Genomic DNA, 115,343 nt, shown 5'->3' on the forward strand with positions numbered 1-115,343 from the left:
CAACGATGGCCAGCGCGACCGGTGGACTGCTGCTGGTACCCGGCGATGCCACCGCCAGTCTGGATGCCCGTGGCGATCTCGTACTTGGCGGCGCAGTGGACCCGGGCCGTGCGCCGACACGAGTCGCCCAGTCGGTGGACCTGGGCGGCGGGACCAGAGGCCCCGGATATTCCTGGTTCAGCCTGTGGACCGACCATACCGCTATCGATCTGTTTGCCGCCGGAGGGAACCTTACGCCTTCGACCCAAGGCGCAGAGCTTTCGATTGGCGTCAATACCGCCACGCCTCGTAGCGGCATGGACTATTCGCAAACCGACGGGCGTTTCGTCTATCCGTCGATTTTGCGGGTAGCCGCGCCCTCAGGCAGCCTGTATTACGGGCCCTCATCACGCGGGGTAGGGGGCTTTGTGACCCCCTATTCCTTGATCCTGGCGCCTGGAAACCAGGCGCAGCTGGAGTTTCTCGCTGGGGATTCGATTTATGCGGGAGGCTACGCAATATCACCGACCAATGCTTCAGCAAGCAGCCTGGCAACTCCGGACCATCCTGCGTTCTATTACAAGGACCGATCGGGTGTGCTACACGGCGACCTGGACGGAGCGAGTGCGACCCCTTCGCTACTCCGCAGCATCGGAATGGGCTTGTTCGCGTTCGGCGGTACAGGGTCTGGCGGAGATTATCGAGGCGCGGACCAGCCGGTACGCTTCTACGCCGTCAGGGGCGATATCGTTGGGTTGCGCACGGGCGAGCTGATTGCCTTCAGTGCCGGTCGCAGGGGCGGCGAGACCTGGTACGAGGCCGCCAGTCCCGCCTGGATCATGGCGGGGCGGGATATCGTCAACAGTGGTGACATCGCGGGCACTTCACTGACGCAGTTTGAAACCACGCCCACCAGCACCGGCAACCTGTTCGTCCACGACGACCCCACCGACATCTCCATTGTCTCCGCCGGCCGGGACATTCTCTACAGCACTTTCAATGTCGCCGGCCCCGGCACGCTGGAGATCAGCGCCGGGCGCAATATCCTGATGGAAGACCAGGCCGCGGTGACCAGCCTCGGTCCGGTGAAAGCCGGTGACAATCGCCCCGGCGCAAGCATCGTGATGCAAGCCGGCGTGGGCGCGACGGGGCCGGATTACCTGGGCTTCGTGCGGCAATACCTGGACCCGGCCAACCTGGCGGACGCCGCTGTCGGCCTGGCCCAACAGCCGGGCAAGGTGGCGAAAACCTATGAGGTCGAGTTGGCGGCCTGGCTGGCGTCGCGGTATGGCTTCAGCGGTGAGGCCGATCAGGCGCAGGCTTATTTCGCCGCGTTGCCGGCCGAGCAGCAGCGGGTGTTCGCCCGCGAGGTGTACTTTGCCGAGCTGCGTGCCGGTGGCCGCGAGTACAACGATGCCAGCAGCCCGCGTTCCGGCAGCTACCTGCGCGGTCGCAACGCCATCGCCGCGCTGTTTCCCACCCACGACGTGGCCGGCAATGCCTTGGCTTACCAGGGCGACATCACGATGTTCGGCGGCGCCGGGGTGCACACCAACTTCGGTGGCGATATCCAGATGCTGACGCCCGGTGGGCAGCAGGTGTTCGGTATCGAAGGCGAGGCCCCGCCGTCCAGTGCCGGGGTCATCACCCAAGGCACCGGCGACATCCAGCTATTTAGCAACGGCAGCGTGTTGCTGGGACAAAGCCGGATCATGACCACCTTCGGCGGCGACATTCTCGCCTGGTCGGCGACCGGGGATATCAACGCCGGTCGCGGCTCGAAAACCACCTTGGTGTACACGCCGCCCAAGCGCGTCTACGACGACTGGGGCAACGTCACCCTGTCGCCGTCGGTGCCGAGCACAGGCGCCGGCATTGCCACCCTCAACCCCATCGCCGAGGTCGCGCCGGGCGACATCGACCTGCTCGCGCCGCTCGGCACCATCGACGCGGGAGAGGCGGGCATCCGGGTCTCGGGCAACATCAACATTGCCGCGTTGCATGTAGTGAACGCCGCCAACATCCAGGTGCAAGGCAAGTCCAACGGCGTGCCGGTCAGCGCGGTGGTCAACACTGGCGCACTGACCAACGCCAGCTCCGCCGCAGCGTCGGCGAGCGATGCCGCGGAAGGCGTCGCGCGCGAGCAACAGGCCGCGTCGCGCAACCGTATGCCATCGGTGTTCAGCGTGCAGGTCCTGGGCTTCGGCAACGAACGTCTGGCGCCGTCCCAGGAAGGCGCCAGCCGTGCGCCGGCCCAGGAACCGAGCAACAGCGTGCGGGTATTGGGGGCTGGACGGTTGGACGACCAGGCACGTAATCAATTGACCCCCGAGGAGCGCCGCAACCTGACGCTGTAGGCATCGTCATCAAGGCCCGAGGGCGACAGGCAACTGTCGCCCTTTTTTTGGTGCGCCCAGCATGGGCGCAATCTTGTGGGTGAAAGTCCCGCCGTAAGCTGACCACAGCGAATGAAGTGAAGCGCAACTGCATGAGGGCGACCGAGTGTGGGGAGGAAGCGTGGAGCGAAGCCGTGAGCCGATGAACAAGAACCGGATATAAGGCGAAGCCGACCAGGGTGAGCGGGCCAAAAACCGCGAAACTCTTGTGGTCAAAGGGCGGCTGCGTAGATCCGGCGGCTGTGCGGTGAAGGATTGCGTTCTTACCTGGGGAGATCTCGCCTTGCGCCTGAAAGGGCGACGGTGCAAACCGGAGCGAGAAGTCAGCAGAGGCCGTAGTAGTCTTTTTTTTTGACGAAGGGCCGAACGAGAGAAAGCGTTATAGGCCATGTTGATGCGAGAAACCGGAAGTCAGAAGCCTGCCAAACGTGGGGGCGGATGTGAGGAAAACGCGAGCGGTGAAGCCGTGAGTGCCTCCATCAGTGACGAGGTCAATTGCCCGCAAAATGAAACCGACAACGCAGGGCAAGGGCTGCTGGAACGGGCCTTTGCGAGAGCAAACCTGAAACGGGCCTGGAAACGGGTCAGGGCTAACAAAGGGGCTGCTGGGGTCGACGGTCTGGACATTGAGCAGACTGCCGAACACTTGCAGAGCCGATGGCCTGCGATTTGCGAACAGCTTCTTTCAGGCGTCTACCGGCCCAGTCCGGTACGGCGCGTGGTCATTCCCAAGCCTGACGGCGGCGAACGCGAGTTGGGCATTCCAACGGTCACCGACCGGCTGATCCAACAAGCATTGCTGCAAGTCTTGCAGCCACTGCTTGATCCAACCTTCAGTGAACACAGCTACGGCTTTCGCCCGGGGCGCAGTGCGCAGGACGCCGTTTTGGCGGCTCAGCGCCATGTGTCTTCAGGGCGCAAAGTGGTAGTGGATGTTGATCTGGAGAAGTTCTTCGATCGGGTCGACCACGACATTTTGATTGATCGTTTACGCAAGCGAATTGCGGATCGGGCGGTTATCCGGCTGATTCGGGCGTATCTGAATGCGGGAACGCAGATCAATGGAGTCGTCGAGAAAAGCCGCTGCGGGGCGCCGCAAGGCGGTCCGCTGTCGCCGTTGCTGGCGAATGTGCTGCTGGACGAAGTGGATCGAGAGCTTGAACGTCGAGGCCATTGTTTCGTGCGCTATGCCGATGATGCGAATGTGTATGTTCGCAGCCAGAAGGCAGGGCAGCGGGTGATGGCCTTGCTGAAGCGTCTGTATGAAAAGCTGCACTTGAGCTTCAACGAGAGCAAGAGTGCGGTGACGAGTGCGTTTGGTCGCAAGTTTCTGGGATACGAATTGTGGTCCCGTCGAAACGAGGTCAGGCGCGCGGTTTCCTATAAGGCGCAAAAGCAGTTCAAGCAGCGGATACGCTGGCATACCCGACGCTCATGTGGTCGTAGTTTGCAACAGATCGTCGATGATCTGCGCCCTTACATTCTGGGTTGGAAAGCTTATTTCGGACTGTCGCAAACCCCAACCGTCTGGCGTGAACTGGACGAATGGATACGGCACCGATTACGCGCGATCCAGCTCAAGCAATGGAAGCGCGGAACGACGACCTATCAGGCGTTGCGTGCACTGGGGGCGAGTGTGGAAGTCGCGAAGAAGATCGCGGGAAATGCTCGCCGTTGGTGGAACAACAGCCGGTACGAGCTGAATCGTGTGTTGACTATCGCTTGGTTCGATAGCTTGGGTTTACCGCGTTTCTCCTGACCTCAATCTCTCGAACCGCCCGGTGCGGACCCGCATGCCGGGTGGTGTGGCAGGGGAACGGCCTATGAAGGCCGTCCCCTATGCCGATCGCGCAGGGCCGCTGTCGGTAACCGTTCATGAAGATTCGATGACAAAAGTTCGGTAGTGGCAGGTGGCCGGGGTCAAGGTTGTGTGAAACGGCAACGGCGCAGGAACGCCGTGGACGAAAAGGCCTTAAGCAGGGAAGCCGGACAACTTTTTCTGGCGCTATTTCGCGCTGGATGCCAGGTGTGACAGGGGCATTGGGGTCTATGGAAAGTTACTCGAAAGTGGGCATGCAGGAGCTGGACCAGCGCCTGTCGAAAATTGTTGAAGCCGCGCGCAAAAAACCGGTCTCGGTGTACCGCTACGGCGCGCCTTGGGTGTGGATCGTGTCCCAGGACGATTGGCAGAGTGCCTTGAAGGAGCTGTCCAGCTACGTGCCGCCAGGTCATTCCCTGGTGATGTTGCGCCCGCAAATCGAGGAGCTGCTGGAGGCCGCGTCCGAGCCCTTGCAGCAATGGGCCCGGGAACACCACATCCAGGTGCCGGTACCGGCCTTGATGCTCGCGTTGCTTTTGCAACTGCTGTACTCGCTGCCCAGTGAAAAACAGTTGTACGAGCAGCTCAATTACAACCTGTTGTTCCGCTGGTTTGTGGGCCTTGAGCTGAACCAGCGGGTCTGGGCGTTCTCGGTCTTCGTGCGCGATATCGGCGAGCTGCTGGACAGCCCGCACGCGGCGAAATTGCTCGAGCGCATCGTCAGTGAAGTGTTCTGCGGCGACCTGATGCACATGCCGGAGTTTTCGCTGAACTTCGCCTTGTTGCACACCTGGCTTTCCAGGCACGCAGGCCATTCCAAACGCAAATAAACCGTCAGGCAACAACACGATGCAAGGCGGCGCGTCATGCGGCGCGCGGCTTTGCAGCAGGCGCTGCGCGCGTGGCGCAATTGAATCGAGGGGGATGTGTGGATCATTGGGACTTCAACATCGGCAGGTGCAGGCCATACCTGCCCATGGCGCTCGCGCTGATGCTCGTCGCCGAGGCGCCAACGCTGTGGGCCGAGGAAGCCGATACAGCGGCCGAGGCCGGAACGCCTGCGCGCCTGGTGGACGTGAATGAGTACGTGGTGCGCGGCAACACCGTGCTCGATGCCCGGGAAATCGAAGAGGCGGTGTATGCGTTCCTGGGGCCGCAACGCAAGCTCACCGATATCGAAGGCGCACGCGATGCCCTGCAACAGCGCTACCAGGCCAAGGGTTACCAGTCGGTGTTCGTCGAACTGCCGGAGCAGCAGGTCGAAGGCGGCGTGGTGTACCTGCAGGTCAGCGAAACCAGGATCGGCCGGGTACGCGTGGTCGGCACCGAGCACTACTCTCCCGTCAATGTGCGCGAAGAAGTACCGGCGCTGACAGAAGGCAAGGTGGCCGATTTCGCGGCGGTGCAAACCCAGCTGGCGGTTGCCAACCGTAACCCCGGACGCCAAGTGGTGCCGGTCGTGCGCGAAGGGCAGCGCCCGGGAACGATGGATGTCGACCTGCAAGTCGAGGATAAAAATCCCTGGCAGGCGAGCGTCGGCTTGAACAACGACTACAGCGCCGACACCGAAAAGCTGCGTTCGGTGGTCACGCTTGGCCACAACAACCTCTGGCAACGCGGCCATACGGCTTCGCTGACCTATTTCACCGCCCCCGAGGACCGGGACAACGCGCAGGTCTGGTCGGGTTCCTATAACGCTCCCTTGAGTGAGCGCTGGAACCTGCAGTTCGCTGGCTATCAATCCGACAGCAACGTCGCAACCATCGGCGGCAGCAATGTGCTGGGCAAGGGCCATTCCTACGGCGTGTCGTTGATCTACAACGTGCCTGCGCAAGGCGTCTGGGCGAACTCGCTGTCGGTGGGCGTGGATTTCAAGGATTTCGATGAAGCCCTGCAGTTCGGCGGTTCGAGCGATGAAGTGCCGATCAAGTACGCGCCCATCACCCTTGCCTACAACGGCTTTCGCTACACCGAAACCTCACAGTTCGGCCTGGGCCTGAGCATCGTTGCCGGCACCCGCAGCTTCTTCGGTTATGGCAGCGACGCCGATGAATTTCGGGCCAAGCGCTACGAGGCCAATCCCAGCTTCGCCGTGTTCAAGGGCGACAGCACCTTCACCCGGAATTTTTCCGGGGACTGGCAAGCGGCAAGCAAGCTGAGCTTCCAATTGGCCTCCGGGCCGCTGGTCTCCAACGAACAGTTTTCCGCCGGTGGCGCCACCAGTGTGCGCGGTTATCTCGCTGCGGAACGCACTGGCGATGATGGCGTGCTGTTTTCCCAGGAACTGCGCACACCGTCGTTGAGCAAGCACCTGGGCAAAGGCCTCGGCAGCTACGTCGACAACTGGCGTTTATACATCTTTGCCGAAGGCGCGCAGTTGGCCCTGCAAGACGCGCTGCCCGACCAGGAGGCCGACTACAGCCTGGCGAGTATCGGCTTCGGCACCCGCGCCACGTTGCGCGAATGGCTGTCGGGCAGCCTCGACTGGGGCCTGCCGCTCAAGGACGGCCCGAACACCCGCAAACACGATTCACGCGTGCACTTCAATGTGCAGGCGACCTTTTGACCGGTAGGCACAGACCTTGGAGCACTCCGTTATGCATCGCTTGATTTTCATTCTTCTCGCTTGCCTGGGCCTCGTGCTGCCGGCAACGGCCAGCGCTTGGTGGCAGGACGATTGGCACTACCGCAAACAGATCAGCATCGACACTACGCCCCAGGGCGCGGCGATCAGCCAGGCGGTGGGGCGCACCTCGCTGCTGGTGCGTTTGCACACCGGCAATTTCACCTTTGACGGTGTCAACGAAAACGGCTCGGACATTCGCTTTGTCGCCGCCGACGACCACACCGTGCTCAACCACCAGATTGAGAGCTTCGATCCGCTGATGGGCATGGCCTTGATCTGGGTGGACGTGCCCATGGTGGAGGGGGGCAAGCGCTCGGACATCTGGATGTACTACGGCAACCCGAAAGCACCGGTCACCAGCAATCCCCAGTTGGCGTTCGATGCCGATTACAGCCTGGTCTATCACTTCGATGGTGCCGTTGGCGCACCACCGCGTGATGCCAGCGCCTTTGCCAACCACGCGCAGAACGCACCGGCAAACATCATTGACGGTGTCATCGGGCGCTCGGCACAGCTCAACGGTCAGCCGCTGTTGCTGCCGGCCAGTCCATCCCTGGGCGTGAGCGCGGGTGGTGCGTTGACCTTCAGCACCTGGTTGCGAATGGAGCAGGGCACAGGCGAGCAACTGCTGCTGGCCCGTCGTGATGCCGGCAATGCGCTGCTGGTGGGCGTGAACCAAGGCGTGCCCTTTGTGGAAGTGAACGGCCAGCGCGCCGTGGCCAACCAGGCCGTGGCACTGGGACAATGGCAACACTTGGCGTTGACGGCTGACGCCAGCGGGTTGCGTTTGTATGTGAATGGAAAGCCGGCGGCGAGCCTGGCGCAACCGTTGCCGGCCTTGCAGGGTGCGATTGCCATCGGCGCCGACTCACCGGCCGCCGTCGATGCCGGCGTGGTGGCTCCGGCCGCTACGTATCAAGCCTTCACCGGCGCCCTCGATGAACTGCGCTTGTCCCGCGTCGCCCGTTCGCCTGAGCAGATCCTGGCCGATGCCACCGCCCAGGGCGCCGAGTCGCGCCTGGTGGCCTATGGGGTGGACGAAGAACAGTCTGGATTTGGTTTCGGCAGCCTGGGTTTCCTGCTCAATGCGGTGCCGCTGGACGCCTGGGTGATCATCGCCGTCCTGGTGCTGATGATGCTGCAGTCGTGGGTGATCATGGTGCGCAAGAGCCGCAATGTCAGCCGAGTCAGCCATGCCAACGAAGTCTTCCGCAGTCATTTCGCCAAGGTCGGGACACGGCTGGAACTGCTTGCAGATGACCGCGACCTGGCGCAGCGCCTGGGCGATTCGTCGCTGTGGCGCCTGTATGGGGTGGCGGTTGCCGAGATCCGCACGCGCCGCGACCAGGGCGCCGACACCTCGTCGATCTCCGCCGCCACCATCGAAGCCATCCGCTGTTCCATGGACGGTGTACGGACCCGGGAAAACCAACAGCTCAGTTCCAAGTTGTCGACGTTGTCCAACGCCATCGCCGGCGGCCCTTACATCGGCCTGCTGGGGACGGTGCTGGGGATCATGGTGGTGTTCCTCGGCACCGCCATGGCCGGTGATGTGAACATCAACGCCATCGCCCCCGGCATGGCGGCTGCGTTGCTGGCCACCGCCATGGGGTTGTTCGTCGCGATTCCGGCGCTATTTGGCTACAACCGCCTGACCACGCGAAACAAGGAAGTCAGCGCCGACATGCGGGTATTCGTCGACGAGTTCATCACCCGCCTGGCCGAAGTCCACGGCGAAAGCCAGTCCAGTGAAGCGGCGCATCGACGGGGCAACCACGTCGCCAGCCCATCGTTGACGGTGTAAGGGAACGACCATGGCCAACCTCAATAGCGCCTCGGACGACGACGAAGATGCCGCCGTCGATACCATCAACATCACGCCACTGGTGGATGTGCTCATGGTGGTGCTGGTGATGTTTATTCTCACCGCCACCGCCCAGGTCTCCGGGATCCAGATCAACCTGCCGAAGGCCAGCTCGAGCATTTCGCTTTCGCAGCCCAAGACCAAGGCGATTTCCATCAATGATGGCGGCCAGGTGTTCCTCGATGCTTACCCGGTCACCCTTAACGAACTGGAAGATCGCTTGCGCATCGAGAAAGCCCAGAGCCCGGATTTTCCGATCATCGTGCGCGGTGACTCGGCCGTGCAGTACCAGAAAGTCGTTGAAGTGCTGGACCTGTTGCGCCGCCTGGAGCTGTCCCAGGTGGGCCTGGTCACCGGCAAACCGAGCCAGGGCTGAGTCATGACGTCTTTTCCTGAACAGCCGCAAAACGAACGCCTGGAACGACAGCGGGACGGCACCGGCAGGGTGCGCCGCGTATTGCAGTGGACCGTCGGTTTGCTGGTGGGGGCGGGCCTGGCCTGGCTGCTGTGGTCATGGGCCAACGACATGAGCGGCATCCGTCGCGAGGCGCCGAAAATTCCCGCGATCATTCCGTTGCCGCCACCTCCGCCTCCGCCCCCGGAAAAACCGCCGGAGCCGGAAAAGCCGGTGGAAGAAAAAATCGTCGAGCCCGAACCCACGCCCGAACCAGAGGAAGTCAAGCCGGAGGAAGAAGCACCGCCTTCACCCGCCGAGGACTTGGCTGACCCGATGCAAATGGACAGCGACGCCCAGGCTGGCTCCGACGCTTTCAATATCGGCGCGGGCAAGGGCGGCGGGATGGCTGGCGCCGGTGGCGGACGCCTCGGCAACGGCACCTACAGCCAGTTCCTCGCCTACAGCTTCCAACGCTTGCTGCGCGAGTCGCCCGAGCTGCGCAACCTGGCGTTCCGCCTGGAGGCTGACGTCTGGCTGGACCAGGCCGGTCGCGTGACGCGCGTGGAGCTGGGACGCAGCAGTGGCGATGCCGAACTCGACGCCAAGGTCCTGGCGACCTTGCGCGCTTCACCCCATCTGGAACGTCCACCCGCCTCGTTGCAGGTGCCGGTGCGTATCCGCCTACAAGGACGCCGACCGGGCTGAGCCGGGTCGACAAGAGACCATTAGGAGTTGTGTTCATGATCTGCAAAATCAATCGAGTGGCGCTGGGCGTCGGCCTGGTGATCGCCAGCCTGGCGGGCAGCGCGTTGGCGCAGACACCCTCGCAGAACGCGACGGTCAATCTGATTCGCCTGTTGGTGCAACAAGGCGTGCTCAAGCAGGACCAGGCGCAAGCGCTGATCGATCAGGCCGAAGCCGAGGCCGTGCAAGCCCGGCAGGCCGCCGCGACTGCCGCGCCAGTGCCAGTGCCAGCGCCCGGCGCGCCGGGGGAGGTGCGGGTGCAATACGTGCCGGCCATCGTTCGGGAACAGATTCGCGACCAGGTGAAAGCCGAAGTGATCGCCCAGGCCAAACAGGAAAACTGGGCCCAGCCCAACACCTTCCCCGACTGGGTCTCACGCATCACCTTTGAAGGCGACGTGCGCTTGCGCAACGAGTCGCGCTTCTACTCGGGCAGCAACAGCAACGAGATCGTCGACTTCGCCGAGCTCAACAACAGCGGGCCTTATGACGTCAACCCCAACAGCGGCTCGCAACTTCCGCCGTTGCTCAATACCCGCGAAGACCGCGAGAACATGCTGCGCCTGCGGGCTCGCATGGGTATGCGGGCGGCGCTTTCCCCGCAATGGACAGCGGCTATCCGCCTGGGCACGGGATCGGACAGCAGTCCTGTCTCCACCACCCAGACCCTTGGCGGCGGCTTTGACAAAAAGGACCTGTGGCTCGATCAGGGCTACCTCAACTATCGCCCCACCAAGGAACTGAGCTTCACCGGCGGGCGCATGCCCAACCCGTTCATGTCCACCGATCTGCTGTATTCCAACGACCTCAATTTCGACGGCTTGGCCGGCTCGTTCAATCACCCGTTGAGCCGCGACCTGGCAATATTCGGCACCCTCGGTGCGTTCCCGGTGGAGTACAGCTCCGACAGCGCGTCGAGCGATGGTTTCAACAAGGAAGACAGCGAGAACAAGTGGCTCTACGGCGCCCAGCTTGGCGCGACCTGGGCGTTTGCGCCGGACAACAGCATCAAAGGGGCACTGGCTTACTACCAGTTTGACGACATCGAAGGGCGGCGCTCCAACCCTTGCGCTATCTACGACGGCGCGCCGGCCTGTGACAGTGACGAAACGCGTCCGGCGTTCATGCAAAAGGGCAACACCCTGATGGAACTGCGCAACCTGGTGCCTGACCCTTCCGCGCCGACCACCTCGCCGCAGCCACAGTTCGTGGGCCTGGCCTCGGAGTTCAACGTGCTTGACCTCAATCTGGTCTGGGACACCTTGCTGTTCGACGATCTCAAGTTGCGCAGCCAGGGCAACTACCTGGTCAACCTCGGCTACGACGAAGGCAAGATGCGCAAGCGCTCGGCCGGTGCGCTGGTCAACAACGTGGACGAAAACGGTGACATCGAAAGCGGCGATACCGCCTGGATGCTGCAGTTCACCCTGGGCAGTTCCCTGGACCTGAAGAAGCGCGGCGATTGGAACCTGTTCGCCGGCTACAAATACATCGAGCCGGACGCCTTGCCGGACGGCTTCAACGACTCCTCGTTCCACCTCGGCGGCACCAACGCCAAGGGTTATTTCCTCGGCGGCAACTACGGCATCGAAGACAACGTCTTCGCGACCGCGCGCTGGTTGAGCAGCGAAGAAGTCTACGGCGCGCCGTTCGATATCGACGTTCTGCAACTTGAGCTCAACACGCGCTTCTAGCGCCGGGAGAGACAGCATGAAAAAGTCATTTCATCCCGCGATCCACGCCCTGGTGCTGCTGTTGGGGCTCGGTGCAGCCCTGGGCGCATCGGCGCAAACCTTGGAAGAACGCCTGCGCGCCCAGTTGCGCAGTACCACTCAACAGCTGCAAGCCTTGCAGAGCGAACAGGCGCAAGGCGCCGCCGCGCGCCAGGCAGCACAAACCGAGCTGAGCGCGGCACAAGCGCAAATCAAGCAACTGACCGCCGAACTCGCCAAGGCCCGCAGCCAAAGCGAACAACTGGGCGCGCAACAGGACGCCGTACGCAGCAGCGCCCAGGCGCAGATCGCGGCCAGTACCGAGCAGGTCGGCAAGTTCAAACAAGCTTATGAAGAGCTGCTGGGCCGCGCACGGGGTATAGAGGCAGCGCGCGCCACGCTGCAAGCCAGCCTGACCAGTCGGGACAGTGAAGTGCAGCAGTGCGTGGCGAAAAACCAAGAGATGTACGGCATCGCCAAGGAGATCCTCACTGCCTACGAAAACATCGAGGTCAGCGACGTATTGAAGATCCGCCAACCCTTCGCCAGTGGGGCACGGGTGAAGTTCGAAGAATTGGCGCAGCGCTACGGCGATGCGCTGTACCAGACCCAGTTCGATGCCGCCAAGACCACTGCCGGCAACTAACCATTGATCAAATGACCATAAGGAACATCCTGTCATGACCGCACAGACACTGATCCATAGCATCACTCCCGAGCAACTGGGCGAATTACTGCAAGCCGCCGGTTATCGTGTCAATCGTACCGAACAAGGCGCCGTGGTTCAGTTGTTGAGCGCCAGCCAGGGCATTGGTTTTGCCGTGCGTTTCGGCAACCCGGCCGCCACCGAGGGCAGCTTTGTCGATTTCACGTTCAGTTGCGCGCTGCGCATCGAGGGCCAATTGCCTGACGGTCTGGTCCAGGTATGGAATGCCAGCCGCCGCTTTGCCCGCCTGAGTCGCCAGGGCGATTTCCTGGTGATGGAAATGGATGCCATTGTTGCCGCCGGTGTCAGTGAAGACCACGTGCGTGGCGTGCTGGAGCTCTGGGACCGCCTGTTGCAAGAGTTCGTGGTGTACCTGCGCGACTACAGCCAGCACGCACGCGAGCCGCAAAAGGACGGTGCGGATGTAACGCAGGAAGCTGCGGTCGAAGAGGCCTGATTACTATGAACAGGTTTAGCAGACTGGCTGGCATCAGTGCGGCTGTCCTGGTGCTCGGCGGCATTGTGCTGACGGTGATCTCCAACCCTGACGGCGTATCCCAAGCCTCGGTGCCTGCGGCACAACCGAAACCCGCCAGAGCCCCGGCCGAGGCTGCACCGGCCGTGGCCAGCCTGGGCGAACTGCAACTGAGCAGCGCCGAGCTCAACGCTGTGTTGAGCGCGCTCACACCGCAGGTGCGCGAGCAGCTGCGCGGCAATCGTGGTGCGCTGGAGGGGTGGGTCCGAGCGCGCCTGGCAGAGAAAGCCCTGTTGCAGCAGGCCGACGCCCAAGGTTGGCAGGAGCGTCCGGACATCCAACAGATGACCCGCGCGGCCACCGAACAGATTTTGCTGCGCACTTACTTGCAATCCGTCAGCCAGGTCCCCGCCGACTATCCGGATGACCAAGCCCTGCAACAGGCTTACGAGAGCGCCAAGGACAAGCTGCGAAGCCCGGCGCTGTACCGAGTCAGCCAGATTTTCATCGCGGTTGAGCCGGGAGCCAACGAAGAACCGCTGCGCAAGAAAGCCACCGAGCTGGCTCGTCGTGCCCAGGCCCCCAACGCGGATTTTGCCGACCTCGCCCGGCAGTTTTCCGAGGACCAGGCGACGGCCCAACGGGGCGGTGACAGCGGCTTGCAACCGTTGCAACAATACGTGCCGGAGATGCGCCAGGTCTTGAGCCGGCAACGGGTCGGCAGCGTTTCCGACGCGTTGCGGAGCCAGGCGGGTTTTCACATTCTCAAACTGACCGACATGCAGCCGGCACGCGCCGCCAGCCTGGATGAAGTTCGTGAACAACTGCGCGAGGCGCTGCGCAATCAGCGGCAGGAACAAGTGGCCAGGGCCTATATGGAAGGGCTGGTGAGCAAGGCAACGCTGAGCATCGATGGCGCGCAACTGAATCAGGCATTGGAGTCTGTTCGTTAAGCGGTCCGGCAATTCGAGGGTCACCTTAGGGAGGAGGGCGTATGGCGTTGGAGGAGGTTGATCACATTCACGAGTGTGCGCGGCAGGCCACCTCGGTAGGTACCGATGTCTTGAACGGCTTCAAGGATCTCCAGGCATTGGAGTTCTTCCTGGTGGCGGCCCGTTGCAGCTGTTTTATGCAGGCGGCGCGGAGCCTCAACGTCAAAGCTTCGTTGTTGCGCAAAAAACTTTCGCGGCTATCGAGCCATTACGGGCGTCCTTTGTTCGAGCACCGAGGCAATGCGCTGGTGCTCAGCCAGGACGGTCGTCATCTGCGCAGCCAGTTGCTGGCCCACCGTGCGTTGCTGGCATTGCCCGGCACGTCCGACGAGGACCCGGCGCTGGTTCGTGTGGCCGTGGCGGAGCCCTTGTTGCATGACATCCTTAATCGCGACCTGCTCGGCTTCCTGCGCCAGCACGCCAACGTACGCCTGAACCTGCTGCGCCTCGACAGCGAACCGGTCGAGGCGGATGTCATCGTCTGGCTCGCCGACTCGCAAGTCCTAGTTCCGAGGTTGTCGTTTCCGGTGGCCGAGCTCAGTTGTCTCGCCGAACTGGAATACATTCCGCACATCGCCAAGCGTTATTCACGGGAAGCGAGCCGCCCGCGCAGCCTGGTCGAGCTGCAGGACTACATGTTGGTGAGCCTGCACAGCCACGCGGATATTGCTTCCCTGCAGCCTTGGAACAGAGCAGTCGAGGCGCGTCGTTCTGGCGTCACCCCAAGTGAACTCCTATGAACTGATGCGCCAGATGATCCAGTGGAGCGCTTGCGTGGGCCTGCTGCCGCATTACGTAGGCGCGCTCGAAAAAAACCTGCAGCCGCTACCCGAGTTGTTCGGCCGTGACATGACGATGCAGGTCTGGATGGCCGTGCACGGCGACGAAGCACACCGGGAAGAAGTCGCCCGGCTGGCGGCGCTGGTCCGCGCGGCGTTTGAGGAACACCGGGAATGGTTCTAGCCCGTGCCGGCCAGCCCTCCTTCACAGCGCCAGGTCCGGGTCGGAGTCGCTGTGCTTCTGGCCCACCGGATCGCTGTTGGTCGGAGCCTTCGGCTCACTGTTGCCACGAATATCCGGTGGCGGTGTCAGTTGTAACACGTCGCTGGTGTATTTCCATTCCTCGTAGACACGGTCAGGATCGTCGTTGAGGCGTGTCCCGTAGCTGGGCACGATCTGGTGCAGCTTTTGCTGCCAGGCCGGGGAGGCGACTTTGTCCTTGAAGACCCGTTGCATCACTTCAAGCATGATCGGGGCCGCCGTCGATGCGCCAGGGGACGCGCCAAGCAGGCCGGCGATGCTGCCGTCCTGGGAGGCCACCACTTCGGTGCCCAACTTCAGCACGCCGCCTTTTTCCTCATCGCGCTTGATGACCTGCACCCGTTGGCCGGCTTGCCAGAGGCGCCAGTCTTCCTGCTTGGCCTGGGGGAAATACTCCTGCAAGGCCTTGAAACGATCATCATCCGACAGCATGAGCTGGCCGGCCAGGTATTCGACCAAGGGGTATTGCTCGATGCCGACCTTGGTCATGGGCCAGACATTGTGTGTGGTCATGCTGGTGAACAGGTCGAAGTAGGAACCTTCCTTGAGAAACTTGGTGGAGAAGGTCGCAAATGGCCCGAACAGGACGACGCGCTTGCCGTCCAGTACCCGCGTATCCAAATGAGGCACCGACATCGGCGGCGCGCCGGTGGACGCAATCCCGTAGGCCTTTGCCATGTGTCGTTCGGCAACGCTGGGGTTCTCGGCGACCAGGAACGAGCCGCCGACCGGGAAGCCCGCGTATTCGTCAGCCTCTGGAATGCCTGACTTCTGCAACAGATGCAGGGCGCCGCCGCCTGCGCCGATAAACAGGAACTTGGCGTCGGTGGCGCTCGTTTCGCCGTCCTTGAGGTTCTTGTATTCAACGTGCCAGGTACCGTCGTCATTGCGGGTGATGTCGCGCACTTCGCTCGACAGCTTCAGGCTGAAGTTGGGTTTGCTTTGCAGATAGCTGACGTACTGGCGGGTGATTTCACCAAAGTTCACATCGGTGCCGATCGGCGCCCAGGTGGCCGCGAGCTTTTGATTCGGATCGCGGCCTTCCATCATCAAGGGCACCCACTTCTTGATCTGCTCCGGGTCTTCCGAATATTGCATTGGGCGGAACAAGGGGCTCGCTTGCAGCGCTTCGTAGCGTTTGCGCAGGAACTTGATGTTGTCGTCACCCCATACAAAGCTCATGTGCGGGGTGGAGTTGATAAACGAACGGGGGTTTTTCAAGACGCCGCTCTTGACCTGCCACGCCAGGAACTGCCGGGTGATCTGGAAGGCCTCGTTGATCTCGATGGCCTTGGTAATGTTGACGTTGCCTTGGTCGTCCATCGGCGTGTAGTTCAGCTCGGCCAGCGCCGAATGGCCGGTGCCGGCGTTGTTCCAGCCGTTGGAGCTTTCTTCGGCCACGGCATCCAGGCGTTCGACCATTTCCATCGACCAGCCCGGTTCTAGCTCGTTGAGCCATATGCCCAGGGTTGAACTCATGATGCCGCCGCCCACCAGCAGCACATCGACTTTTTTCGTTTCCGCGGCCTGGGCACCGTTGACGCTCAATGAGAGGGCGACGGTCAGCAGGGTCGCAATGATTGCAGTGTTCATAGTTCCATCCTCGGCGACCGAGGAAGTCGCTCGTTAACGAAATGACGCAACCGACCTTGTGTTGACTGGCGTCACGGGGCGCTGTTCAGCGACCCGGCGGGAGAGGGTGACGAAAGGTGATTCAGCCTGGGCTGCGGCGGGGGTTTGACGACCCGAACAAGACCCGGCATATTGTGCTCGTTTATGTTTATTCATGCTCGTTTATGCAGGTTGTGATGTCATGAGCGCCACTCACGAAGTATTTCCCGGCGAGCGCCAACGCTTGATCAGTGAGCGACTCGCCGTTTATGGCCGGGTCATCGCGGCGGACCTGGCCAGCGAATTCAATGTATCCGAACACTCGATCCGCAGGGACCTCGGGGCATTGGCGGCGGCAGGCTTGTGCAAGCGCGTCTATGGCGGCGCGATTCGCCTGCCGGCGGCCGAAGCGCCCATAGACGTTCGGATCCATCAGGATCCGGCGCGCAAGGACGACCTTGCCCGGACGGCGGCGTCGTTGCTCAGCGCCGGTCAGCACGTCTTTCTCGATGCCGGGTCGACCAACCTGGCGATTGCCCGTGCCATCGATCCAGCGCTGCGCTTGACCATCAGCACCAACTCGCCCTTGATCGCGGTGGAGTTGATGAAGCTGCCCAACGCCGAGGTCATCCTGCTCGGTGGCCGTCTGAACCCTGTCGCCGGCGGTGCGATCGGGCTGGCGGCCGTCCAGCAATTGCGCCAGTTCAATTTCGACCTGTGTTTTGTCGGTGCCTGCGCCATCGACCCGGACAATGGCGTGACGGCGTTTGGCCTGGATGACGCCGAATTCAAGCGTGCGGTGGTCGCGGCGAGCGGTCAGGTGGTCGTGGCGGTTACCAACCAGAAGCTGTCCAGCGTTGCTCATTACCAAGTGGCGACGTGTGAAGAAGTCACCGCGCTGGTGGTGGAACATGATGCACCCCATGAGCGGCTCGACCCCTTCCTGGAGCGCATCGCCAAGGTCATCAAAGCCCCCGCCAAGACATAAGATGCTGCAACGGGCCACGAGCCCATTGTCCGACAAGCGTTTTACGTCTAGTTTGCTGCCCCATCATAAGTACAAAAGTCAGGAGTCATCGATGCAACCGATCCGTCTCGGTCTGGTGGGCTACGGTAAAATTGCCCAGGACCAACACGTGCCCGCTATCCGCGCCAACCCTGCTTTCGAGTTGGTGGCGGTCGCGACCCAAGGGCAGCCTTGCGCTGGAGTGGAGAATTTCCAGTCCCTGGGGGAGCTGCTGGACAAAGGTCCGCGCGTCGATGCGGTCGCGTTTTGCACGCCGCCCCAGGGCCGGTTCGAGCTGGTGCGGCAGGCGCTGGAGGCGGGTAAACACGTCCTGGTGGAAAAGCCGCCGTGCGCCACATTGGGCGAGGCCATGGCGTTGGTGGACCAGGCGCATGCGGCAGGCGTCAGCGGGCTGTTCGCCTGGCATTCGCGTTATGCGCCCGGCATCGAGGCGGCCCGCGACTGGCTTGCCAGCCGCACGCTGCAAAGCGTCCAGATCGATTGGAAGGAAGACGTGCGCAAATGGCACCCCGGCCAGGCATGGATCTGGCAACCCGGCGGCCTGGGCGTGTTTGATCCGGGCATCAACGCCTTGTCCATCGCCACCCACCTGTTGCCGCTGTCATTGTTCGTCGAGTCGGCCGAACTGCGGGTTCCCGACAACTGCCAGTCGCCCATCGCCGCGAGCATCAAGATGTCGGAGGCGCGCGGTCTCGATATCCGCGCGGAGTTCGATTTCGACCATGGTCATGATGAGCTCTGGAGCATCGAGATTCGTTGCGCCGAAGGCACTTTGCGCTTGGACAACGGCGGTGCGCTGCTGAGCATCGACGGCGTGCGCCAGGTCGTGTCGCAGGAGGGTGAGTACGCGGCGGTGTACCGGCACTTCCAGCGACTGATCAATGACAAGGCGTGCGACATGGACCTGCAACCGCTGCGCCTGGTGGCGGACAGCTTTTTCGTCGGCAGCCGTACCTTGGTCGAACCGTTCTACGACTGAAATACCCCATGCCGGGGGTATAGCAGAGCTTCCATGGCGAGCGAGCTTGCTCCCTCGCCATGGTGCCTTGCCTAGCCCAAATCCTGCGCCCGATGCCGCTCCGGCACCTGGCTCGCCTCATCGCCCCAGGTCCGGTTGACACGCTGTCCGCGCATGACTGCGGGCCGCTGGGCGATTTCCTCCGCCCAGCGCTGCACATGGGTGTACTCATGGGCGCTAAGAAATTCGGCCGCCGAGTACACGTTGTTCCGCACTAGTTGGCCATACCAAGGCCAGACCGCGATGTCGGCGATGGTGTATGCCTCGCCGGCCAAGTAGCGGTTTTCAGCCAGGCGACGGTCCAGGACATCCAGTTGGCGCTTGGCTTCCATGGTGAAGCGATTGATGGGGTATTCCAGTTTGTCCGGCGCGTAGGCGTAGAAATGGCCGAAACCACCGCCCAGGTAAGGGGCCGAGCCCATCTGCCAGAACAACCAGTTCAGGGTTTCAGTGCGGCCGGCCAGATCGCTGGGCAGCAAAGCGCCGAATTTCTCCGCCAGGTACAGCAGGATCGAACCGGACTCGAACACACGGGCCGGCGGCTCGACGCTGCGGTCCAGCAGGGCTGGGATCTTGGAGTTCGGATTGACCTCGACGAAGCCGCTGGAGAACTGATCGCCTTCGCCGATGCGAATCAGCCAGGCGTCGTATTCCGCGCCGGTGTGCCCGAGGGCCAACAGCTCTTCGAGCATGATCGTGACTTTCACGCCATTGGGCGTTGCCAGCGAATAGAGCTGCAAAGGATGCTCGCCGATCGGCAAGTCTTTTTCGTGGGTCGGCCCGGCGACAGGCCGGTTGATGCTCGCGAAGTGGCCACCCGAGGGGGCCTCGTGTTTCCAGACTTTGGGTGGAACGTAAGACGCTTGGCTCATGAACGTACCTTATCGTTGAGTGCACTTGTTCCGGGACGAAGCCACGACACGTTTGCGCTATGGCTGGCGTCGAGACGTGGACTCTAATCTATGGGCGCTCTGTCAGGCAGACAAGGGCAACCGACAAGATAAGTCGAGTCGACGGCGCAGCGCTTTGAAGGGTCATTCCATTTAATGAAACAGTGGATTTCAATCCATGCGTATTCCTGCGCCACCGCTTTGGGCAGAAGATGGCTCCACCTCATGCACCGTTCGCCATCGGTGTGATGGACCCTCCCTGACCAATGCGCATTCAACCCCGTTGCAAAACGGGGGGCGCGAGGAGTAGCTGATGAACGAAGCCACCAAAGCACAATCTTCGCCCTGGCATGAAGGGGAGTTGACCTTGCAGCGCTCCGTCGGGGCGGTTGAGATGATGGCCGGCGTCGGTCAGCGACAACTGGCGCGTACCTGGATGCCGGACCAGCATCGGGAGTTCTACGGGCAATTGCCGTTTGTGGTGCTTGGGGCAGTGGATCGTCAGGGCGATGTCTGGGCGACTCTGCGCACCGGGCAGCCCGGCTTCATGAATTCACCAGATCCTGAAACGCTGCATATCCATTTCGATGCGCAGCCTGAAGACCCGGCACAAGAAGGGCTGGGCGAGGGCGACGCCATCGGCATGCTGGGTATCGAATTGCACACCCGTCGGCGTAATCGCATGAACGGCGTGGTGCGCCGCGAGCTTGACCAGGGGCTGGAGATTTCGGTGACCCAGGCCTATGGCAACTGCCCGCGTTACATCAATCTGCGCCAATACCGCTTCGTCGATGAGCAGCCTGCTGCCTCACGTGAGCTGGAAGTAGCCGATCCTTTGGTTCGTCGTCTGGTCACCGCGTCAGACTCGTTCTACATCGCGACTTACGTGGTACGCGACGGCGAACGGCAGGTCGACGCCTCCCATCGCGGCGGCAAGCCCGGTTTCGTGCGCATGGACGAGGACGGGACGCTGACCATCCCGGATTTTTCTGGAAACCTGTTCTTCAACACGCTCGGCAACATCCTGCTGAACCCACGCGCAGGCTTGGTGTTCGTCGATTTCCAGACCGGCGACCTGCTGCAGATGAGTGGTTCGGCGCAGGTGGTGTTGGAAGACCCGCAGATCGCCGCGTTCCAGGGCGCCGAACGGTTATTGCGGTTCACCCCGCAGCGCGTGGTCTACCGTTCGACGGCGATACCGTTGCGCTGGAAGGATCAGGCTGAAGGCGACTCGCCCAATTCACTGATGACCGGTAACTGGGAACAGACTGCCGAACGCTTGCAGGCCGAGGCCCTGCGCACCCATTGGCGTGCGCTGCAAGTCACGCGAGTGGTGGACGAAAGCCACAACATCCGCTCGTTCTATCTGCAAACCACCGACGGTGCCGGCTTGCCCCGGTTCGAGGCCGGGCAGCATCTGCCCGTGCGGGTGTTGTTGGAGGGGCAGGGCGTGCCTTCGATCCGGACGTACAGCGTGTCCAGCGCGCCCTCGGATGATTTCCTGCGCATCAGCGTCAAGCGTGACGGCGCGGTCTCTTCGCATCTACATGAGCAGATCCAGGCGAGCCACGATATCGAAGCCCGGGCGCCACAAGGTCATTTCACGGTGGACGCCACCGAGCGCCGGCCGTTGGTGCTGCTGGCGGCGGGCGTTGGCATCACGCCGCTGTTGTCGATGCTGCGCGAGGTGGTCTATCAAGGAAAACGCATCAGCCGCATGCGTCCGGTCTGGCTGGTGCAAAGTGCCCGGCACGTGGCCGACCTGGCCTTTGGCGAGGAAATTGATGAGCTGGTGGCGCGTGCCGGTGACAAAGTGAAAGTGCTGCGCCTGGTCAGCCAACCGCCCACCGACGGCAAACCCGGGCAGGGTTATGACGTGGCCGGACGAATCGATGTGGCGCTGCTCAAGCAACTGCTGCCGCTGGACGACTACGATTACTACCTGTGCGGTCCGGGCACGTTTACCCAGGCGCTCTACGACGGCCTGCGCAAGCTGCGTATCCCGGATGATCGCATTCACGCTGAAACCTTTGGTCCGTCTACGCTGGTGCGCGATATCGAGGTCCGCGTACCGGCCGCCGAACAGGTGCCGGCGGCGACTGAGGCGGTGAAAGTGCTGTTCTCCGGTTCGGCCAAGGAAGCCCGCTGGAAACCCGGCAGCGGGACGCTGCTCGAGCTGGCCGAGGCCCGCGGCCTGAATCCGGAATTCAGTTGCCGTGGCGGTTCCTGCGGTACCTGCAAAACCCGCATGACCCAAGGTCAGGTGCACTACCTGACCCAACCCGCCGAGCCCGTGGCCGACGGCGAAGTGCTGATCTGTTGCGCGGTACCGGCCCAGGGCAGCGAGCCTTTGGTGCTCGAAATCTGATACTCGGACAAGGCGACCCAAGCGATGTTGAGCCCGGCGGCAGAAAAATCCGCGCTGATGTTGACCTATTTAGCGAATCCCGACTCAGCACACCCGCCATGACATGGCGCAACGGCTGCCCGGTGCGAAGCCGCGACGGTATTCCTCTGCCAGGATGGCGGCCAGGCGCGGGGCCAGCGTGGCTTCGGGCAACTGTTCGAAACCCAGTCGGGCGTAGAATGGTGCGTTCCACGGTACGTTCTTGAAAGTAGTCAAGGTAATGGCTAGCAGACCCTTGGCGCGCGCGTGGGCCATCGCGATTTCCATCAATCGACGGCCGATTCCTTGCCTTTGCTCGGATTGCATGACGGATAACTCGTGCACATGAAGCGCTTCGTCATACCGTTCTGCGCTTAACAAACCTTGAGGCAAGTCCCGGTGGTTGACGGCCACCCAGCACGTCGACAACGCAATAATCCGCTGGTGACGCTCGACAGGCATGGGCACTGAATCGACCACCCAGCTCAAAGCTTCTATGGTACTGAATGCCCGGGCGGCGGATTTTTCAACGTCGGGCAGGAACGGCGCATCATCTGGGTGTGCGAGACGAATGGTGATGGTCATGGGGCACTTTTTTGGTTTTCTTCCGGTATTGAATTCTGGCAAATGACATCTGCTGAGACAAACTCCGTCGCTTCGTGCGCATCAGAAAATGGGTATGAAGGAAGTGGGTTCTTTTCGCTTCAACGATTTCCAATACGCTGTGTTTTCCTATTTTGGCTAGTCCCGCTTGGATTCGATTGACCCCGAGCCTGACGAGCCTCATCGCGCACAACCAACCCGATCCCGACAGCAGACACCGCCATCCCCAGCGCCATCTGCCAAGACAGCGGCTCGTCGAACATCGCCCAGGCCCACACCATGGTAATGGGCGGGCTCAGGTAGAGGACGCTGGCGACCCGGGTCGCCGAGGCCCGGCGCAGGCATAGCCAGTAGAGTCCATAGCCGCCCATCGTCGACAATCCGGCCGTCCATATGACGCTCAGGGCGAACCCGGTACTGGGTATCGGCGCCAGACTGCCTTGCACGCCTTCGATCAGGGCAAAGGCCAGGCCCGAGACACAACATTGCAACCAGAGGTTCGGTAGCAGGCCCATGGATTGCGAGGCTGGCAGGTGTTTTTGCCAGAGCGTCGCCGCAGCGAGCGACAACATGCCCAGCAGTGGCAGCCCGTAGACCCACAACGGCGCGCTGCCCCACCCGAGCGCGCCATGGGTGCCCAGGGCAACGCCCGTCAGGCCTATGAACAAACCTGCCCAGACCCGCGGCGCCATGCGCTGCCCCAGGATACCCGCGGCCATCAGCGCCAGGCCCATCGGCAACAAGTCGGCGAACAAGGCGGCCAGGCCAGCGGGCACACCCCAGGCAATGCCCTGGGTAATACCAGCCAGGTAACCCGCCATCGCCAGCAGTCCGATACCGGCGTTTTTCAGGAGGGTGACGAGGGCGGTACGCCTCAGTTGCCGGACGACGAAAGGAAACAGCAGGAGCGTGACCAGCACGCAACGCCAGAACACCACAAGCAGCGGCGGGGCGTAATCGATGGAGAATCGCGCGCCGACGAAGCCGGAGCTCCAGGCCACGAGTAATGCCGCTTCGAGCAAGGGCAACGGAATCAGCCAATACGCACTGGGCGGCAACGAGCGGGTGATCGATTTGGTCGGGTTCATGGTCACAGGCTACGAAAGCCGACTAATCTAATAAATCAAAATATCGTGCAGCACTGGTTTAAAAAGGTTGAATCATGACAGCCATACTGGATATCGAACTGATCCGGACGTTTCATGCGGTCGCGCGCCTGGGCAAGTTCAGCGGCGCGGCGCAGCAGCTCCACAAGAGCCCGGCGGCGGTGAGCGTGCACATCCAACGATTGGAAGCAGTCGCCGGGGGCCGTTTGCTGGACCGTGACAATCAGTCGGTTTCCCTGACTGCCTTGGGCAAGCGCCTGCTCGTGTCCACCACGGAGCTGCTCGCGACCCATGACCGCGTGCTCGCCGACCTACACGGGACACGGCTGGCGGGGCGCGTCACCCTGGGCGTGCCGGACGAATACGCCGATCATGTCATTCGCGACATTCTGCCGACATTCACCGCAGCCTGGCCAAACGTGGTCCTCGAACTCAAGACCGCACCCAGCTATGCGCTGCGCGAGTATGTCCAACGTGCAAAGCTGCAGGCCGCCGTACTCACCCAGCCAATGGACCAGCCTGAGGCGGCGGGCCAGATCCTGGTCACCACCACGCCGGTTTGGGTAGGCGCGACCCATGGGGCGCCGAGCGCGACGGACCCGCTCCCGCTGGCCGTGCATGCGGCGCAATGCCCTTACCGCCAAGTCATGCTGCAGGCGCTGCGGCAAAGCGGGCGCAAGGTGCGAATCGTCCTGGAGAGCCCCTCGAGCCAGGCCATCAAGGCATGCGTGGAAGCCGGACTGGGAATCAGCCTGATCGACCGCGCCCGGGTGACGGAGAACATGCGCATCCTCGAGGGTTTGCCGGTGGTGCCCGATCATGAAGTGGTGTTCGTGCGCTCCCAGGCCTCACACGCCGATGAAGCGGTAGACCTGTTGGGCAAAGCGATCCAGCAGCGCTTTCGACTGTAAGAACAGGAGGAGGCGACGGCTATTCTTCCGCCGGCCTTATGTGAAAGAGTGACGGGTGAAAGCGCCTCGCAGCTCCCCGCGCACAAGTTATCGATCACGCCGATTTCTGTTCAGCGCACCCGCCCCGATGAATCGAAACGCCCCACAAACCCAACGCTCCAACACTGATCGACCCACCCAGCCAACTGACCGCGGCCCAGCCCCATAGCGCATAGACCTGGGTCGCGGCGGCGGCACCCAGTGCGCTGCCGATCGAGTAGAAACACATGTAGGCGCCGACCATGCGGCTTTGCGCGTCGGGACGTGCGGCGAGGATGAGGCTCTGGTTGGTGACATGCACGGCTTGTACGGCGAAGTCGAGCAGGACCACGCCGAAGACCAGGGCGACCAGGGAGCTTTCGGCGAAGGAGATGGGCAGCCATGAGAGCACCAGCAGACCCAGCGAAAGACCCGTCACGCGTTGCCCCAGGCCTCGATCGGCCCAGCGACCGGCTCTGCGAGCCGCCAGCGCGCCGGCAACCCCGGCCAGGCCGAACAGGCCGATGGCGGTGTGGGAAAGCGACAATGGCGGGGCACTCAACGGCAGGACCATGGCGGTCCAGAGGACGGAAAACGCGGCGAAGATCAGCAGCGCGAACAGCCCCCTGATTCGTAACAGCGGTTCGGTCATGAACAGTTGGAACAGCGAGCGGATCAGGGCCGGATAGGGCTGCCGATTTTCCGGTGACGCCGTGGTGGGTGCCACTTTCCAGAACGCCGTCGCGATGATCAGCATCAGTCCCGACGACACAAAATAAACCGCACGCCAGCCGGCGAGGTCGGCGATGAACCCCGAGATGAATCGCGCCAGAAGTATGCCCATCACGACTGCGCTGGTGAGGGTGCCGACGGTCTGGCCTCGTCGGGACGGTGCCGATAGCACGGCTGCATAGGCCACCAGCACTTGGACGACGACCGCGAGCAGGCCCGTGGTGATCATGGCGGCCAGGAGGATGAGCCAATGCTGGGATGCGCCGACGGCCGTCAATGCGAGCACGGACAACGTCACCAGGGTCAGGATCAGCCGTTTGCCGTCGATCCTGTCGCCCAGCGGGACGATAAAGAGCAAGCCCAATGCGTATCCAAGCTGGGTGGCCGTGACCACGATGCCGATCGAGGCGGGAGCGACGCCCAGGCTCTCGGCCATCGAGGCGAGGAGGGGTTGGGCGAAGTAGACGTTGGCGACGGCCAGTGCGCAGGTGATGGATAACAGGGATGTGAGGGCTGGGGACAGGCCTTGGCTTGGGATGATGTGTGCGGTCATGTGCGCCTTCCAATCTGGTTGCAATTAAAAACCGGATTGGATTTTTGCTTGAATGGGTTTTAATTTGCAACTAGTTTGGTGGAGCTACTCCCCTGCGTCAGCAAACAGGAAACCCAATGTCAGAAAACACCCCATCGCCCAACAGCGAATGCCCGGTAGCCCGAACACTGGAAATCATCGGTGACCGCTGGTCGCTCATGATCATCCGCGATGCCTTCGACGGCATTCGCCGCTTCAGCGAATTCCAGAAGAGCCTGGGCGTTGCCAAGAACATCCTCGCATCGCGCCTCAAAGGCCTGGTTCAAGTCGGTGTATTGCGCGTGCAGCCCGCATCGGACGCAAGCGCCTACAAGGAATATGTCCTGACGGAAAAAGGCCAGGAAATCTTCCCAATCGTGATCAGCCTGCGGCAGTGGGGCGAACGGTTTTTGTTCGCCGAGCACGAGACGCGGTCGGTGCTGTTGGACAACGCCTCTGGCGAGCCGTTGATGCCCATCGAGGTCCGCGCATTGAGCGGCCAGAAATTGCAACCGGGGGATTGCCACAGGGTGAGACGCATCGCCGGCGAGCCGTGACTCAGGCGCATTGCTTCAGGGCTGGGCAGGCTGCTCATAGCGTTGCTGGATACGCGCCAATTCGCCGGACCGGCGCAGTTGCTCCAGCGCGTTGCTCCAAGCGGTGATCAGTTCGTCGTCACTGTCGGTGCTGAAGGCGATGTACAGCGACGAGCGGTAAAGCTCGATGGGAATCTTGCGCAGGGTGCCCGGCGCGATGTCCAATTGGCGGCTGTAATACGCCACTCCGGCCGCGGTGTCGCCGACGATGATGCTGGTTCGTCCGGCAAGCAGCATGCGGTACAGCAGCCTGCTTTCGGTCGCGCTTTTGTCCAGGTTATTGAAACCCAGCGATTGCAACGTCTGCGGCACCAGGCCCGCGTGCCGCGTGGTGATCTGCGGAGCGCGCAGCAGTTGTTCGAGAGAGTTGATCGGCGGCGAGCCGGCCAGTTGGTAGGCGTGGATGGATTCCTCAACGATCGGGCCGACCCATTTGTACAATGGCTCACGCTCCGGTGTGCGGAACAGCGAATACATGATGGTCTTGGGCCGGTTCTTCAGGATCTGCGTGGCGCGCATGCTGGGTTGCACCGACATCTCGAAATGATCGCCAGTCAGCGCCATGATGGCCCGGACGATTTCCGTGGTCATGCCGGTGAGCCGATGGTTCTCCACATAGTTGTAGGGTGCCCATTCCTCGGTGACGACCTGATATTGCCCGTGTGCGGTCGCCGGGCCGAGCAACAGGCTGAGCAGCACTGCGGCAGGCATCGAATACTTCACGTGTTCTCCTGATCAACGGTTCGCTGTTGCTGGCGAACCCAAGACAAGCATAGACCCAAACACGTGCGGGGCATCGGCGGCTGCTTCGTTATGCGAGCAATGCCTCAGTTCATTGTCGCAAGCGTGGTCGGTAGCAACTTTTACATTCCATCGCTGATAAAGTGGGCGCCCCGCCAAGACAGCGGCCGCATAAGCAACGCAAAACAGGATTGAACGCTTGAACGAACAGACATTGTCCATGCGCCTTGAACGCGTGGCGGGGCTCGTGCCGACAGGGGCGCGCCTGGCCGATATCGGCTCGGACCATGGCTACCTCCCGGTGGCGTTGATCAAGCGTGGGGTGATCGCGGCGGCGGTGGCGGTAGAGGTGGCGTCGACGCCGTTCCGCGCGGCTGAGCGCACCGTGCGTGAAAGCGGCCTGGACGAATGGATCAGCGTGCGCCTGGCCGACGGCCTGGCGGCGATCGAACCGGCGGACGGCATCACGGCGATCAGTCTGTGCGGCATGGGCGGCGAGACGATTCGCGACATTCTTGACAGCGGCAAGTGTCGCCTGAGCGGTCGGGAACGCCTGATCCTCCAGCCTAATGGCGGCGAACAGCCCTTGCGCCAATGGCTGATGGACAACGACTACCGCATCCTGTGCGAAGACGTATTGCGGGAAAACCGCTTCTACTACGAAATCATCGTCGCCGAGCGTGACGGGCCGGTGATGTACAGCGCCGAGGAGCTGTACTTCGGCCCGCTGCAAATGCAGGCCCGCAGCCCGGTATTCCTGGCCAAGTGGCAACGCATGCTGCGCCTCAAGCACAAGACCCTGGCCAATTTCGCCCAGGCGCAGCAGGCCGTGGCTGAAGAAAAAGTACAAGAGGTCGCGCGGCAGGTGCGGTGGATCAACGAGCTGCTGGCGTGAGCCCAGCGAATCTCGATGACGTCTCCGATCCAATCGGCTAACGGTCCGCCGCGTCCTGTTTCAACACCAGCAACCGATAGACGCCGCCGTCATTTTCGATCCCATGGGTGTCATGGGTGAAGCCAGGGAATGACCGGTCAAAACTCTCCAGAGCCTTGAGGTAAGCCAGCAAGGGTCCGTCCGATGGGCCTGCATTTTCCCCTGGCATCAACAGGGGGATGCCCGGTGGATACGGCACGATCCCCGTTGCCGCGATCCGACCGGCGGCCTCGTCCAGCGTCACCTGCTCGATTTCGTTTCTGACCAGTTTTTCGTAGGCCTCCACGGGGCTGAACTGCGCTTGCGGCAGCGTGCCGAAAGCCTTGGCCATGGCTGCGGTGGTCTTGGTTTTTTTCATGGCGGCGAAGATCTCTTCGGCCAGGTCCTTGAGGCCCATGCCGGCATAGCGCTGTTGGTTGGCGCTCAACAGGTCGGGCAGGCACAGCTCCAGTTCGAGGTTGGCGTCGTAGTCACGCTTGAAGTCGAGCAGGGCGTTGACCAGGGTGCCCCATTTGCCTTTGGTGATGCCGATGGAAAACAGGAACAGGATGGTGAAGTCGGTGGTTTTTTCCACCACGATGCCTTGCGTGCCCAGGTAGGCGCTGAGTACACAGGCCGGGATGCCGAAGTCCAGCAGATTGCCGTCGTCGCCCATGCCAGGGCTCAGGATCGAGACCTTGATCGGATCGAGCATGCAGTAGCCGTCTTCAATGTCGCCGAAGCCGTGCCAGACCTCATTGGGGTGCAGCACCCAGCAACCGGGATCGGCCTTGAGCCGCGCTGGATCAACCTCATGGAAGACGATCGACTGCCCGTCCACTTGCACCATCGGCGGCTGCCAGCACGAGAAGAACCAATCGTCGTGACTGAACATCTCGCTCTGCATATGGGAAATGACCTGCCGGAAGGCGACAGCTTCTTCGATCGCCTCGCTGGTGAGGATCTGCCCGCTGGGCGCCTCCATCATCGCCGAGCTGACATCGCACGAGGCCATGATCGCGTAGTTGGGCGAGGTCGAGGCGTGCATCATGTACGACTCGTTGAAGCGCCCGTGGGGAATCGGATTGCGGCCATTGCGCACGTGGATCATCGACGCCTGGGACAGCGCAGCCAGCAGCTTGTGAGTGGACTGGGTGGCGAACACGGTCGGTTTCGACGGGTCGTGGTCGTCCGGGCTGCCGTGCATCGCAAAGCGGTCCTTGTACAGCGGGTTGAAGCGCGCGTAGCCATACCAGGCTTCGTCGAAGTGCAGGCGATCGACGCTTTGCCCCAACAGTTCCTCGACACGGGTGACGTTGTAGGTCAGGCCGTCGTAGGTGGAGTTGGTGATAATCGCGTGCACGGGTGTCGGGTCGATGTCGCTCTTGACCAACGGATTGCTGGCTATGGCGGCCTTCACGCCCTCGGCGCTGAGGGTCTGCGGCAGGATCGGGCCGATGATGCCGAAGCGGTTGCGAGTCGGCACCAGGTAGGTCGGAATTGCCCCGGACAGCGTCATCGCATGCTCGGCGGATTTGTGGCAGTTGCGGTCGCACAAGGCGATCTGGTCCCGCGTCACGCTGGCCATCAGGATCACGCGGTTGGACATCGATGACCCGTTGGTGACGTAGTAGGTGCGATGGGCGCCGAAGACCTTGGCGGCATAACGCTCGCCTTGCCCGATGGGGCCGCTGTGGTCGAGCAGCGAACCCAGTTCGCCGACGGAGATGGACAGGTCCGAGCGCAGCAGGTTTTCCCCGAAGAATTCATAGAATGCCCGGCCCGCCGTGCTTTTCAGAAAGGCCGTGCCGCCGGCGTGGCCCGGCGTGTGCCATGAATATTCATAGCTGCGGGCAAATTTCAGCAGGGCGCCGAACATCGGTGGCAACACTGCCTGGCGATAACGTTCGATCGCCGCCAGGATCCGCCCGCTCAGGAACCGGCTGGTGTCCTCGGGCAGCCAGATGAAGTCGTCGGCGTGTTGCATGACGATCAACGGCACGTTGGACGCGGTGCTGCGATCACTGATCAGAAACACCGGCACGCGGGTGTTGCGCTCGCGCAGGGCGGTCAGCAGGTCGATGCATTCGCGATGGTCTTCGCTGGTGTCTATTTCCCAGCTGAGCAGCACGCACTGGATGGCCGGGTCGGAACTGAGGATCGACTTGGCATCGCTCAGGGTCTCGGAAGTCAGCACGCTGACGGCGCGATCCTCGACGTCACTGATCAGCTGGATCAGGGCCCGGCCGAATACGCTGCGCTTGTCCGGTGCGTTGGAGACGAGCAGGGCCAGCATCCCCAATAGATTTCGATGTTCCGTCATGGCAATGCCTCCAGGTTAGCCGGCTTCAAGTGGTTGACGGGAATGGGCTCGCCAACGATGTGCTGCGCCGCGACGGTCTGGGTCGGTACGCTGTTGTTCATGGCCTCCAGGCGGATCAGGCGGGTATTGACGTAACCGAACAGCGTGTAGCCGACGATGACCGCCACGCCGCCGAGCATCAGCGCTTGTTCGCCCGAGCTGTAGAGCGCCAGGTAGCTGTAGGCCGCGGCGATGCCTGCGACGATATTGGTGACAAGAGCCTTGTTCGCCGGGACATTGGAAACCTTCTGCAGGGTCACCAGCGTCGCCATGGAGAGAATGTACGGCACCAGGTTGGTCACCACGGCGAGGTTCACCAACGTATCGAACTGCTTGGCGAGGTCGGGACTGATGGTCAGCAGCGCCATCGCCGTCTGCATCGCCAGCAGGATCAACATGCTGATGATCGGCACGCCATGCTTGTTGGCCTTGGCGAAGATCGGCAGGAAGTAACCCGTGTCCGCCGAACTCTTGAACACCTGGGCGACGGTGAACTGCCAGCCGAGCAGGGAGCCGACGCACGCCAGCACCATCAGCCCCATGACGATGTTGCCCACCAGGGGCGTGAACATCTTGGCGAACACCAGGCCGAACGGCGCGGTGGAGGACACCAGCTCGGCGTTGTCGACGATACCGGCGATGACGTTGGTCGAGACGATGTAGATCACAGCGGCCCCGAGCGTCCCGCCGAGAACGGCGATCGGCACGTTCTTCTCGGGGTTCTCCACCGCGTCACCGTTGGCGCACGCCGACTCCAGGCCCAGGAAGGCCCAGAGCGTGATTGCCACCGATGCGCCAGCCGCTTCGTACCAGGGTTTATCGTGAGGGTTCCAACCGGCCGCATAGACACTGCTGTCGAACCAGAACCAACCAAGGGTCGACACCAGCACCACCGGGGCAATGACGCCCCATACGGTCACGGCGCCGATCTTGCCGGTAACGCTTGCGCCGCCGAAATTGGCGAACGTGGTCAGCCACAACAAGGCGATGGTTGCCAGGCCGACTTGCAGCGAGTCGAGCTGGATGCTGAAAAGCGTCTGGATATAGCCGACGGCCGTGATGCTGATCGCCACGTTGGCAATCAGCAGCGATAGGCCATAGGTGTAGTTGGTGATGTAGTTGCCGGATTTGCCAAAGGTGTATTCGGCGTATCCGCCCATGCCGCCGGTCTTTCGACTGAGCATGCCGCAGCGGGCGAACGCGTAGGCCAGCGCCAGGGAGCCCGTGGCGGTGATCAACCAGGAGAGGATGGAGATGCCGCCGACTTCGGCGAGCTTGGTGGGTAACAGGACAATGCCGGATCCCAGCATGTTGACGGCAGTCAGCATGGTGAGTTGCCCCACGCTCATTTTCTTGGCGGCTGACATTCCCTTGCCTCACATACTGAAAGTGACGGGGTTAAGTCATAGCAGAGGATCTCCAGTAAGCAAGAATCGCTCGCATCGCGATGACTCCATCTATCGAATAACCCGTGGCGAGGGAGCTTGCTCCCGCTGGCCGGCGAAGCCGTCCCCGGCGGTCTTCGGGCAGACCGCGTCGGCTGTTTGCCACTGCTATGCAGCCGAGCGGGAGCAAGCTCCCTCGCCACGGTGGGTGTGAGGATCAGCCGTCGAGCAAGGTCATCACCTCGGCACTGTAGCGCTCGCCGGCCACGGCGCCTGCGGGGGCGAAAATGGCGTCCAGATGATTCAAGTCATCGCTGCTCAGGAAAACGCTGGCGGCGGCGACGTTGCTTTCCAGGTACCGACGCTGCTTGGTGCCCGGGATCGCGGTGACATTGCTTCCCTGGGCCAGTACCCAGCCCAAGGCCAGTTGCGCGGCGCTGATGTGCTTGTCCTCGGCCATGGCCCGGATTCGTTCGACCAGGGCGAGGTTGCGATAGAAGTTGTCGGCCTCGAAACGCGGATTGAAGCGCCGATAGTCGTCGGCGGCAAAGTCCTCCGGCGTCTTCAACTCGCCCGTCAGGAAACCACGCCCCAACGGGCTGTAGGCGACAAAAGCGATTCCCAGGCGTCGGCAGGTTTCGAGCACGCCGTTGTGTTCCGGCTCCCTGGACCACAACGAATATTCGCTTTGCACCGCCGCCAGGGGATGCACGGCATGGGCCCGCTCGATTGTCTCGGCGCTGGCTTCCGAAATGCCGATGTGGCGCACCTTGCCGGCCTTGACCAATTCGGCCATGGCGCCAATCGTTTCTTCCACCGGCACCTGAGGGTCGATTCGGTGTTGATAGTAAAGATCCAGGTAATCGGTTCCGAGCCGCTTGAGGCTGCCGTCGATCGATTGCCGGACGTACTCCGGGCGACCATCGACGCCCCGGGCATGTGGATCGTCGCTGCGAACCAGGCCGAACTTGCTCGCCAGAAAAATCCCATCGCGCTTGCCGCGCAAAGCCTGTCCCACCAGTTGCTCGTTGGTGTGCGGCCCGTACATGTCCGCGGTGTCGAAGTGTGTTACGCCCAGTTCTACGGCGCGGTGGAGCGTAGCGATTGCCTCTCGCTCATCCGCGCCGGTGGTGTAGAAATCCGACATGCCCATGCAGCCCAAGCCGATGGCGCTGACGTGTGGGCCTTGATGGCCAAGTTGGCGGGTGATCATAAGAGTGTTCCTTTGGGTTGAGATGACGGGATCAGTCTCCTTAAATTGGTTTTATGGATAAAGCTGGTGATTTTGGTTTAACTATTCGTGATTTCTAAACAGTGAGCCGAATAATGGACCGATTACAGGCAATGCAAGTATTCCGACGCATCGTCGAGCTGGGCGGTTTTGGCAGGGCGGCCGATGACCTGGGGCTGCCCAGGGCCACCGTCAGCTTGTTGATCCAGCAGTTGGAAAGCTACTTGGGCGTGCAGTTGTTGCAGCGCACCACCCGGCAAGTGCGTGCCACCCTCGACGGCGAAGCCTATTACCAGCGCTGCGGCCACTTGTTGGAAGAACTGGACGACCTGGAAAACTCGCTCTCCACGCAACGGAGCCAACCCCGGGGCACCTTGCGCGTGGACATGCCGATCGCCTTCGGCTGCACTTGGATCGTGCCGAACCTGGCGGACTTCTATCGACGCTATCCGCAGCTGCAACTGGACCTTGGTTTCCATGATCGGCAAGTGCATCTGCAACGCGAGGGGGTCGATTGCGCCATCCGGGCCGGCAATATCGTTGACCAGGCGCTGGTGGCGCGGCCGATCGTGCGGCTGCATCAAGTGACCTGCGCCAGCCCGCAGTACCTGGCTCGCGAGGGCACGCCACGGCGACCTGAAGAATTGTCCGGGCACCGCGCCGTTGGCTTCGCGTCCGGCAATGGGCGTTTTTTTCCGTTCGAGTTCGAGGCAGCGGGGCAGGTGCGAGAGCTGAACATGTCGTCGGAACTGACCGTCAACAATGCCGACGCCTACGTGTCGGCCTGCGAAGCGGGACTCGGCTTGATTCAGGCGCCGCGTTACCACGTGCAGCGGCAGTTGGCCGAAGGGCGCTTGGTGCAAGTGTTGACGGAACATCCAGTGCCGTCATGGCCGATTTCGGTGGTCTATCCGCCCCATCGGCAACTGTCGCCCCGGGTGCGGGTGTTTATCGACTGGGTGATCGAGTTGCTCCATGGCGAAGCGGATGCCCAAGGCGAGTTGATGATGAAGGTGTAAGGCTTGGAAAAGCACGGCGCTGCGTTGCGCTGATGGGATCCAAGACTGGCGAAGCCGCCATGAATGGCTATTTTGTAAGGTGCGAAAATTTTCTGGAGTGTCTCATCGACACATGAGGTTCAGCATGGACAACGCACACAGCAATGCAGGATTGGCCCCACGAGCAGGCACCGGGAAGACCTTCGTCGACCTTGACGGCTACAACGACACCAAGAAAATCGCGGTGGCCCCGGACGGCACGATATGGCTGGCGGGCATGACAAAGGTAGAAAAGGATTGGGAGTACGAAGGCTACCGGACCTCCCTGATGCGCTTCAATGCCGACGGCACCCTCGATACGACCTTCAGCGACGACGGCAAGACGCAGCTCCCTCACGATATTTTCCCAGGGGAAGGCTACAGTGCGGCCGTGCAGCCAGACGGGAAGTATCTGCTCGTCTACCCACAATTCACGTCCGGCATCGCCATGATCCGGCTCAATACCGACGGCACGGTGGACCAGGGGTTTGGTGTCAACGGTAAGGCCATCGTGCCGGGGTCCTGGGGCGATTATGCCAGTGCCACGGTACAGCCTGACGGCAAGATCCTGGTGTCGAATCAGGACAGCTACGAGAGTCTGTTTTCGGTCAGTCGCCTCAATGCCGACGGAACGCTTGACTCGACCTTCAATGGCGGCAACGCCATCCAATTCAATATCCCGAACATGGGCGCGCTGGAAGGGTACGGATTCACCCTGCAAGCGGATGGCAAATTGCTGGTGCCGGGTTACAACGGCGAGATGGTGGTCGCGCGCTTGAATGCAGACGGCAGCCTGGACAGCAGTTTCGGTACGGACGGCCTGGTCGATACGCAGGTGGCGGGCCTGGCAGCCTCGGTCACCGTCCAGGCCGATGGCAAGATCCTGTTGGCCGGTGGCGGCGAACAAAATGGCAGCGGTTTTGATTTCAAGATCATCAGGCTGAACCAGGACGGCACTCTGGACACAAGTTTCGGCAACGCTGGCGTCGCGGTGATCGACCTGACCGGTGATCGGGACATGGCTAGGGACATTACCGTTCTGGCGGACGGGAAAATCCTGGTGGCGGGGCAGAGCACCTATTTCGGCAACGCTGATTTCAGCCTTATCCGGCTCAACCCCGATGGCACGCTCGATACCACCTTCGGCGCACTTGACGGTGTGTTGCCGGGCATCGATGGAGGGCGGGGCGATGACGTCCTGTCAGGCACCTATGTCCCGGAACGACTCAGCGGCCATGACGGTGCCGACTTGCTTGATGGCGCTGGACAACGGGACGTGCTGGAGGGCGGAGCCGGTGCCGATGTCTTCCGGGTCAGTACGATCGGCGACAGTTATCGCACCGACAACCAGGCCGTCAGCGATCGAATCGTCGACTTCGACGCCGATCTGGATCGGATCGATTTGACGTCGCTGGGGTTCAGCGGGTTCGGCAACGGGTTGGATGGAACCCTGGCGGTGCACGTCAACGAGGCCGGAACGCGAACCTATCTGAAAAGCTTCGACGCGGACGGGCGGGGGCATCGTTTCGAATTGGTCCTGGATGGCGACGTGGCTCAGGCCCTCGATGAAACCAACGTGGTATTCGCGCCGCACCTGATCCAGGGGACCGAGTCAGCCGACCGACTGATGGGTTCGGTGGTCGGTGACCAGATTGTCGCCGGCGCCGGTAACGATGTCGTTTCGGGCGGCAATGGGCACGATGTCATCGACGGCGGGCTGGGACGCGACGTGCTCAGCGGCGGCGAGGGTTGGGATGTTTTCCGCTTCGATGCTCTCGATGACAGCTTTCGCACGGCCGACGGCAATTTCCAGGATCGGATCATCGACTTCGATCCGCTCACGGACAAGATCGACGTGTCGGCGTTGGGCTTCACCGAGTTCTGGAGCGGCTATAACAAAACGCTGCAAGCGGTCGTCAGTGAAGACGGCCAGCGGACCTACCTGAAAAGCTATGAGGCGGATGACGAGGGGCGCCGATTCGAGGTCACCCTGGAGGGGAATGTGGCAGCGCAACTGAGCGACAAGAACTTTATTTTCGCTTCAGGTGACGAGCCCTTTGCGCAACTGCAACTCTTGGGCGTCGCGGCCCCGGAACAGTTCGGGTAGACGGTCTGCCTGCGAGTAAAAATGTCGGAACTAACGCGCTCCCGACACGATCCTTTTCCAAGGCGTATCACCGCGACCGAAAAGGAGTTGTCATGACCGTTACCGCCCATCCTATCTACCGAAGCACGCCGGGACCGCTCCATGCGGTCCTGCTTGCCGGCACGGTTCCACTGTTTCTCGGGGGCCTGCTCAGCGACATCGCTTACTACAAGACCTACCAGATCCAATGGAGCAATTTCGCCTCCTGGTTGATTGCCGGTGGGTTGCTGTTTTGTGGGCTGGCGTTGGTGTTCGCGCTGGTCAATCTGATTCGCGCGGACCACAAGGCCGGTCGTCCGGTAGGCTATTTCCTGTTGTTGCTCGTCACCTGGGTGCTGGGGCTGATCAACGCCTTCGAGCACGCCAAGGACGCCTGGGCCGCGATGCCCCAGGGCCTGGCATTGTCCGTCGTCGTGACCTTGCTGGCCTGCGTGGCGGCATGGGTCGGGCTGACCAACCTGCGTTCGGGAGGTGAGCAATGAACTCTCGCATCCCATTGACGGCCTTGAGCATGGCCCTGCTGTTGAGCGGTTGCGGAGGCGAAGGGGACGCCACGCAAGCGCGCGGTCCGGACCCGAAGTTGCCGGAGCCCCAGCGTAGCCTCCTGCCCAGCATGAAAATCGCCGAGCCGGTGGCTTGGGGTGACCAGAAGCCTACGGTGCCGCAAGGCTACGAGATCACCGCCATCGCCACCGACCTGAAAATACCGCGCCAGACCCTCGTCTTGCCCAACGGCGATATCCTGGTGGCCGAAGGCAGAGGCGGAAATGCACCGAAGTTGAAGCCCAAGGATGTGATCGCCAGCGTCATCAAGGCGAAGGGCAACACGCAGGTCAAGGGCGGTAACCGCCTGACCCTGTTGCGCGACGCCGATGGCGATGGCACTTACGAGCTCAAGACTGTCTTCGCCGAAAACCTCAACGCGCCCTATGGGCTGGCGTTTGCCGACGGCAAGCTGTACGTGGCGAACCAGGATGCGCTGGTCCGCTTCGACTACCAGGAGGGCCAGACCAAGGCCAGCGGGGCGCCCGTCAAGGTCACTGATCTACCGTCGGCGATCAACCATCACTGGACCAAGGCGTTGGCCATCAGCCCCGACGGGCGCTCGCTGTATGTCGGTATCGGTTCCAACAGCAACGTCACCGAGCGCGGCATGGAAGTCGAGATCGACCGAGCGATGGTCTGGCAGATCGACGCCGAGACGGGCGCCCACAAGCCTTATGCGACCGGCCTGCGCAACCCGACGGCGTTGAAGGTCGAACCTGGTTCCGGGCAGTTGTGGGCGGTGGTCAACGAGCGGGACGAGTTAGGGCCCGACCTGGTGCCGGATTACCTGACTTCGGTGCGCGAAGGCGCGTTCTACGGGTGGCCCTATAGCTATTGGGGGCAGAACGTCGATCCACGGGCGCAGCCGCAGGATCCGCAAAAAGTCGCCGCTGCGGTCAAGCCCGACTACAGCCTGGGGTCCCACGTCGCCGCCCTGGGTGTCGATTTTTCGATTCCGGCCATGGGCGAACAGTTCGCCGAAGGGGCGTTCGTGGGTGAGCACGGCAGTTGGAACCGTGACCAGCCTGTAGGCTACAAGGTGATCTTCGTGCCGTTCAGCAACGGGCGGCCCGCCGGTGAGCCGGTGGATTTCGCGACTGGCTTTCGCGGGTCCGATGGCAAGACCCGGGGGCGGCCAGTGGGCGTGACGGTCGATCCTCGGGGTGCCTTGATCATCGCCGACGACCTGGCGAACACGGTCTGGCGTGTAACCCGCAAGCCATGATCCCCAAGCCCGGGGCGGATCGTCGTCCCGGGCAACCTCCATGACTGACTAAGCGGAAACACTGTTCGACCGTTTTTTGCGCCTTCAGAACGGGCCCAGTTTGAGTGGGTACTGGATGACGATGTACAGCCTGTCGATGTCATCGCCGGCCTGGGCGCTGTTGGCGCGATGGGTGACGTGGGACAGCTGCAACGACAAGTCCTTGGCCGCGAGTTAATCGTTGTTAATTACGTTCAGACAATCGAATGAACGCCTGATTTGACCCACCGGTCATACGATAACGGACCCGATAGCACTCCAGAAAGCCGCGCCCGTGCCGACTCAAGGGTATTGCCTATAGTTTCTGCTTCACAGGGACGCCCGCTGACGCGACGGAACACAGATCATGACCCAATCTTCTTCCCATCCCAACTTCAAGTCCCTTGGCTGCGCCGAGTGTCGCGACCACGAGGCGCTGGGGTTCGAATTCACCATGGCGTTCCAACCCATCTTCAATGTCCGCACGCGCCAGGCGTTTGCGTACGAGGCGTTGGTCCGAGGCCTGAAGGGTGAGTCGGCCGGCCATATCCTGGGGCTGGTGAACGACAGCAACCGCTACCGATTCGACCAGGCCTGTCGCGTGAAGGCCATCGAAGAAGCCGCTCGGCTGGGTATCCTGGAGATTCCCGGTTGCCTGCTCAGCATCAACTTCCTGCCCAACGCCGTCTACCGGGCCGAGACCTGCATTCGCGCAACCCTGGAGGCTGCGCGTCAGACCGGCTTTCCGCCAGACAGGCTGATGTTCGAAGTGACGGAAGGCGAGCGTGTCGACGACCCGGATCACTTGAAATCGATTTTCATGGAATATGAGCGCCAGGGTTTCACCACGGCCATCGATGATTTCGGGTCTGGCTACTCAGGGCTCAACCTGTTGGCGCTGTTCCAACCCCAGGTGCTGAAAATCGACATGGCGCTGACCCGAGGCATCGATCACGATCCGGTCAAGCGTGCCATCGTCGAGGGGATCATCCTGGTCGCCAACCGGCTGGGGATTACCATCATTGCCGAGGGCGTCGAGACGCGCGAAGAGAGCGCTACGCTGCTGGCGATGGGCATCGAATTGATGCAAGGATTTCTTTATGCGCGGCCCGAAATCGGCCGGCTGGCGGTCGGAAGCTTTGATCAACCGATAGCTTGAAGCAATGGTGACGCAGGCCTCACCGGGGTGGGCCTGCTTTTACCAGGGCGGTGCTGTTGTGGTTACAACGGCGGAGTCCGCGGCGGGATCATCCGTTTCGATCCCAGCGACTCGAACGCCGAAGCCAGCTGCAACAGCTTCGAATCGTCATAGGCTCGGCCGGCGAACGTCAGGCCGACAGGCATGCCGATGTCTGCCATGACGCCCATCGGCACGGTGACGGTGGGCACGCCCAGGTGGCGGATGGCGAGGTTGCCGTTGGCGACCCAGACCCCATTGCTCCAGGCGATGTCGGCCGAGGCTGGATTGACGTCCGCATCCGCTGGGCCGACGTCGGCCACCGTGGGGAAGATCACCGCATCGAGGCCCAGGCGCGCCATCCAATCTTCCAAGTCGATCCGGCGCGTCTCTTCGAGACCTCGCAAGCCATCAGGCAAGGTAGGAATCTGGTCCCACGGCGTGATTCCGCGCTGGGCCATCTTCACGTACTCGTCCATGCCGGCGGCAAGGTCGTCCTCGCGGTTGGGCAGGGTGCCAGGGTCGTGGGGGAAAATCAGCGGTCCGTCGACGTCGGCCAGGCGATTGAGTTTCGGATCACCGTTGGCCCGCAGGAAATCATCGAATGCCCAGGCCGATAGATCCCACAATTCGTGGTGCAGGAACTCCTTGGACACCAGGCCGCGGGTGAACACGGTCGGCGCGCCAGGGCGATCACCCTCGCAGTTGGATACCAACGGGAAATCCACCTCGATCACCTCGGCGCCCTGGGCTTGCAGAGCCTTGCGCGCTTCTTCCCAAAGAGCGATCACCGACGGGCGCGTGATGATGCGCTGGCCGGTCGGGCCACCGATCCCTGGCTTTTCGGCCGTGCCCGCCTCGGGGTCGGCGTTGATGTACATGCGCGGGACCCCAAAGCGCACGCCGGCCAGCACCTGCGGTTTGGCGGCAAGGCTTTGGTAGGACGCGGGACGAACGGAATCGACGGAGGGAATCGGCACCCAGGGTTGCAGGCGCCACAGGTCTCCGCGGGTGTCGGGGTCATTGGCCACCACCACGTCCAGCACTTCGAGCAGGTCGGCCATGGTCCTGGCGAAGGGCACGACAACGTCCATGGTTGGCGTCAACGGCCAATTGCCGCGCACCGAGATCACTCCCCGCGAAGGCGTGTAGGCGCACAGCCCGTTGTTGGACGCGGGGCCGCGTCCGCTGGACCAGGTTTCTTCGGCGAGGCCAAAGGCGGCAAAGCTGGCGGCGGTGGCGGTGCCCGCACCGTTGGACGAGCCGGAGGCAAAGGGCGCGGTGAGGTAGTCACCGTTGTACGGGCTTTCGGCGCGGCCATACACGCCGCGTTGCATGCCGCCGTTCGCCATCGGCGGCATGTTGGTCTTGCCCAGGCAAATGGCCCCGGCGGCGCGCAGCCGCTCGACGGTGAAGGCGTCGCGGTAGGCAACCAGGTCCTTGAAGGCCGGGCTGCCAGAGGCAGCGGTCAGGCCCTTCACCAGATAACTGTCCTTGGCCGTGTAAGGAATGCCGTCGAGCGGGCCCAGTGTCTGGCCCTTGGCCCGACGGGTATCCGACGCTTTCGCCTCTTCCAGCGCGTCGGGGTTGCGAACCACCACGGCGTTGAGGGCCGTGGGCGTTTCGGGGCCGTCGTAGGCGTCGATTCGGGCAAGGTAGGCCTGGACCAGTTCGACCGCCGTGGTCTGGCCGGATTCGAGCGCAGCCCGGAGTTGGGCGATGGAGACTTCGGTGATTTCAATCATGCGATGACCGCTGCGGCTGGCGAATGACGTGATGCGAGGCTTGGTTCGAACGAAGTTCGGGTGGCTTCACGTCTTTCAAAATGGGTTCTGATATCGGTTGCAGACTTTACTACGAGAGCGCCAGCCATTCACGAGGAATGTCCCGTGGCGTGGCAGCCGTTGTCACTGACCGTCCGAGGGGACGTGCGGTAATCGGGCGTTCTTGACAACAGATTCGTGGGCGCGAATACTTCCGTCTAAATTCATATAGATGACTAGATAACAAGGTAGATAACGTCTGATGAACCCACTGCCCAGCGATGCCCGCTTGCCGCTCTATCAACGTTTGCGCGACCAATTGGCCGAGCAGATTGCCAACAATCGCTGGCGTCCGGGGGAGGCGATTCCCACCGAGGCGGCGCTTTCAGCCGAATACCAACTGTCCACCGGGACGGTGCGCAAGGCGATCGATGCGTTGGTCAGCGAAGGCGTCTTGGAGCGTCAGCAGGGCCGAGGCACCTTCATTCGTCGCCCCCAGTTCCAGTCGTCGTTGTTTCGTTTCTTCCGTTTTCAGTCCGCGTCCGGGGAGCGCCGGGTTCCAGAGAGCCGCATCTTGTCGGTAGAGCCGGTGGCGGCGCCGTCAGCCGTGGCCCAGGCGTTGGGGCTGCCAGTGGAGGCGGCGGTGATTCGTATCGTGCGGGTGCGTCTGCTGGACGTCGAGCCCGTGCTCGCCGAAGAGATCTGGCTGCCTCGCAGCCGATTCCAGCCGTTGCTGGAAATCGACCTGAACCACAAAGGCCCGTTGCTTTATCCCATCTATGAAGAGACCTGCGGGCAGGTTGTCGCTTATGCGCAGGAAACCCTCACCGCCGAGTCAGTCAACGACGTGCATGCCCGGTTGTTGCAAGTGCCGGTCAACAGCCCGGTGGTGGTAATCGAGCGCCTGGCCCGTGATTACGCGGGCAACCCGCTGGAGTGGCGACGTTCGCGCGGGCATGCCGAGCATTTCCGCTACAGCGTAGAGATTCGTTGACTTCACCGGGTTAGCGGATCGCCCGGCAGCAAATACCGCTGCCCTTGCCGTTTGTGTTTTTCCTGACGGGCCTTGCAGCGGCACGGTTCGCGCTCGGCTGCCTTTCGTTCCACCTACAAGGATAAAAATCATGTTCAGTTGGTATCGGCAAATCACCTCCCGGGAGCGTAAGACGTTCTGGGCCTGTTTCGGCGGATGGTCCCTCGACGCGCTGGAAGTTCAGATGTTCGGCCTGGCGATCCCGGCGCTGATCGCCGCGTTCGCCTTGTCCAAAGGCGATGCGGGGCTGATCAGCGGGGTCACGCTGGTGACCTCGGCCCTGGGTGGCTGGGTGGGCGGGACGCTGTCCGATCGCTACGGGCGGGTGCGCACGCTGCAGTGGATGATCCTGTGGTTTTCGTTCTTCACCTTCCTGTCGGCGTTCGTCACAGGCTTCCATCAATTGTTGATCGTCAAGGCCCTGCAAGGCTTCGGGATCGGTGGCGAATGGGCCGCCGGCGCGGTGCTGATGGCCGAGACGATCAATCCGAAATACCGCGGCAAGGTCATGGGCACGGTGCAGAGTGCCTGGGCGGTGGGCTGGGGGTTGGCGGTGGGCGTCTTTACACTGATCTATTCCCTGGTGCCGCAGGACATGGCCTGGCGGGTGATGTTCATCGTCGGCCTGCTGCCGTCGTTCCTGATCATCTGGGTGCGTCGCAACGTCGAGGAGCCGGACAGCTTCCAACGGCTGCAAAAGGAACAGGCCATTCCCCAGAGTTTTTTCAAGTCCCTGGGCGGTATCTTTCGCCCTGAGTTGATTCGCGTGACATTGTTCGGTGGCTTGCTGGGGCTGGGGGCACACGGCGGTTACCACGCGGTGATGACGTGGCTGCCGACGTTCCTCAAGACCGAACGCAACCTGTCGGTGCTCAACTCCGGCGGCTACCTGGCGGTGATCATCTTCGCCTTCTGGTGTGGCTGTGTGGTCAGCGGGCTGCTGATCGATCGCATCGGCCGGCGCAAGAACATCCTGCTGTTTGCGCTGTGCTGCGTCGTGACGGTGCAGTGCTACGTGTTCCTGCCGCTGACCAATACCCAGATGTTGTTCCTGGGTTTCCCCCTCGGCTTTTTCGCGGCCGGCATTCCGGCCAGTCTCGGGGCGTTTTTCAACGAGTTGTACCCGGCGGATGTGCGCGGCGCCGGTGTCGGCTTTTGCTACAACTTCGGCCGGGTCCTCTCGGCGCTGTTTCCGTTCCTGGTTGGTCATATGAGCGACTCCATGTCCCTGGGGTCGGCCATCGGCATCGACGCCGGCATTGCCTACGGCGTAGCGGTGCTTGCGGCGCTTTGCCTGCCGGAAACCCGAGGCCGCAGCCTTGAGGCCACAGCGCCGCCTGCGCCGGACGTAGCGCCTGGCACCGAGAGCGCCCGGGCCTGATCACTGCTTATTTTTGAAAGATGAAGACCAATGGTTGATACCTGCACTACGCCGATCACCGGCATCGACAGCCATGCCCATGTGTTCAGCCGTGAACTGGAGCTGGCTGCGGTGCGGCGCTACACACCGGATTATGACGCCACGCTTGCGCAATACCTGGATCACCTGCGTTCCCACGGCCTGAGCCATGGGGTATTGGTCCAGCCGAGCTTTCTCGGCACCGATAACCGTTACCTGCTGGCCGCCCTCCGGCAGGCACCGGGGCAACTGCGCGGCGTTGTGGTGGTGGAACCCGAGATCAGCCGGACCGTGCTGAATGAAATGGCACGGCTGGGGGTGGTCGGCGTTCGCTTGAACCTGATGGGCAAGGCCGTGCCTGATTTTTGCGAGACAAGGTGGAAAGGCTTCCTGGCGCATCTTGCCGAGTTGGACTGGCACGTGGAACTGCATGCGCCGATCGACCAACTGGCCGGGTTGATCAGCCAACTGATCCCTTTTGGCATCCGCCTGGTGGTCGACCATTTCGGTCGTCCGGATGCCCGTCTGGGCCTCGACCAACCGGGTTTCGCCGAGCTGCTTGAGTTGGGGCTCGGCGGGCAAGTCTGGATGAAGGTCTCGGGCATCTACCGATTGGCGGGGACGGATCGAGAAAATCTCGACTTCGCCCGCTCCGCGTTGGCGATGCTGGAGCAGAGCCTGGGCCCTCATCGGATGGTGTGGGGCAGCGATTGGCCACATACACAACATGAAGGCGTCTTGGGCTTCGACACCGTGGTTCGGCAGTTGCGGGCTTTGCAATGCCCGGCGCCGCTCTTGCGCGCGCTCATGGTGGAAACCCCCCGCAGATTATTCAAGTTTTAAGACGCGCCCGCCGGTATGGCGAACTTTCCTGAACTCGTGGGCTGAATAAACATCTAGTATCTATTGCAGCTGCATGAAAAAATCCGCGCCGGCATATTTATAAGGAGTTATCCGGGCCGGGATCACGACTCAGGTTGAAGCCTGAGTCGTTGTGTAGCAGGCATTCAGCCAGGCGGATTGAGGATCAACCATGTCGAATATAGAAGCGTTTCCCACGGGGACGCGCACGCCGAGCGAGTATGAAAGCCTTGTGGCAACGGGCGCCAGCGCACTTGATGCGATTCCTGGCGCGGTGTACCTGTGCGATCACAACGGCTGGCTGGTGCGGCACAACAGCGAGGCGGCTGCCATGTGGGGGCGGACGCCGATTCTGGGGGAGGGCGGTGATCGTTTCTGCGGTTCCTACCGTTTGTTCCTGCCCGACGGCACTCCGCTTACCTTCGAAGACTGCCCGATGGCCACAGCCCTCGTCACGGGTGAGGCAACGCGCAACCAGGAAGTGTTCATCGAGCGTCCGGATGGGTCGCGATTCATTGCCCTGGTGAATATCAGGCCGTTGAAAGACTCCCAAGGCATCATCCAAGGGGCGATCAACTGCTTCCAGGACATTTCGGCGCAGCATGCCTTGGCCGAAGAGTTGCGACGCAAGAATGAGGACCTTGAAGATTTCTTCGAGAACAGCGCCGTGGGCCTCCACATCGTCAGTGGTGAAGGCATCATCCTGCGCGCCAACAAGGCCGAACTGGCCTTGCTGGGTTATTCGGCGGAGGAATACATCGGCCGTAGCATCACCGATTTCCATGCCGACGAGCCGGTCATCAGCGACATCCTGAACAAGCTCGGCAGCGGTCAATGCCTACAGGATTACCCGGCGCGCCTGAAGGCCAAGGACGGCTCGATCAAGCATGTCACCATCACGTCCAACGGCCGGTTCGAAGAGGGAAAACTGTTCAATACGCGGTGCTTTACGGTGGACATGACCAGTGTCCACGTGGCCGAGACGGCGCGCCAGGAGAGCGACGACAGACTCCTGGCGACTTACCAAGCGGCGACGATCGGCATTGCCGAGTCCGGTGCGGATGGCCGGCTGCTGCGCGTCAACGACGCCCTCTGCAACATGCTGGGCCGCACGCGCGAAGAGCTATTGGAAATGACATTCCTGGACTACACGCACAGGGACAGTACCGACGAGGATGCAGCCCTCTATGCACGCCAGGTGGCGGGTGAACTGGACAATTACGTGCTGCGCAAGCGCGCCTTCAAGCCCGATGGCGAGACCGTCTACCTGGACATCCACAGCTCGTCCGTGCGCGACGCCAACGGCGCGTTCCGGTATGGGGTCCGGATACTGCAGGACGTCACGCTGGCGCGTCGCATGGAAAATCAGATCCGCGACAGCGAGCGGCATATGCGCAACCTGCTCGAGGCCCTGCCGGCGGCGGTCTACACCACCGATGCTCAAGGCCGTATCACCTTTTTCAATCGGGCAGCGGTGGAGTTGTCGGGACAAACACCACAGTTGGGCGACCTTTGGTGCGTGACCTGGAAATTGTTCACCACCGACGGGACCTTCCTGCCCCACGACCAGTGCCCGATGGCAGTCGCCCTGAAGGAAAACCGGCCGATACGCGGGGTCGAAGCCGTCGCGGAGCGGCCCGACGGCACACGGGTGCCGTTCGCCCCGTACCCTACGCCGCTGCACGATGCCGAAGGCAACCTGGTTGGCGCCATCAACATGCTGGTGGATATCTCCGAGCGAAAACAGGCGGAAGACCGGCAAAAAACCCTGATCGACGAGCTCAACCATCGAGTCAAGAACACCTTGGCCACGGTGCAATCCCTGGCGGCCCAGACGGCACGCAACGCAGAAAGCGCCAAGGACGGTTACAACCGGTTCGAAGCGCGGCTGCTCGCGTTGTCCCGCGCCCATGACCTGCTGACGAGGCGGCATTGGGGCCATACGGCCCTGGGGTCCCTGGCCCAGGAGGTGCTCATGCCCATTTTCGGCACTGATTCTGACCGTATCACGATCGAGGGTGATCCCATTGACGTCGATACCCGGGTCGCGCTCGGCCTCACGATGACGCTCAACGAATTGGCGATCAACGCCCTCAAATACGGTTCGATGTCCGTCGAGACGGGCCGCCTTTCAGTGAGCTGGAATGTCCAGCCGCAATCAAACGGCGTGTTGCTGACCGTGGACTGGCGCGAGCAAGACGGACCGCCAGTGTCGCAACCGGAACGCGAGGGTTTGGGTTCGCGATTGATGAAGCGCTGCATCGAACGCGACCTGGGTGGAATATTTGTGCTGACCTTCGCGCCTGAAGGCGTGCTCTGCCGGTTCTCCTTCATGGTTCCCGAGCACCACGCATGACGATATTTGCCGGGATCAAGGTGTTGCTCGTCGAGGATGAAGGCACAGTCGCCATGCTGATCGAGGAAATGCTCGAAGATCAGGGGTGCGAGGTGGTGGCCTCCATCCCGCGGCTTGCCATGGCCCGGGAAGCGGCGGGGACGGTTGAGGTCGATCTGGCGATCCTGGACGTCAACCTGGCCGGAGAACGGGTTTTTCCGGTGGCTGAAATCCTCCGTAATCGTAAAATTCCTTTTTTGTTCAGCACCGGATACGGCGTCAGCGGCCTGCCCGCCGAGTTTGCCCAATGCCCGGTGTTGCACAAGCCGTTTTCGGAAAACGAGTTGCAGCGAAAAATCGCGCTGACCCTGCAAGAACGCAACGCCATCCCAGGGCCGATATCGGCGGCTCTGAAACCCAAGGAGCAACCATGAGTCTGCACGGCCAATACGATTCCCAGAACATTTTCGCGATGATCCTTCGGGGTGAAGCACCTGCCTACAAGATCTACGAAGATGACGATGTGCTGGCCTTCCTCGACATCTTTCCCCAGTCCCGGGGCCATGTGCTAGTCATTCCAAAGGGGGCCCAGGCGCGCAATATCCTCGACGTCGACCCGGCAATCCTTGGCAAGATGATGGCAGCGGTACAACGCCTGACCCGCATCATCGTCGACGAATTGCAACCCGACGGCGTGCAAATCGCCCAATTCAACGGCGCGCCGGCGGGGCAGACGGTCTTTCACATCCATGTGCACATCGTTCCGCGCTGGGAAGGACAGGCGCCTGGCGTACATGGGCAAGGGAAAGCCGATCCGCAGGAGCTTGAAGCGTTGCAGGCGCGGTTGGTGGAGCGGATTCGCTCGGGGGCCTGATGGGGCGTAGCGCTTGTCCTCACCGCAGCGGAACGTACACATCGGTTTGCCATTGGTCTCGTGGCGTCTGGGGATAGGCGCTCAGGTAGTGGAAAAACAGCGGCTGGTCACGAAGTTCCTCGCCGCTTGCGGGTAGCCATTCACGGTAGATCGGATAGATCGTTTCGCCGATGTGATCAGGCGATCCGGCGTGGCGGACCACTGCGTAGCGACCGCCGGGGATGACCATCGGCTGAACACCGAACGCGTTCGGCGCCACTTCCTCATCAATCTCGCCGCAGATCGCGAAGCGGAAGTCGTGTGGCGGTGTGGTGTCGGGGTTGCCGTAGGGAATGCCAAACGTACGGCTTGATGCCACGGGCGACTGCCCGCTACGCATACGCCATTCGATGAACCGGTCCACGCTTTCGCTGACGAGCCCGGCAGGGCCGCGATGTTCAAGCGCCGCAATCCTGACTTCAGGTAACTCGATGATTCGAACTTGCATAAAGATACTCCGTGAGAGATGGGGGATGGCAAACACCGTACTCCAGACCTGCCAGTTGGGTTTCTTCCTGAACGCGCTTGGCGCCATGCCGAACGCTCGGCCAAACGCTCGACAGAACGCCTCGGGGCTTTTAAAGCCCGCATCCAATGCGGCATCCAGTACCGAGTACCCAGCAAAGGCAACCAATTGATGTGCCGCGCGTCGTAGCCGCATCAGCTGCACATAACGTGAAACGGGCACGCCCATGAACGCCGTGAATTGTCGATGGAAGTGAAATACCGAGAAGTTCGCCACATCACTCAACGTTTTCACCGAGAGATCACCTTCTAGATTGGCGTCGATGTAGGCGAGGACGGCGTCGAAGCGTCTTTTATAGGTGGAGGTCTTTGGCAAGTCGGGCACGGATCAGGGCTCTTGGAAACGGGTCGGGCCTAGAGTCGACTATACGCCGCGAGCCCGCCTAGCCGGGTTTGCTACAAAACGGAAAAATCGGGCGATCGTTTTTATAGAATTATTTGTTTGCGATATGAGTGCTATGCCATTGGCATGGTTTATCGATCAGTGATGCGCGGGTAGTTTGCTTCTCGACAGGATCAATAGAGAGGCAAACTCAATGAAGGCAAGCACCTTGTATTTTGCGTTATGCGCGGCGGCGCCTTTTGCCGACGCCGCTGGCCCGGAAAGCGTCGGCGAGGCGCGCAAATCGCAGCAGGTCATTCGGGCGGGCAGCCAGGCCTCCGCCCCTGGACCCGACGATTATTTCACCGGCCGGGTGCGTGTTGATCCGTTGTTTGCTGCCACAAGTGACATCAATGCCTCCGCTGCGTATGTCAGCTTTGAACCGGGCGCGCGCTCGGCTTGGCACACGCACCCCGCCGGTCAACGATTGGTGGTTGTGTCCGGCGTCGGCTTGACGCAGGAATGGGGCAAGCCCGTGCAGCAGATCCGCCCAGGCGATGTCATTGTTTGCCCTCCAGGCGTCAAGCACTGGCATGGCGCCGCGCCGACCAGCGCCATGACTCACTTGGCCGTGACGGGCATGGTGGATGGCGAGAACGTGCAGTGGATGGAAAAAGTCAGCGAAGGGCAATACAACGCCGGAGCAACATCGGCGCTATCGACCAAGCCAGACACAGCGGCGGTTTCAAAAACCCTGTCGACCAAACAGCAAGCCATCCCATTGATTGCCGCCGCCATGGCGACAAGCAACATGCCGCGCCTCAATGCCGTCTTGAATCAAGGGCTGGATGCGGGCCTGACCGTCAGCGAGGCGAAGGAAATCCTCGTGCAGCTCTACGCTTACAGCGGTTTTCCCCGTAGCCTCAACGCGCTGGGCGAACTGATGAAAGTAGTGGAGGCGCGCAAGCAACGCGGCGTGCAGGACGAACCGGGGCGCGAACCCACTGGCCCGATCCCTACGGGCGACGCATTGTTGGCGGCAGGCAAGGCCAACCAGACACGCATTGCCGGTGCGCCGGTCCAGGGGCCGTTGTTCGATTTTGTGCCGGTCATCAACCAATACTTGCAGACCCATCTGTTCGGCGACATTTTCGAGCGCGACAACCTGGACTGGCAAAGCCGTGAACTGGCGACGGTCGCAGCCCTGGCGGTGACTCCGGGCGTGGAGTCGCAACTGCGTTCGCATATGGCCGCCAGCCTTCGGGTCGGCTTGAGCGTTGCCCAGCTGCGGCAACTGATCCAATTACTGAGCGAGCAGGGCGATGCCGCCGCGGCCAAGCGTGCCGCCGAGGCGCTGGACACGGTGCAGGCCAGTCAATCCTCATAGCGCAGGGCGTCGCGCAGCAGTGCGAAGGCCGGTGAACTCTGGCGGCTTGGGTAGTAGAGGTGATAGCCGGAAAACGGTTCGCACCAATCCTCCAGCACGCGGATCAACCGGCCTTGCGCTACGGCTTCGCGCACCAGGTCTTGCGGCATGAACGCCAGCCCCAAGCCCTGGAGCGCGGCCTCCAGACGCATGGCTATGGTGTTGAAAACCAACTGACCCTCCACCCGGACTTGCACTTGCTGCCCGTTCTTCTCCAGTTCCCAGACGTACAGACCGCCATGAGTCGGCATGCGCAGGTTGATGCAGTTGTGTGCCGTGAGATCGTTTGGAACGAGGGGCTTGGAATGCCGGGTGAAATACGCCGGCGAGCCTACGACAGCCATGCGCATGTCGGGGCCGATGCGCATGGCGATCATGTCCTTGGCGACCTGCGGGCCCAGCCGCACACCGGCGTCGAAACCCTCCGCGACGATATCGGTAAATCCGTAGTCGACGATGATCTCGATATTCAGGTCGGGATTGTCAGGCAGCAGCTTGGCGAGGACGGGCTGCAAGACCGTTATTGCCGAATGCTCGCCGGCGGTGATGCGCAACTTGCCTGCCGGCTTGTCCCGAAACGCGCTGAGCATCGCCATTTCGTTGTCGATCTCTTCGAACCGCGGCGCGACCACGCGCAACAGCTGTTCGCCCGCTTCGGTTGGGCCAACGCTTCGCGTGGTGCGCGACAGCAGCCTGACACCCAGCCGCTCCTCCAATTGGCGCATCGCCCGGCTCAGCGCCGGTTGCGACATGCCAAGCCTGGCGGCCGCTCGGGTGAAACTGCGCTCCTGGGCCACAGCGCAGAAAATGGCGAGCAGGTCGTAGCGTTCGCTGGTCATTGATACGTCTCTGGTATGAGCAGGGCGTGATTATGTCACCGCTGCATAACCCCGGGGGCGCGTCGTCACTTCAGATTGCTCTGGAAGAAACTCGTCAACTTATCGAAAGGAATCAGATCGACCCGATCATAAAGATCCACATGCCCGGCCCCAGGGATGATCACCAGTTCCTTGGGCTGGCCGGCAAGTTTATAGGCCTCTTCGCTGAACTCCCTGGAGTGGGCATCGGCGCCGGCAATGAAGAGCATCGGATGAGGTGAAATGGTCTCGATGTCATTGAGCGGGTAGAAGTTCATGAACTTGATGTTGCTGGTGAGCGTGGGGTGCGTAGTCAAGTCCCTGGACGAGCCGGATGGCGTGAACTCGCCGCGTGGGGTGCGGTAGAAGTCGAAGAATTCGCGTTGGATAGGGTGGGTGTTTTCATCCAGCTTGTGCACCGTACCGCTGGTGTACAGCGTTTCACCGCCGGCGAACTCGACGTTACGCTGCTGCGTTGCCTGAGCGATGATGGCTCGGCGTTGATCGAGCGTCTGGGAATGCTTCAACCCGTTGCGATTGACGCCGCCCATGTCATACATGCTCACGGTGGCGATGGCCTTCATGCGCGGGTCGATCTTGGCGGCACTGATCACGAAGCTGCCGCTGCCACAGATACCGAGGGCGCCAATCCGTTCCTTGTCGACGAAAGGTTGGGCACTGAGATAGTCCACCGCCGCGCTGAAGTCCTCGGCGTAGATATCCGGCGAGACCGCGTTGCGTGGCCGACCCTCGCTTTCGCCCCAGAACGACAGGTCGAGAGAGAGGGTCACGAAGCCTTTTTCCGCCATCTTCGTCGCATCTAGATTCGCGCTCTGTTCCTTCACCGCGCCCATTGGATGGCCCACGACAATTGCCGGATTGCTTGTCTTGCCGTTGAGTTTTTTCGGGATGAACAGGTTGCCTGCCACCTTCATCTGGTACTGGTTCCTGAAGCTGACCTTTTTCACGGTCACTTCGTCGCTGGTGTAGAAATTGTCTGCGCCGTTGGACATATCGGCTCCTATCGCTGAAAGAGACATGACGAAAAGCGTTAATAGGACGAGGATCTTTTTCATGGGTGGACCTGTCGATGGGGGTTATCAATCGTGGGAGAACGTCACTCGCACGGTGCCTGGGCCCAATGCCTGAGCGAGTCCCGAGGTGTCGTTCACGTGACCGAGGCGCGTATAGGCGTAGGTCGAGTCGAAATCCTTGTAGAACACGACCAGGGTGTCCTTGCCGTACAGCATCAGGTCGCCGTTGCGGATGGTTCCCGGCCTGCTCGCCGTGGCGGGCAGCGTTTGGGGGAGGGTGGCGTATTTCTCGTTGCGATTGAGATCGCTCATCTCCAGTGCCAGTGGCGATAGCGCGACAAACCTCTGGGCAGCGGCGTTGTCAGCCACGGTAATGGCGAAACGCTGTGCACCGACGGTCATCCACATTGCCGTTTGCTCCGTGAGGGAAGATGCCAACGCAGCACCGTTGAGCGTTGCGTGGTTGCCAAGTACGAGCATGGCCAGCGGCAACACAAGCCGGCCCGACCTTATCGCCGTTGTGCAGGGGTTCTTTTTCATAGGGGCCATGGTGACCTGCGCACAGTAAAGCGACTAGCTAATGAATGCTTAACAAGGCTATAAGCAAAGCTAATCAAACTGCTTGAAGTGCTTTCGCCATGGTCAAAAGAAATCTCAACGATCTGCTGTCTTTCGTCACCGTGGCGAGGGAGGGCAGTTTCACCCGGGCTGCCGGCGCATTGGGCGTCACCCAATCGGCGCTGAGCCAGGCGATCAGTGGTCTGGAGGCACGCCTGCAGATCCGCCTGCTCACGCGCACCACCCGCAGCGTGTCGCCGACCATCGCGGGGGAGCGCCTGCTGCAGGCCATCGGCAATCGTTTCGATGAGATCGAAGCCGAGCTGGCTATGCTCACGGAAATGCGTGACAAGCCCGCAGGCATTGTTCGCATCACCTGCGGCGACCACGTCTTGCGCACCACTTTGCTGCCGAAACTGACTGGGTTGCTGCATGACTATCCGGACATCAACGTTGAATTTGACGTCAGTTACGGCTTTCGTGACATCGTCGCGGACCGTTTCGATGCCGGGGTACGCTTGGGCGACACCATCGACAAGGACATGGTGGCAGTGCCGATAGGTCCTGAATTGCGAATGGCTGCGGTGGCTGCGCCTGGTTACTTCGACACCCGCGCCATTCCCAAGAGCCCCCGCGACCTGCTCGGCCATCGCTGTATCAACCAGCGCATGCCGACTTCTGGCGGGCTTTATGTCTGGGATTTCGAGCGGCGCGGCAAGCAGGTCAACGTCCGAGTAGACGGCCAGCTCATCTTCAATACCTCGACCCACATCGTTGACGCCGCGTTGGCCGGACTGGGCATTGCCTACCTGCCCGAAGAGGAATTCGAACCGCACCTGGAGGCGGGCCGGCTGGTGCGCGTACTGGAGGATTGGTGCCCGCCATTTCCAGGCTACTATCTGTACTATCCCAGCCGACGGCAGCCTTCGCCTGCCTTTACCCTGGTTGCGAATGCATTGCGCAACGTCTGAGAGTAAAACGCTACGCCAGTCAGCCGGAACCTATGCATCGTCTCAAGCGGGGTAGATCGATAGGTCATTTCGGCGCGAGTGTTTTGGTCAGGATGTGTTGCTTTTGTGGCGAGACGGGAGTCCTTTTTTCGTGGAGATCTGTGGGCTGATAAGAACTGCTGTTGCACTGAAACCGGGCGCTCCAATACCTCTAAAGAAACGTTACGGCTTGGAGAAAGCCGTAACGTTAGTGACTCATATACTAGTTCTTATGAGAATCTCGATATCCACCAAGTGATATAGGCTTCGAGGTGATTGTTTGACCATGATATGTATTTCAACCCTTGGTGGTTGGTCAGGTGTTTTATAGTCAGCGCCTCGGATTTACTTGCTGGATACCTTTCAAATACCGTATCTGAAGCTTTTGGGAAGTAGGAAATGGCAAATAATCGTCCATTTATAAAGCTGAATTGCGCAGATCCAGTATCGTTGTCTATTTTATAGTTGGATACTTCAAATATTTTTAAAGAAAATTTTTTTCGTAGAAGGCCGCTGTTCTTTTCTGAGCTTTCTAGGATTACTGGCTTATAGCCTTCCGCCTCAAGAAAACTCAATGTCTGATCAACAAGGCTGCAGCTATTTAAGTTGTTTGTTAGCAGAGGTGGAGTGCCCTCGCAAGCAAGTTCAATGTTTACGGGTTCTTTGTATCTGAGTTGAAAGGCAGCAAAAAATACAACCGCTAGAGCAACCAATACTGCTGTTCTTTTCGATATTTTAAGAATGATGTTAATAGTATGCACCTTCAGAGCTTGCCTCTGTCCTTAAAATTCCATTGTTAAGAAATGTCATGCAGCTTTGGGGACAGTTTTCTGGGGGGGTGTTGCCCTTGGCTGCGCATATACCTGCTTGGTTGTTAAAATCATCCATGGCTCTTTCGCTGGGATTTTGTCCAAAATTGGATATTTCATTTGCCCAGCCTGCGAACTGGCTTACTGTTTCTCCCCAGTTCGATGAGGCGATCATGCAGGATGCAACACAATGTCTATACGCATCTTGAGGCCCATTGTGCATGCCAGGTAATTTACTATTTTGCGCTTCGGTTTCAGCTTTTGTGGACCACTCAAAAATAGATTCCAAGCCTAATGGGTCAACCTGTTTTAGCGGATTGCCATTTACATAGCTGTAGGTGTTCAGTCCACCCGCCAACCCAATCGGATCACTCTGCACATAGCGTCCAGTTTTCGGGTCGTAATCACGAAAATAGTTATAGTGGAGTCCAGTCTCGACATCGTAGTACTGACCGGGAAAGCGCAGATTGATCTCCAGTTGTCCGCTGGCTTCCTTTGTACCAAATGCATCGGAAGCCCATTCCCATACCTTGGTCCGCGCTGCGTTCGTTGCGATTCGAGGTGTGTTGAGGTGATCGCTATGGAGGTAGAACGGGGTGCTGTTTGCTGGCGCGCCTGTTGCGCCGTAGCTCATACTGATCCCGCCCAAGGGCACCCCTTCGAGCCAGATATAGAACTGACTTTTCAGCTTCTTGCCTTGCTTATCGAATAAATGCTCGCCAAGGAGTTCGCCATTTAATCCGTAGATGAACGTTGTCGTGCCTTGAGAGGTGATTTTCTGGCTGCGTTGGCCGAGAGCGTTGTAGCGGAACCGAGCCTTGATAACCCCCTTGATTTTCACTTTGCTCAGGCGATTCTGCTCGTCGTAGGAAAACTGACGATTGGCGCGGTCTGCGGTCAGGTTGCCTGCCGCGTCGAAGTCTACCGAGTGGGTGCCTGCCTGCGTCAACCGATTGTTGCTCGCCCCATACTGATAAGACGTGCCAGCGGTGATACGCAACTCGCCGTCAATCAAAGTGCTGAGCGCTTTTCGGGTGCGGTTCCCCGCCGGATCATAAACGTATGTCATCCGGTTGAAAGCGGTAGATTCCCCTATCAGGCGATCCAGTGAGTCATAGCTGTAGCCATGGTTGTCGACTGAGTCGCGTTGCAATTGAGTCATGTTTCCCTGGCCGTCGTAAGTATAGGTCTTGCTCTGGCCGGCAACGGTTTGAGCGGTCAGCCGGTAGTCCAGATCGTAGGTACGTTGAAGCGTAGCCCCGTTGGCCCAGGTCAGGTTTTTAAGCGGACCGAAAGGTTGATACGTGATGTGACTGGCAAATGCGGTTGGCTGCCCTGTGCCGCGCCGGATCTGCACTTGGCTGATTTGTCCTGCGGTGTTGCGTGAGTAGACGATGGCAAAATCCGCCGGATAGTCGATGCTGCTCAATCGATTGGCGACATCGTATCCATAGCCGATTTGTTCTGGCTGAGTGGCTGTGTTTGCAGGCGCTGTTTGCCGCTGGGCTGTAACGTTGCCTTGGGCGTCGTAGGTGTAATTCAGCACCCCGTTGACATCCTCCACGGCTGTCAGTCGGCCGATGCCTTTGTTACCAGCGGCAATCGAATCGTAGTGGAACTGAACGTCCAATGCCGGGTTCGTCGAATAGCGGCGGGCGGTCAGGCGATTGAGCGCATCGTAGGTAAAAGTCGTGACCACACCACGCGCGTCCACCTGTTGCGTCACGTTGCCTGCGGCATCGTGCTGGTAGTGAGTGGCGCCGCTGTCAGGGCTGTTCACCCGCGTCAGGTTTCCCAGGCCGTCGTATTGATATTGAGTGGTCACACCACGTGGGTCGCGGACTTGCGTGAGGTTATGTTGAACGTCGTACTCAAGTTGAGTGATGCCATTAAGTGGGTCAGTATTCGTCACCAATCGGTTCAGTGAGTCAAAGGCCCGTTGGTGACTGTGATTGCGGGGGTTGGTCAGCGCGATGGGATTATCGTTGAGGTCGTACTGTGCCAGGCTTGTCTGGCCGGCCGCACCCACTGAGCGCAGCAAGCGCCCCAGTTCGTCATACACCCATTGATGTTGTTTGGTCAGATTACCCGTCTTGTCCTTGATCCGTACCGCAGTCCGGTTCCCCATCGGATCGAGATCAAATTCGATCTGTTCCCCTGCGTTATTGGTCACTCGAATAAGCCGTCGTGCATCGTCCCAGGTGTAAGTCGACCAGCTCTTGTCTGCGCGAATTATCTTGATGACGTCCCCCACGGCGTTGTGTTCGAGGCGAACAGTGCCGGTAGCGGTACTCAACGACTTCATCCAGCCTTGTGGGGCATAAGTCAGGTTTGTAATAACACCATTGGAATCGACAACTGTCTTAGGGTAGCCAGCGACGTCGAACTTGGAAAATGCGGTGGTATGCCCAAGCGCGTTGATAACGCGTGCCAGACGTCCTTTGGCATCGTATTCATAGCGGGTAATGTCACTTACATCTGTTCGGGGGCCATCTGACGACTCCAGCTGCCCCTGGGTATTATAGGTGAACGACCAGCCACGTTCGGCAGCTTGGCAATGAGGAAGGGTGGTAATGGTTCCGCCCAAAGCGAGAGCGAACAGAGCCACCCTGCATGTCCATGTGTTCATATTCAGATCCTTCTGAATTAACGTGAAATGATTGTTTTACTGAGCTGCCGCCCTTGAGAGTCGTAGGTGTATTGAATGGAGCGATCCGGTTCGTTGATGCGCACTGGGGAATACAGCGTCGGGTGCCATTCGGTGGTGGTCGTTTTCGCTTGAGAAGTGCCGCTCGCCTCCGTTCGAGAGGTTTCCAGGCCACGGTCGTTGTAGATATAAGTGGTTATATTGCCATTGTTGTCTGTATTTTTTGTCAGCAGACCGTGGGTGTCGTAGGTGAAAGTTGAGTTGCTGTTGGGACAGTTTGCTGAAGGAAGACCCGCAATCGATTTGATACGTTTGACGCCTTGAATCAATTCAAATTGATATCGGGTTTTTTTACCCAGTGCGTTGATTACCGTTGATGATCCATCAGGGTTGTAGTGGACTGAGATGTTTTCTATGCCGGCTGCGTGTTCACTCGTAACGGCCCGCCCTTGATCATCATAACTCCATGTTGCATAACGTACCCCGCGCGCATCAATAACGCCGGTCAGCAGCCTGCTATCTTTCGGGTCTTCGTAGATGTATTGTTTATTCTCTGTGTGGGTCGGATAGGCGCTGGTCATGGAAGTCAGTTGTTTGTATTTGTTGTAGGTATAGACAATTTTTACGCTGTTCGTAGTCAAGGTAAGAGGTTGTTTGAATGTGTCCTCGGTGAATTGTAAGGTGTTGCCAGAACTATCGGTGACGGTCGCAACGTTGCTTAAATAGCCAATGTTCAGCGCGCGACCTGATTTGATAAGCGCGATTAATCTTCCGCTGCTATCAAATTCAAGAGAACGATCATTGTGGGCCTGGTAGTTCCACCGGTCCGACTGATATACGAGCCTTCCTGTTTCGGGTGGCCTAGCCTCATAAGACGTTCCCTTTTTATCAAAAAAGGATCGACTTCCATCATGATGAACTAGCGTGATCAAGTTTTCTTCGAGGCTGAGCCTGGATGAATAGCTATGCCGCCATACTCCGTCAACGCTTCTGTAGACTCTTGAAAAGTGGAGTGGGTTTGCGCTTGGGTGTGAATGCACACTTGAGTAATCGTTTTCTTTTTGTATTTTGTAACCTGTCGCGAAATTTATTGGATTTCCCGCCAGGCTCAGGGGGCAGCCACTGTCGACGCCTTGAGTCTCGCATTGGCCTGAAGTCTTATTGAATTGTTGGCTTTCGATGCAAGTGTTGCCGCTGCGGAAAATGGATACCGCGCCATAAGAATCGTTTAAGGGATCCTTGCCATATATCATGTGGCAATGCCAGATGTGATCGTCCTCCGTTGCCGCCGCTGGTGTGTAATTCCAGATTTCGCCATATTCTTTATGTAACCATCTACAAGCCAATTCCGGCGAGGGCTGTCGCTCTTGCAGGTGTTCCGGGAATTGCTCAATCGTCCAGTAATACTCTTCTGCCAACGTATTGAAGCTTGCCGTAAGTGACGTAAGCAAAAAGAAGTGCGTAAAAAGTTGTTTGCATGGCATTCCAGGGTCCTTCTGGTATCAGATTGTTGTTCTCCTAAAGGATGGCGGGATTGATCGCTGTGAAACGATACATATATAGGGTGTTTGTTACTTCATGTTGTGATCCAGCAAAGCAGCCGCCACGCTGACAGTCAGGAAAACGGCCAATAGCCACCGATCGCTGTGCGTCGCCTACAATCATTTGTGCATTTGACCTCCTGTGGGCGCAGGACAACTTTTCACGCCTGGTCGCTTTCAGAACACGTTTAGTCGTCCATGTGCAATCGCCACCCCCCGGGAGTGGCAAGCTGTGAAGATGCCCCGGACCCAGTGCGCCAAAGACACTTGGCCGGCGAGCAAGAATGGCGATCGGATTTGCCACGTAACCGTGACGTGGGCCGCACGCCGCAGCCAAGACTCCGAACGGCCACCGCCACGCGGCGCTGTCGTTCGAGATGCCGAGGTACGTTTATGCCTGATGAGACGCTTCACCTGCCTCTGATTCACGACGTGCTGGCGCGCAAGAAGGACACCCCCGGTGCCTTGTTGCCCATCCTCCATGCCATCCAGGAAGGGTGCGGGTACGTTCCCGACACCGCCGTCCCTGAAATCGCCCATGCCCTCAACCTCAGCCAGGCTGAAGTGCGCGGGGTGATCAGCTTCTACCATGACTTTCGCACAACGCCACCGGCGCGCCACACCCTGCGCCTGTGCCGGGCGGAGTCGTGCCAGAGCATGGGGGCCGAGGGGCTGGCTGCGCAGTTGCGCGAACAGCTTTCGCTGGATGACCACGGCACCAGCGCCGATGGAGCGATCAGCCTGCGACCCGTCTATTGCCTGGGCGCCTGCGTCTGTTCGCCGGCCCTGGAGCTGGACGGGGAACTGCATGCGCGGCTGACCCCGGAGCGCCTGCGCCAATTGGTGAATGGCTGCCTGGAGGATGGCCCATGCTGACCCTCTGCATTCCCCGTGATTCAGTGGCCCGCGCCGTCGGTGCGGACAAGGTGGCCGATGCGCTGGTCCGCGAGGCCGAGCGGCGTCAATTGCCATTGCAGGTGTTGCGCACCAGTTCCCGTGGGCTTTATTGGCTGGAACCGTTGGTGGAGCTGGACACACCTGAAGGACGCTTGGGTTTTGGCCCAGTCACGGCCCAGGACGTACCGGGCCTGCTCGACGCGCTGGCGGGTGATCCTGGTAGCCATCCATCGGCATTGGGATTGGTTGAGCACATTCCCTACCTCAAGAGCCAGCAACGCCTGTTATTTGCCCGTGCCGGCATCACTCAACCTTTGTCCCTCGATGACTACCGCGCCCAGGGCGGGTTCCTTGGCCTGGCCCGGGCGATCCAGACGGACGGCGCCGAGGTGGTGGCGCAAGTGCTCGACTCTGGCCTGCGAGGCCGGGGTGGGGCGGCTTTCCCGGCGGGCATCAAGTGGCGCACCGTGCGCGACGCTCCGGGGCCGCAGAAGTACGTGGTATGCAATGCCGACGAAGGCGACTCCGGCACCTTTGCCGACCGCATGCTGATGGAAGGCGACCCGTTCCTGCTGATCGAAGGCATGATCATCGCCGGCATCGCCGTCGGCGCGACTATGGGTTACATCTACGTGCGCTCGGAATACCCCGACGCCGTCAGCACCTTGAACGAAGCACTGCGCATCGCCCGCGAGGCCGGTTACCTGGGGACCGATGTGGGCGGCAGCGGTCGCGCCTTCGAGCTTGAAGTCCGGGTTGGCGCCGGCGCCTATATCTGTGGTGAGGAAACGGCGCTGCTCGAATCCCTCGAAGGCAAGCGCGGCACGGTGCGCGCCAAGCCGCCGCTGCCGGCATTGCAGGGCCTGTTTGGCTTGCCGACGCTGGTGCACAACGTGGTGACGCTGGCCTCGGTGCCGGTGATCCTGGAGAAGGGCGCGCAGTTCTATCGCGATTTCGGCATGGGTCGTTCCCTGGGAACCATGCCGTTTCAATTGGCCGGCAACGTTCGCCGTGGCGGCCTGGTTGAGAGAGCGTTCGGCCTGAGCCTGCGCGAATTGGTGGAAGAATATGGCGGCGGCACCGCCAGCGGTCGTCCGCTGAAGGCCGCGCAAGTCGGCGGGCCGTTGGGCGCCTGGGTGCCACCGGCGCAGTTCGACACGCCATTGGACTACGAGGCGTTCGCCGCCATGGGCGCAATGCTCGGCCACGGTGGCGTGGTGGTCGCCGATGACAGCCTGGACATGGCCAGGATGGCCCGGTTTGCCTTGCAATTCTGCGCCGAGGAATCCTGCGGCAAGTGCACGCCGTGCCGCATCGGCTCGACCCGTGGCGTCGAGGTGGTGGATCGCCTGCTCGCCAGCACCGATGCCCATGCCCGTCAGGACCAGGCGCTGTTGCTGCAAGACCTGTGCGACACGCTGCAATACGGCTCGCTTTGTGCCCTCGGTGGGATGACGTCCTACCCCGTCGCCAGCGCCCTCAAGCATTTCCCCGCCGACTTCGGTCTGGCGACCTCGGAGGCCGACCAATGATCACCATTTTCGATCCAGCCAGCGACATCGACCTGGGCACCCCGGCCCGCGAAAGCGACGTGCAGGTCAGCCTGACCATCGACGGGCGCGAAATCAGGGTTCCGTCCGGCACCTCGGTGATGCGCGCGGCGGCCCTGGTCGGCACCACCATCCCCAAACTGTGCGCCACCGACAGCATGGAAGCCTTCGGCTCCTGCCGCATGTGCCTGGTGGAAATCGATGGCATGCGCGGCTATCCGGCCTCGTGCACGACGCCGGTGACCGACGGCATGGTGGTCCGCACGCAGACGTCCAAGCTCGCCACGCTGCGCCGCAATGTGATGGAACTGTACATTTCCGATCACCCGCTGGACTGCCTGACATGCCCGGCCAACGGCAACTGCGAACTGCAGACCGTGGCGGGGCAGGTGGGTTTGCGTGAGGTGCGCTACGGCTACGAAGGGGCCAATCACCTGGCCGAAGCCAAGGATGTGTCCAACCCGTATTTCGATTACGACCCGAGCAAGTGCATCGTCTGCAGTCGCTGCGTGCGCGCCTGCGAGGAAATCCAAGGCACCTTCGCCCTGACCATCAGCGGGCGCGGCTTCGACTCCCGAGTAGAAGCGGCTGGCGGCGAGAATTTCCTCGATTCCGAATGCGTGTCCTGCGGCGCCTGCGTCCAGGCCTGCCCGACGGCCACACTGATCGACAAAAGCGTCGTGGAGATCGGCCAGCCGGAACGCAGCGTTGTCACCACCTGCGCCTATTGCGGCGTGGGTTGTTCGTTCCGCGCCGAGATGAAAGGCGAACAACTGGTGCGCATGGTCCCGGACAAGAACGGCCAGGCCAACCACGGCCACTCCTGCGTCAAGGGCCGCTTCGCCTGGGGCTACGCCACGCACCCGGACCGCATCACCAAGCCGATGATCCGCAAGCACATCAGCGACCCGTGGCAGGAAGTCAGCTGGGATGAGGCGATCACCTACGCCGCCAGCGAACTGCGGCGCATCCAGCTCAAGTACGGGCGCGATTCCATCGGCGGCATCACCTCCAGCCGTTGCACTAACGAAGAAACCTACCTGGTGCAGAAACTGGTGCGCACCGCGTTCGGCAACAACAACGTCGACACCTGCGCGCGGGTCTGCCATTCGCCGACCGGCTATGGCCTCAAGCAAACCTTGGGCGAGTCCGCCGGCACGCAGAATTTCGACTCGGTGATGAAGGCCGACGTCATCCTGGTGATGGGCGCCAACCCTACCGATGCACACCCGGTGTTCGGCTCCCAGCTCAAGCGTCGCTTGCGCCAGGGCGCACGTCTGATTGTCATCGACCCACGGCGCATCGACCTGGTGGATTCACCCCACGCCCGCGCCGAGCTGCATTTGCAACTGCGTCCAGGCACCAACGTGGCGATGCTCAACGCGCTGGCCCATGTGATCGCCACCGAGGGTTTGATTGACCAACCCTTTGTCGAGGCCCGTTGCGAGGCGACGGATTTCGCTCGCTGGCGCGATTTCGTCAGCCTGCCGGAAAATGCCCCCGAAGTCCTCGGCCCTGTCTGCGGCGTGCCTGCCGAGCAGATCCGCGCCGCCGCAAGGGTCTACGCCACGGGCGGCAACGCGGCCATCTACTATGGCCTCGGCGTCACCGAACACAGCCAGGGCAGCACGTCGGTGATGGGCATTGCCAACCTGGCCATGGCCACCGGCAATATCGGTCGCGAAGGCGTCGGGGTGAACCCGTTGCGTGGGCAGAACAACGTCCAGGGCTCTTGCGACATGGGCTCCTTTCCCCACGAACTGCCCGGCTACCGGCACATCTCCAACGAAACGGTGCGCGCCCAGTTCGAACAGGCTTGGAACGTGACCCTGCAACCCGATCCGGGCCTGCGCATCCCGAACATGTTCGAGGCGGCGCTGGACGGGACCTTCAAGGCGCTTTATTGCCAAGGCGAAGACATCGCCCAGAGCGACCCCAATACTCAGCACGTCACCGCGGCCCTGACCGCCCTTGAATGCGTGATCGTCCAGGACATCTTCCTCAACGAAACGGCCAAGTTCGCCCACGTGTTCCTGCCGGGCAGCTCGTTTCTGGAAAAGGATGGCACCTTCACCAATGCCGAGCGCCGCATTTCCCGCGTGCGCAAAGTGATGGAGCCGTTGGCCGGCAAGGCCGATTGGGAAGCCACCGTCGCCCTGGCCGATGCCCTGGGCTACAAAATGGACTACCGCCATCCCTCGGAAATCATGGATGAAATCGCCCGTTTGACGCCGACCTTCAGCCGCGTCAGCTACACCGAACTGGAGCGTCATGGCAGCCTGCAATGGCCGTGCAACGACGCCGCGCCGGACGGCACGCCGACCATGCACATGGAGGCGTTCGTGCGGGGCAAAGGGCGTTTCATGCTCACCGGCTACGTGCCCACCGACGAGAAGGTCAACGGCCGTTATCCGCTATTGCTGACCACCGGGCGCATCCTCAGCCAGTACAACGTCGGCGCCCAGACCCGGCGCACCGACAACGTCGCCTGGCACGAGGAAGATCGCCTGGAAATCCACCCGACCGACGCCGAGAATCGCGGTATCGCCGAAGACGATTGGGTCGGCATCAGCAGCCGCGCCGGGCAGACCGTGCTGCGGGCCAAGGTCACCGAGCGGGTGGCGCCGGGCGTGGTCTACACCACGTTCCACTTCCCCGAATCCGGCGCCAACGTGATCACCACCGACAACTCCGACTGGGCCACCAACTGCCCGGAATACAAAGTCACGGCGGTGGAAATCGTGCGGGTCAGCCAGCCTTCGGAATGGCAGAAGCGGTATCAGGCCTTCAGCGACGAACAACGCCGCTTGCTCAAGGAACGCCGTCAAGGGGAAAAGGCCGAGGTGCGTCGATGAGCGCTCAGAACCTGATCAAAATGGCCAACGAGATCGCCCGGTATTTCGCCACCGAGCCTGACCACGCCCTGGCGGTGAACGGCGTTCGGCAGCACATCAAGAACTTCTGGACACCAGGCATGCGCCGGGACCTGGGGGCTTGGCAGGAGAAATATCCGGATGCGGTGCTGCATCCATTGGTGTTGGCGTCGCTGAAAGAGCCGGAGGAGACGGCCTGACGCAACCCCGACGGGAGCAAGCAATCCCCGTGGCGAGGGAGCTTGCTCCCGCTCGGTGGCGCAGCCGCCGCAAAACCGGGCGCTGCGGTGTACCTGAAGAAATGCAGTCGCTGATTTGGGGCCGCTTCGCAGCCCAGCGGGAGCAAGCTCCCTCGCCACGGGTGCAACGCTGCTTGGTCACGCCCGACGCGAAACCTGTGGGAGCGAGCTTGCTCGCGATGACATTCGATCAATCAATATTTTCACTGGCTGACACGGCGCCATCGCGAGCAAGCTCGCACACAGTGCTGTTTGCTTCGAGATCGCGTCGTTCGATAACGCCGAATACGTCCATCGCCCCCAGCCCCCACAACCGACCTGTAGAACGCCCCCATCCCCGTGGCGAGGGAGCTTGCTCCCGCTCGGTGGCGCAGCCGCCGCAAAACCGGGCGCTGCGGTGTGTCTGGAGGAATGGAAGCGCTGATGTGGGGCCGCTTCGCAGCCCAGCGGGAGCAAGCTCCCTCGCCACGGGGTGCAACGCTGCTTAGTCACAGGCCCGACGCGAAACCTGTGGGAGCGAGCTTGCTCGCGATGACATTCGATCAATCAATATTTTCACTGGCTGACACGGCGCCATCGCGAGCAAGCTCGCTCCCACAGTGCTGTTTGCTTCGAGATCGCGTCGTTCGATAACGCCGAATACGTCCATCGCCCCCAGCCCTACAACCGACCTGTAGAACGCCCCCATCCCCGTGGCGAGGGAGCTTGCTCCCGCTCGGTGGCGCAGCCGCCGCAAAACCGAGCGCTGCGGTGTGCCTGAAGAAATGCAGTCGCTGATGTGGGGCCGCTACGCAGCCCAGCGGGAGCAAGCTCCCTCGCCAGGGGTCGTCATTTCCTACGAGGTTTTCGGACCGCCTTGGCTTATCGCAAGTCCCGGAAAAATGCCCGAATATCCTCCGCCAACAACTCGGGCTGCTCCAACGCCGCAAAGTGACCGCCCCGGGGCATCTGTGTCCAACGCTGAACGTTGTAGCCTCGCTCCACCCAGCTTCGTGGTGGCAGCGGCAACTCCCTGGGAAACAGCGCGACCCCCAACGGCGGCTTTATTCGCTCACCGCTGGCAAGCACCAGAGGCCGGCGACTGCCTTCCACATACGGGCGAAACGACGAGCCAATGCAGTTGGTCAGCCAATAAAGCGTCACATTGGTCAGCAGCCATTCGCGATCGATGGGGGCGCTCGGATCGCACCACGACAGAATCTTTTCGCCCATCCAGGCCAGCAATCCCGCAGGCGAGTCGTTCAAGCCCACGGCCAGGCTTTGCGGCTTGGTGCGCTGGATGTGCGCATAGGCACCTTCGGTTTCGCTGAAGGCCGCGGCGCGTTGCAGGAATGCGGTTTCCTCTTCGCTCAGAGGCGGGTCGGTTTCGCCCAGGGGCGGGCGGTACGCGCCGGGAATGTAGTTGAGGTGGATGCCGGTCAGACGCTCGGCAAAGCGCACGCCCAACCAACTGGTGACAGCCGCGCCGACATCGCCGCCCTGGGCACCGAACCGCTCGTAACCCAGCCCGGTCATCAGCTCGCTCCATAACCCGGCCACTTCATAAGGCCCGCACCCGGTTTGCATGAACGGCGCCGAAAAGGTGTAGCCCGGCAAGGACGGTACCACCACATCAAAAGCATCGGCCGGGTCGCCGCCATGGCTGGCGGGGTCCGTCAGCAGATCGATGATGCGCTGCATCTCGATGTACGAGCCGGGCCAGCCATGGGTGAGCACAAGGGGCATGGGATTGGGCCCGATCCCGCGCTGATGGACGAAGTGAATCTCTTGCTCGCCCAACGTGGCGACGAAGTGCGGCAGGCGATTGAGCGCCGCTTCCTGGGCCCGCCAGTCGAAGTTTGTCGACCATTGGGCGAGCAGATCGCGCAGCATGTCCGCGTCCATGCCTTCGCTCCAGCCCACGCCGGCCAAGGGCTCTGGCAACCGGGTGCGACGCAGCCGATCATGCAAGTCGTCAAGCGCGCTGTCGGGGACGGCGATGGAGAAAGGTCGGACTAACATGTTTTGCTCCAGACGGGTGGTTTATTGAATTTATCAGACCGCCGTCGAGTCTTTGAAAAATGGACACCGCAACGGATCGGCGACCAGTCGCTGCCTGCCGACGTATTCCATTACCTCAGACAGCTGACACCAGCTAAGGACGGACAATGACCTTCTTTATTTTTCTCATCGCCTGCTGTGCTGCTGCGAGTACTGGCGTCATTTTCAAACCGGGCCAATGGTACGAATCCCTCGTCAAACCCAGCTTCACACCGCCCAACTGGATGTTCCCGGTGGCCTGGTCGATTATTTACCTGCTGCTTGCCTGGGCAGGGTACCGCTTGAGCCTGATACCGGGAAGCCAGTTGGTGTTGGCTTTATGGGCGGCGCAAATTGCGCTCAACACGTTATGGACGCCGGTGTTTTTCGGGGCGCATCAGATTCTCGCCGGCATGGTGATCATCGCGTTGCTCTGGCTCGTGGTGGCGGCGATGGTGGTGTTGGCACTGCGTTTGGACGTGATCACCGGTTTGATCCTGTTTCCGTACCTGGCGTGGCTGTGTGTGGCTGCTGCGCTGAACTTTTCCATTCTGCGCAGCAACCGATGATGGTTGGAGTCCAGATGGAGCGCATCTAATTCCGTCATCCCGCCCTGGCACTAACTCCCTATTACGTTGTCAGTACATGGCGTCCGTAGGGCCGACGTTCGGCTCATATAGCGACAATGTCAGCTACATGACGCCCTTTTTTTGACGCCTTCGGGGCAAAGACTCGCATGGATTTCGCGGGGACCGTTATTTCCTTTTGCGGGTTGACACTCTATGGGTTTTTTTCTCGATCCACGGCATGACATTGATGCCGCTTTGTTAAGTTATCGCCGTGTATTCTGGTCCCTGGCCTTGTTCAGCGGCGTGATCAATCTGCTGGTGCTGGTGCCGTCGCTCTACATGATGCAGGTCTACGACCGGGTCCTGACCAGTCGCAACGAAACCACCCTGGTCATGCTCACCTTGATCGCCCTTGGGCTGTTCATGTTCAGTGCGTTGATCGAGTGGGTGCGCGGCGAGGTGATGATCCGCATGAGCGCCGGGCTGGACGACGCCTTGGGCGAGCGGATTTTCGATGCGGCGTTTGCCCGCAGCCTGCGCGAGCACAACGCCAACCCGGCACAAGTGCTTACCGATCTTGCCACCTTGCGACAGCTGATTACCGGCCAGGGCCTGATCGCCTTGCTCGATGCGCCGTGGCTGCCGATCTTCCTGCTGGTGGCGTTCATCTTTCACCCTTGGTTCGGCGTATTGACGCTGGTGCTCGCCGTATTGCTGATCGGCCTGGCGCTGTGGGGCGAGTTGGCGACCCGTTCGCGCCTGGGAGAGGCCAATCGACTGGGCGTGCAGTCCTCGGTCTACGTCAACAGCACATTGCACAACGCCGAGGTCATCCAGGCCCTGGGCATGCTCGGGCCGCTGCGCCAGCGCTGGAGCCTGCTGCAACAACGGATCATCGCCGCGCAGGCCCACGCCAGCGACCGCGGGGCGCGCATCACCTCGGCGACGCGATTCGTGCGGATTTCCGGTCAGTCCCTCGCTTTGGGATTGGGCGCGCTGCTGGTGCTGGAGGGGCAGCTCTCGGCGGGGATGATGATCGCCATGTCGCTGCTGCTGGGACGTGCCCTGGCTCCGGTGGAAATCGCCATCGGCTCGTGGAAGCAATTCAACAGCGGCCGCCAGAGTTACCAGCGCCTGAGCCAACTGCTCGCGCAACATCCACGCGATCGCTTGCGCATGCCGCTGCCACCGCCCACCGGCGCGCTGCGCCTGGAGCAGTTGTACGTCGGACCGCCCGGGGCATCACAGCCGATTCTGCGGGGCATCAATTTCAGCCTCGGCAAGGGCGAAGTGCTCGCGGTGGTTGGTCCCAGTGCCAGCGGCAAATCGACTCTGGCTCGCGCGTTGGTTGGCGTGTGGCCGGCCATGGGCGGATCGGTGCGCCTGGACGATGCCGAGATCAGCCAGTGGTCCCATGACGCGCTGGGGCCATACCTGGGCTATCTGCCCCAGGACATCGAACTGTTCGATGGCAGCGTCGCCGACAACATCGCCCGTTTCGGCGAGCAGGACGCCGACAAAATCATCGCCGCCAGCCGTCAAGCGGGCATTCACGAAATGATTCTCAGGTTTCCCAAGGGCTACGACACACCGTTGGGCCCTGGCGGGCTTGGCCTGTCTGGCGGTCAGAAGCAACGCCTGGGCCTGGCGCGCGCGCTGTATGGCAGCCCGTCCGTGATCGTGCTCGACGAGCCCAACTCCAACCTCGATGAAGCCGGTGAACTGGCGCTGGTGCAGGCCATCGGCGTCCTCAAGGCCGCCGGCAGCACCGTGGTGTTGATCACCCATCGGCCCAACGTGCTGGCGGTGGTCGATCACATCCTCGTGTTGAAGGACGGCACTCAACAAGCGTTCGGCCCTCGGGACCGGGTGCTCAAGGCGCTGATGCCGGGGCCGCGGCCGGCCGCTGTGCGGGAGGCAGGCAAGGATGCGTGATTTGAAATCGGCCACACCGGCCCACGGCGAGCATGGCCTGAGCGTGCTCAGCAGCGACACATTGCCCACCGCGAGCACCGATGCGGGCGGGGCGGCGCGCTACGGCGTGGTTTTCCTGGCCCTGACCCTTGGCGGCTTTCTGCTTTGGGCCTGCCTGGCGCCACTCGACCAGGGCGTGGTGGGCAGCGGCACCGTGGTAGTGGCGGGGGAGCGCAAAGCGGTGCAGTCGCTGGTGGGGGGCGTGGTGGAAAAACTGTTGGTCAGTGATGGCGATCGTGTCAGCCAGGGGCAGTTGCTGGTGCAGCTCAACACGGTGCAGGCGCAATCGCAGTTGGACGTGACCCTGGGCAAGCTGCTCAACGACCGCAGCATCGAGGCGCGGTTGATGGCCGAGCGCCTGGGCGCCGATGAAATCCAATGGCCGCAACAATTGCTGGAGCGCGCCGATGAGCCACGTGTCAAGGCGGCCATGGCCCTGCAGAGTCAGCTGTTCATGACCCGGCGTGCCGAACTGGGCAGCCGCCTGAAGATCATCGAGCATGAAATCGGCGCCTTGCAGCAACAACTGCAGGGCTACGAAGGGGTCAAGCGCAACTACGATGCGCAAATGCGCTTCCAGCAACAGGAACTCGAAGGTTTGCGCGAGCTCGCCCGGGAAGGCTACGTGCCGCGCAACAAACTTTTCGAGGCCGAGCGAAACGCGGCGCAACTGGCCGGACAGATCGCTTCGGGCATCGGCGACGTCGGGCGCACCCGCCAGGCCATCAACGAAAGTCGCCTCAAGGCCTTGCAGGCGCAGCAGGAGTTTCGCCGCGATGCCGAAACCCAGCTCAGCGAGGTTTCGGCCGAAGCCGCTGCCTATGCCGATCAGATCCGCGCCCTGCAGTTCGAAGTCGATAACGGTGCCATCCGCGCGCCGGTGGCGGGCCAGGTCATGGACATGTCGATCCACACCGTGGGCGGCGTCGCCCAGGCCGGGCAAACGTTGATGCAAGTGGTGCCGTTGGACGCACCGATGGCGATCACCGCGCGGTTCGATCCGTTGATGGCCAACAAGCTCACCCCCGGATTGCCGGTGCATGTGCATTTCACCGCCCTGCAGCGGGTGGATACGCCGACTGTGACCGGCACGGTCACCACCGTGTCGGCGGACCAACTGATCGATCAGCAGACCCACCAGCCGTACTTCTCCGCCAAGGTGGAAATTCCCGCCGAGACAGTCGTCGCGCTGCAAGGCGCCGGTTTGCTGGTGCGGCCCGGCATGCTCGCCGACGTCACCGTCGTGACCGGTGAACGCACCTTGATGAACTACCTGATGAAACCATTGCGCGAACGCTTGCTGGCTGCCTTCAAAGAGGAATGAGCATGACCGACCGTTGCCGTTACGGCGTCCGTGTGCTGTTGAGCCTGTACACCAGTTGGGCGGTGATCGGCCCCGCCTGGGCGGCGGAGGGCGGGCTGAGCCTGACTGCCGCGTACGATGCCTCGCGGCTCAATGACCCGACCTTGCAGACCGCGACCCACGCCTACGACGCGTCCCGGCAGGAAGAAGCGATTGGGCGTGGCGGGCTTTATCCGCAGGTCTCGCTGTCCTCGCGGTATGGGTATGGCGGGCGTACCGATGGCGGCGACGACAGCAGTTATGTGAACAGCAACGACTACCAAGCGAACAGCGTGACGCTGGCGGCGCAACAGCCGCTGTATGACAAGGGGCGCTGGGCGGCTTATCAGGAAGGCAAGGCCCGCGGCGTGCTCGGTAGCCAACAATTCGACGTGGCCGGCCAAGCCTTGTTCGACCGGGTCGCCAAGGGCTATTTCGATGTGGCCCGGGCCGAGAATGAATTGAAGTTGATCGCCCAGCAGAAGACCGCCATTCGTGGCTTGGTCATCCAAAGCAAAAAGCTCTATGAAGGCGGCCAGGGGGCAATCACCGACATCGACGAGGCCCAGGCCCGGCTCGATCTGGTGGAGGCCCAGGAAACCGAAGCCCAGGCCCGCCGCGTGGCCGCGCTGCGGGCACTGTCGGGGCGGGCGAGCGTGCCCATCGAGGACATCCAGCCGATGCGCGAAGAATTGCCTGCCGGCAGCCCCATCCCGCCGGAGCAGGATTTGCCGTACTGGACGGCAATCGCTCGCGAGGCCAGCCCCGAACTGGCCGCGCGGCTGGCGGCGGTGAAAGTCGCCGAGGCCCAGGCCGACAGTCAGCGCGCCGGGCATTACCCGACGTTGTCGTTGACCACGCAGTTGACGCGCCGGGAAACCCGCCAGTACCAAGAGCTCGACCCGCGCCAGGACACCTATTACGTCGGTGTGCAGCTGGACATCCCCTTGTATCGCGGCGGCGCGGTGCGCGCTTCGGTGGCCAAGGCCGAGGCACAACTGGCCGGAGCCCAGTCCGACTATGACGTGCAGCGTCAGGAGCTGGCTGAGTCCATCGAGACCGATTACCTGGGCGTGGTGGCGGGGTTCGCCAAGAGCAGGGCCATGCTACGGGCGGTGGAGTCCAATCAGCGCGCGCTGACGTCAACGGAAAAAGGCTTCCAGGGCGGCGTGCGCTCGACGGTCGACATCCTCGACGCCCAGCAACGGCTGTTCCAGGCGCGCCGGGACCTGCTCGACACCAAGCTCGACATGCTCCAAAGCTACGTAAGCCTGCACACCCACACCGGCCAGATGAACCGTGCGGTGCTGGAGCAGGTGCAAAGTCTGTTCTGAAGTCGTGGCGCTGTGGTGGCGAGGGAGCTTGCTCCCGCTGGGCCGCGAAGCGGCCCCAAAGCAAACTACTGCGGTGTGTCAGGCAAATTCCGTGTTGCCTTTTTAGGGCCGCTACGCGGCCCAGCGGGAGCAAGCTCCCTCGCCACAAAGGCAGGTGAGTACAAGGGCTGCAAAGCAGCCCCTATAAGCTCAATCAGGCAGTGAAGTCGCTGGCATGCAGCTCCTTGACGCCCACCAGGGAGAGTTCGAACTCGGCGGTGGCGTCGGAGTCGACGCTGCCGTAGAGGATGCCGTCGACAAAGCGCAATTGGCCGGTGGCGTTGGTGGTGTCAAAGGCGTTGCTGCCAATGAAGGTGAACGCATCGAGGTTGGCGGTCAGCGGGTTGGCGTCCAGGCCGGTGAAGTCCAGCTTGTCCATCTCCGTGCTCTTGAAGCCGTTGATCACGTCCCGTGCCGCCCCGACGCCCATGTCAGACAGCGCGCCAAACGCATAGGTGTCCGCGCCGGTGCCGCCGGTGAGGTTATCGGTGCCCGCACCGCCAATCAGCCGATCATCGCCCGAGCCGCCCACCAGGGTGTCGTTGCCGGCGCCGCCGTCGAGGATGTTTCCAGCGCTGTTGCCCGACAATGTGTCGGCGTAGGCGCTACCGGTCAGGTTTTCGATGAACTTCAAGGTGTCCAGCCCGGAGCCCGCGGTGTTTTGCTGGGCAGAGGTCGAGAGGTTCACGGTGACCCCGGCCAGGGCTCGGTCGTAGGACACGGTGTCGTTACCATCACGCCCGTCGAGGATGTTGTCGCCGGCACCGGCGAACAAGGTGTTGGCCAGCGCGTTACCCGTCCCGTTGGCGACGCCGGGGCTGTCGACGTAGAGGTTCTCCACGTTGTTGCCCAAGGTGTAGGCGGCGAGGCTACTGCGGACGCTGTCGATACCACCGGTCACCGGATTGCTGCTTTTCTCGATGACGGTATCGCTGGCATTGTCGACGTAGTAGGTGTCGTCGCCGTCGCCACCGCTCATGCTGTCGGCTCCCGCAGCGCCATTGAGCACGTTGTTGGCGACGTTGCCGGTGATGAAATTTCGCCGATCGTTACCGGTGCCGTCGATGTCCGAAACGCCGGTCAGCACCAGGTTTTCCAGGTTGGCGCCCAGTGTCCAACTGACCGAAGCCTGTACCGTATCGATCTGCGCGGTCGAGGTGTTGGTTTCCACGACGCTGTCGAACGCGTTGTCGACGACGTAGATATCGTTGCCATCGCCACCGGTCAACGTGTCGGCGCCCAGGTCGCCGTTCAGAGTATCGTTGCCCGAGCTGCCCACCAGCGTATCGTCCTGGTCGGTGCCGGAAATCATCCCGCCCTCATTCTGCGCGCCGTCGAAAATGTCCTGCACGCTGTTGTTGTCGTTGGGGTTGCCCTGGAAGCCGAGGTCATTGGCGATGTAGTCGGCCAGGCGCTGGCCGGCGATCTCCGCTGATTCCTCGTGCAGGTGCCAGACGTCGTCGGGGTAGACCAGCGGGTCCACTTCATAACGCAAGGGCAGGTCGTTGGGGTCCACCGCCAGTTTCACATCGGCACGCTCGGCGGCGATGGCTTCCTGGACGGCGCGAACGTAGCCCACACCCTCGACGATGGAGGCGATTTTTTCCTCCGAGTAGCCACGGGCGCGCGCGGCGTCCTGCTGGTAGTGGCCGGTCTCCATCATGTACACGTTGAAGTCACCGAATTCGGCGTGCAGGTAATCGAAGACCTTCAAGGTTGCCGCCTTATAAGCTGCGGCGGCGGCCGCCTTGTCCGTGGAGCGGGCGATTTCCTGGGCGGCTTCTTCGCCTTGGCCCCAGATGATGCCCATGGTCACGTTATCGATGGACTTCAGTTCGGTGAGCTGGTCACGCAGCAACGTCACGGCGCGCAACAGCGCCGGCCCCGGTTGATTGGTATCGGTCAGCCACCAGCACAACTTCAGCTCCTCGGCGCCCAGCGTCGACAAGCCGTTGACCGTGCTGCCGCCGACGGCGATGTCAATGCCGTTGCCATCGGCATCGTCGAACTGGCTGCGTACGTCGTAGGTGGTGTACTTGCTCAGATCGTTGACCAGCATCGAGGTGCCGGATTGATCGTCGTCTTCGCTCATGCGCAGCAGGCGTGCGTTGGATTGGCCAAGAGTCGGCAGGTAGAGGATGTCTTGCTGAGCGCGTTCGCCAAAGACGAAATCGTCGGCGGTGAGGGTGTTGAGGTAGTTGCCGTTCAGGGCGATTTCGAAGCGATTGCCATCGGCGTCGGCCTGGCTGGATTTGACGTAGGTCTTGTCGCCCGCCGCGTTCAGGGTCATGTAGAGCGTGCCGTTGTTGCCGTCGCCCAGACCAAGGAAGCCCAGCCCGGAGACGTCGATCTTGTCCACGCCAACGGTGAAGTCATAGATCGTGTCCGTGGCGGTCACGCCGCCGGTGTCGTAATCCCGGTAGCTGTCGGCCAGGTTGTTGTAGCGGAACGTGTCGGCGCCGTCGCCGCCATACAACGAGTCGCGTCCGGCGCCGCCGTCAATGATGTCCGCGCCGGTGCCGGCCTTTATGGTGTCGTTGCCGCCGAGGCCGAGGATCAGGTCGGCGCCTGCCGTGCCGTTGAGGCTTTCGGCGTTGGCGGTACCGGTAATGGTGTTGGCCGGCGCATCGGCGACCACCAGGGCGAAGTTGTCGCTGACCGAGGCGCCCGAGGGGTCGGTGGCCTTGACCAGCACGTCGTAGTTACCAGCGGCGGCGGTGGTGGGCGTGCCGCTGAACGTCAGGTTGGCGGCGTTGAACGTCAGCCACGAAGGCAGGGCGTTGCCGTTGGCGAGGGTCGCGGTGTAGGTCAGCACATCCTGGTTGGCGTCGCTGAAGCTGTTGCTGGCCACGGTGTATTTGAACGGCGTGCTTTCGCTGGCGTTCTGGTCCAGAAGTGGGATGACCACCACCGGCGCGACGTTCGTCGGAGTGTTCTGGTCGGCAAAGACAAAATGATTGGCGGTCAGGCTGCTGACCAGGTTGCCGGCCATCGAGATTTCGAAGCGGTTGCCGTTGGCATCGACCGTGAGGTCCTTGAGGTAGGTGCGGTTGGTCGATGCACTGTAAGTGACTTGCAGCGTGCCATTGAGCCCGTTGCCCAGGCCCGTATAACCGAGAGCCGCGACGTCGATCTTGTCGGCGGCCACGTCGAAATCGAGGATCTGGTCACTGGCGCTGGTGGAACTGGTGCGGTAGCTGTCGAGCTTGGACGTATAGCGGAATACGTCGGCGCCCGTGCCACCGGTCAGTTTGTCCACGCCGGTGCCGCCCACCAGGACATCGTTGCCGGCGGCGCCATTGAGGGTGTCGTTGCCCGCACCGCCGAAAATCTGCTCGTTGGCGACGGTGCCGGTCAAGGTGTCGTTGTTCGGCGTGCCGTTGATCACCACGGACGAGGGCACGTCTTGTACGGCCAGGGTAAAGCTGTCGCTGACGGTGGCGTTGCTGCCATCGGTTGCGGTGACCTGGATCGAGTAAGTGCCCGACGCCGTGTCGGGAGGCGTGCCGCTGAAGGTGCGCGTGGCGGCATCGAACGTCAGCCAGCTGGGAAGGGCGCTGCCGTCGGCCAGCTTGGCGGTGTAGCTGAGGCTGTCATTGTCCGGATCGTTGAAGCTGGTGGCCGGGACCACATAATTGAAAGGTGTCTTTTCGGTTGCGTTCTGATCCAGCAATGGCGTGGCTACCACCGGCGCCTGGTTAATGGGCGAGGACGTGGCGAAGACGAAATTGGCATTGGTCAGCTTATTGAGGTAATTGCCGTCCAGCGCTACCTCGAACCGATTGCCGTTGGCGTCTGCCTCCAAGGACTTGATGTAGGTCTTGGTGCCGGCGCTGTTGAGCACCAGGTAGACGGTGTTGTTCTTGCCGTCGCCAAGGCCGGTGAAGCCCATGGCGGAAAGGTCGATCTTGTCGGCGGCGATGTCGAAGTCGGTGATCAGGTCTCCCAGATTCGCGCCGCCGGTGTTGTAGTTGCGGTAGCTGTCGAGTCGGTTGGCGAACACAAAGGTGTCTGCCCCGGCGCCACCGGTGAGGGTGTCCATGCCTGCGCCGCCGTCGAGCTTGTCGGCGCCCGCGCCACCACTGAGGCTGTCGTTGCCCGCCAGGCCGAGCAGGGTGTCCGCCGCATCGCTGCCCTGCAACGAGTCGCTGCCGGTGGTGCCGGTGATCACCCGGTTGAAGATGAAATTATCTGCCGTCAAAGTACTCGCCAGGTTGCCTGAGAGAATCAGCTCGAAGCGATTGCCGCTGGCATCGGCGTCGTAGTCCTTGATGTAGGTGCGGTTGCTGCTGGCGTTGTAGCTGACCTGCAGGGTGCCGCCACGGCCATTGCCCAGGCCGGTGAAGCCGAGATCGGCGAGGTCGATCTTGTCCTGGGTCACGTCGAAGTCGGTGATGGTGTCGTCGAAGCTCGCCGTTGCGTTGCGGTAGCTGTCGGACTGGCTGGTGAAACGGAATGTATCGGCGCCCGTGCCGCCGGTGAGTTTGTCGACGCCCGCGCCGCCCACCAGAATGTCGCTTCCGGCCGCGCCGTTGATGGTGTCGTTGCCCGCCGCCCCAAAGAAGATCTCGCTGGCGCTGGTGCCGGTGAGTGTGTCGTTGCCGGCCGTACCCTGCACGGTGGTCATCGGCACCGTGGCGCTGACGTAGCTGCCATCGCCATAGACCAGCGTGGCGCCCTTGCTGGTGTGGCTGATGGTGTTGGCGATGATGGCGTTGCGATCGGTGCCGTCTTCGTTGCGCTCGGCGACGCCGTAGGTGGACAGGTTGCTGCCGCTGATGATGTTGCCCTGGATCAGGTTGTCGCTGCCGTTGAAGTACTTGCCGGACACCCCGAGCGTATCGTCGTAGGACTGGATGATCACTTCCGGCACCGCGCTGCCCAGCGCGTTGTTGTTCAGCGTGTTGTCCAGTACCTCGACATGGTTGCTGCCATAGATGCGGACACCGGCGCCGTTGTTGTCATGGATGTCGACCCCGGTCACGGTTACGTCGCTGGACAGCTTGATCAGCACGCCTTCAGCGCCGTTGCCGTACATCTCGCCACCGGTGATGGTGATGTTGCTGGGGGAGGGGATGTCTTCACTGCCGCGCTGCACCACGATGCCGTTGCCGCCGTTGTTGTAAGCGACGTTGTTGGTCATGGTGAAATCGTGGGTACTGGTGACAACGTTGAAACCGTGGCGGTCGTTGTCGTAGGCAACGTTGTTTTCGAAGGTGCTGTCGCTGAGGAAGTCGGCGACGAATCCGTCCAGGCCGTTGCCGTGGGACACGCTGTTCTTGATAACCATGTTGACGGTTTGCTCGTGGGGGTCGAAGCCATACCCGGAGCAATCCTTGATCTCGACGCTGTCGAGGGTGACGTTGGAGTCGTAGCCTTCTTCGCCGGGGATATACCCGTTGAACCAGCCGTCCACCTTGCCGGTGGTGGCGTCGCGGTTGCCGTCGATGGTGAGGTTGCTGACCCCGAAATCATGGGTTTCTTCGCCATAGGCTGAGCGGATGATGCCGGTGATCTTGGCATCGGAGCCATCGACCAATTTCACCGTGGTGTCGCCCATGCCGTCGCCGTACAGGTAAACGTTGCTCTTGAGCATCAGGCAGCCGTCGGAGGGTTCCTCGCCCCCTGACACGATGTAAGTGCCCGTCGGCATGTACACCTGGCCCCCGCCCGCGGCAGCTGCCGCATCAATTGCACTTTGAATGGCCGCCGTGTCGTCAGTGACGCCATCTCCTTTGGCGCCAAAATTTTGTACGTTGAAAATCATGGACTTATCTCCATATCAGGTTAAGAACCTCGGTATCTGCCAATATTCCATCAGCGACCACGGAGTTATGACCGGAGTAAGTGAAAAAGTTGCGTCCGCATATCGGTGGAGTGTCAAAAAACTGATAAACGGTTGTTGGTGGGTTTGATGTGTAACGTTTAATTGACGCTTTTGAGCGCCGTATCAGAGCTGTGGGAGTTCGATCGCGATAGCGGTGTACCCGTTACCTTTGATGCAACTGATCCGACGCCATCGCGAGCAAGCTCGATCCCATAATGAAAAGGTGGTGTGGCTTGCAGTGCCTAGGCCAAGAAGAACATTCAGTCCAAGACCTTCTTGAGAAACGGCGCCGTGCGGCTCTCCCCGCAATTCGCCACCACCTGCGGCGCGCCGCACACCACGACTTTGCCTCCCTGAGTCCCGGCTCCTGGCCCGATGTCGATGACCCAGTCGCTTTGCGCTACCACGCGCATGTCATGTTCCACCACGACCACCGTATGCCCTTCATCTACCAGTCGATTGAGCTGCACCAGCAAGCGGTCCACGTCCTGGGGGTGCAGGCCGTTGGTCGGTTCATCCAGCACGTAAAGCGTCGCGCCCCGGGCCTTGCGTTGCAGTTCCGTCGCCAGCTTGATCCGCTGGGCCTCGCCGCCGGACAGTTCGGTGGCCGGTTGGCCCAGGCGCAGATAGCCCAGGCCGATGTCTTTGAGTACCTGGAGCGAACGCCTGGCTGGCGGTTGCTCGGCGAAGACCTCCAGGGCCTGGTTCACCGTCAATTGCAGCACTTGGGAAATGTCCAGGCCTTGCCAGGTTACTTCCAGGGTCTGTGGGTTGTAGCGGGCGCCATGGCAGGTCGGACAGGGGGCGTACACGCTGGGCATGAATAATAATTCCACGCTGACGAAACCTTCCCCCTCACAGGTTTCGCAACGGCCCTTGGCGACGTTGAAGGAGAACCGTCCGGCATCGAAACCGAGCGCTTGTGCCTGCTCTGTCGCGGCGAAGAGCTTGCGCACATGGTCGAACAGCCCGGTATAGGTGGCGAGGTTGGAGCGTGGCGTGCGGCCGATGGGTTTCTGGTCGACCTGAACCAGTCGCTTGACCCCCTCGAGCCCGGCGGTGACCTGGCCGCCGCTGGCCAGCACCGGTTCGTCTTCCAGGCTTTGCTCTTCGCCATCGGCGTTGGCGCCGGGCTGGCCCAGGTGGGCGCCGACCAGATCCAGCAGGGCCTGGCTGACCAGGCTGGATTTGCCCGAACCGGAAATGCCGGTAACAGCCGTGAAGCAGCCCAGGGGAAAACCCACGCTCAGGTTGTCGAGATTATTGCGGGTTATGCCATCCAGGCGCAGCCAGTCCTTGGGTGGGCGCGGATGGCGCGCAATGGCCCGTTCTTCGGCGAACAAGTAGGCGCGGGTGCGGGATTCGGGCACTTGCCCAAGGCCTTCGGGCGGGCCGCTGTAAAGGACCCTGCCGCCTTGCTCGCCCGCGTCGGGGCCCACGTCGATCAGCCAGTCGGCGCGGCGCATGGTGTCCAGGTCGTGCTCGACCACAAACACCGAGTTTCCTGCTGCTTTCAACCGTTGCAAGGCGCCAAAAAGCGCCTCACTGTCGGCCGGGTGAAGGCCGGCGGAAGGTTCGTCCAGCACATAGATCACCCCGAACAATTGGGAGTTGAGCTGGGTCGCCAGGCGCAGGCGTTGCAGTTCACCGGAGGAAAGCGTCGGCGTGCTGCGCTCCAGGGCCAGATAGCCGAGGCCCAGATCGATCAGCGTGACGATGCGCTCCAGCAGTTCGGCGGCAATGCGCTGGGCGGCCAGGCGTTTTTCCAAGGACAGATTGGGCGTGTGGCGCGCGTCCGGCCCGCCAGCGTGCGGGTTGTCGCCCCTGGCGGCGCGCTGCTCACGAGCCTCGCGCGTCTGGCGATGGGTGAGAACATCGCCCGATTCTTCGGGCTGCTCCAGATAATCCGGCGCCGCGACGGCCTTGAGCACCTCGGCCAACTCCAGCAATGACAGGTTGGACAGCTCGGCGATGTCCAGCCCGGCAAAGGTAACGGTCAGCGCCTCGCGCTTGAGGCGCTTGCCTTCGCAGACCGGGCAGGGGCTGGCGCGCATGTATTGCGCCACCCGCTTGCGCATCTGCGCGCTTTGCGAATGCATGAAGGTGTGCAACAGGTAGCGCCGGGCCCCGCTGAACGTGCCCTGGTAGCTGGGTTCGAGTTTGCGCTTGAGGGCGTCGCGGGTCTGGGCCGGGGTGAGCCCGGCGTACACCGGGACGGTGGGGGTCTCTTCCGTGAAGAGGATCCAGTCGCGTTGCTTCTTCGGCAGGTCGCGCCAGGGAATGTCGACGTCATAGCCGAGTGTCACCAGGATGTCCCGCAGGTTCTGCCCTTGCCATGCCATGGGCCAGGCGGCTACCGCGCGTTCGCGGATGGTCAGCGAAGGGTCGGGGACCATGGTGGCTTCGGTCACTTCGTAAACCCGGCCCAGGCCGTGGCATTGCGGACACGCGCCCTGGGGCGTGTTGGGCGAAAAGTCCTCGGCATACAGCATCGGTTGGTCGGCCGGGTAGCTGCCGGCGCGGGAGTAAAGCATGCGGATCAGGCTCGACAAGGTGGTGACGCTGCCCACCGAGGAGCGCGCGCTGGGCGTGCCGCGCTGTTGTTGCAAGGCGACCGCCGGCGGCAGGCCTTCGATGCTGCCTACGTCCGGCACGCCGACCTGATCGATCAGGCGCCTGGCATAAGGTGCGACGGACTCGAAATAACGACGCTGGGCTTCGGCGTAAAGCGTGGAGAAGGCCAGCGAGGATTTGCCGGAACCCGACACGCCGGTGAACACCACCAGGGCATCTCGAGGAATGTCCACGTCAACGTTCTTGAGATTGTGTTCGCGGGCGCCACGCACCCGGACGAAACCGGTGCCAGCGGTTAAAGCAGGGGCTGAGCGTGGGGGCATCGGGATTCCTTGTGGACGTCGGTGGTTGCGGCGATGGGGAGCACGCCGTTACTTAGAGCTTCGGCAACTGCCCGATCCGCCCCATCATTTCGGTCACGACCTGCAGGTCCAGCAGGAACTGCTCCACGGTCTTGAACTCGTTGTCGTTGTGGCCGGTGTACTTGACGTCGGGCATGGCCAGGCCGAACTGCACGCCGTTGGGCAAGTCATGGACCGACGTGGCCCCGGCGGACGTGCCGAACTTGTGCTCCATGCCCAGGTTCTCGGTGGCGACGGCCAGCAGTGCCTTGACCCATTCGCCTTCGGGGTTACGGTACATGGGTTCGTCGATAGTGTTGTCGAAGGTCACGGCAACCTCGGACTTCTTGGCCCACGCGGAGAGCTTGTCGTTGATCTCAGCCTTCAGCGTGTCCGTTGGCTTGCCCACGGGCACCCGCAGGTTCACGGCGAGCTTGAAGCTCTTGTCGTCCATCCCGACGTAGGTCAGCGAGGCGGTCAGCGGGCCCATGAACGCGTCGGAAAAGCCGATGCCCAGTTTGTTGCCCAGGTAATCCAGGCCCCAGTTGTCGGTGGCGTAACGCGCGGCGTCGGTGATGTGGTTGTGCTTGAGCGCGACCTTGCCATCCAGGCCATTGATGAAGGCCAGCATCCTGGCGACCGGGTTGACGCCTGACTCGGGCTCGGAGGAATGGGCGGATACGCCGGTAAAGGTCAGCTTGACGGTTTTATCGGCCCCTTCGCTCCTTACTTCAAAGTCGCCGCCATTGGCTTTGGCGTAGTCGGTGCCGGCCTTGAGCAGGCTGGCGGCCAGTTCGGCGGGTTTGTCGGTGGTGAATGTCGCGACTGAAGTCGACGGGATCTGGTTGGTCGCCATGCCGCCGGTCATTGCAACGACTTCAGCGCCTTTGCCTTGGCCCGCCCGGCGAGGGAAGTTCGCCATGACCGTGCCGTAGCCTTTCTCGGCGATCACCACTGGGTAGCTGCCATCGAGCGCCAGGTTGTAATTGGGCGTCGGGTTGCGCTCGAAATAGTAGGGGATGGCGTCGCCGGTGGTTTCTTCGGTTGTGTCCACCAGCAGCTTGAAGTGGCGCGCCAGCGGCAGTTTTTCGTCCTTGATGATCTTCATGGCGTAGAGCGCCACGACGATGGCGTTCTTGTCATCCTCGGTGCCTCGACCGTACATGCGATCGCCCACCAGCGTGACCTTGAACGGATCGAGCCTGGTGCCGTCCTTGAGCACCCAGTTTTCCGGCGTCACCGGCACCACGTCGGCATGGGCGTGAATGCCCACGACTTCGTCACCGCTGCCTTCGAGTGAAATCTCATAGACGCGGTTGTCGATGTTGCGGAAGTTCAGGTTGAAGTCGTTGGCCAGGCTTTTGATCTTGTCGGCGATCTTGAGAAACTCGGGGTTTTCATGCTGGGCCACGCCGTCCTTGCGAAAGGTCGGGATTTCCACCAACTGGCGCAAGGTCTCGGTGGCGGCCTTGCCATACTTCACCCGGGCGTAGATACCGAGCAGCCGATGGATTTCGTTCTGTTGTTCCGCCGACAGGGTTTTGTTGCCTTGGAAGGCATCGATGGCCGGGCCGAGATTCGCGGATTTGGCCAGCTCACTCTTGGCGACGCTCGCCAGGAACTGGCGGAAATCGCTGACCGAGGTATCGGCGTAGGTCTTGACGAAGTCCGCGCTCTGTTGGGCGGTGATGTTGGCGAAGGCAGGCGTGGTCATTGAGGCGAGACTGGACAGCAGGAGGGTGGCCACGGCCAGGTGTTTGAGCGAGAAGTCCATTGCTGGGCATTCCTTTGCGGGCGGTTGGGAGAGGAGTGTCTGATTTTTTTGACACAAACGCTTACAACCTAACAGGCGAGCGAGGGGCAGGGGAGCCTTGCGAGGGAATCTGTCGCACAACGAAGCAAAAACGGCGCAGAAATGAAAAATGGCTGAGGGCCATCAAACCCCCGGGAACCCTGTGGGAGCGAGCTTGCTCGCGATGGCGTCAGCAGCATCAGCATAGATGCAAGCTGACCCACCGCTATCGCGAGCAAGCTCGCTCCCACAAGGGGTTTGCAGCGGACATGTGGGAGCAATTTTGCTCCCACAGGGCAGGGCTGGGCACGGGTTTAATGCGTCCCGCGCGGAATGGTCTTGAGCAGATCTTCCGGGCTGATATGCCCCACCACCGGCTGAGCCGTGCTGCCCGGCAATGGCAGGTCGAGGATATGCCCCTTGATCTTGCCGACCACATGCATCTCGCAGGGTTTGCAATCGAACTTCAAGGTCAGCACTTCATCGCCGTGAATCAGCTGCATCGGCGCGACCTTGGTGCGCACGCCGGTGACGCCCTTGGCTTGCTTGGGGCAGAGGTTGAACGAAAAACGCAGGCAATGCTTGGTGATCATCACCGGTACTTCGCCGGTTTCCTCGTGGGCCTCGAACGCCGCGTCGATCAGCTTGACGCCGTGGCGGTGGTAGAAGTCCCGGGCCTTCTGGTTGTAGACGTTGGCCAGAAACGACAGGTGCGACTCCGGGTACACCGGTGGCGGCGTGGTTTCGGCCTTGCGCCCGCCCCGTGGATGCGCCGCGACGCGCGCCGTGGTCAGGGCTTCGATCACCTCGCGGCGCAGTGCCTTGAGCTGGGAGTTGGGAATGAAAAACGCCTGGGGCGCGTCCAGCTTGATCGACGTGGCGTGGTACTCGGTGGTGCCCAGTTGGCCGAGCAGGTCCTGCAACTGCTCCAGGGCTTGTTCCGGCTTGTTCGCCAGGCCGAAAGGACCGTCGAGGGCAACGCTGGCGCTGATGCCTTCTTCGCTGGTGGCGGTCAGCTCCAGGCGCTCTTCGCGCAACTGCGCGACCCAGGCCAGGCCCACGCGACGCTCGGCGGAGGTCTTGAGCAAGGCTTGCTGCCAGTTGTGGTCCAGATTGCGGCTCAGCGGATGGTTGGGCCGCAACTGGTACATGCCGGCGGGCATCTCGTTGGGCTCGACGCGGTAGCGGTAGCGCTTCTGGCCTTCGTCATCGAGGAACTCGCCCTTGGGCTCGGCGATGTTGGCCCGGAAACCCACCACTTCGCGCTTGACCAGCACGTTGAGGCCGTCGCCGTTGGACAACGGATCAGACGTCACCACGTGCAGGTCGCGCTTGCCGACTTTCTCCACCACGCCCACCGGTACACCGGTGAACGTGGGGGAGTCGAAGGCGCCGATATCGATCTTGCGCTCGCTGACGAAATAGTCGGTGCTGCCACGGTGGAAGGTCTTGTCCGGATCCGGCACGAAGAAGTGCGCGATGCGGCCACTGGAAGCGCGGGCCAGGTCCGGGCGGTCTTCGAGGACATCGTCCAGGCGCTGGCGATAGTAGGCGGTGATGTTCTTCACATAGGCCGCATCCTTGTAGCGGCCTTCGATCTTGAACGAGCGCACGCCAGCTTCAACCAGGGCGCGGATGTTGGCGCTCTGGTTGTTGTCTTTCATCGACAACAGGTGCTTTTCGTAGGCGACCACCCGGCCTTGATCATCCTTGAGGGTGTAGGGCAGGCGGCAGGCCTGGGAGCAATCGCCACGGTTGGCGCTGCGGCCGTTTTGCGCGTGGGAGATGTTGCACTGGCCGGAAAACGCCACGCACAACGCGCCGTGAATGAAGAACTCGATGGCCGCGTCGGTCTCGTCGGCGATGGCGCGGATTTCCTGCAGGTTCAGCTCGCGGGCCAACACCAGCTGCGAGAAACCGGCCTGGTCGAGGAATTTCGCCCGGGCGAGTGTGCGAATGTCGGTCTGGGTGCTGGCGTGCAGCTCGATCGGCGGAATGTCCAGTTCCATCACGCCCAGGTCCTGGACGATCAGGGCATCGACGCCGGCATCGTAGAGCTGATGGATCAACTGGCGGGCCGGCTCCAGCTCGTTGTCATGCAAGATCGTGTTGATCGTGGTGAACACCCGGGCATGGTAGCGATGGGCGAACTCCACCAGCCCGGCGATATCGCTCACCTCGTTGCAGGCGTTGTGACGCGCACCGAAACTCGGGCCACCGATGTACACGGCGTCGGCGCCATGCAGGATGGCCTCGCGGGCGATGGTCACGTCGCGGGCGGGGCTGAGCAATTCCAGATGATGTTTAGGCAAGGACATGTTTTTTTAGTCAGGCTGGTCACGGTCGAAGCGCGCATTGTAGCCGCCAGGCGCCGGATCGGCACCTGTGCAAGCCTGTGTCGGGGGAAATGAGCCGATACGCGGTCAGCCCTGGACGGCGCCGATGCTGCACCAGCGGTTGCGCCCGGTGTTCTTCGCCAGGTACAGGAACGCGTCGGCGGCCTTGATCAACATGGCGGGGCTCACGTCCTCGCTGCTCGGCTGGCAGGTGTTGATGCCCGCGCTGATGGTGACGATGCCCAGGGGATGATCGCCATGCTCGATGTTCAGGGCCCTGACGGCTTCGAGGATTTGTTGCGCGACCTGGGCGGCGCCAGTGCTGTCGGTATTGGGCAGCAACACCGTGAATTCCTCGCCGCCGTAGCGGACCGCCAGGTCCCCGGGCCGCTTGATCGTCTGCCCGATCGCGCCGGCAATCGCCCGCAGGCAGTCGTCGCCGGCGGCATGGCCGTACTTGTCGTTGAAGCGTTTGAAGTAGTCGACGTCGAGCATGATCAGGGCCAGGGACGAACCCTGGCGCTTGGCCAGGCGCAGCTCATCGGCCAGGGCGCTGTCTAGCCGCCGACGGTTGCCCAGGCCGGTCAGGCTGTCGGTCAGGGCCATGTCCCGCATGGCCTGGTGGGCGCTGCGGATCTGCTTTTCCATGGTCATGCGGTAGCGCAGCTGGCTCAACACGATGAGCCCGAAACCCACCAGGATGGCGATCAGGAATATCAGCACCAGGCTGGTCTTGAACAAGTCCCGGCGCCACGGGGCGACGATCGATTCGCGGGACAAACCGGCTTCCACCACCAGCGGGTAGGTGGTCAGGGCCCGGTAGCCGTACAAGCGTTCGGTGTCGTCGACGACCGCCCGGGCTTCGGCCACGCCCTGGTTGGAGGTCGGCAGGTGCTCACGGAAGATCACGCTGTTGACCAGGCTCTTGCCGATCACCGAGGCGACGAAGGGCCGTCGTACCAGGATCGTGCCACTGCGCAATGCGAGCACCAGCGCGCCTTTGTCGTCGATCTTGAAGTCACCGTAATAGTCGACGAAATAGCTGACCTTGACGGTCCCGAGCATCACGCCGGCGAAAGAGCCGTCGGGGTTGTTCAAGCGGCGCGAGACAGGAATGATCAAGTCGTCGGTGGAACGACTCTTGATCACTTCGCCGATACGCACGCCACGGTCCTGGTGGGTGCGGTGGTACTGGAAGTAGTCTCGATCGGCGTTGTTCGCCATTTCCGGTATCACGTCCTTGTCTGTCGCCAGCCATTGACCGTCCGGGCCGTAGATAAACAAGCCGTGCAGTTGCGGCATGATCGCGGCTTGCTGGATGAGCAGCTTGTGGATACGGGCAATGTCCATGTTTTGCAGCCCGTCGCCTTCCACTCGTTCGGCAAGGGCGGCGGTGAGCACGTCCACTTGGCGGATGGCGTCTTCGGCGTGTTGGGCGGTCGCCCTCGCCAGGTTGGTGACCGAGTCGCGGGCGGAAGCAAAGGCCGCGCGATAATCGCGCCATGTGCGCCAGCCCTCGACGGCCAGGAAGGCCATGACGACCACGAGCATGAAACTGACCGTCAGCCGAAACGCCGCCCCGGCTCGCACAGCCTGCGGGAACGCTTGATCGGGGCTTTCAATCCTGGGCTCTGGCTGTTTGCGTCCGAGCATTGGCTTATCCTTCTACACGACAGGTCCGTGCGCTTGCAGCGCACAGCCTATCCTATTCCATTTCAGCACGTTAGCTAACTGCGACGAGGCCTATACAGCCGACGGCACACGGCACAAGGGGAAGGTTCATGAAAGTTGGCGTCATATCCGACACCCACGGCTTGCTGCGCCCCGAAGCGTTGGACGCGCTGCAAGGCTGCGAGAGGATCATTCATGCCGGTGATATCGGCAGCCCGCAGATCCTGGAAGCCCTGGCATCCATCGGCGAGCTGTACGTGGTACGTGGGAACAACGACCTGGAGGCCGACTGGGCGGGACAGATCGCCGATCAGTTGCAATTCGACCTGGGCGGGTGCCAGGTGCTGTTGGTCCATGACATCGCCGATGTGCCGGCGACGCTCGATCCAGCTGTGAGGGTGGTGATCACCGGCCATTCCCACAAGCCGCTGATCGACTGGCGTGGCGAGCGGCTCTACCTCAACCCCGGCAGCGCCGGCCGGCGGCGGTTCAAGTTGCCGGTGACGCTGGCGTTGCTGGAGGTCAGCGAGCAGGGGATCGAGCCGCGGATCGTGCCGTTGCTACCGTGACAGGCCTGAGTTACCTGAAGTATTTGTCGACGTAGGACTGGATCTCCTGGCGCATGAAACACCCGGATTCATCGGCCCGTTCCTCCCAGCCGAACACACACGCCGTGACGATGCCGTCGAAGCCGGTCTTCGCCAGTTCGCCAAAGAACAAGTCCCAGTCGATCTCGCCCTGGTGCATGTCCATGTGCTGATGCACCGTCACCTTGGCTCCGGGTGGGTTGACGATATAGCGCAGGCCGGACGAGGCCTTGTGGTTGTAGGTGTCGGCAATGTGGACATGGGTGATCATCGACCCGGCTTCAGCGATCATGGCTTGCATGTCATCGCCGAAGTAGAACGTGTGGGGGGCACAGTACAAAAACTTCACGTTGTCTGAGCCGACGGTCTTGAGCATGTCCAGGGCCGGCTGAAGGGTCTCGCACCAGTCCTCCGGATGCGGCTCGACGTTCAGGGTAACGCCTTCGGATTCGAGGATCGGCACCAGCTCTTCCATCGAGCGCCACCAGGCCGCTTCGCTCGACTCATGACTGTGCATGCCGCCACAGCAGCTGACCTTGTGCCCGCGATCGGGCGACGGCCCGCGACCGAACTCCGAGTTCATCGTCGTACACCCCATCTCCACGGCAACCTGGATCGCTTCCTTCCAGTAGTTCACCGCCGCCCGGCGTTCGTCCTCGTGGGGGCTGGCCCAGCGGTACATCGGCAGCAGCGACGCCAGTTGCAGGTCATGGTCGCGCAGGGCTTTCTTGAATTCGGTGATGCGTTCCTTGTGGGCGCGAGGGCGAACCCACCACGGCAGGAAATCTTCACGCGGCGACAGTTCCAGGTATTGGTAGCCGAGCTCGGCGGTCTTGCGGCACAGGTCCGGCAGGCTCAGGTGGCGGTGCATGTAGGGATCGAGGGCGATTTTCATTGTTGTTCTCCGTTGATCAACATTGGTTACCTGTGGCAGCAGGTTAATAGGCGATCCAGGTTGAATCGTTGTTGGCCGATTCCACGCAGCGCTCCACCCAGCGCACGCCGTCCACGCCGGCGTCGATGTCGGGATAGCGCAGCGCGGCCAGCATTTGGGCGTCGCCACGGTTGGCGGCGTCCATGGCGAGGGCGAAGCGGCGATAGAGATTGGACCAGGCCTCGAACAGCCCTTCGGGATGACCGCCACCGATGCGGTCGTCCAGCAAAGCGTCGTCGTGCAGATAGCCCATGCCGCGCTCCAGGGTTTTCCCGGGCTGGCCCTGGATCTCGAAACTGAGCTGGTTGGGGCGCTCATCCCACCATTCCAGGCTCGCCCGGGACCCGATCACGCGGATTTTCTGGCCGTGCATGGAACCGGCATTCACCGCGCTGGACCAGACCATGCCCATCGCGCCGCTTTCGTACTCCATCAAGGTGTAGGCGTTGTCCTCCAGCGGCGCGCGGCTGGCGACGAAGCTCTGCCGGCTGCACATCAAGCGCTTGATCTTGAGCTCGGGCAGCATCACCTTGGACAGATACAACGGATGCGTACCGACATCCCCCAGCACATAACTGGGCCCGGCCTGGCGCGGGTCGACGCGCCATTGCGTCGCCTGGCTCTGAGCCTCTACCGGCGCGCTGTGAAAACCGTGGGCGAACTGCATATGCACCATGCGGATCTCCCCCAGCTCCTTGGCTGCAATCATTGCCCGCGCCTGTTCGATCAACTGGTGCCCGGCGTAGCCGTAGGTCAGGCCGACGATACGACCCCGGGACCTGGCCAGGGTCCGCAACGCCTCGGCTTCGTCGAGGGTGAAGCACAGCGGTTTCTCGCAAACCACATGCAAGCCGGCTTCCAGGGCGGCGCGGGTGATGGCGTAGTGCGTGCCGTTGGGGGTGGCGATCGACACCGCCTCGATGCCGTCGGGCCGCTGTGCTTCCAGCTCGAACAAGCTCAGGTAGTCCGGATAACAGCGCGCCGGGTCGATCCCCAACGCTTCGCCGAAGGCCTGGCCACGGCCCGGATCGATGTCCAGCGCGCCGGCGACCAGTTCGAAGTTGCGATCGCGCAGGGCGGCCGAGCGGTGGATGTAACCGATCTGGCTGTGCTCGCCGCCGCCGACCATGGCCCAGCGCAGGGGCCGTCCAAGGGTTTTGCTGCCATTGATCATAAGTATTGTCCTCGTTTGGTCAGAAGCCGATGCCGGCCAGATAGGCGCGGCTGGCCGCCACGTCGTCCAGGCTGGTGGCGGCGTTGCGCGGGTCGCGTTCCTGTTCGACGGTAATCGCGCCTTGGTAGCCGAGCTCACGCAGCAGGCCATGCAGGGCCGGGTAGTCGATGGCACCGCGTCCTATCGGGCACATCACGCCCCGGGCACAGGCGGCGAAGAAGCGGATGCGCTCGTTCAGCACTTGGTCGAAGACCGCCGGGTCTATGTCTTTGAAGTGCAGGTAGTCCAAGCGATGGGCGTAGGTGCGCAGCGATGCGAGCGGGTCCATGCCGGCGTAGTAGAGGTGCCCGGTGTCCAGGCACAACCCGGCAATGTCGTGGGGGATGTCATCCACCAGCCGCGCCAGCTCATCGGCGAATTCGATGTAGCCGCCCGCGTGAGGATGGATGACGGCGCGGATGCCATAGGTGTCCCAGGCGAGGGCGGCGATGGCGCGGATGTGCGCCATCATCGCGTTCCAGTGCGCGTCGTCCAGGCGTGGCGCGCGGTCCGAATGGCCGGCCGCGTAATCGCGTTCGTCGTGGCCCCAGTCGATGATCACCAGGTAGGGCCCGCCGAAGCGCTGGCCGGGCTGGGGTTTCACGGGCGGCAGTTGTTTGAGCGAGCCGCAGATGGCGTGGGTCTGGCGCAGCAGTTCGGGCAGATTGGCGGGGTTTACCAAGTCATCGAAAATCGTTCCCGCGACGATGTGCAGGCCGTGCTCCGACAGTGCTGGATTGAGGATTTCCGCCTCCAGCGGCAGATAACCATAGGGCCCCAGCTCGATGCCGCGATAGCCCGCATCGGCAGCTTCGCGCAGCACCCGTCGCCACGGTGGCAGAAACGCGTTCTTGATGTCATCGACGCCCCAGCAGCAAGGCGCCGTGCAGATGTGGATCGCCATTTGAAGCACTCCGGCTGTGTTGTTGTTTTTGTCTTGGGCTGATGCTATTGCCTCGTTGCGGAGCGGGCCATGGGGAGATGGCTTAATGTGTCAGAACCCCTCATGATGGCGAAAAGAGGTGTCAAGACATGTCAAAGCAACCACGCCGAAAATTGCGCCCCACCATGGCCGATGTCGCCCGGGAAGCCGGTGTGAGCCTGTCGACGGTGGACCGGGTGCTGAACCTGCGCGCCGACGTGCGTGCCGACACCGCCCAGCGCATCGCGGCAGCGGCGGGGCGCTTGGGCTTCCATGCCAAGGGGGTGATCGAGCAGCGTGTGCTCAACGACCGTCCCACCCTGCGTCTGGGGTTCCTGTTGCAGAAAAGCGGGGTGCCGTTCTATCAGGGGCTGGCCCACGCCCTGTCAAACGCCGCCGCCACCTGCACGCGAGCGCGGATTCGCGTGGTCATTGGTTATCTGGACGACCTTGATCCGGTCAACGTGGCCCAACGCATCCTCGCCTTGCGTGACCAGGTGGACGGCCTTGGCGTGGTGGCGGTCGATCACCCCAAGGTGCGTGAGGCGGTGGCCCAATTGCGCGCGACAGGCATATCGGTCGTGGCACTGCTCTCGGAACTGTCCAGCGGCGCCGGCACTGGTTACGCCGGCCTCGACAATCGCCTCACGGGACGCACCGCCGGTTGGTTCATCAGCCGCCTCGCCAGGCAGCCCGGGCCAGCGGCGGTCATGCTCAGCAGCCAGCGTTTCCAATGCCAGGAATTGTGCGAATTGAGCTTTCGCAGCTACTTGGCGGAGCAAACCGGCGAATGGGAGCTGCTCGCCTCGCGCCTGACCCTGGAGGACGACGAGTTTGCCTATGGCAACACCGTCGACCTGCTCACGGCAGAACCCGACCTGGCGGGGCTTTACGTGGCCGGCGGCGGCATCGCCGGGGTATTGCGGGCCCTGCGCAGCCTCCAGCAGCAACAGCTGCGCCTGCCCGTCGTGGTGTGCCATGACCTGACGCCGCTGACCCGGGAGGCGTTGAAAACCGGATTGGTCCAGGCGGTGCTCTCCCACCCGGTGACCACCCTGGCCGAAGAAGCCGTGGATGCTCTGGTCGAAGCCGCGACGGCCACGTCGGTGGGGCCGGTGGCGAGGCGGGTGGTGGCGTTGCAAGTGGATGTTCCGGAAAGCGTCTAGGCTCTGTACGAAATGTATCCGCACTCACCCATACAGCGTTGAAACGGGGCTGGCCTTCGCGCGAACACATTTCAAACAGACCCTGGGACACCCGCGCGCGCTGATCCAGCCATTCGTTCCCCAACCAGTTTTTTCCTTCCCAGCCACAACAAAAACCCTCGTTTCGTAAATTCCCGCCTGCCAACACAATCGCCTCGACAGCTTGTTTCGATAGCTGCAATCGCAGAACAACAAGAAACCGGAACCCGAGGCGGCGACACGCCGACTTGAGCCAAACCCTCTGCCGGAAGTGCCAAGACATGCCCGTTGAAACCCTACGCATCGATACGCTTGTAATAGGCGCCGGCCAGGCCGGCGTCGCCATGAGTGAACATTTGAGCCGCCAAGGCGTGCCGCATCTGGTGGTGGAGCGCGACCGCATCGCCGAGGCCTGGCGCACGGCGCGCTGGGACTCGCTGGTCGCCAACGGCCCGGCCTGGCATGACCGCTTTCCTGGGCTGGAATTCGACGGCCTGGATCCCGATGCGTTCGCCTCCAAGGACCAGGTGGCCGAGTACTTCGAAGCCTACGCCCGCAAGTTCAACGCGCCGATCCGCACGGGTGTGGAAGTGCGCAAGGTCGAGCGCACTGTCGGTCGCCCAGGTTTTACTATTGATACCTGCGACGGTGTGATCGAAGCCACTAACGTGGTGGTCGCCACCGGGCCCTTCCAACGTCCCGTCATCCCGCCCATCGCGCCGCAAATGCCTGCGGTCACCCAGATTCACTCGGCGCAATACCGCAACCCCGGGCAGTTGGCCGAAGGCGCCGTGCTCGTGGTGGGGGCGGGGTCGTCGGGGGTGCAGATCGCCGATGAATTGCAGCGGGCCGGCAAGCAGGTCTACCTCTCTGTCGGTGCCCATGATCGTCCGCCACGCGCCTATCGCAATCGGGATTTCTGCTGGTGGCTCGGGGTGCTGGGCGAGTGGGATGCCGAGGCGGTCAAGCCGGGCAAGGAGCACGTGACCATCGCTGTGAGTGGCGCCCGGGGCGGCCACACCGTGGATTTCCGCCGGCTGGCCCACGAGGGCATCACGCTGGTGGGCCTGACCCGAGCGTTCAACGGCCACGTAGTGAGTTTCGAATCCAACCTTGCCGAAAACGTCGCCCGTGGCGATGAAAACTACCTGGCGTTGCTCGACGCCGCCGATGCCTACATCGAGCGCAATGGCCTGGACCTGCCGCCCGAGCCCGAGGCGCGCCGGCTATTGCCCGATCCTGAATGCATGACCCATCCGATCCTTGAGCTGGACCTGGTCGAGGCGGGTGTCAGCACCATCATCTGGGCCACCGGGTACTCGGTGGATTACAGCTGGCTGAACGTCGATGCGTTCAAAGCCGATGGCAAGCCTCGGCATCAGCGTGGGGTCTGCAGCGAACCTGGCCTCTATTTTGTCGGCCTGCCTTGGCTGTCGCGCCGGGGGTCGGCGTTCATCTGGGGCGTGTGGCACGACGCCCGGCATATCACCGACCACATCGTCAAACAGCGCACGTATCTCGACTACCGCGATGCATCCCAGCGCATTTCGCAACCTTTGAAAACCAGCCTGACGGGAGTTCGTTGATGCCTACTCACACTCGCATCCGCATGTTCAACACCAAGGACACCTACCCCAACCAGACCCTGGACAACGACCTGTGCCAGGCCGTGCGCGCGGGCAATACCGTTTACGTCCGTGGGCAGGTCGGAACCGATTTCAACGGCCAGCTGGTGGGCCTCGGCGATCCGCGGGCCCAGGCCGAACAGGCCATGCGCAACGTCAAGCAACTGCTCGAGGAAGCCGGCAGTGACCTGAGCCACATCGTCAAGACCACCACCTACCTGATCGACCCGCGCTACCGCGAGCCGGTGTACCAGGAGGTCGGCAAATGGCTCAAGGGCGTGTTCCCGATTTCCACCGGGCTGGTGGTCAGCGCCCTCGGCCAGCCGCAGTGGCTGATGGAAATCGATGTGATCGCGGTCATCCCCGAATAAGGAGCACGACATGACGTTTTCCATCGTCGGACGCTGCGCCGAAACCGGCCAGTTGGGCATCGCCATCAGCTCGTCGAGCATTGCCGTCGGCGCCCGTTGCCCCTGGCTGCGGGCAGGGGTTGGCGCGGTGTCGAGCCAGAACATCACATTGCCGGCGCTGGGCCCGCAGATCCTCGACGAATTGGCCGCCGGTTCGGTGGCCCAAGAGGCGCTGGACCGTGCCCTGGGACGCAACGGCTACAGCGAGTATCGCCAGGTGGCCCTGGTGGATGCCCAGGGGCGCACGGCGGTTTTCAGCGGTCGCCACGCGTTGGGCGTCCATGGCGCCGGGGTCGGCGAACAGTGTGTGGCGGCCGGCAACCTGCTGGCGGGCGACGGGGTCATTGCCGTAATGGTCACGGCATTCGAACAGGGTGAGGGCAGCCTCGCATCCCGCCTGTTGGGCGCGTTACAGGCGGGACAGGCCGCAGGCGGAGAAGCCGGGGCGGTGCATTCGGCGGCGTTGTCGGTGGTGGATGACCTGACCTGGCCAATCGTCGATCTACGGGTCGATTGGGCGGATGAAAATCCCATCGGCGAACTGGAAAAACTCTGGCTCGCCTATCAGCCGCAGTTGCAGGACTACCTCACTCGCGCCCTCGATCCAACCCAGGCGCCCAGCTACGGGGTGCCGGGCGATGAGTGAGTTGCGCAGCCGTGCATTACTCGCCGAGCTGGTGGGCTTTGCCACGGTCAGCCGCGATTCGAACCTGGCGTTGATCGAGTTCGTTCGCGATTACCTGCACGGCCTGGGCGTGAACAGCGAGCTGATCTACAACACGGAACGGACCAAGGCCAACCTGCTTGCGAGCATCGGCCCGTCGGTGCCGGGCGGCGTGGTGTTGTCCGGGCACACTGATGTAGTGCCAGTGGACGGGCAAGCCTGGACCGCGGAGCCGTTCCGCCTTAGCGAGCGGGACGGCAAGTTGTTCGGACGCGGTACGGCGGACATGAAAGGCTACCTGGCCTCGGTGCTGGCTGCGGTGCCGACATTCCTGTCCAGCCCGTTGAAGCGTCCTGTACACCTGGCGTTCTCTTATGACGAAGAAATCGGTTGCCTGGGCGTGCGCGGCCTGCTGGAAGTCCTGCCGCAACGCGTCCCGCAACCGGCCTTGTGCCTGATCGGCGAGCCCACCGAGCTGCGACCGGTGTTGGGCCACAAGGGCAAGTTGGCGATGCGTTGCCACGTCATGGGCGCGCCTTGCCATTCCGCCTATGCGCCTTACGGGGTCAACGCCATCGAACAGGCGGCGCGCTTGATCGGCCATCTGGGTGAGATCGGTGCGGAGCTGGCCGAGCCCTCACGACACGATCCGCGTTTCGACCCGGCGTATTCGACCGTACAGGTCGGCGTGATCGAGGGCGGCACGGCATTGAACATTGTCCCGGCCGATTGCCGCTTCGATTTCGAGGTGCGCGCCTTGCCGGACTTCGCCCCGCAGGCAGTGGTCGAGCAATTGCGCGATTACGCCGAACAGACGCTGCTGCCCAGGATGCAGGCAATAAACGCCGACACCGCCATTCGTTTCGAACCCTTGTCCGCTTACCCGGGCCTGGCGACCTCGCCGCACAGCGCGGCCGCGCGCCTGGTGGCCCGGCTGTGCGGCAACGACGGTTTCGGCACCGTGGCGTTCGGCACCGAGGGCGGGCTGTTCCACCAGGCCGGCATCCCAACGGCGGTGTGCGGCCCCGGCAGCATGGACCAAGGCCACAAACCCGACGAATACGTGAGCGTCGAGCAAATGGCTGCCTGCGATCGCTTGATGGACCGCCTGGCGGTTTACCTCAGCGAACCCAATGACGTTTGATCCAAGGAAATACCCGTGAACGAATTCAATGATTGGAAGGCGCGTGCCGCTCAAGTGCGCCTGCGCGACAGCGCCCTGATCGACGGCGAGCCCCACGAAGCCCTCGATGGCGCCCGATTCGAAGTGATCAACCCCGCCAATGGCGTGTTGCTCGCCAATGTCGTGGCCTGCGCTGAACCGGAAGTGGACCTTGCCGTGAAAAGCGCACGCAAGGCATTCGAGCAGGGCCCTTGGGCGCGCATGGCGCCCAGCGAGCGCAAGGCCGTGTTGTTGCGTTTGTCTCAGTTGATGCTGGCTCATCGCGAGGAACTGGCGCTGCTGGATTGCTTGAGCATGGGCAAACCGGTCATGGATGCCTGGAACATCGACGTGCCGGGTGCCGCCCATGTGTTTGCCTGGTATGGCGAAAGCCTCGACAAACTCTACGACCAGGTCGCGCCCTCGGCGGCGAACGTCCTCGCCACGATTACCCGCGTTCCGCTCGGCGTGATTGCGGCGGTGGTGCCGTGGAATTTTCCGTTGGACATGGCGGCCTGGAAAGTCGCGCCAGCGTTGGCGGCGGGCAACAGTGTCGTGCTCAAGCCGGCGGAGCAATCGCCGTTTTCGGCCCTGCGCCTGGCTGAACTGGCCCTCGAGGCAGGCGTGCCACCGGGTGTGCTCAACGTCGTGCCGGGCCTGGGCGAGCAGGCCGGGCGGGCGCTCGGCTTGCACCCGGACGTCGATTCGCTGGTGTTCACCGGATCGACCGAGGTCGGTAAATATTTCATGCAGTACTCGGCCCGATCGAACCTCAAGCAGGTCTGGCTGGAGTGCGGTGGCAAGAGTCCGAACCTGGTGTTTGCCGATTGTCAGGACCTCGACCTGGCGGCGCGCAAAGCCGCGTTCGGAATCTTCTTCAACCAAGGCGAAGTGTGCTCGGCCAACTCGCGGTTGTTGGTCCAACGGTCGATTCACGACACGTTCGTAGAACGCCTGGTGGAACAGGCTCGCCTGTGGCAACCCGGCGATCCGTTGGACCCTGCGAGCCCTGCTGGCGCTATCGTCGATGCGCGTCAGACCGCGAGGGTCATGCAATACATCCAGCAGGCCAGGGCTGAAGGCGCACGCCTGGTGTGTGGGGGACGCCAACTGAACATCAATGGGTCGAGCAATTTCATCGAACCGACGATCTTCACCGACGTGCGCCCAACCATGCAATTGGCCCGTGATGAGGTGTTCGGGCCGGTGCTGGCAATCAGCGCGTTCGATGACGAAGAGCAGGCCATCGCCATGGCCAACGAACACATCTACGGCCTGGCGGCCTCCGTGTGGACCGACGACCTGAACCGGGCCCACCGTGTGGCGCGGCGTTTGAACGCGGGCACGGTGTCGGTCAATACCGTGGACGCCCTCGACGTCACCGTGCCCTTTGGCGGCGGCAAGCAATCGGGCTTCGGACGCGATCTGTCGCTGCACGCCTTCGACAAATACACACAACTGAAGACCACCTGGATCCAGCTGCGCAGCTGACCGCGGTCCAGGTCGTCGTTCGCAATCGATTTGTTCTCCCTAAAAAAAGAAAACGGAGCAACCGATGGACAGTTCCTCAAGCGTGCCGCTACAAACCGTTACGCCATCGCAGGTCGGCCCCCGCAAACGGCTGGGCCTGAGCGCCTTGTTGGCCGTCGCCGTGGGCCTGGTGGTTTCCCAGGGCGTCATGGTGCTGATGCTGCAAGGGGCCGGGATCGCCGGACTGGGCTTCGTGATTCCGTTGGCCCTGGCCTGGCTGTTGGCCCTGAGCTACGCCTGTTCGTTTTCCGAACTGGCCTTGATGATTCCCCGCGCAGGCAGCCTGAGCAGTTACACCGAAGTCGCCATCGGCCAGTTCCCGGCGATCCTGGCGACGTTTTCCGGTTATGTGGTGGTGGCGATGTTTGCCCTGTCGGCGGAATTGCTGCTGATGGAGTTCATCATCGACAAGGTCTACCCGCACTCGATGCCGCCGTTGAGTGTCGCGGTTGGCGTGCTGTGCCTGTTCACTGTGCTCAACCTGTTCAATATCGACATTTTCTCTCGGCTTCAAACGGTGTTGGCCCTGGTCATGACGGTGATGCTGTTGGTCATGGGCCTCGGCGCCTTGGCGAGCGATGGGGCCGGCAGCGTATCGACGTTGGTGGCGGCTACGGGCTGGAACCCCATGGGGCTTGGTGTCATTGCCCTGACCGCGATGGCGGTGTGGGGGTTTGTCGGGGCCGAATTCGTCTGCCCACTGGTCGAGGAAACCCGCCGTCCGGAGCGCAACATCCCGGCCTCGATGATGATTGGCCTGACGGTGATCTTCGTCATTATCTGCCTGTATTGCCTGGGCGCTTTGCTCACCGTTCCCCAGGCTGAGCTCGCCAGCAACGGCTTGCCGCACTATCTGTTCGCGACCACGGTGTTCGGCGAGGCCGGGCAGGTATTCCTGGTGACCGCCGCCATCACCGCTACGTGCAGTACGCTGAACAGCTCCCTCGCTGCCATTCCGCGCATGTTGCTGGGCATGGCCCGCAGCGGCCAGGCGTTCGGCATCTTCAAGCGCCAGGGCAAGCGCAGCGGTGCCCCTTGGGTGGCGGTGCTGTTCGTGGCGCTGGTCACCGGCTTGCCGCTGTTGCTGATGCACGACACGCCCGACGCCATCAACCTTTTGCTTCTGGCGGCGGCCCTGGCCTGGCTGCTGGCCTACGTCATCACTCACATCAACGTGATTGCCCTGCGGCGCCGCTATCCCCATGTCCACCGGCCGTTTCGCACGCCGTTCTACCCGGTGCCGCAGCTGTTCGGTATCGCCGGCATGCTCTTTGCCATCTGGCACGTGTCCCCCAGCCCTGAAATGACTGTTCCGATTTTCGCCAGCGCTGGCGCGGTGCTGGGCATCGTTTCGCTGATCGCGCTGGTGTGGGTCAAGTGCGTGATGGGCAAACCGCTGTTCAAGCCCGAGCCGCTGGCGTCTGTCCAGGGCACCGAAACCGACAAGATCAACAAAGGAGACCTTTAATGAACGCGCCATTGAACCCGAACCGCAGCACCCGCGAATATCAGGCACTGGATGCGGCGCACCACATCCATGCGTTTCTCGACCAGAAAGCCCTCAATGCCGAAGGGCCACGGGTCATCGTCCGTGGCGAAGGGCTGGCGCTCTGGGACAACGATGGCAAGCGTTATCTGGACGGCATGTCGGGCCTTTGGTGCACCAACCTGGGCTACGGGCGCCAGGACCTGGCGGCAGCGGCCAGCCGTCAGTTGGAGCAATTGCCGTACTACAACATGTTCTTCCACACCACCCATCCGGCCGTGGTGGAGCTGTCCGAGCTGCTGTTCAGCCTGCTTCCGGATCATTACAGCCACGCCATCTACACCAACTCCGGCTCCGAGGCCAACGAGGTGCTGATTCGTACCGTGCGCCGCTACTGGCAGATCCTCGGCAAGGCGCAGAAGAAAATCATGATCGGTCGCTGGAACGGCTATCACGGCTCGACCCTGGGAGCGTCGGCCCTGGGCGGCATGAAGTTCATGCACGAGATGGGCGGGGTGATTCCGGATGTCGCGCACATCGACGAGCCGTACTGGTTCGCCCACGAAGGTGACCTGACCCCAGCCGAGTTTGGCCTGCGGGCGGCCCGGCAGTTGGAAGAAAAAATCCTCGAACTGGGCGCCGAGAATGTCGCGGCGTTCGTGGCCGAACCCTTCCAGGGGGCCGGCGGCATGATTTTTCCGCCAGAGAGCTACTGGCCGGAAATCCAACGCATTTGCCGGCAGTACGACGTATTGCTGTGCGCCGACGAAGTCATCGGTGGCTTCGGTCGCACCGGCGAATGGTTCGCCCATGAGTATTTCGGCTTCGAGCCCGACACATTGTCCATCGCCAAGGGCCTGACCAGCGGCTACATCCCCATGGGTGGCCTGGTCCTGTCCAAACGCATGGCCGAAGTGTTGGTGGAGCAGGGCGGCGTGTTCGCCCACGGCCTGACGTATTCCGGGCACCCGGTGGCGGCCGCGGTGGCGATTGCCAACCTCAAGGCCCTGCGCGACGAGGGCATCGTGACACGGGTCAAGGACGACACCGGGCCGTATCTGCAACGGTGCCTGCGGGAAACGTTCGACGGGCACCCGCTGATCGGCGAGATCCAGGGCGCCGGCATGGTCGCGGCCCTGCAACTGGCCGAAGACAGGATCAGCCGCAAGCGCTTTGCCAACGAAAACGAAATGGCCTGGCAATGCCGCACCTTCGGCTTCGAGGAGGGCCTGATCATTCGCTCCACCTTGGGCCGGATGATCATGGCCCCGGCGCTCGTGGCCAGCCATGCCGATATCGACGAACTGGTCGACAAGACCCGTATTGCTGTAGACCGCACCGCCCGCGCTTACGGTCGCCTCTGAGTCCGTCGCCGGCTCGTGCGGGCGAGCCGGCATTTTCGAGGAACCGATTCATGTCCAGATCCTTGCGTTACAACATGGCGTGTGCCCTGGCGTTGCTGAGTACCAGCGTCCTGGCCGCGCCACAAAGCCTGACCGTGATTTCATTCGGCGGCGCCACCAAGTTGGCCCAGGACAAGGCCTACTTCCAACCCTTCAACGCCAGCGGTGCGGGAAACATCGTGGCCGGCGAGTACAACGGCGAGCTGTCGAAGATCAAGGCGATGGTCGCGGCCGGGCATACCAGTTGGGATGTGGTCGAAGTGGAGAGCCCCGAACTGCTGCGTGGTTGCGAGGAAGGCTTGTTCGAAAGACTCGACCCGGCGGCCATAGGGAAGCCTGCGGATTTCGTTCCGGGAGCGCTCACTGAGTGCGGCGTGGCCACGTACGTCTGGTCGATGGTCCTGGCCTATGACCAGAGCAAGCTCGCCAAGGCACCCACCTCCTGGGCCGATTTCTGGAACGTGACCGAATACCCGGGCAAGCGTGGGTTGCGCAAGGGGGCCAAGTACACCCTGGAAATCGCCTTGCTGGCGGACGGCGTCAAGACAGAAGATGTGTACAAGGTCTTGAATACGCCGGAAGGCGTGGCGCGGGCATTTGCCAAGCTGGACCAGATCAAGCCGAATATCCAGTGGTGGGAGGCGGGCGCCCAGCCGGCGCAATGGCTGGTGGCCGGGGATGTGGCGATGAGCGCAGCCTACAACGGTCGCATCGCCTCGGCGCAGAAAGAGGGCATGAAACTGAGCATCGTCTGGCCGCAAAGCCTGTATGACCCGGAATATTGGGCGGTGGTGAAAGGCACGCCAAACAAGGCCTTGGCGGAGAAATTCATTGCCTTCGCCAGCCAGCCGCAGACCCAGAAAGTCTTCTCGCAGAACATCCCCTACGGACCGGTGCATCGCCAGACACTGGGCCTGCTGCCCGCTGAAGTCCGCGAGCAACTGCCCACCGCCGAGGCCAACCTGGCACAGGCGCAAGCGGTGGACGCGGAGTTCTGGGTCGACCATGGCGAAGAGCTGGAACAGCGCTTCAACGCCTGGGCGGCTCGCTAGTATCCAACCTAATATCGAACCGCTCTTGTGGCGAGGGAGCTTGCTCCCGCTGGGGTGCGAAGCACCCCCTTTACCCTGTGATCGCGGTGTAGCAGGTGGACCGCGTCAGGTTTTTGGGGCTGCTGCGCCCGAGGCGTCGGACCGGCCCAGCGGGAGCAAGCTCCCTCGCCACGGAGGTATGAGGCTCGCCGGTCTACGCCAGCCATTCCCCGAACTGCTCCTTGCAGTAATCCACGAACAACTGCGCCGGCTTGGTCAGGTGCGCGCGCTTGAGCCAGCCGGCCACCAGGGCCGAACCGGTTACGTCCTCGGCGATGCTGACGCACACCACGTCCTGTCCGTCGTAGGTGCAGCTCGATTGCGGGCGGGTCACCAACACCGCGAAACCAAATCCCTGGCCGACCATGCCGCGCACCATTTCGATGGAGGGCGAGCTGAAGACGATGTTTGGCGTCAGGCCCAGCTCCTCGAAAATACTGACGAAGTAGGTGCGGCTGGGCTGCACATCCAAGAGGATCATCGGTTCAAGCGCCAGGTCGCGAAGCGATACCTGGGATTGATTGGCAAAGCGGTGTCCGGCCGGCAGCAGTGCGTACGGCCGTTGCGGTGCCGTGAGCGCTTCGGTTTCGATCGTGCTGTCGAGATCGTGCTCATAAAAAATCGCCAGGTCGAAACGTCCACCGGTCAGGCCTTGAACCAACTCCTGCTGTTCGCCGTCCTGCACGCGGATCTCCACGCCAGGAAAACGCTCGCGAAAACCGGCGATCAGCCGTGGCAGGTAGAGCGGGGCGACGGTCTCGAAGCAGCCGATGTCGATCTGCCCGCTAACGACGTCATTGTCGGCCAACGCGTTCTGTTCGAATTCCCGGGCCATGCGCAGCAGCTCCTGGGCCTTTCGATAGAAACGCGCACCGGCCGGCGTCAGCGAGACGCCCTGGGCGTGATGACGGATCAACAACTGCACGCCGAAACTGTCTTCCAGGCCCTTGACCGCCGTGGCAATCGACGGTTGGGCGATATACAGCTTGCGGGAGGCTTCGGCGACGCTGCCACACTCCACGGTGGTGACAAAGTACTTCAACTGACGCAGGGAGTAGGACGCCACGGCACACCTCGGTCCGGATGATTTTGTCTACCTTACCGTGAGCCGCTTGCGCAGCGCGACGGGCGTTGCAACGGATTTTGCTAGGCAGTGGCGATATCCAGGCTGGCTTGTCGGACGGGCATAAAAAACGCCCGCCGAAAAAACCTTGGCAGGCGTTTGGGAAAGTCCGGCACAGAAGGAGGGACTGGCCGGTTGGCGCGTGGGTTTCAGGGCATTGGGATCAGGCGACAGGGATCAATGGATCCGCGGCAGCCAGTGCGGTGGCGCGGTCGGCGGCGGGTGGATAGATCCACACAGAGTTGATCTGGGTCTTGAGGTCCTTCGCTTCTTGTCCGACCAACTTGACCTGGCGATCCCAACCTTCGGTGTACACCGCGCCCCAGGCGCCCAGGTCCAGGCACGTCACGTACTTGGGTTGGCTGTAGGTCATCGGCGCGACGCCCAGCAGATCGGCTGCCACATTGTTGCCCGCGTAGCGGCCGAGGGCGATGGCGTGCTGGCAGGACATCGCCGCGTAATTGCCCAGGTCGTCGGTGGCGGCATAGGCCACGTCGCCGGTGGCGAAGATATCGCTCTGTCCGAGCACCTTCAGGTTCCCGTCGACATGCAGCCGGCCCTGGCGATCGTGGGTGCCGGGCACTTGTTCGGTCAGCGGGCTGGCGCGGAAACCCACGGTCCAGATGACGGTCCTGGATTCGATGCGCTGGCCGTCCGACAGCGTGACGCCGCCGGCATCCACCGATTCGACCGAGGCATTGAGCATCCACTCGATGCCAAGGTGGTCGGACGCTTCGATGATCGAAGGGCTGATTCCTTCGCCCAACGCCGCACCGATTGTCGGCCCCCGGTCGACCACGATCACGCGGATATTGGCGTCGCTTCCCAGGACGGCGCGCAGGCGGGCGGGCATCTCAGTGGCGGTTTCGATCCCGGTAAACCCGCCGCCGGCCACCACCACGGTGTTGCGAGCGGGGCTGTCGGGCAGGGTTGCGAGGGATTTCAGGTGGGCTTCGAGGCGCGTCGCCTGTTCGATCTCATCGACGTCGAACGCATGCTCCAGCATGCCCTCAAGGTCGGGGCGAACCAGCTTGCTGCCCGCTGCCAGTACCAGCCGGTCATAGCCCAGCGTGCCTTGGCCGCCAAACACGTCGCGATAGCCGACCTGCTTGCGGTTGACGTCGATGCTCTCGGCAAAGCCTTGGACGAAATTTACCCCGACCGCGTCGAACAACCCGGCCAACGGCGCCATCATGGTGTGGACGTCGGGTTCGTAGAAACGCGGGCGGATGCGCAACTCCGCCTGGGGCGCCAGGACGCTGATCTGTACGTCATTGCGATCATGCTGGTCGAGCAGGCGAGCCGCGCTGAGTGCGCTCCATACACCGCCAAAACCGGCGCCGACGATCAAGATTTGCTGTTTCATGAGGTGCTCCCGAAGACTGAGTCGATACGTTGAATTTGTTTGATGTTTCAGCGTGACCGTGTTGCGAAACGCCCGGAAGTGCTTGGCCTGATGGGGTGAATCATTAGGCGCATTCAGCTTCGGTTCGCTATTGGAAATGGTATTCGTCGGCGGGAGCCGCGGCACTTCTACATAGGGTCAGTGGCGGCATGCGTGGGTGTTAGGGGGGCTATACGAAGGTATTAAAATCGTTGGGTTGTGGATTTCCAGCAGCCGCAGAACGATGCACACCCATTACTCTTGTGAAAGCGAGCCTGCTCGCGAAGAGGCCACCGCAACCGCGTTTACCCCTCGCCACCCATCACCGATTCAATGCAGGCAATCAACTCACCACAATCAAACGGCTTGGGAAAAACCGCCACCGGGCTCATCCCGCCCGAGCGGGTTCGCGGCGGTACGGCAGGCAGGCCCGTTATGAAAATAAGCGGAATCTCGATGCCGCGGGCACGAAGCTCATCGCACAGTTGAATCCCGGTCATCCCCGGCATTTGAATGTCCGACAGCAAGCAAGCTGTATTCACATAGCCAGCTGAAGACAAGAAATCGAGAGCACTGGGGTAAGTCTTGACGCGATAACCGTGGGAGCGCAGTAAACCATCCAATGCAACTCGAACCGATTCATCGTCATCGATAATTGAAATAATTGCGGTGTCGGACATTTCGAAACCTGGCAGTAATGTCAGGACGCCATAAAGGCGTCCCTATCACTGCAAGATACGCGGTACAAAAGCCGCGCCTAGTATACGTGGGTATGAACTTTCACTGACCGCGCCCCGGGTCCAATGCCTGGGCCATGCGCACCAGCTCGGCAAACGAGCGCGCGCCCATCTTGCGCATGGCCTGGCCGCGATGAATCTTGACGGTGATTTCGCTCAAGCCGATCTGCCCGGCAATCTGTTTGTTCATCAACCCCGACGCAGCCAGGAGCATCACTTGGCGTTCCCGGGCGGTGAGGCTGGCGTGGCGGTCCTGGAGCGCCTTTTGGCTGTGCTCGGCCTCGCGACGCAGGCGGTCGCGCTGGTGGGCGGTGGACACCGCATCGATCAGGTCCTGTTCACGAAACGGCTTGGTCAGGAAGTCCACTGCGCCGGCTTTCATGGCCCGTACCGTCATGGCGATATCGCCATGGCCGGTCATGAACACGATGGGCAGGTGAACGTCGGCGCTCGCCAGCTGTTGCTGGAAGTCGAGGCCGCTGGTGCCGCGAAGGCGCACATCCAGTAGCAGGCAACTGGGCCCGTCGGCGCGTGGATGGCGCATGAAGTCTGCCACCGAGTCGAACAGCTCGACCCGCAGGCCGATGGACCGTAGCAGACTGCGGAGTGCTTGGCGTAACGACGCATCGTCATCGACCACGTAAACGATTGGCTCAGCGGTGAAGGCAGGGTTCGGGGTGTGGCTTGGGTTCATGGGCGGCGTCCTTGGCGGGGCGGGCAGAGGTTAGCAATGGCAACGAAAACGTGAACGAGGTGCCTTGGCCAGCCGCGCTGGCGGCCCAGATCCTGCCGTCATGGAAGTCGATGATGGAGCGGCAAATGGAAAGCCCGATGCCCAAGCCGTTTTCCTTGGTGGTGAAGAAGGGGGTGAACAAAGAAGGCAGGATCTCGTCGGAGATTCCGATCCCGCGGTCCGCCACCTCCAATAGCACCTCGTGCTCCTGCGTCCAGGTGCGTATGCGCAGGATCCGATCGGGCGAGTCAATCGTTTCCATCGCCTGGCACGCATTGATGATCAGGTTGATGATCACTTGCTGCAGTTGCACCCGGTCGGCGTTGACCTGGCACGCCTTTGCCGCGAGGTTCGCCTTCAGGCTGATCTTGTGATGAGCCAACTGCTGGCGCACCAGGTTCAGCGACTCGTTGACGATGTCGTCCAGTAGCTCAGGCTGACGCAGAGGGTCGCATTTGCGCGCCATCGCTCGTGTACGATTGATGACTTCGCTGGCGCGACAGGCATTGGTGACGATCCGCTCCAGCGCGTCGAGGGCTTCCTTGAGGTCCGGAACCGGGCGATCGAGCCAGCGACGACAGGCCTCGCCGCTGCTGGTGATGGCGGTCAGCGGCTGGTTGACTTCATGGGCAATCGAGGCGGCCATCTCTCCCAGGGACGTCAGGCGCGTGACGTGGGCCAACTGGGCGTGGGCGCGGGACAACGCTTGCTCGGCGTGTTTGCTGGCGATCAGGGCGTTGATCAGGTAGGCCTGGTTGTGGCGCAGGCGGTCCGCGGCCTGCTTGCTGCGCAACGCGAGAAACGCAATGGCGGACAGGGCCGTCAGGCAACGAAAGAACCCAGTGATGGACTCCCAGCGGTGATAGCCACCGTTGTACGCAAACATCGCCGTCAGCAAAAACATGCACATCAGCGCTACGGTGATCACCAGGTTGATGGAAAACAGGTTCGCCGCCATCAGCAGCAAAGTGATGTACAGCAGCGTCGGCGCCAGGTCGGAATGGGTTTCGGAATTGATGATGACGATCCCGCAGGCCACCACCAGGCCCACGGCCCAGCCCAAGGCGTTGACCAGTGGGTGGGCGCTGATGCCCATCGATGGCTCCCCGCCCATCGGGCATGGGATGTACCGGAAGCTGTCATAGACACTCTTGAACATCGTGGTGGGTGTGGGCACGGCGCAGACCTTCTGTTTTGCGGTGCAGCCCGAGGAGACGGGGCATTGATTTGGGATCTTAGAAGTTGCCCCTGGCATCGGGTAGGACATAAATCCCTGAATTACTGCCAAACCCCGGCCGGTTGTCGATGCATACCCACGTATCAATGAATCTACCCAAAGCGTGAGTCCGGTGTCCCCCAGTACAACAGACGCCGGAGAGGCTCTGGCATAACCTTCCTGGTACGTCGTCGTTGTCCAACCGTGCAAACGGCCCGAGGCACGACGTTTCTTTGCTGACTCATTGGCCCTGTGCCTGGAATGGCTACCATGATGAACAGAAATGACCTGCGTCGTGCTGACATCAATCTGCTGGTTGTCTTCGAAACCATGATGCATGAGCGAAATGTCACACGTGTGAGCGAGAAGCTGTTTCTCGGGCAACCGACCATCAGTGCGGCCCTGGCGCGTTTGCGCTTGATGTTCGACGACCCGCTGTTCGTCAGGACCGGACGGTTGATGGAGCCGACGTCTCGGGCCCGGGAGATTTTTTCCAACCTTTCACCCGCTTTGGACGGCATCGCCGCCGCCTTGAGTCGCTGCCAGGCGTTCGACCCAGGCACCAGCGAGGCAACGTTTCATATAGGCCTTTGCGACGATGTCGAGTACGCGCTGCTGCCGGATTTGCTGCGCCGCCTGCGGGTCGAGGCGCCGGGCACGACGTTGGTGGTGCGTCGCACCGATCAATGGCAGATGTGCCAGTTATTGGTCAGTGGGGAAATTTCCCTCGGTATCAGCCATACCCTGGAACTGCCGGCCGACGCCCGGCGCAAGGCGCTGCGCCCGATCCGGCCGATGCTGCTGCGGGCCGATTCGCGTCCCGGCGAGTTGACCCTGGACGACTTTTGCCGCCGACCCCACGCGGTGGTTTCATCCATGGGCCACGTCATCGATGATTCGGACCGCGCGTTGAGCCTGGTAGGCCGGCAGCGGCGGGTGGTGCTGACGGTGCCGCAATTCAGCGCATTGCCCGTGTTGTTGGATCGCAGCGACATGATCGCCATCGTGCCCGACTATGTGGCCCGGGCCATGGCGGCAGTCGCAGGCTTGCGGGCGGAGCCGGCGCCGGTCCAATTGCCTGAGCATGAGCTGTCGATGGCCTGGCGAGGTGCCTCCCATGATGATCCAGGCGAGCGCTGGCTGCGTTCTCGTTGCTGCGCGTTCATCGCCGAGCAGGCCCAGTCGGTGCCGCAAGCCCGGCGCGTGGCCTGACGCGATCGCGCAAGCCTTCTCAAAGGGAAAACCGGCTGCGATATTCGCGCGGTGAGATCGACAGATGCCGCTGGAACGTATGGCGCATCCGTTCCTCGTCGCCGAAGCCGCACGAGCGGGCGATCTGGTCGATGTTGCGCTCGGAGTCCTCCAACAACCTTCGCGCGGCTTCGAGGCGGAACATTTCGACGGCCTTGGCCGGCGTTCGTCCGGTCTGGCGCTTGTAGACCCGGGCAAAATTGCGCGGGCTCATCCGCGCCTGCCGGGCCAGACGTTCGATGGTCAGGTCGGCCTCGTTCAGGTGCTCGGCGAGCCAGGCGTGCAATTCATCGAACCCGGCGCTGTCCTGGGTCTGGGACAGCAACAATTGGCTGAACTGTGCCTGTCCACCGGGCCGCTTGAGAAACACCACCAGTTCCCGGGCCACTTGCAGGGCCACGTCGCGACCGCAGTCGGCCTCCACCAGCGCCAGGGCCATGTCGATGCCGGCGCTTACCCCCGCGGAGGTCCAGACCTTGTCCTGTTGGATGAAGATGGCGTCCAGGTCCACTTCGATCAATGGGAAACCGCTCTTGAGCATCTCGCACATGGCCCAATGCGTGGCGGCACGGCGGCCATCGAGCAAGCCGGCCTGGGCCATGAGGAAGGTCCCGCTGCACACCGACGCCGTGCGCCGGGCCCTGGTGGAGGCCGCGCGCAGCCAGTCCACCAGCTCGACACAGTCAATCATCGCCTGACGAATGTTCGGGGCACCGGGCACGATCAGCGTGTCGATGATGACGTCGTCGAACTGATGCAGGGACGCCGTCTCGACGACCAGGCCTTCAGCGGTCTGCATCAGCCCGCCGGCCAGGCTTGCGGTGTGCATCCGATAGCCCGGCCGGCCGCGTTCGGCCATGGCTTTGGTGGCGGCCCAGAACACGGTCTGGGCGCCGGTCAGGTCCAGAAGGCCCATTTGCGGATAGGCGAGGAACACCAACGCACGCGGTTGGGACATCGACTCGGCGGCGATGTGAATGTCATGGGTCATCTCGTTCATGGTCGCGTCGGCTCGGTAGGGCGCATTTTGAGGATAAAGGTTTCGGCCTGCCCCCCGCTTTCGCGAGCAGGCTCGCTCCCACCGGTAAGCGACGGTGGGAGCGAGGCCATGGGTCATTGCTTGAGCGGAATCAGCACCGCTTCGTTCTCACCCATCACCATGAACACCAAAAGCTTTGCCGGTTGGGTGGCGCTGGCGTTCCTGGATACCAGATGCTCGGAACCGGCGGCTTCGTACCAGTACTCGCCAGCCTTGTAGGTGATGGCCGGCTCGCCCTTGACCTGGGACGTGACTGCGCCTTCGAGCACATAGGCCATGGCGGTGCCGTCATGCTTGTGGGCGATGGACGACTGGCCCGGTGCATAGTCGACGGTCAACATCATGGCTTTCTTGCCGGGCAGGTTTTTGAGCAGTTTTTCCTGAAGCACCTGAACGTTCTCCGACGGCGCGGTTTCGTGGGCGTAGAGCGCGGCAACGGGAAGCAGGCTCAGGGCGGCGATCAAATAAAGCGTTTTCATGGGGCGGGACCTTTGTGGTATCGAGTGAGTTCGCGTTCACCCTAAGCCCCAAGGTGTCGGGGACAAACGTCCAATTTATTGAAAGACGAGTAGACCACGGTGGCGAGGGAGCAAGCTCCTCGCCACGCCAGAGATGAGCCCATTCACACCACCGGGAAACTGTTGAAATCCACGCTGCGAGCCAGGCGGCTTTCGATCAGGCTGATGAAGCCCTGGACTTCGGGGCAGTTGAAATGCGCCTGCATCGCTGCTTCCGATTGCCAGCGGGCGCTGACGTTCCAGCGGTCGTTGTCTTGCGGGCAACGGTCGACCATATAGGCGTCGCAGCCTGGCGAGGCCCGCAGGGTTTCGACGATTTGCTGCAACTGCCGGCCCAGTTCTTCCGAGCGCCCGGCGGCGGCCTGCACCTGAACGGTATTGATCACTTGGCGAGACATTGTCCTGGCTCCTGAATCAAGTCGAACGGAATCTGATGACACCCAGGCAGGATAGGCCCGGCAAGACAAGGCTAAAACAGCCAATGGGCGGATAAATGCCCAGTCCAATCGGTCAGGCGACCTGCTGCAGGATGTCCCGCAGGCGATCGAAGGCGATATCGATGTCGAGCAGTTCGATGGCGCCAAAGCCCAGTATCAAGCCTGGACGCACCGGTGCCGCGGTAAAGAATCCGTCGAGGCTATAGAGCCCAACCTCGGCTTTCTTCGCCAATTCGATCACCAACGGCAGGTCGACCGGCACCTTGCACAGCACCGCCATGTGAAAGCCCGCTGTGGTGGGCACGGCCTCGAACCACGGTGACAGGTCATCGGTCAAGCGCGCCAGGATCCGCTCGCGCCGGCCGGCATACAGCGCGTGGCAGCGGCGGATGTGCTTGAGCAGGCAGCCCTCGGCGATGAACTTGGCCAGTGCCCATTGGGGCAGGGTGGAGGTGTGCTGGTCGGTAAGGCGCTTGGCGAGGATCACCGCCTCGAGAATCGCCGTCGGCAGGACGGCGTAGCCGAGCCGCAGCTCCGGCAGCAAGGTCTTGGAGAAGGTCCCGACGTACGCCACGATCCCGCGCTCGTCCATGCTTTGCAGGGAGTCGGTGGGCCGGCCTTCATAGCGGAATTCACTGTCGTAGTCGTCTTCGATGATGATCGCGCCCAGCTCATACGCCCGTGCCAGCAGCGCCTCGCGCCGGGGCTGGCTCATGGGCATGCCCAGGGGAAACTGGTGGGACGGCGTCACGTAGATCAACCGCGTGCCGTCGGGAATCATGTCCACGCGCATGCCTTGCTCATCCACAGGCACCCCGGCCACCGTCGCGCCGTGGGATCCGAACAGCAGGCGTGCCGGCGGGTAGCCGGGATCTTCCATCGCCACCAGGCTGCCGGGGCGGGTCAGTACCCGGGAAATCAGATCGAGGGCCTGTTGCGCGCCGTTGCACACCACCACGTCGTCGTCCTGGCAGTTGACCCCACGGGAAAACGCGATGTGCCGGGCGATGGCATTGCGCAGCGCCGGCAATCCCTCGGGTTGGCTGTAGAAACCCTTGGCGGTGGCGATCTGGCGAAGGGCGTGGGCGGTGCAGCGACGCCAGTCATCCAGGGGAAACTGGCCCTTGCCGGTGGCGCCGCCGATGAAGTCATAGCGCAGCGCGCTTTCGGGCAGGGGATGGCGCAGCAGGTCCGGCATGTTGCGCCAGGTCTCGACCACGTCCGCCCCGGCCAGCTCACGGTGACTCTGTTTGCGCACGACGCTGGCCGGGCGCGCGTTGACATAGGTGCCCTTGCCGATGACGCCGGTAAGGAGATTTTCGTAGGTCAGTTGCGCATAGGTGTCGGAGACGGTCTTGCGCGAGATGCCCAACTGCTCGGCCAGCAGCCGGCTGGGTGGCAGTTGCGTGCCGGCCGCCAGCCGACCGCTCTCGATGGCGCTGCGCAATTGTCGGTACAACTGGCCCGCCAGGTCCTTGCGGCCGTTGATGACGACGTGAAGTTCCATAGCTGCGGGCTCCCGGATAATCGATGACGGCAAGGGCCGCAGACGCAAGGTTACCCGCAATGCGCCGGCGCGGAGAAGTTGCGTGGGCGTTTATCGTCAGATTGGACCTGTCACGGGCGGCGTCGACGTCCTACCGTGGAATCATCAACCACCACGGAGGCCGCCATGAGCCCGCGTCTTGACTACTACAGCGCATCCCCCGGGGCGATGAGAGCAATGATTGGCCTGGAAGCGCTGACCAGCCGCCTGAGCATCGAGCCGGCGCTGCAGCATCTGATCAAGATCCGCGCCTCGCAACTCAATGGCTGCGCCTTCTGCACCGACATGCATTCGGTGGATGCGCGCCGCCAGGGCGAGACGGAGCGGCGTCTGTATGCCGTGGCGGTATGGCGCGACAGCGGATTCTTCAGCGAACGCGAAAGGGCGGCCCTGGCCTGGACCGAAGCGGTCACCCTGTTGGCTGAAAGCCAGGTGCCCGATGACGTCTATGCCGTGGCCCGCGCCAGCTTCAGCGAAGAGGAACTGGTGGACCTGACGCTGGCGATCAGCACCATCAACAGCTGGAACCGATTGGCGGTGAGTTTTCGCCAGAGTCCGGGAGGCTAGGCAGTGCCTAAGCGGCGTGCTGAAAACAGACCGTCAAGCATTCTGGGGTCAGTCCAACAAAAACCATGAAGCCTAGAGCCACCGCGGCGTTGTAAAGAACGAGGCCATTTCCGAGCGAGCCAATGCCGCGCCGAAGTAAGGCCCTTGTACTTGGTCACACGCCACGCTGCGCAATTGGCTGAACTGCCGGGCATTCTCGATGCCCTCGGCGGTGACCATCAGCCCGACGCTGCGGCTCAGCCGGATCATCGCCAGCACGCCTTCCTGATCATGCTCCAGGCCCAATTGCGTGAGGATATTGCGATCGAAGCGGATGCCGTCGAATGGCTGGTCGAGGACTTCCCTGAGGGAAGCGATGTTGGTGCCGAACTTGTCGATGTTGATCCGTACGCCCAGCGCCTTCAAGGCATGCAAGGTATTGGCGAGGGTCTTGTGGTCGGTGAGCAGTACGCCTTCGGCCACTTCCAGGGTCAGGCGTTGGGCGGAAAGACCGCTGGTCTCCAGGGCTTTGTGTACCTGGTTGAACAGGAAACTGCTGCTGAACCACCGAGGCGAAACGGCCAGGGAAACGTTGAGTGCGTTGGGCCAGCTCGTCGCTTCTTCGCAGGCGTTGATCAGCATCCAGGTGCCCAGCTCTTCCAACTGCCCGGACGCTTCGGCGACCGGGATGAAGTCGATGCCGCCCAGTTCGCCGCGTTCGGGATGGTGCCAGAACGCCTGGGCTTCAAAGCCATGCAACTGCTCGGCATTCACGTCGAAGCGTGGCAGGTAACGCAGTTCGAGCTGGCCTTCCTGCATCGCGTCGCGCAATTGCTGTTCATAGCGGCGCCGGTCACGGGCGACGTTGCCCATGGCCTCTTCATAGATGCGCCAGGTGTTGCGGCCGGCGGCCTTGGCCGCATACAGGGCAATGTCAGCCTGGCGCAGCAGTTCCTCGGCACGTGGGTCACGGGGGTGCGACCACGCCACGCCGATACTCACGCCCAGGTACAGCGTATTGCCGTCCAGGTGCATGGGGCGCTGCATGCAGTCGATCAAGCGCTCGCAGAGCTGATCGAGGTCTCTTGCGCTGCCTGGGTTGGGCATGACGATGACGAATTCGTCGCCCCCCAATCGCGCCACAAGATCGCTGTTGCGAACGTTTTGCTGGAGGATATGAGCCACTTCCTTGAGCACCTTGTCGCCCACGGCATGGCCCAGGGAGTCATTGACCGGCTTGAATCGATCCATGTCCAGGTTCAGTAGCGCCAGTGGTGTGCTCTGCGCTTGGTCCAGGTGTTCGCTGAGGCAATCGAACAGACGGTTGCGATTGGCCAGCCCGGTCAGCGGGTCGTGCTGGGAAAGGTGCTTGATTTGTGCCAGGGCGCGCAATTCATCGGTAATGTCGGTGGCGGTGCCACGAAAGCCCTGGCTACCGGCGTCGATGGCCCGTACCGAAAGCTTGCAGGTGCGTATGCGTTGGTTACGCGCAATGTACTCGCACAGCAGCGGGGCAGACGAGGCACTGTTGGCGCCGCCGAGCAGCCAATGGGCAATGGAGATCGACCCGCTGTGGGGTTCCAGCAACCGGTGCAACGGTTTGCCGATCCATTGCGTGGGGCTGAAGCCCGTCACCTGTTCAAAGCGCTCCGACAGATAGGTCAGGTTTGCGGCAGAGTCGACTTCCCACAGCCAGTCTGACGACACTTCGGCAATGTCGCGAAAGCGTTCCTCGCTGCGCTCCAACGCCTTGCGATGGGCCAGGAGGCTGACGTACTGCTGTTCCTGTGCGCGAAGCATGACCAAGGCGTGGCGCAATACCAACAGGGCCATGACGCCCAGGAACAGCAACGCCAGTGCCAACAACGGCAACAGGGCTTTACGCAGATCCTTGCCGGGGGTAGCGGGGCGCCAGGCCAGGGCTTCGCGGGTCAGGTCATTGAGCAGCACCTGGGCGGTGTCTTTCGGGCCTGGGGTATGGGCGATATGGGCGTCCGGCAGGGCAAAGTCTCGTGCCAGGTCCTGCAACGCGTCCGTATCGAGGACTTTGACGAATAAAAGCAGGCTCGGCGGGCCAGGAATCTCAGCCACGCTGTTGTCGGTGCCGGTGGTGATGGCAGAGACGGCGACGAAGGCAGGCGCGTCCTGGTGATGGAGCAATTCGACGATCACTTCATCGCGATTCTCGGCGGCGCTGGCCTTTCTGGCGAGTGCCCGCAGGTTGCCAGTCAGCCATGTGTCGGCGTGCACTTCGCTCATTTCACCATCAATGACCGAATAAACCGTCTTGCCGGTCGGGGAAATCACGAACACAGCCTGGTAGCCATACAGCGAGAACACGCTGCTGCCGACATTTTCCTGGTCGTAGGCCCAGTCTTTGTCGACTTCGACGTGCAGGTGGCGGTAGGCGTCGCTCCACTTGGAATAATCGCTCAGGTCGCGGCCGATGCCGGTACGAATCCCGTCGACGGCCCGTTGGGCAAAGAACAGGCTCTGGGAACGGGCCTGTTCGTCCTGGGTCTGGGTGATGTTGAGCAATACCGCGATGGCCAGCGCGGACATGATGAACAGCAACAGCATGATGGCCGGAAAGGTGCGGCGAGTGAAACTTCGGGTAGGCCGCTCGCCGGAAATCACCGTGGAGCCATTGCCAGCATCTTCATTCATAAAAACAAGCCATCAACTGAACGCGAGACATCCCGCACTAGTTTTGTATCGGCTGACCGCCTGATTAACTTAATGAAAGTGGAAAATAGCTGACCAGTTGCACCATTTTTAACGGCAGCTGCCCTCAGGTGCTACGCCTTGGCGGTATCGCCGCCCATATAGGCGCCGCCGATCGATCCGATCAGCTCATAACGGCTCGCTCGGGGCTGCATGCTTATTCTTTGTCCTTGCGATGGCCGGGCAGCAACGCGCCGAGCACCTGCTTGGCGGTCTCGACCACGATGCCGCGCTCGTTCGGATCGCCCTGGAGCAGGGTCGAGGCGAACTTCTTCGCCTGTTCCAGCTTGATGTGCGGCGGCAGCGGTGGCACGTCGGGGTCGGTGCGGAACTCGATCACCACCGGGCGTTCGGCGGCGAACGCCTGGTCCCAGGCGCTCGCCACGTCGCTTTCCTGGTCGACGAGGATGCCCTTGAGGCCGATCGACTCGGCGAACAGATGATAGGGAACGTCGGGAATATCCTGGGACGCCTCGAATTTCGGGTCGCCTTCCATCACTCGTTGTTCCCAGGTCACCTGATTCAGGTCCTGGTTGTTGAACACCGCGCAGATCCAGGTGGTGTTGGTCCAGGTGCGCCAGTATTTGGCGACGGTGATCAATTCGGCCATGTTGTTCATCTGCATCGCGCCATCACCGACCAACGCGATCACCGGACGGTCCGGGTGGCAGAACTTGGCGGCGATGGCGTAGGGCACGGCGGCGCCCATGGAGGCGAGGCCGCCGGAGAGTGAACACATCATGCCGCGACGGATCTGGACATCCCGCGCATACCAGTTGGCGCAGGAGCCGGAGTCGCAGGTGATGACGGCGCGATCCGGCAGCCGTGGCGAGAGTTCGAACGTGACGCGCTGCGGGTTGATCGGTTTGGCCGAGACCAGGGCGCGTTTTTCCAGGGTCTTGTCCCAGTCCGCTCGCCATTTCTCGATTTTTTCGCGCCAGGTGCGGTCGGTCTTTTCTTCGATCAGCGGCAACAGGGCCCGCAGGGTGTCGGCGCTGTCACCTTGCAAGTTGACTTCCATGGGGTAGCGCAGGCTGAGCATGTCTGGCTTAAGGTCGATCTGCACGCCACGCGCCTGGCCCTCGCCAGGCAGAAATTCGGCATAGGGAAAGCCGGACCCGATCATCAGCAGGGTGTCGCAACCGGCCATGAGGTTGTCGCTGGGCTCGGTGCCCAGCAGCCCGATGGAGCCGGTGACCCATGGCAGTTCATCGGGCACCACGGCTTTGCCGAGCAGGGCCTTGGCGACGCCGGCGCCGAGTTTGTTGGCGATGGCGATCACTTCGTCCGTTGCATGCAGGGCGCCGGCGCCCACCAGGATGGCAACTTTCTTGCCGGCATTGAGCACCTCTGCCGCTCGGCGCAGGTCTTCCTCGTAGGGCACGACCTTGGGTTTGCGGTAGCCGACGCCGGAATGCAGCGTGCCGTGCTTGTGGGGCGGCGGTGTGTATTCCAGGTCTTGGAGGTCGTTGGGCAGGATCAGCGCGGTGACCCGACGCTCACCCACCGCCGTGCGTACCGCGCGGTCGAGCAGGTGGCGGACCTGGGCCGGGGCGCTGGCTTGCTGGACGAACGCGCCTGCAACGTCCTTGAACAGGCTGGGCAGGTCCAGTTCTTGCTGATAATGGCCGCCGAGGGCGTTTCGGGCCTGCTGGCCGCAGATCGCCAGGACCGGCATATGGTCCATGCGCGCGTCATACAGGCCGGTAATGAGATGCGACGCCCCAGGGCCGGAGGTTGCGATGCAAACGCCCAGCTCGCCAGTGAACTTGGCATGGGCGCAGGCCATGAAGGCCGCCATTTCCTCATGCCGCGCCTGGATGAATCGGATCTTGCCCTTGGCCCGGTTCAGAGCCCCGAACACACCGTTGATGCCATCGCCCGGATAGCCGTAGATGCGCCGAACGCCCCATTCATAAAGGCGTTCAACCAGAAAGTCGCCGACGGTCATGCTCATGTCTGTTCCTCGTCCTGATGGGCTGTCTTGAGCGTTGCGCCCGCTGGGCAGCGGTACGCAGCGCCATGGCTCTTACAGGACTGGACCGACTCAAGCCCTTCAAGGTTTCGATTTTTTTGACCGGAGCAACGACTTCAATAGCGCATCGACGCTCAACCGCCCGGCGCCCTGCAACAGCAGCGGCAGCAATGCGACCAGGTAAATCAATGGCAGCTTGAAGTTGCCGTAGCCCTTGTTGGTGATCGCGTACCCTTGGGCCAGCTCGCCCAGGCTCGACCAATCCGCCGGCCAGTGCACGGCGGCGGTAGCGACCACGGTGACGACCATCAGCACCAGCGCCGAGGCACGTGTGCCCAGGCCGATCAACAGGGCGAGGGCGCAGATCAGCTCCGCCCACATCGACAATTCCCAGTTCCAGCTGGCCGGCACATGGTTGAACGGGAACGGAAAAGCCGACTGGATCTCGGCGAACCAGTTCTGGCCGTTCCATTTTTCCAGGCCGGACTCAAAGAACTCCCAGGCCAGGAACAG

The 115,343-nt window shown here is 62.0% G+C and carries 90 protein-coding genes and 1 pseudogene (2 of these 91 only partly in view); 52 read left to right on the plus strand and 39 right to left on the minus strand.

Annotation, left to right across the window (positions count from 1 at the left end):
* The 13 genes from ACLK1G_RS01370 to ACLK1G_RS01430 all read left to right on the plus strand — a co-directional run.
* Positions 1-2,336, plus strand: partial view of a filamentous hemagglutinin family protein gene (locus ACLK1G_RS01370; protein WP_420763756.1) — the final stretch only. Its footprint begins 10,177 nt before the window's first position; 2,336 of the gene's 12,513 nt are visible here — the last part of the coding sequence; its start codon lies beyond the left edge, outside the window; it ends in the stop codon at positions 2,334-2,336.
* A 427-nt stretch (positions 2,337-2,763) separates the two neighbouring features.
* Positions 2,764-4,134 (plus strand): group II intron reverse transcriptase/maturase, encoded by a 1,371-nt coding sequence (gene ltrA, locus ACLK1G_RS01375; protein ID WP_420763757.1) that lies wholly within the window; start codon positions 2,764-2,766, stop codon positions 4,132-4,134.
* 290 nt (positions 4,135-4,424) lie between these two features.
* Positions 4,425-5,024, plus strand: a complete 600-nt coding sequence (locus ACLK1G_RS01380; protein WP_420763758.1) for a transposase — start codon at positions 4,425-4,427, stop codon at positions 5,022-5,024.
* 146 nt (positions 5,025-5,170) lie between these two features.
* Positions 5,171-6,760, plus strand: a complete 1,590-nt coding sequence (locus ACLK1G_RS01385) for a ShlB/FhaC/HecB family hemolysin secretion/activation protein (protein ID WP_420763759.1) — start codon at positions 5,171-5,173, stop codon at positions 6,758-6,760.
* A gap of 31 nt (positions 6,761-6,791) precedes the next feature.
* Positions 6,792-8,624 carry a DUF2341 domain-containing protein gene (locus ACLK1G_RS01390; protein ID WP_420763760.1) on the plus strand — a complete coding sequence of 611 codons (1,833 nt, stop codon included), beginning with the start codon at positions 6,792-6,794 and terminating at the stop codon, positions 8,622-8,624.
* A gap of 10 nt (positions 8,625-8,634) precedes the next feature.
* Positions 8,635-9,060 (plus strand): ExbD/TolR family protein, encoded by a 426-nt coding sequence (locus ACLK1G_RS01395; RefSeq protein ID WP_420763761.1) that lies wholly within the window; start codon positions 8,635-8,637, stop codon positions 9,058-9,060.
* Positions 9,061-9,063: 3 nt separating this feature from the next.
* Complete coding sequence (locus tag ACLK1G_RS01400; RefSeq protein WP_420763762.1) at positions 9,064-9,786, plus strand: energy transducer TonB family protein; 723 nt, start codon at positions 9,064-9,066, stop codon at positions 9,784-9,786.
* A gap of 35 nt (positions 9,787-9,821) precedes the next feature.
* A complete protein-coding gene (locus tag ACLK1G_RS01405) occupies positions 9,822-11,519 on the plus strand; it encodes a putative porin (protein ID WP_420763763.1) in 1,698 nt (565 codons plus the stop codon).
* A gap of 16 nt (positions 11,520-11,535) precedes the next feature.
* Positions 11,536-12,183, plus strand: a complete 648-nt coding sequence (locus ACLK1G_RS01410; protein ID WP_420763764.1) for a DNA repair protein — start codon at positions 11,536-11,538, stop codon at positions 12,181-12,183.
* 34 nt (positions 12,184-12,217) lie between these two features.
* The gene (locus tag ACLK1G_RS01415; protein WP_420763765.1) at positions 12,218-12,700 is read left to right on the plus strand and encodes a YbjN domain-containing protein; all 483 of its coding nucleotides are present in this window, start codon (positions 12,218-12,220) and stop codon (positions 12,698-12,700) included.
* 5 nt (positions 12,701-12,705) lie between these two features.
* The gene (locus ACLK1G_RS01420; protein WP_420763766.1) at positions 12,706-13,671 is read left to right on the plus strand and encodes a peptidylprolyl isomerase; all 966 of its coding nucleotides are present in this window, start codon (positions 12,706-12,708) and stop codon (positions 13,669-13,671) included.
* A 41-nt stretch (positions 13,672-13,712) separates the two neighbouring features.
* Complete coding sequence (locus tag ACLK1G_RS01425) at positions 13,713-14,450, plus strand: LysR family transcriptional regulator (protein WP_420763767.1); 738 nt, start codon at positions 13,713-13,715, stop codon at positions 14,448-14,450.
* The gene (locus ACLK1G_RS01430; RefSeq protein WP_420763768.1) at positions 14,437-14,673 is read left to right on the plus strand and encodes a hypothetical protein; all 237 of its coding nucleotides are present in this window, start codon (positions 14,437-14,439) and stop codon (positions 14,671-14,673) included. The genes ACLK1G_RS01425 and ACLK1G_RS01430 overlap by 14 nt, the downstream gene beginning before the upstream one ends.
* 21 nt (positions 14,674-14,694) lie before the next feature.
* On the opposite strand, the gene mqo is transcribed toward ACLK1G_RS01430, so the two are convergent.
* A complete protein-coding gene (mqo, locus tag ACLK1G_RS01435) occupies positions 14,695-16,344 on the minus strand; it encodes a malate dehydrogenase (quinone) (protein WP_420763769.1) in 1,650 nt (549 codons plus the stop codon).
* Between the two features lie 220 nt (positions 16,345-16,564).
* Here mqo and ACLK1G_RS01440 point away from each other — a divergent pair, with 220 nt between their 5' ends.
* Together ACLK1G_RS01440 and ACLK1G_RS01445 are read left to right on the plus strand one after the other, a co-directional pair.
* On the plus strand, positions 16,565-17,350 hold the full coding sequence (locus ACLK1G_RS01440) for a DeoR/GlpR family DNA-binding transcription regulator (protein ID WP_420763770.1): 786 nt from the start codon (positions 16,565-16,567) through the stop codon (positions 17,348-17,350).
* A gap of 91 nt (positions 17,351-17,441) precedes the next feature.
* On the plus strand, positions 17,442-18,368 hold the full coding sequence (locus ACLK1G_RS01445) for a Gfo/Idh/MocA family protein (protein ID WP_420763771.1): 927 nt from the start codon (positions 17,442-17,444) through the stop codon (positions 18,366-18,368).
* A gap of 71 nt (positions 18,369-18,439) precedes the next feature.
* Here the strand turns inward: ACLK1G_RS01445 and yghU are convergent, their stop codons facing one another.
* Positions 18,440-19,279, minus strand: a complete 840-nt coding sequence (yghU, locus tag ACLK1G_RS01450; RefSeq protein WP_420763772.1) for a glutathione-dependent disulfide-bond oxidoreductase — start codon at positions 19,277-19,279, stop codon at positions 18,440-18,442.
* Between the two features lie 331 nt (positions 19,280-19,610).
* Here yghU and ACLK1G_RS01455 point away from each other — a divergent pair, with 331 nt between their 5' ends.
* The gene (locus ACLK1G_RS01455) at positions 19,611-21,665 is read left to right on the plus strand and encodes a 2Fe-2S iron-sulfur cluster-binding protein (protein WP_420763773.1); all 2,055 of its coding nucleotides are present in this window, start codon (positions 19,611-19,613) and stop codon (positions 21,663-21,665) included.
* A gap of 84 nt (positions 21,666-21,749) precedes the next feature.
* On the opposite strand, the gene ACLK1G_RS01460 is transcribed toward ACLK1G_RS01455, so the two are convergent.
* Together ACLK1G_RS01460 and ACLK1G_RS01465 are read right to left on the minus strand one after the other, a co-directional pair.
* The gene (locus tag ACLK1G_RS01460; protein ID WP_420763774.1) at positions 21,750-22,268 is read right to left on the minus strand and encodes a GNAT family N-acetyltransferase; all 519 of its coding nucleotides are present in this window, start codon (positions 22,266-22,268) and stop codon (positions 21,750-21,752) included.
* A 119-nt stretch (positions 22,269-22,387) separates the two neighbouring features.
* The gene (locus ACLK1G_RS01465) at positions 22,388-23,374 is read right to left on the minus strand and encodes a DMT family transporter (protein WP_420763775.1); all 987 of its coding nucleotides are present in this window, start codon (positions 23,372-23,374) and stop codon (positions 22,388-22,390) included.
* Between the two features lie 74 nt (positions 23,375-23,448).
* Between ACLK1G_RS01465 and ACLK1G_RS01470 the strand changes: the two genes are divergently transcribed.
* Entirely contained in the window at positions 23,449-24,303 is an 855-nt protein-coding gene (locus ACLK1G_RS01470; protein ID WP_420763776.1) for a LysR family transcriptional regulator, read from the plus strand.
* A gap of 94 nt (positions 24,304-24,397) precedes the next feature.
* Here ACLK1G_RS01470 and ACLK1G_RS01475 read toward each other — a convergent pair whose 3' ends face one another.
* Positions 24,398-25,606, minus strand: a complete 1,209-nt coding sequence (locus ACLK1G_RS01475) for an MFS transporter (protein ID WP_420763777.1) — start codon at positions 25,604-25,606, stop codon at positions 24,398-24,400.
* A gap of 116 nt (positions 25,607-25,722) precedes the next feature.
* Between ACLK1G_RS01475 and ACLK1G_RS01480 the strand changes: the two genes are divergently transcribed.
* Positions 25,723-26,181, plus strand: coding sequence for a winged helix-turn-helix transcriptional regulator (locus tag ACLK1G_RS01480; protein WP_420763778.1), 459 nt, complete (start codon positions 25,723-25,725; stop codon positions 26,179-26,181).
* 15 nt (positions 26,182-26,196) lie between these two features.
* Here ACLK1G_RS01480 and ACLK1G_RS01485 read toward each other — a convergent pair whose 3' ends face one another.
* On the minus strand, positions 26,197-26,943 hold the full coding sequence (locus tag ACLK1G_RS01485) for a substrate-binding periplasmic protein (protein WP_420763779.1): 747 nt from the start codon (positions 26,941-26,943) through the stop codon (positions 26,197-26,199).
* 217 nt (positions 26,944-27,160) lie between these two features.
* On the opposite strand from ACLK1G_RS01485, the gene ACLK1G_RS01490 reads away from it, so the two are divergent.
* Entirely contained in the window at positions 27,161-27,856 is a 696-nt protein-coding gene (locus ACLK1G_RS01490; protein WP_420763780.1) for a tRNA (adenine(22)-N(1))-methyltransferase, read from the plus strand.
* Positions 27,857-27,893: 37 nt separating this feature from the next.
* Here ACLK1G_RS01490 and ACLK1G_RS01495 read toward each other — a convergent pair whose 3' ends face one another.
* The 3 genes from ACLK1G_RS01495 to ACLK1G_RS01505 all read right to left on the minus strand — a co-directional run bounded on the left by ACLK1G_RS01495 (position 27,894) and on the right by ACLK1G_RS01505 (position 32,834).
* Positions 27,894-30,197, minus strand: coding sequence for an Orn/Lys/Arg family decarboxylase (locus tag ACLK1G_RS01495; protein WP_420763781.1), 2,304 nt, complete (start codon positions 30,195-30,197; stop codon positions 27,894-27,896).
* Positions 30,194-31,603, minus strand: a complete 1,410-nt coding sequence (gene potE / locus ACLK1G_RS01500) for a putrescine-ornithine antiporter (RefSeq protein ID WP_420763782.1) — start codon at positions 31,601-31,603, stop codon at positions 30,194-30,196. Before potE ends, ACLK1G_RS01495 begins: the two co-directional genes overlap by 4 nt.
* A 235-nt stretch (positions 31,604-31,838) precedes the next feature.
* A complete protein-coding gene (locus tag ACLK1G_RS01505; protein ID WP_420763783.1) occupies positions 31,839-32,834 on the minus strand; it encodes an aldo/keto reductase in 996 nt (331 codons plus the stop codon).
* A 113-nt stretch (positions 32,835-32,947) separates the two neighbouring features.
* Between ACLK1G_RS01505 and ACLK1G_RS01510 the strand changes: the two genes are divergently transcribed.
* The 4 genes from ACLK1G_RS01510 to ACLK1G_RS01525 all read left to right on the plus strand — a co-directional run bounded on the left by ACLK1G_RS01510 (position 32,948) and on the right by ACLK1G_RS01525 (position 37,806).
* Positions 32,948-33,871, plus strand: a complete 924-nt coding sequence (locus tag ACLK1G_RS01510) for a LysR family transcriptional regulator (protein WP_420763784.1) — start codon at positions 32,948-32,950, stop codon at positions 33,869-33,871.
* 124 nt (positions 33,872-33,995) lie between these two features.
* A complete protein-coding gene (locus tag ACLK1G_RS01515; protein WP_420763785.1) occupies positions 33,996-35,996 on the plus strand; it encodes a M10 family metallopeptidase C-terminal domain-containing protein in 2,001 nt (666 codons plus the stop codon).
* A gap of 92 nt (positions 35,997-36,088) precedes the next feature.
* Positions 36,089-36,517, plus strand: a complete 429-nt coding sequence (locus ACLK1G_RS01520) for a DUF2231 domain-containing protein (protein WP_420763786.1) — start codon at positions 36,089-36,091, stop codon at positions 36,515-36,517.
* Positions 36,514-37,806, plus strand: a complete 1,293-nt coding sequence (locus ACLK1G_RS01525) for a PQQ-dependent sugar dehydrogenase (protein WP_420763787.1) — start codon at positions 36,514-36,516, stop codon at positions 37,804-37,806. Before ACLK1G_RS01520 ends, ACLK1G_RS01525 begins: the two co-directional genes overlap by 4 nt.
* Before the next feature lie 84 nt (positions 37,807-37,890).
* Here ACLK1G_RS01525 and ACLK1G_RS01530 read toward each other — a convergent pair.
* A pseudogene (locus ACLK1G_RS01530) lies at positions 37,891-38,013 on the minus strand (OprD family outer membrane porin); the annotation flags it as partial.
* Between the two features lie 178 nt (positions 38,014-38,191).
* Here ACLK1G_RS01530 and ACLK1G_RS01535 point away from each other — a divergent pair.
* Positions 38,192-38,983, plus strand: coding sequence for an EAL domain-containing protein (locus tag ACLK1G_RS01535; RefSeq protein WP_420763788.1), 792 nt, complete (start codon positions 38,192-38,194; stop codon positions 38,981-38,983).
* A 62-nt stretch (positions 38,984-39,045) separates the two neighbouring features.
* Here ACLK1G_RS01535 and ACLK1G_RS01540 read toward each other — a convergent pair whose 3' ends face one another.
* Entirely contained in the window at positions 39,046-40,746 is a 1,701-nt protein-coding gene (locus ACLK1G_RS01540; RefSeq protein ID WP_420763789.1) for an amidase, read from the minus strand.
* A gap of 280 nt (positions 40,747-41,026) precedes the next feature.
* On the opposite strand from ACLK1G_RS01540, the gene ACLK1G_RS01545 reads away from it, so the two are divergent.
* From ACLK1G_RS01545 to ACLK1G_RS01570, 6 genes are all read left to right on the plus strand, one after another.
* Positions 41,027-41,758 carry a GntR family transcriptional regulator gene (locus tag ACLK1G_RS01545; RefSeq protein ID WP_420763790.1) on the plus strand — a complete coding sequence of 244 codons (732 nt, stop codon included), beginning with the start codon at positions 41,027-41,029 and terminating at the stop codon, positions 41,756-41,758.
* Between the two features lie 130 nt (positions 41,759-41,888).
* Positions 41,889-43,178 carry an MFS transporter gene (locus ACLK1G_RS01550; protein WP_420763791.1) on the plus strand — a complete coding sequence of 430 codons (1,290 nt, stop codon included), beginning with the start codon at positions 41,889-41,891 and terminating at the stop codon, positions 43,176-43,178.
* A gap of 30 nt (positions 43,179-43,208) precedes the next feature.
* The gene (locus tag ACLK1G_RS01555; protein ID WP_420763792.1) at positions 43,209-44,039 is read left to right on the plus strand and encodes an amidohydrolase family protein; all 831 of its coding nucleotides are present in this window, start codon (positions 43,209-43,211) and stop codon (positions 44,037-44,039) included.
* A 190-nt stretch (positions 44,040-44,229) separates the two neighbouring features.
* Positions 44,230-46,413, plus strand: coding sequence for a PAS domain-containing sensor histidine kinase (locus ACLK1G_RS01560; RefSeq protein ID WP_420763793.1), 2,184 nt, complete (start codon positions 44,230-44,232; stop codon positions 46,411-46,413).
* Positions 46,410-46,826 (plus strand): response regulator, encoded by a 417-nt coding sequence (locus ACLK1G_RS01565; protein ID WP_420763794.1) that lies wholly within the window; start codon positions 46,410-46,412, stop codon positions 46,824-46,826. Before ACLK1G_RS01560 ends, ACLK1G_RS01565 begins: the two co-directional genes overlap by 4 nt.
* Entirely contained in the window at positions 46,823-47,266 is a 444-nt protein-coding gene (locus ACLK1G_RS01570; protein WP_420763795.1) for an HIT family protein, read from the plus strand. Before ACLK1G_RS01565 ends, ACLK1G_RS01570 begins: the two co-directional genes overlap by 4 nt.
* Before the next feature lie 19 nt (positions 47,267-47,285).
* Here ACLK1G_RS01570 and ACLK1G_RS01575 read toward each other — a convergent pair whose 3' ends face one another.
* Positions 47,286-48,155, minus strand: a complete 870-nt coding sequence (locus ACLK1G_RS01575; RefSeq protein WP_420763796.1) for an AraC family transcriptional regulator — start codon at positions 48,153-48,155, stop codon at positions 47,286-47,288.
* Between the two features lie 211 nt (positions 48,156-48,366).
* Here ACLK1G_RS01575 and ACLK1G_RS01580 point away from each other — a divergent pair, with 211 nt between their 5' ends.
* Positions 48,367-49,539, plus strand: a complete 1,173-nt coding sequence (locus ACLK1G_RS01580; protein ID WP_420763797.1) for a (R)-mandelonitrile lyase — start codon at positions 48,367-48,369, stop codon at positions 49,537-49,539.
* Here ACLK1G_RS01580 and ACLK1G_RS01585 read toward each other — a convergent pair.
* The 3 genes from ACLK1G_RS01585 to ACLK1G_RS01595 form a co-directional block, all read right to left on the minus strand.
* Entirely contained in the window at positions 49,527-50,417 is an 891-nt protein-coding gene (locus tag ACLK1G_RS01585) for a LysR family transcriptional regulator (RefSeq protein WP_420763798.1), read from the minus strand. The two genes, ACLK1G_RS01580 and ACLK1G_RS01585, sit on opposite strands and share 13 nt — an antisense overlap.
* A 65-nt stretch (positions 50,418-50,482) precedes the next feature.
* Entirely contained in the window at positions 50,483-51,511 is a 1,029-nt protein-coding gene (locus ACLK1G_RS01590; RefSeq protein WP_420763799.1) for an alpha/beta hydrolase, read from the minus strand.
* Between the two features lie 24 nt (positions 51,512-51,535).
* Positions 51,536-51,877, minus strand: coding sequence for a cyclophilin-like fold protein (locus tag ACLK1G_RS01595; protein WP_420763800.1), 342 nt, complete (start codon positions 51,875-51,877; stop codon positions 51,536-51,538).
* A gap of 230 nt (positions 51,878-52,107) precedes the next feature.
* Here ACLK1G_RS01595 and ACLK1G_RS01600 point away from each other — a divergent pair, with 230 nt between their 5' ends.
* The gene (locus tag ACLK1G_RS01600) at positions 52,108-52,998 is read left to right on the plus strand and encodes a LysR family transcriptional regulator (RefSeq protein WP_420763801.1); all 891 of its coding nucleotides are present in this window, start codon (positions 52,108-52,110) and stop codon (positions 52,996-52,998) included.
* Between the two features lie 248 nt (positions 52,999-53,246).
* Here ACLK1G_RS01600 and ACLK1G_RS01605 read toward each other — a convergent pair whose 3' ends face one another.
* From ACLK1G_RS01605 to ACLK1G_RS01615, 3 genes are read right to left on the minus strand one after another with little or no spacing between them, the layout of a single operon-like run.
* Positions 53,247-53,777 carry a hypothetical protein gene (locus tag ACLK1G_RS01605; RefSeq protein WP_420763802.1) on the minus strand — a complete coding sequence of 177 codons (531 nt, stop codon included), beginning with the start codon at positions 53,775-53,777 and terminating at the stop codon, positions 53,247-53,249.
* Entirely contained in the window at positions 53,764-56,454 is a 2,691-nt protein-coding gene (locus ACLK1G_RS01610; protein WP_420763803.1) for an RHS repeat-associated core domain-containing protein, read from the minus strand. The genes ACLK1G_RS01605 and ACLK1G_RS01610 overlap by 14 nt, the downstream gene beginning before the upstream one ends.
* A gap of 17 nt (positions 56,455-56,471) precedes the next feature.
* The gene (locus tag ACLK1G_RS01615) at positions 56,472-57,956 is read right to left on the minus strand and encodes a DUF6531 domain-containing protein (RefSeq protein ID WP_420763804.1); all 1,485 of its coding nucleotides are present in this window, start codon (positions 57,954-57,956) and stop codon (positions 56,472-56,474) included.
* 450 nt (positions 57,957-58,406) lie between these two features.
* Here ACLK1G_RS01615 and ACLK1G_RS01620 point away from each other — a divergent pair, with 450 nt between their 5' ends.
* The 4 genes from ACLK1G_RS01620 to ACLK1G_RS01635 are packed head-to-tail and all read left to right on the plus strand — an operon-like array spanning position 58,407 to position 63,533.
* Entirely contained in the window at positions 58,407-58,889 is a 483-nt protein-coding gene (locus tag ACLK1G_RS01620; protein WP_420763805.1) for a formate dehydrogenase subunit gamma, read from the plus strand.
* Entirely contained in the window at positions 58,883-60,442 is a 1,560-nt protein-coding gene (locus ACLK1G_RS01625) for a formate dehydrogenase beta subunit (RefSeq protein WP_420763806.1), read from the plus strand. Before ACLK1G_RS01620 ends, ACLK1G_RS01625 begins: the two co-directional genes overlap by 7 nt.
* The gene (gene fdhF / locus ACLK1G_RS01630) at positions 60,439-63,315 is read left to right on the plus strand and encodes a formate dehydrogenase subunit alpha (protein ID WP_420763807.1); all 2,877 of its coding nucleotides are present in this window, start codon (positions 60,439-60,441) and stop codon (positions 63,313-63,315) included. Before ACLK1G_RS01625 ends, fdhF begins: the two co-directional genes overlap by 4 nt.
* On the plus strand, positions 63,312-63,533 hold the full coding sequence (locus tag ACLK1G_RS01635) for a formate dehydrogenase subunit delta (protein ID WP_420763808.1): 222 nt from the start codon (positions 63,312-63,314) through the stop codon (positions 63,531-63,533). The genes fdhF and ACLK1G_RS01635 overlap by 4 nt, the downstream gene beginning before the upstream one ends.
* 900 nt (positions 63,534-64,433) lie before the next feature.
* On the opposite strand, the gene ACLK1G_RS01640 is transcribed toward ACLK1G_RS01635, so the two are convergent.
* Positions 64,434-65,573 (minus strand): epoxide hydrolase family protein, encoded by a 1,140-nt coding sequence (locus ACLK1G_RS01640; RefSeq protein ID WP_420763809.1) that lies wholly within the window; start codon positions 65,571-65,573, stop codon positions 64,434-64,436.
* A gap of 146 nt (positions 65,574-65,719) precedes the next feature.
* On the opposite strand from ACLK1G_RS01640, the gene tspO reads away from it, so the two are divergent.
* The 4 genes from tspO (at position 65,720) to ACLK1G_RS01660 (ending at position 70,810) form a co-directional block, all read left to right on the plus strand.
* Positions 65,720-66,160, plus strand: a complete 441-nt coding sequence (tspO, locus tag ACLK1G_RS01645; RefSeq protein ID WP_420763810.1) for a tryptophan-rich sensory protein TspO — start codon at positions 65,720-65,722, stop codon at positions 66,158-66,160.
* A 213-nt stretch (positions 66,161-66,373) separates the two neighbouring features.
* Positions 66,374-68,095, plus strand: coding sequence for a type I secretion system permease/ATPase (locus tag ACLK1G_RS01650; RefSeq protein ID WP_420763811.1), 1,722 nt, complete (start codon positions 66,374-66,376; stop codon positions 68,093-68,095).
* The gene (locus ACLK1G_RS01655) at positions 68,088-69,458 is read left to right on the plus strand and encodes an HlyD family type I secretion periplasmic adaptor subunit (protein WP_420763812.1); all 1,371 of its coding nucleotides are present in this window, start codon (positions 68,088-68,090) and stop codon (positions 69,456-69,458) included. Before ACLK1G_RS01650 ends, ACLK1G_RS01655 begins: the two co-directional genes overlap by 8 nt.
* Positions 69,459-69,460: 2 nt before the next feature.
* On the plus strand, positions 69,461-70,810 hold the full coding sequence (locus ACLK1G_RS01660; protein ID WP_420763813.1) for a TolC family outer membrane protein: 1,350 nt from the start codon (positions 69,461-69,463) through the stop codon (positions 70,808-70,810).
* Between the two features lie 193 nt (positions 70,811-71,003).
* On the opposite strand, the gene ACLK1G_RS01665 is transcribed toward ACLK1G_RS01660, so the two are convergent.
* The 5 genes from ACLK1G_RS01665 to ACLK1G_RS01685 all read right to left on the minus strand — a co-directional run bounded on the left by ACLK1G_RS01665 (position 71,004) and on the right by ACLK1G_RS01685 (position 85,372).
* Positions 71,004-76,616, minus strand: coding sequence for a putative Ig domain-containing protein (locus tag ACLK1G_RS01665; RefSeq protein ID WP_420763814.1), 5,613 nt, complete (start codon positions 76,614-76,616; stop codon positions 71,004-71,006).
* A gap of 320 nt (positions 76,617-76,936) precedes the next feature.
* Positions 76,937-79,573, minus strand: coding sequence for an excinuclease ABC subunit UvrA (locus tag ACLK1G_RS01670; protein WP_420763815.1), 2,637 nt, complete (start codon positions 79,571-79,573; stop codon positions 76,937-76,939).
* Positions 79,574-79,625: 52 nt separating this feature from the next.
* Positions 79,626-81,365 carry a dipeptidase gene (locus tag ACLK1G_RS01675; protein WP_420763816.1) on the minus strand — a complete coding sequence of 580 codons (1,740 nt, stop codon included), beginning with the start codon at positions 81,363-81,365 and terminating at the stop codon, positions 79,626-79,628.
* A gap of 332 nt (positions 81,366-81,697) precedes the next feature.
* Entirely contained in the window at positions 81,698-83,701 is a 2,004-nt protein-coding gene (locus ACLK1G_RS01680) for a peptidase U32 family protein (RefSeq protein WP_420763817.1), read from the minus strand.
* A gap of 105 nt (positions 83,702-83,806) precedes the next feature.
* The gene (locus ACLK1G_RS01685) at positions 83,807-85,372 is read right to left on the minus strand and encodes a sensor domain-containing diguanylate cyclase (RefSeq protein WP_420763818.1); all 1,566 of its coding nucleotides are present in this window, start codon (positions 85,370-85,372) and stop codon (positions 83,807-83,809) included.
* Between the two features lie 128 nt (positions 85,373-85,500).
* Between ACLK1G_RS01685 and ACLK1G_RS01690 the strand changes: the two genes are divergently transcribed.
* The gene (locus ACLK1G_RS01690) at positions 85,501-85,959 is read left to right on the plus strand and encodes a metallophosphoesterase family protein (RefSeq protein ID WP_420763819.1); all 459 of its coding nucleotides are present in this window, start codon (positions 85,501-85,503) and stop codon (positions 85,957-85,959) included.
* Positions 85,960-85,969: 10 nt separating this feature from the next.
* On the opposite strand, the gene ACLK1G_RS01695 is transcribed toward ACLK1G_RS01690, so the two are convergent.
* The 3 genes from ACLK1G_RS01695 to ACLK1G_RS01705 are packed head-to-tail and all read right to left on the minus strand — an operon-like array spanning position 85,970 to position 89,028.
* Positions 85,970-86,872, minus strand: coding sequence for a sugar phosphate isomerase/epimerase family protein (locus ACLK1G_RS01695; RefSeq protein ID WP_420763820.1), 903 nt, complete (start codon positions 86,870-86,872; stop codon positions 85,970-85,972).
* Between the two features lie 43 nt (positions 86,873-86,915).
* A complete protein-coding gene (locus tag ACLK1G_RS01700; protein WP_420763821.1) occupies positions 86,916-88,085 on the minus strand; it encodes a Gfo/Idh/MocA family protein in 1,170 nt (389 codons plus the stop codon).
* 19 nt (positions 88,086-88,104) lie between these two features.
* Entirely contained in the window at positions 88,105-89,028 is a 924-nt protein-coding gene (locus ACLK1G_RS01705; protein ID WP_420763822.1) for a TIM barrel protein, read from the minus strand.
* A 128-nt stretch (positions 89,029-89,156) separates the two neighbouring features.
* Between ACLK1G_RS01705 and ACLK1G_RS01710 the strand changes: the two genes are divergently transcribed.
* From ACLK1G_RS01710 to ACLK1G_RS01750, 9 genes are all read left to right on the plus strand, one after another.
* Positions 89,157-90,212, plus strand: coding sequence for a LacI family DNA-binding transcriptional regulator (locus ACLK1G_RS01710; RefSeq protein ID WP_420763823.1), 1,056 nt, complete (start codon positions 89,157-89,159; stop codon positions 90,210-90,212).
* Between the two features lie 299 nt (positions 90,213-90,511).
* Positions 90,512-91,816, plus strand: a complete 1,305-nt coding sequence (locus ACLK1G_RS01715) for a flavin-containing monooxygenase (RefSeq protein ID WP_420763824.1) — start codon at positions 90,512-90,514, stop codon at positions 91,814-91,816.
* Positions 91,816-92,226: a RidA family protein gene (locus ACLK1G_RS01720; RefSeq protein WP_003201555.1), complete on the plus strand. Its 411-nt coding sequence runs from the start codon at positions 91,816-91,818 to the stop codon at positions 92,224-92,226. The genes ACLK1G_RS01715 and ACLK1G_RS01720 overlap by 1 nt, the downstream gene beginning before the upstream one ends.
* Positions 92,227-92,236: 10 nt before the next feature.
* Positions 92,237-92,911, plus strand: a complete 675-nt coding sequence (locus ACLK1G_RS01725; RefSeq protein ID WP_420763825.1) for a DUF1028 domain-containing protein — start codon at positions 92,237-92,239, stop codon at positions 92,909-92,911.
* Positions 92,904-94,073 (plus strand): acetylornithine deacetylase, encoded by a 1,170-nt coding sequence (argE, locus tag ACLK1G_RS01730; protein ID WP_420763826.1) that lies wholly within the window; start codon positions 92,904-92,906, stop codon positions 94,071-94,073. The genes ACLK1G_RS01725 and argE overlap by 8 nt, the downstream gene beginning before the upstream one ends.
* A 15-nt stretch (positions 94,074-94,088) precedes the next feature.
* Positions 94,089-95,582 (plus strand): aldehyde dehydrogenase, encoded by a 1,494-nt coding sequence (locus tag ACLK1G_RS01735; protein ID WP_420763827.1) that lies wholly within the window; start codon positions 94,089-94,091, stop codon positions 95,580-95,582.
* Between the two features lie 64 nt (positions 95,583-95,646).
* On the plus strand, positions 95,647-97,089 hold the full coding sequence (locus ACLK1G_RS01740; RefSeq protein WP_420763828.1) for an APC family permease: 1,443 nt from the start codon (positions 95,647-95,649) through the stop codon (positions 97,087-97,089).
* Entirely contained in the window at positions 97,089-98,471 is a 1,383-nt protein-coding gene (locus ACLK1G_RS01745) for an aspartate aminotransferase family protein (protein WP_420763829.1), read from the plus strand. The genes ACLK1G_RS01740 and ACLK1G_RS01745 overlap by 1 nt, the downstream gene beginning before the upstream one ends.
* 74 nt (positions 98,472-98,545) lie before the next feature.
* The gene (locus tag ACLK1G_RS01750) at positions 98,546-99,562 is read left to right on the plus strand and encodes an ABC transporter substrate-binding protein (protein WP_420764033.1); all 1,017 of its coding nucleotides are present in this window, start codon (positions 98,546-98,548) and stop codon (positions 99,560-99,562) included.
* Positions 99,563-99,755: 193 nt separating this feature from the next.
* Here ACLK1G_RS01750 and ACLK1G_RS01755 read toward each other — a convergent pair whose 3' ends face one another.
* The 5 genes from ACLK1G_RS01755 to ACLK1G_RS01775 all read right to left on the minus strand — a co-directional run bounded on the left by ACLK1G_RS01755 (position 99,756) and on the right by ACLK1G_RS01775 (position 104,674).
* Positions 99,756-100,667 (minus strand): LysR family transcriptional regulator, encoded by a 912-nt coding sequence (locus ACLK1G_RS01755; protein WP_420763830.1) that lies wholly within the window; start codon positions 100,665-100,667, stop codon positions 99,756-99,758.
* Between the two features lie 220 nt (positions 100,668-100,887).
* Entirely contained in the window at positions 100,888-102,090 is a 1,203-nt protein-coding gene (locus ACLK1G_RS01760; protein ID WP_420763831.1) for an NAD(P)/FAD-dependent oxidoreductase, read from the minus strand.
* A 323-nt stretch (positions 102,091-102,413) separates the two neighbouring features.
* Entirely contained in the window at positions 102,414-102,788 is a 375-nt protein-coding gene (locus ACLK1G_RS01765; protein WP_420763832.1) for a response regulator transcription factor, read from the minus strand.
* 100 nt (positions 102,789-102,888) lie between these two features.
* Positions 102,889-103,539: a response regulator transcription factor gene (locus ACLK1G_RS01770; RefSeq protein WP_420763833.1), complete on the minus strand. Its 651-nt coding sequence runs from the start codon at positions 103,537-103,539 to the stop codon at positions 102,889-102,891.
* On the minus strand, positions 103,499-104,674 hold the full coding sequence (locus ACLK1G_RS01775; protein WP_420764034.1) for a sensor histidine kinase: 1,176 nt from the start codon (positions 104,672-104,674) through the stop codon (positions 103,499-103,501). The genes ACLK1G_RS01770 and ACLK1G_RS01775 overlap by 41 nt, the downstream gene beginning before the upstream one ends.
* Before the next feature lie 390 nt (positions 104,675-105,064).
* Here ACLK1G_RS01775 and ACLK1G_RS01780 point away from each other — a divergent pair, with 390 nt between their 5' ends.
* Complete coding sequence (locus ACLK1G_RS01780; RefSeq protein WP_420763834.1) at positions 105,065-106,006, plus strand: LysR family transcriptional regulator; 942 nt, start codon at positions 105,065-105,067, stop codon at positions 106,004-106,006.
* Between the two features lie 19 nt (positions 106,007-106,025).
* On the opposite strand, the gene ACLK1G_RS01785 is transcribed toward ACLK1G_RS01780, so the two are convergent.
* The 4 genes from ACLK1G_RS01785 to pdxR all read right to left on the minus strand — a co-directional run bounded on the left by ACLK1G_RS01785 (position 106,026) and on the right by pdxR (position 109,546).
* A complete protein-coding gene (locus ACLK1G_RS01785) occupies positions 106,026-107,045 on the minus strand; it encodes a GlxA family transcriptional regulator (protein WP_420763835.1) in 1,020 nt (339 codons plus the stop codon).
* 113 nt (positions 107,046-107,158) lie between these two features.
* On the minus strand, positions 107,159-107,563 hold the full coding sequence (locus tag ACLK1G_RS01790) for a cupin domain-containing protein (protein WP_420763836.1): 405 nt from the start codon (positions 107,561-107,563) through the stop codon (positions 107,159-107,161).
* Between the two features lie 143 nt (positions 107,564-107,706).
* Positions 107,707-108,000, minus strand: coding sequence for a putative quinol monooxygenase (locus ACLK1G_RS01795; RefSeq protein WP_420763837.1), 294 nt, complete (start codon positions 107,998-108,000; stop codon positions 107,707-107,709).
* A gap of 112 nt (positions 108,001-108,112) precedes the next feature.
* The gene (pdxR, locus tag ACLK1G_RS01800) at positions 108,113-109,546 is read right to left on the minus strand and encodes a MocR-like pyridoxine biosynthesis transcription factor PdxR (RefSeq protein WP_420763838.1); all 1,434 of its coding nucleotides are present in this window, start codon (positions 109,544-109,546) and stop codon (positions 108,113-108,115) included.
* A gap of 165 nt (positions 109,547-109,711) precedes the next feature.
* Here pdxR and ACLK1G_RS01805 point away from each other — a divergent pair, with 165 nt between their 5' ends.
* Entirely contained in the window at positions 109,712-110,152 is a 441-nt protein-coding gene (locus ACLK1G_RS01805) for a carboxymuconolactone decarboxylase family protein (protein ID WP_420763839.1), read from the plus strand.
* 72 nt (positions 110,153-110,224) lie between these two features.
* On the opposite strand, the gene ACLK1G_RS01810 is transcribed toward ACLK1G_RS01805, so the two are convergent.
* The 3 genes from ACLK1G_RS01810 to ACLK1G_RS01820 all read right to left on the minus strand — a co-directional run.
* Complete coding sequence (locus ACLK1G_RS01810; RefSeq protein WP_420763840.1) at positions 110,225-112,798, minus strand: bifunctional diguanylate cyclase/phosphodiesterase; 2,574 nt, start codon at positions 112,796-112,798, stop codon at positions 110,225-110,227.
* A 214-nt stretch (positions 112,799-113,012) separates the two neighbouring features.
* Entirely contained in the window at positions 113,013-114,812 is a 1,800-nt protein-coding gene (locus ACLK1G_RS01815) for a thiamine pyrophosphate-requiring protein (RefSeq protein WP_420763841.1), read from the minus strand.
* Between the two features lie 99 nt (positions 114,813-114,911).
* Positions 114,912-115,343 carry the 3' portion of an HvfX family Cu-binding RiPP maturation protein gene (locus ACLK1G_RS01820; RefSeq protein WP_420763842.1) on the minus strand. The gene runs 87 nt beyond the window's last position, so the window shows 432 of its 519 coding nt (coding positions 88-519); its start codon lies beyond the right edge, outside the window; it ends in the stop codon at positions 114,912-114,914.

The sequence above is a fragment of the Pseudomonas algeriensis genome (genome assembly GCF_048847255.1).
GTDB lineage: Bacteria > Pseudomonadota > Gammaproteobacteria > Pseudomonadales > Pseudomonadaceae > Aquipseudomonas.

What these genes read in the sequence shown, in the direction of transcription:
- ACLK1G_RS01775 (WP_420764034.1), bottom strand. Translation starts at nt 104,674, where the DNA reads ATGGGCATCAGCGCCCACCCACTGGTCAACGCCTTGGGCTGGGCCGTG.
- ACLK1G_RS01715 (WP_420763824.1), top strand. Translation starts at nt 90,512, where the DNA reads ATGCCCGTTGAAACCCTACGCATCGATACGCTTGTAATAGGCGCCGGC.
- ACLK1G_RS01405 (WP_420763763.1), top strand. Translation starts at nt 9,822, where the DNA reads ATGATCTGCAAAATCAATCGAGTGGCGCTGGGCGTCGGCCTGGTGATC.
- ACLK1G_RS01590 (WP_420763799.1), bottom strand. Translation starts at nt 51,511, where the DNA reads ATGAAAAAGATCCTCGTCCTATTAACGCTTTTCGTCATGTCTCTTTCA.
- ACLK1G_RS01580 (WP_420763797.1), top strand. Translation starts at nt 48,367, where the DNA reads ATGAAGGCAAGCACCTTGTATTTTGCGTTATGCGCGGCGGCGCCTTTT.
- ACLK1G_RS01660 (WP_420763813.1), top strand. Translation starts at nt 69,461, where the DNA reads ATGACCGACCGTTGCCGTTACGGCGTCCGTGTGCTGTTGAGCCTGTAC.
- yghU (WP_420763772.1), bottom strand. Translation starts at nt 19,279, where the DNA reads ATGAGCCAAGCGTCTTACGTTCCACCCAAAGTCTGGAAACACGAGGCC.
- fdhF (WP_420763807.1), top strand. Translation starts at nt 60,439, where the DNA reads ATGATCACCATTTTCGATCCAGCCAGCGACATCGACCTGGGCACCCCG.
- ACLK1G_RS01455 (WP_420763773.1), top strand. Translation starts at nt 19,611, where the DNA reads ATGAACGAAGCCACCAAAGCACAATCTTCGCCCTGGCATGAAGGGGAG.
- ACLK1G_RS01600 (WP_420763801.1), top strand. Translation starts at nt 52,108, where the DNA reads ATGGTCAAAAGAAATCTCAACGATCTGCTGTCTTTCGTCACCGTGGCG.
- ACLK1G_RS01770 (WP_420763833.1), bottom strand. Translation starts at nt 103,539, where the DNA reads ATGAACCCAAGCCACACCCCGAACCCTGCCTTCACCGCTGAGCCAATC.
- mqo (WP_420763769.1), bottom strand. Translation starts at nt 16,344, where the DNA reads ATGAACACTGCAATCATTGCGACCCTGCTGACCGTCGCCCTCTCATTG.
- argE (WP_420763826.1), top strand. Translation starts at nt 92,904, where the DNA reads ATGAGTGAGTTGCGCAGCCGTGCATTACTCGCCGAGCTGGTGGGCTTT.
- ACLK1G_RS01700 (WP_420763821.1), bottom strand. Translation starts at nt 88,085, where the DNA reads ATGATCAATGGCAGCAAAACCCTTGGACGGCCCCTGCGCTGGGCCATG.
- ACLK1G_RS01740 (WP_420763828.1), top strand. Translation starts at nt 95,647, where the DNA reads ATGGACAGTTCCTCAAGCGTGCCGCTACAAACCGTTACGCCATCGCAG.
- ACLK1G_RS01420 (WP_420763766.1), top strand. Translation starts at nt 12,706, where the DNA reads ATGAACAGGTTTAGCAGACTGGCTGGCATCAGTGCGGCTGTCCTGGTG.
- ACLK1G_RS01635 (WP_420763808.1), top strand. Translation starts at nt 63,312, where the DNA reads ATGAGCGCTCAGAACCTGATCAAAATGGCCAACGAGATCGCCCGGTAT.
- ACLK1G_RS01720 (WP_003201555.1), top strand. Translation starts at nt 91,816, where the DNA reads ATGCCTACTCACACTCGCATCCGCATGTTCAACACCAAGGACACCTAC.
- ACLK1G_RS01765 (WP_420763832.1), bottom strand. Translation starts at nt 102,788, where the DNA reads ATGTCCGACACCGCAATTATTTCAATTATCGATGACGATGAATCGGTT.
- ACLK1G_RS01640 (WP_420763809.1), bottom strand. Translation starts at nt 65,573, where the DNA reads ATGTTAGTCCGACCTTTCTCCATCGCCGTCCCCGACAGCGCGCTTGAC.
- ACLK1G_RS01675 (WP_420763816.1), bottom strand. Translation starts at nt 81,365, where the DNA reads ATGGACTTCTCGCTCAAACACCTGGCCGTGGCCACCCTCCTGCTGTCC.
- ACLK1G_RS01680 (WP_420763817.1), bottom strand. Translation starts at nt 83,701, where the DNA reads ATGTCCTTGCCTAAACATCATCTGGAATTGCTCAGCCCCGCCCGCGAC.
- ACLK1G_RS01380 (WP_420763758.1), top strand. Translation starts at nt 4,425, where the DNA reads ATGGAAAGTTACTCGAAAGTGGGCATGCAGGAGCTGGACCAGCGCCTG.
- ACLK1G_RS01685 (WP_420763818.1), bottom strand. Translation starts at nt 85,372, where the DNA reads ATGCTCGGACGCAAACAGCCAGAGCCCAGGATTGAAAGCCCCGATCAA.
- ACLK1G_RS01710 (WP_420763823.1), top strand. Translation starts at nt 89,157, where the DNA reads ATGTCAAAGCAACCACGCCGAAAATTGCGCCCCACCATGGCCGATGTC.
- ACLK1G_RS01625 (WP_420763806.1), top strand. Translation starts at nt 58,883, where the DNA reads ATGCTGACCCTCTGCATTCCCCGTGATTCAGTGGCCCGCGCCGTCGGT.
- ACLK1G_RS01425 (WP_420763767.1), top strand. Translation starts at nt 13,713, where the DNA reads ATGGCGTTGGAGGAGGTTGATCACATTCACGAGTGTGCGCGGCAGGCC.
- pdxR (WP_420763838.1), bottom strand. Translation starts at nt 109,546, where the DNA reads ATGGAACTTCACGTCGTCATCAACGGCCGCAAGGACCTGGCGGGCCAG.
- ACLK1G_RS01725 (WP_420763825.1), top strand. Translation starts at nt 92,237, where the DNA reads ATGACGTTTTCCATCGTCGGACGCTGCGCCGAAACCGGCCAGTTGGGC.
- ACLK1G_RS01810 (WP_420763840.1), bottom strand. Translation starts at nt 112,798, where the DNA reads ATGAATGAAGATGCTGGCAATGGCTCCACGGTGATTTCCGGCGAGCGG.
- ACLK1G_RS01565 (WP_420763794.1), top strand. Translation starts at nt 46,410, where the DNA reads ATGACGATATTTGCCGGGATCAAGGTGTTGCTCGTCGAGGATGAAGGC.
- ACLK1G_RS01670 (WP_420763815.1), bottom strand. Translation starts at nt 79,573, where the DNA reads ATGCCCCCACGCTCAGCCCCTGCTTTAACCGCTGGCACCGGTTTCGTC.
- ACLK1G_RS01615 (WP_420763804.1), bottom strand. Translation starts at nt 57,956, where the DNA reads ATGCCATGCAAACAACTTTTTACGCACTTCTTTTTGCTTACGTCACTT.
- ACLK1G_RS01595 (WP_420763800.1), bottom strand. Translation starts at nt 51,877, where the DNA reads ATGTGGATGACCGTCGGTGCACAGCGTTTCGCCATTACCGTGGCTGAC.
- ACLK1G_RS01760 (WP_420763831.1), bottom strand. Translation starts at nt 102,090, where the DNA reads ATGAAACAGCAAATCTTGATCGTCGGCGCCGGTTTTGGCGGTGTATGG.
- ACLK1G_RS01690 (WP_420763819.1), top strand. Translation starts at nt 85,501, where the DNA reads ATGAAAGTTGGCGTCATATCCGACACCCACGGCTTGCTGCGCCCCGAA.
- ACLK1G_RS01390 (WP_420763760.1), top strand. Translation starts at nt 6,792, where the DNA reads ATGCATCGCTTGATTTTCATTCTTCTCGCTTGCCTGGGCCTCGTGCTG.
- ACLK1G_RS01445 (WP_420763771.1), top strand. Translation starts at nt 17,442, where the DNA reads ATGCAACCGATCCGTCTCGGTCTGGTGGGCTACGGTAAAATTGCCCAG.
- ACLK1G_RS01655 (WP_420763812.1), top strand. Translation starts at nt 68,088, where the DNA reads ATGCGTGATTTGAAATCGGCCACACCGGCCCACGGCGAGCATGGCCTG.
- ACLK1G_RS01665 (WP_420763814.1), bottom strand. Translation starts at nt 76,616, where the DNA reads ATGATTTTCAACGTACAAAATTTTGGCGCCAAAGGAGATGGCGTCACT.
- tspO (WP_420763810.1), top strand. Translation starts at nt 65,720, where the DNA reads ATGACCTTCTTTATTTTTCTCATCGCCTGCTGTGCTGCTGCGAGTACT.
- ACLK1G_RS01465 (WP_420763775.1), bottom strand. Translation starts at nt 23,374, where the DNA reads ATGAACCCGACCAAATCGATCACCCGCTCGTTGCCGCCCAGTGCGTAT.
- potE (WP_420763782.1), bottom strand. Translation starts at nt 31,603, where the DNA reads ATGTCAGCCGCCAAGAAAATGAGCGTGGGGCAACTCACCATGCTGACT.
- ACLK1G_RS01495 (WP_420763781.1), bottom strand. Translation starts at nt 30,197, where the DNA reads ATGACGGAACATCGAAATCTATTGGGGATGCTGGCCCTGCTCGTCTCC.
- ACLK1G_RS01510 (WP_420763784.1), top strand. Translation starts at nt 32,948, where the DNA reads ATGGACCGATTACAGGCAATGCAAGTATTCCGACGCATCGTCGAGCTG.
- ACLK1G_RS01440 (WP_420763770.1), top strand. Translation starts at nt 16,565, where the DNA reads ATGAGCGCCACTCACGAAGTATTTCCCGGCGAGCGCCAACGCTTGATC.
- ACLK1G_RS01815 (WP_420763841.1), bottom strand. Translation starts at nt 114,812, where the DNA reads ATGAGCATGACCGTCGGCGACTTTCTGGTTGAACGCCTTTATGAATGG.
- ACLK1G_RS01805 (WP_420763839.1), top strand. Translation starts at nt 109,712, where the DNA reads ATGAGCCCGCGTCTTGACTACTACAGCGCATCCCCCGGGGCGATGAGA.
- ACLK1G_RS01650 (WP_420763811.1), top strand. Translation starts at nt 66,374, where the DNA reads ATGGGTTTTTTTCTCGATCCACGGCATGACATTGATGCCGCTTTGTTA.
- ACLK1G_RS01610 (WP_420763803.1), bottom strand. Translation starts at nt 56,454, where the DNA reads ATGAACACATGGACATGCAGGGTGGCTCTGTTCGCTCTCGCTTTGGGC.
- ACLK1G_RS01795 (WP_420763837.1), bottom strand. Translation starts at nt 108,000, where the DNA reads ATGTCTCGCCAAGTGATCAATACCGTTCAGGTGCAGGCCGCCGCCGGG.
- ACLK1G_RS01540 (WP_420763789.1), bottom strand. Translation starts at nt 40,746, where the DNA reads ATGATTGAAATCACCGAAGTCTCCATCGCCCAACTCCGGGCTGCGCTC.
- ACLK1G_RS01570 (WP_420763795.1), top strand. Translation starts at nt 46,823, where the DNA reads ATGAGTCTGCACGGCCAATACGATTCCCAGAACATTTTCGCGATGATC.
- ACLK1G_RS01385 (WP_420763759.1), top strand. Translation starts at nt 5,171, where the DNA reads ATGGCGCTCGCGCTGATGCTCGTCGCCGAGGCGCCAACGCTGTGGGCC.
- ACLK1G_RS01560 (WP_420763793.1), top strand. Translation starts at nt 44,230, where the DNA reads ATGTCGAATATAGAAGCGTTTCCCACGGGGACGCGCACGCCGAGCGAG.
- ACLK1G_RS01745 (WP_420763829.1), top strand. Translation starts at nt 97,089, where the DNA reads ATGAACGCGCCATTGAACCCGAACCGCAGCACCCGCGAATATCAGGCA.
- ACLK1G_RS01505 (WP_420763783.1), bottom strand. Translation starts at nt 32,834, where the DNA reads ATGATCACCCGCCAACTTGGCCATCAAGGCCCACACGTCAGCGCCATC.
- ACLK1G_RS01400 (WP_420763762.1), top strand. Translation starts at nt 9,064, where the DNA reads ATGACGTCTTTTCCTGAACAGCCGCAAAACGAACGCCTGGAACGACAG.
- ACLK1G_RS01460 (WP_420763774.1), bottom strand. Translation starts at nt 22,268, where the DNA reads ATGACCATCACCATTCGTCTCGCACACCCAGATGATGCGCCGTTCCTG.
- ACLK1G_RS01415 (WP_420763765.1), top strand. Translation starts at nt 12,218, where the DNA reads ATGACCGCACAGACACTGATCCATAGCATCACTCCCGAGCAACTGGGC.
- ACLK1G_RS01785 (WP_420763835.1), bottom strand. Translation starts at nt 107,045, where the DNA reads ATGAACGAGATGACCCATGACATTCACATCGCCGCCGAGTCGATGTCC.
- ACLK1G_RS01535 (WP_420763788.1), top strand. Translation starts at nt 38,192, where the DNA reads ATGACCCAATCTTCTTCCCATCCCAACTTCAAGTCCCTTGGCTGCGCC.
- ACLK1G_RS01750 (WP_420764033.1), top strand. Translation starts at nt 98,546, where the DNA reads ATGGCGTGTGCCCTGGCGTTGCTGAGTACCAGCGTCCTGGCCGCGCCA.
- ACLK1G_RS01515 (WP_420763785.1), top strand. Translation starts at nt 33,996, where the DNA reads ATGGACAACGCACACAGCAATGCAGGATTGGCCCCACGAGCAGGCACC.
- ACLK1G_RS01620 (WP_420763805.1), top strand. Translation starts at nt 58,407, where the DNA reads ATGCCTGATGAGACGCTTCACCTGCCTCTGATTCACGACGTGCTGGCG.
- ACLK1G_RS01555 (WP_420763792.1), top strand. Translation starts at nt 43,209, where the DNA reads ATGGTTGATACCTGCACTACGCCGATCACCGGCATCGACAGCCATGCC.
- ACLK1G_RS01790 (WP_420763836.1), bottom strand. Translation starts at nt 107,563, where the DNA reads ATGAAAACGCTTTATTTGATCGCCGCCCTGAGCCTGCTTCCCGTTGCC.
- ACLK1G_RS01480 (WP_420763778.1), top strand. Translation starts at nt 25,723, where the DNA reads ATGTCAGAAAACACCCCATCGCCCAACAGCGAATGCCCGGTAGCCCGA.
- ACLK1G_RS01395 (WP_420763761.1), top strand. Translation starts at nt 8,635, where the DNA reads ATGGCCAACCTCAATAGCGCCTCGGACGACGACGAAGATGCCGCCGTC.
- ACLK1G_RS01410 (WP_420763764.1), top strand. Translation starts at nt 11,536, where the DNA reads ATGAAAAAGTCATTTCATCCCGCGATCCACGCCCTGGTGCTGCTGTTG.
- ACLK1G_RS01550 (WP_420763791.1), top strand. Translation starts at nt 41,889, where the DNA reads ATGTTCAGTTGGTATCGGCAAATCACCTCCCGGGAGCGTAAGACGTTC.
- ACLK1G_RS01525 (WP_420763787.1), top strand. Translation starts at nt 36,514, where the DNA reads ATGAACTCTCGCATCCCATTGACGGCCTTGAGCATGGCCCTGCTGTTG.
- ACLK1G_RS01545 (WP_420763790.1), top strand. Translation starts at nt 41,027, where the DNA reads ATGAACCCACTGCCCAGCGATGCCCGCTTGCCGCTCTATCAACGTTTG.
- ACLK1G_RS01780 (WP_420763834.1), top strand. Translation starts at nt 105,065, where the DNA reads ATGATGAACAGAAATGACCTGCGTCGTGCTGACATCAATCTGCTGGTT.
- ACLK1G_RS01705 (WP_420763822.1), bottom strand. Translation starts at nt 89,028, where the DNA reads ATGGCGATCCACATCTGCACGGCGCCTTGCTGCTGGGGCGTCGATGAC.
- ACLK1G_RS01475 (WP_420763777.1), bottom strand. Translation starts at nt 25,606, where the DNA reads ATGACCGCACACATCATCCCAAGCCAAGGCCTGTCCCCAGCCCTCACA.
- ACLK1G_RS01585 (WP_420763798.1), bottom strand. Translation starts at nt 50,417, where the DNA reads ATGACCAGCGAACGCTACGACCTGCTCGCCATTTTCTGCGCTGTGGCC.
- ltrA (WP_420763757.1), top strand. Translation starts at nt 2,764, where the DNA reads ATGTTGATGCGAGAAACCGGAAGTCAGAAGCCTGCCAAACGTGGGGGC.
- ACLK1G_RS01470 (WP_420763776.1), top strand. Translation starts at nt 23,449, where the DNA reads ATGACAGCCATACTGGATATCGAACTGATCCGGACGTTTCATGCGGTC.
- ACLK1G_RS01520 (WP_420763786.1), top strand. Translation starts at nt 36,089, where the DNA reads ATGACCGTTACCGCCCATCCTATCTACCGAAGCACGCCGGGACCGCTC.
- ACLK1G_RS01695 (WP_420763820.1), bottom strand. Translation starts at nt 86,872, where the DNA reads ATGAAAATCGCCCTCGATCCCTACATGCACCGCCACCTGAGCCTGCCG.